Source organism: Streptomyces sp. NRRL S-31 (genome assembly GCF_000718775.1).
Lineage (GTDB): Bacteria > Actinomycetota > Actinomycetes > Streptomycetales > Streptomycetaceae > Streptomyces.
Genome location: NZ_JOCB01000012.1, coordinates 1 through 103,554, shown reverse-complemented (window position 1 = coordinate 103,554; position 103,554 = coordinate 1). Strand labels below are relative to the sequence as shown.

At 72.2% G+C, this 103,554-nt stretch carries 92 protein-coding genes, 1 tRNA gene, 1 pseudogene and 1 riboswitch; of the genes and pseudogenes, 14 read left to right on the top strand and 80 right to left on the bottom strand.

The window, feature by feature from the left end:
- Nucleotides 1-120: 120 nt before the first annotated feature.
- The 4 genes from IF37_RS43425 to IF37_RS0107505 all read right to left on the bottom strand — a co-directional run bounded on the left by IF37_RS43425 (nt 121) and on the right by IF37_RS0107505 (nt 4,594).
- Nucleotides 121-261 (bottom strand): SCO1431 family membrane protein, encoded by a 141-nt coding sequence (locus tag IF37_RS43425; protein ID WP_106981728.1) that lies wholly within the window; start codon nt 259-261, stop codon nt 121-123.
- A gap of 114 nt (nt 262-375) precedes the next feature.
- The gene (locus tag IF37_RS0107515) at nt 376-1,746 is read right to left on the bottom strand and encodes a peptidase C39 family protein (RefSeq protein ID WP_030738120.1); all 1,371 of its coding nucleotides are present in this window, start codon (nt 1,744-1,746) and stop codon (nt 376-378) included.
- 274 nt (nt 1,747-2,020) lie between these two features.
- Nucleotides 2,021-3,547 (bottom strand): amino acid permease, encoded by a 1,527-nt coding sequence (locus IF37_RS0107510; protein ID WP_253915675.1) that lies wholly within the window; start codon nt 3,545-3,547, stop codon nt 2,021-2,023.
- A 90-nt stretch (nt 3,548-3,637) separates the two neighbouring features.
- Entirely contained in the window at nt 3,638-4,594 is a 957-nt protein-coding gene (locus tag IF37_RS0107505) for a hypothetical protein (protein ID WP_030738114.1), read from the bottom strand.
- A gap of 308 nt (nt 4,595-4,902) precedes the next feature.
- On the opposite strand from IF37_RS0107505, the gene IF37_RS39115 reads away from it, so the two are divergent.
- Together IF37_RS39115 and IF37_RS0107495 are read left to right on the top strand one after the other, a co-directional pair.
- Nucleotides 4,903-5,523, top strand: coding sequence for a uridine kinase (locus IF37_RS39115; protein ID WP_030738111.1), 621 nt, complete (start codon nt 4,903-4,905; stop codon nt 5,521-5,523).
- A 431-nt stretch (nt 5,524-5,954) separates the two neighbouring features.
- Nucleotides 5,955-7,826 carry an AAA family ATPase gene (locus tag IF37_RS0107495; protein ID WP_030738109.1) on the top strand — a complete coding sequence of 624 codons (1,872 nt, stop codon included), beginning with the start codon at nt 5,955-5,957 and terminating at the stop codon, nt 7,824-7,826.
- Between the two features lie 60 nt (nt 7,827-7,886).
- Here the strand turns inward: IF37_RS0107495 and IF37_RS0107490 are convergent, their stop codons facing one another.
- The 10 genes from IF37_RS0107490 to IF37_RS0107445 form a co-directional block, all read right to left on the bottom strand.
- On the bottom strand, nt 7,887-8,957 hold the full coding sequence (locus tag IF37_RS0107490; RefSeq protein WP_030738107.1) for a hemolysin family protein: 1,071 nt from the start codon (nt 8,955-8,957) through the stop codon (nt 7,887-7,889).
- On the bottom strand, nt 8,954-10,288 hold the full coding sequence (locus tag IF37_RS0107485; RefSeq protein ID WP_030738105.1) for a hemolysin family protein: 1,335 nt from the start codon (nt 10,286-10,288) through the stop codon (nt 8,954-8,956). The genes IF37_RS0107490 and IF37_RS0107485 overlap by 4 nt, the downstream gene beginning before the upstream one ends.
- Nucleotides 10,289-10,452: 164 nt before the next feature.
- Nucleotides 10,453-10,914: a PH domain-containing protein gene (locus tag IF37_RS0107480; RefSeq protein ID WP_030738103.1), complete on the bottom strand. Its 462-nt coding sequence runs from the start codon at nt 10,912-10,914 to the stop codon at nt 10,453-10,455.
- 16 nt (nt 10,915-10,930) lie between these two features.
- Nucleotides 10,931-11,779, bottom strand: a complete 849-nt coding sequence (gene hisG, locus IF37_RS0107475; protein WP_030738101.1) for an ATP phosphoribosyltransferase — start codon at nt 11,777-11,779, stop codon at nt 10,931-10,933.
- A 50-nt stretch (nt 11,780-11,829) separates the two neighbouring features.
- Nucleotides 11,830-12,102, bottom strand: a complete 273-nt coding sequence (locus IF37_RS0107470) for a phosphoribosyl-ATP diphosphatase (RefSeq protein ID WP_019983911.1) — start codon at nt 12,100-12,102, stop codon at nt 11,830-11,832.
- A 34-nt stretch (nt 12,103-12,136) separates the two neighbouring features.
- Nucleotides 12,137-12,622, bottom strand: coding sequence for a 6,7-dimethyl-8-ribityllumazine synthase (ribH, locus tag IF37_RS0107465; RefSeq protein WP_030738095.1), 486 nt, complete (start codon nt 12,620-12,622; stop codon nt 12,137-12,139).
- A gap of 24 nt (nt 12,623-12,646) precedes the next feature.
- Nucleotides 12,647-13,954 carry a bifunctional 3,4-dihydroxy-2-butanone-4-phosphate synthase/GTP cyclohydrolase II gene (locus IF37_RS0107460; RefSeq protein WP_030738093.1) on the bottom strand — a complete coding sequence of 436 codons (1,308 nt, stop codon included), beginning with the start codon at nt 13,952-13,954 and terminating at the stop codon, nt 12,647-12,649.
- On the bottom strand, nt 13,951-14,592 hold the full coding sequence (locus tag IF37_RS0107455; protein ID WP_030738090.1) for a nicotinamide mononucleotide transporter family protein: 642 nt from the start codon (nt 14,590-14,592) through the stop codon (nt 13,951-13,953). Before IF37_RS0107455 ends, IF37_RS0107460 begins: the two co-directional genes overlap by 4 nt.
- On the bottom strand, nt 14,589-15,194 hold the full coding sequence (locus IF37_RS0107450) for a riboflavin synthase (RefSeq protein WP_030738088.1): 606 nt from the start codon (nt 15,192-15,194) through the stop codon (nt 14,589-14,591). Before IF37_RS0107450 ends, IF37_RS0107455 begins: the two co-directional genes overlap by 4 nt.
- Before the next feature lie 163 nt (nt 15,195-15,357).
- A riboswitch (FMN riboswitch) is annotated at nt 15,358-15,488 on the bottom strand.
- 369 nt (nt 15,489-15,857) lie between these two features.
- Nucleotides 15,858-17,051, bottom strand: coding sequence for an ROK family transcriptional regulator (locus IF37_RS0107445; RefSeq protein WP_030738086.1), 1,194 nt, complete (start codon nt 17,049-17,051; stop codon nt 15,858-15,860).
- A 150-nt stretch (nt 17,052-17,201) separates the two neighbouring features.
- Between IF37_RS0107445 and IF37_RS0107440 the strand changes: the two genes are divergently transcribed.
- Nucleotides 17,202-18,416, top strand: coding sequence for an MFS transporter (locus tag IF37_RS0107440; RefSeq protein ID WP_030738084.1), 1,215 nt, complete (start codon nt 17,202-17,204; stop codon nt 18,414-18,416).
- On the opposite strand, the gene IF37_RS0107435 is transcribed toward IF37_RS0107440, so the two are convergent.
- Nucleotides 18,376-18,834 carry a thioesterase family protein gene (locus IF37_RS0107435; protein ID WP_030738083.1) on the bottom strand — a complete coding sequence of 153 codons (459 nt, stop codon included), beginning with the start codon at nt 18,832-18,834 and terminating at the stop codon, nt 18,376-18,378. The two genes, IF37_RS0107440 and IF37_RS0107435, sit on opposite strands and share 41 nt — an antisense overlap.
- A gap of 130 nt (nt 18,835-18,964) precedes the next feature.
- Nucleotides 18,965-20,221: an alginate lyase family protein gene (locus tag IF37_RS0107430; RefSeq protein ID WP_030738081.1), complete on the bottom strand. Its 1,257-nt coding sequence runs from the start codon at nt 20,219-20,221 to the stop codon at nt 18,965-18,967.
- Between the two features lie 133 nt (nt 20,222-20,354).
- On the opposite strand from IF37_RS0107430, the gene IF37_RS0107425 reads away from it, so the two are divergent.
- Entirely contained in the window at nt 20,355-21,758 is a 1,404-nt protein-coding gene (locus tag IF37_RS0107425; RefSeq protein ID WP_030738079.1) for a uracil-xanthine permease family protein, read from the top strand.
- Between the two features lie 77 nt (nt 21,759-21,835).
- Nucleotides 21,836-22,522 (top strand): DUF5995 family protein, encoded by a 687-nt coding sequence (locus IF37_RS0107420; protein WP_030738077.1) that lies wholly within the window; start codon nt 21,836-21,838, stop codon nt 22,520-22,522.
- Between the two features lie 73 nt (nt 22,523-22,595).
- On the opposite strand, the gene IF37_RS0107415 is transcribed toward IF37_RS0107420, so the two are convergent.
- The 11 genes from IF37_RS0107415 to fmt form a co-directional block, all read right to left on the bottom strand.
- A complete protein-coding gene (locus IF37_RS0107415; RefSeq protein WP_030738075.1) occupies nt 22,596-24,308 on the bottom strand; it encodes an NAD(P)/FAD-dependent oxidoreductase in 1,713 nt (570 codons plus the stop codon).
- A 65-nt stretch (nt 24,309-24,373) separates the two neighbouring features.
- On the bottom strand, nt 24,374-25,162 hold the full coding sequence (locus IF37_RS0107410) for a carbon-nitrogen hydrolase family protein (RefSeq protein WP_030738073.1): 789 nt from the start codon (nt 25,160-25,162) through the stop codon (nt 24,374-24,376).
- A 501-nt stretch (nt 25,163-25,663) separates the two neighbouring features.
- Nucleotides 25,664-26,116, bottom strand: a complete 453-nt coding sequence (locus tag IF37_RS0107405) for an Lrp/AsnC family transcriptional regulator (RefSeq protein ID WP_030620185.1) — start codon at nt 26,114-26,116, stop codon at nt 25,664-25,666.
- Nucleotides 26,117-26,143: 27 nt separating this feature from the next.
- Nucleotides 26,144-27,631, bottom strand: a complete 1,488-nt coding sequence (locus IF37_RS0107400; RefSeq protein WP_030738069.1) for an amino acid permease — start codon at nt 27,629-27,631, stop codon at nt 26,144-26,146.
- 349 nt (nt 27,632-27,980) lie between these two features.
- Nucleotides 27,981-29,423: a GuaB1 family IMP dehydrogenase-related protein gene (locus IF37_RS0107395; protein WP_030738066.1), complete on the bottom strand. Its 1,443-nt coding sequence runs from the start codon at nt 29,421-29,423 to the stop codon at nt 27,981-27,983.
- 101 nt (nt 29,424-29,524) lie between these two features.
- Entirely contained in the window at nt 29,525-29,884 is a 360-nt protein-coding gene (locus IF37_RS0107390) for a barstar family protein (RefSeq protein ID WP_030738064.1), read from the bottom strand.
- A complete protein-coding gene (locus IF37_RS0107385) occupies nt 29,881-30,240 on the bottom strand; it encodes a ribonuclease domain-containing protein (protein WP_253915674.1) in 360 nt (119 codons plus the stop codon). The genes IF37_RS0107390 and IF37_RS0107385 overlap by 4 nt, the downstream gene beginning before the upstream one ends.
- Nucleotides 30,241-30,365: 125 nt before the next feature.
- A complete protein-coding gene (locus IF37_RS0107380) occupies nt 30,366-31,409 on the bottom strand; it encodes a sugar-binding transcriptional regulator (protein WP_030738059.1) in 1,044 nt (347 codons plus the stop codon).
- A 90-nt stretch (nt 31,410-31,499) separates the two neighbouring features.
- On the bottom strand, nt 31,500-32,186 hold the full coding sequence (rpe, locus tag IF37_RS0107375) for a ribulose-phosphate 3-epimerase (RefSeq protein WP_030738054.1): 687 nt from the start codon (nt 32,184-32,186) through the stop codon (nt 31,500-31,502).
- 125 nt (nt 32,187-32,311) lie between these two features.
- Nucleotides 32,312-33,730, bottom strand: coding sequence for an RsmB/NOP family class I SAM-dependent RNA methyltransferase (locus IF37_RS0107370; protein ID WP_030738051.1), 1,419 nt, complete (start codon nt 33,728-33,730; stop codon nt 32,312-32,314).
- A gap of 81 nt (nt 33,731-33,811) precedes the next feature.
- Nucleotides 33,812-34,744, bottom strand: coding sequence for a methionyl-tRNA formyltransferase (fmt, locus tag IF37_RS0107365; protein WP_030738048.1), 933 nt, complete (start codon nt 34,742-34,744; stop codon nt 33,812-33,814).
- 215 nt (nt 34,745-34,959) lie between these two features.
- Here fmt and IF37_RS0107360 point away from each other — a divergent pair, with 215 nt between their 5' ends.
- Nucleotides 34,960-35,502 carry a hypothetical protein gene (locus IF37_RS0107360; protein ID WP_030738046.1) on the top strand — a complete coding sequence of 181 codons (543 nt, stop codon included), beginning with the start codon at nt 34,960-34,962 and terminating at the stop codon, nt 35,500-35,502.
- Nucleotides 35,503-35,705: 203 nt separating this feature from the next.
- On the opposite strand, the gene IF37_RS0107355 is transcribed toward IF37_RS0107360, so the two are convergent.
- The 14 genes from IF37_RS0107355 to pyrR all read right to left on the bottom strand — a co-directional run bounded on the left by IF37_RS0107355 (nt 35,706) and on the right by pyrR (nt 52,412).
- The gene (locus IF37_RS0107355; protein WP_030738043.1) at nt 35,706-37,865 is read right to left on the bottom strand and encodes a primosomal protein N'; all 2,160 of its coding nucleotides are present in this window, start codon (nt 37,863-37,865) and stop codon (nt 35,706-35,708) included.
- Between the two features lie 175 nt (nt 37,866-38,040).
- Entirely contained in the window at nt 38,041-39,249 is a 1,209-nt protein-coding gene (gene metK / locus IF37_RS0107350) for a methionine adenosyltransferase (protein ID WP_030738040.1), read from the bottom strand.
- Nucleotides 39,250-39,487: 238 nt separating this feature from the next.
- Nucleotides 39,488-40,690, bottom strand: a complete 1,203-nt coding sequence (gene coaBC, locus IF37_RS0107345; RefSeq protein ID WP_030738037.1) for a bifunctional phosphopantothenoylcysteine decarboxylase/phosphopantothenate--cysteine ligase CoaBC — start codon at nt 40,688-40,690, stop codon at nt 39,488-39,490.
- Nucleotides 40,691-40,835: 145 nt separating this feature from the next.
- Nucleotides 40,836-41,108 carry a DNA-directed RNA polymerase subunit omega gene (gene rpoZ / locus IF37_RS0107340; RefSeq protein WP_005319902.1) on the bottom strand — a complete coding sequence of 91 codons (273 nt, stop codon included), beginning with the start codon at nt 41,106-41,108 and terminating at the stop codon, nt 40,836-40,838.
- 53 nt (nt 41,109-41,161) lie between these two features.
- Entirely contained in the window at nt 41,162-41,755 is a 594-nt protein-coding gene (gene gmk, locus IF37_RS0107335; protein ID WP_052845022.1) for a guanylate kinase, read from the bottom strand.
- A 61-nt stretch (nt 41,756-41,816) separates the two neighbouring features.
- Entirely contained in the window at nt 41,817-42,140 is a 324-nt protein-coding gene (locus tag IF37_RS0107330; RefSeq protein WP_003977346.1) for an integration host factor, read from the bottom strand.
- A gap of 300 nt (nt 42,141-42,440) precedes the next feature.
- A complete protein-coding gene (gene pyrF, locus IF37_RS0107325) occupies nt 42,441-43,286 on the bottom strand; it encodes an orotidine-5'-phosphate decarboxylase (RefSeq protein ID WP_030738029.1) in 846 nt (281 codons plus the stop codon).
- Nucleotides 43,283-44,389 (bottom strand): quinone-dependent dihydroorotate dehydrogenase, encoded by a 1,107-nt coding sequence (locus tag IF37_RS0107320; protein WP_030738026.1) that lies wholly within the window; start codon nt 44,387-44,389, stop codon nt 43,283-43,285. Before IF37_RS0107320 ends, pyrF begins: the two co-directional genes overlap by 4 nt.
- Before the next feature lie 70 nt (nt 44,390-44,459).
- Nucleotides 44,460-47,768 carry a carbamoyl-phosphate synthase large subunit gene (gene carB / locus IF37_RS0107315; protein ID WP_030738023.1) on the bottom strand — a complete coding sequence of 1,103 codons (3,309 nt, stop codon included), beginning with the start codon at nt 47,766-47,768 and terminating at the stop codon, nt 44,460-44,462.
- Nucleotides 47,761-48,918: a glutamine-hydrolyzing carbamoyl-phosphate synthase small subunit gene (gene carA, locus IF37_RS0107310; protein WP_030738022.1), complete on the bottom strand. Its 1,158-nt coding sequence runs from the start codon at nt 48,916-48,918 to the stop codon at nt 47,761-47,763. The genes carB and carA overlap by 8 nt, the downstream gene beginning before the upstream one ends.
- Complete coding sequence (locus IF37_RS0107305) at nt 48,915-49,475, bottom strand: hypothetical protein (RefSeq protein WP_030738019.1); 561 nt, start codon at nt 49,473-49,475, stop codon at nt 48,915-48,917. Before IF37_RS0107305 ends, carA begins: the two co-directional genes overlap by 4 nt.
- Nucleotides 49,472-50,758 (bottom strand): dihydroorotase, encoded by a 1,287-nt coding sequence (locus IF37_RS0107300; RefSeq protein WP_030738017.1) that lies wholly within the window; start codon nt 50,756-50,758, stop codon nt 49,472-49,474. The genes IF37_RS0107305 and IF37_RS0107300 overlap by 4 nt, the downstream gene beginning before the upstream one ends.
- 4 nt (nt 50,759-50,762) lie before the next feature.
- Nucleotides 50,763-51,743 (bottom strand): aspartate carbamoyltransferase catalytic subunit, encoded by a 981-nt coding sequence (locus tag IF37_RS0107295; protein ID WP_030738014.1) that lies wholly within the window; start codon nt 51,741-51,743, stop codon nt 50,763-50,765.
- Between the two features lie 90 nt (nt 51,744-51,833).
- Entirely contained in the window at nt 51,834-52,412 is a 579-nt protein-coding gene (gene pyrR, locus IF37_RS0107290) for a bifunctional pyr operon transcriptional regulator/uracil phosphoribosyltransferase PyrR (RefSeq protein ID WP_030738012.1), read from the bottom strand.
- 252 nt (nt 52,413-52,664) lie between these two features.
- Between pyrR and bldD the strand changes: the two genes are divergently transcribed.
- Nucleotides 52,665-53,168, top strand: a complete 504-nt coding sequence (bldD, locus tag IF37_RS0107285) for a transcriptional regulator BldD (protein ID WP_014671524.1) — start codon at nt 52,665-52,667, stop codon at nt 53,166-53,168.
- Nucleotides 53,169-53,400: 232 nt separating this feature from the next.
- Here bldD and nusB read toward each other — a convergent pair whose 3' ends face one another.
- The 13 genes from nusB to IF37_RS0107220 all read right to left on the bottom strand — a co-directional run bounded on the left by nusB (nt 53,401) and on the right by IF37_RS0107220 (nt 66,292).
- Complete coding sequence (gene nusB / locus IF37_RS0107280; protein WP_030738009.1) at nt 53,401-53,829, bottom strand: transcription antitermination factor NusB; 429 nt, start codon at nt 53,827-53,829, stop codon at nt 53,401-53,403.
- 2 nt (nt 53,830-53,831) lie between these two features.
- Nucleotides 53,832-54,398, bottom strand: a complete 567-nt coding sequence (gene efp / locus IF37_RS0107275) for an elongation factor P (RefSeq protein ID WP_030048852.1) — start codon at nt 54,396-54,398, stop codon at nt 53,832-53,834.
- 44 nt (nt 54,399-54,442) lie between these two features.
- Nucleotides 54,443-55,549, bottom strand: coding sequence for an aminopeptidase P family protein (locus IF37_RS0107270; protein WP_030738005.1), 1,107 nt, complete (start codon nt 55,547-55,549; stop codon nt 54,443-54,445).
- 106 nt (nt 55,550-55,655) lie between these two features.
- Nucleotides 55,656-56,588, bottom strand: coding sequence for a Pro-rich N-terminal domain-containing protein (locus IF37_RS0107265; RefSeq protein WP_030738002.1), 933 nt, complete (start codon nt 56,586-56,588; stop codon nt 55,656-55,658).
- Between the two features lie 166 nt (nt 56,589-56,754).
- Entirely contained in the window at nt 56,755-57,846 is a 1,092-nt protein-coding gene (gene aroB / locus IF37_RS0107260; RefSeq protein WP_030737999.1) for a 3-dehydroquinate synthase, read from the bottom strand.
- Nucleotides 57,843-58,361, bottom strand: coding sequence for a shikimate kinase (locus tag IF37_RS0107255; protein WP_030737996.1), 519 nt, complete (start codon nt 58,359-58,361; stop codon nt 57,843-57,845). The genes aroB and IF37_RS0107255 overlap by 4 nt, the downstream gene beginning before the upstream one ends.
- On the bottom strand, nt 58,358-59,542 hold the full coding sequence (gene aroC / locus IF37_RS0107250; protein ID WP_030737993.1) for a chorismate synthase: 1,185 nt from the start codon (nt 59,540-59,542) through the stop codon (nt 58,358-58,360). The genes IF37_RS0107255 and aroC overlap by 4 nt, the downstream gene beginning before the upstream one ends.
- Nucleotides 59,543-59,706: 164 nt before the next feature.
- Nucleotides 59,707-60,546, bottom strand: coding sequence for a shikimate dehydrogenase (locus tag IF37_RS0107245; protein ID WP_030737991.1), 840 nt, complete (start codon nt 60,544-60,546; stop codon nt 59,707-59,709).
- On the bottom strand, nt 60,527-62,179 hold the full coding sequence (gene mltG / locus IF37_RS0107240; RefSeq protein WP_079165600.1) for an endolytic transglycosylase MltG: 1,653 nt from the start codon (nt 62,177-62,179) through the stop codon (nt 60,527-60,529). Before mltG ends, IF37_RS0107245 begins: the two co-directional genes overlap by 20 nt.
- Nucleotides 62,180-62,301: 122 nt before the next feature.
- Complete coding sequence (gene ruvX, locus IF37_RS0107235; protein WP_030737986.1) at nt 62,302-62,766, bottom strand: Holliday junction resolvase RuvX; 465 nt, start codon at nt 62,764-62,766, stop codon at nt 62,302-62,304.
- Between the two features lie 40 nt (nt 62,767-62,806).
- Nucleotides 62,807-65,479 (bottom strand): alanine--tRNA ligase, encoded by a 2,673-nt coding sequence (gene alaS / locus IF37_RS0107230; RefSeq protein WP_030737983.1) that lies wholly within the window; start codon nt 65,477-65,479, stop codon nt 62,807-62,809.
- Nucleotides 65,479-65,847, bottom strand: coding sequence for a hypothetical protein (locus tag IF37_RS0107225; RefSeq protein ID WP_030737981.1), 369 nt, complete (start codon nt 65,845-65,847; stop codon nt 65,479-65,481). The genes alaS and IF37_RS0107225 overlap by 1 nt, the downstream gene beginning before the upstream one ends.
- Before the next feature lie 16 nt (nt 65,848-65,863).
- Nucleotides 65,864-66,292 carry a DUF948 domain-containing protein gene (locus IF37_RS0107220; RefSeq protein WP_030737978.1) on the bottom strand — a complete coding sequence of 143 codons (429 nt, stop codon included), beginning with the start codon at nt 66,290-66,292 and terminating at the stop codon, nt 65,864-65,866.
- Between the two features lie 162 nt (nt 66,293-66,454).
- On the opposite strand from IF37_RS0107220, the gene IF37_RS0107215 reads away from it, so the two are divergent.
- Entirely contained in the window at nt 66,455-68,626 is a 2,172-nt protein-coding gene (locus IF37_RS0107215) for an AAA family ATPase (protein WP_030737975.1), read from the top strand.
- A 20-nt stretch (nt 68,627-68,646) separates the two neighbouring features.
- On the opposite strand, the gene rpsD is transcribed toward IF37_RS0107215, so the two are convergent.
- From rpsD to IF37_RS0107190, 5 genes are all read right to left on the bottom strand, one after another.
- The gene (gene rpsD / locus IF37_RS0107210) at nt 68,647-69,261 is read right to left on the bottom strand and encodes a 30S ribosomal protein S4 (protein WP_030737972.1); all 615 of its coding nucleotides are present in this window, start codon (nt 69,259-69,261) and stop codon (nt 68,647-68,649) included.
- A 305-nt stretch (nt 69,262-69,566) separates the two neighbouring features.
- Nucleotides 69,567-70,922 (bottom strand): replication-associated recombination protein A, encoded by a 1,356-nt coding sequence (locus tag IF37_RS0107205; RefSeq protein WP_030737969.1) that lies wholly within the window; start codon nt 70,920-70,922, stop codon nt 69,567-69,569.
- Nucleotides 70,923-70,965: 43 nt separating this feature from the next.
- Complete coding sequence (locus tag IF37_RS0107200; RefSeq protein WP_030737966.1) at nt 70,966-71,622, bottom strand: vitamin K epoxide reductase family protein; 657 nt, start codon at nt 71,620-71,622, stop codon at nt 70,966-70,968.
- Nucleotides 71,623-71,977: 355 nt separating this feature from the next.
- The gene (hisS, locus tag IF37_RS0107195; RefSeq protein ID WP_030737963.1) at nt 71,978-73,240 is read right to left on the bottom strand and encodes a histidine--tRNA ligase; all 1,263 of its coding nucleotides are present in this window, start codon (nt 73,238-73,240) and stop codon (nt 71,978-71,980) included.
- A gap of 13 nt (nt 73,241-73,253) precedes the next feature.
- The gene (locus IF37_RS0107190; protein WP_030737960.1) at nt 73,254-73,961 is read right to left on the bottom strand and encodes an MBL fold metallo-hydrolase; all 708 of its coding nucleotides are present in this window, start codon (nt 73,959-73,961) and stop codon (nt 73,254-73,256) included.
- Between the two features lie 167 nt (nt 73,962-74,128).
- Between IF37_RS0107190 and IF37_RS0107185 the strand changes: the two genes are divergently transcribed.
- Nucleotides 74,129-74,959, top strand: coding sequence for a peptidylprolyl isomerase (locus IF37_RS0107185; RefSeq protein WP_030737957.1), 831 nt, complete (start codon nt 74,129-74,131; stop codon nt 74,957-74,959).
- Between the two features lie 202 nt (nt 74,960-75,161).
- Nucleotides 75,162-76,391, top strand: a complete 1,230-nt coding sequence (locus IF37_RS0107180; RefSeq protein WP_030737955.1) for a DUF349 domain-containing protein — start codon at nt 75,162-75,164, stop codon at nt 76,389-76,391.
- A 68-nt stretch (nt 76,392-76,459) separates the two neighbouring features.
- Here IF37_RS0107180 and IF37_RS0107175 read toward each other — a convergent pair whose 3' ends face one another.
- The 15 genes and pseudogenes from IF37_RS0107175 to pgsA all read right to left on the bottom strand — a co-directional run bounded on the left by IF37_RS0107175 (nt 76,460) and on the right by pgsA (nt 91,977).
- Nucleotides 76,460-78,997: a bifunctional (p)ppGpp synthetase/guanosine-3',5'-bis(diphosphate) 3'-pyrophosphohydrolase gene (locus tag IF37_RS0107175; protein WP_030737952.1), complete on the bottom strand. Its 2,538-nt coding sequence runs from the start codon at nt 78,995-78,997 to the stop codon at nt 76,460-76,462.
- Between the two features lie 220 nt (nt 78,998-79,217).
- Nucleotides 79,218-79,757 carry an adenine phosphoribosyltransferase gene (locus tag IF37_RS0107170; protein WP_030737950.1) on the bottom strand — a complete coding sequence of 180 codons (540 nt, stop codon included), beginning with the start codon at nt 79,755-79,757 and terminating at the stop codon, nt 79,218-79,220.
- Nucleotides 79,754-80,863, bottom strand: coding sequence for a protein translocase subunit SecF (gene secF / locus IF37_RS0107165; RefSeq protein WP_030737947.1), 1,110 nt, complete (start codon nt 80,861-80,863; stop codon nt 79,754-79,756). Before secF ends, IF37_RS0107170 begins: the two co-directional genes overlap by 4 nt.
- A 3-nt stretch (nt 80,864-80,866) precedes the next feature.
- Nucleotides 80,867-82,657 (bottom strand): protein translocase subunit SecD, encoded by a 1,791-nt coding sequence (gene secD / locus IF37_RS0107160; protein WP_173456742.1) that lies wholly within the window; start codon nt 82,655-82,657, stop codon nt 80,867-80,869.
- Between the two features lie 142 nt (nt 82,658-82,799).
- Nucleotides 82,800-83,321, bottom strand: coding sequence for a preprotein translocase subunit YajC (gene yajC / locus IF37_RS0107155; RefSeq protein ID WP_030737941.1), 522 nt, complete (start codon nt 83,319-83,321; stop codon nt 82,800-82,802).
- 176 nt (nt 83,322-83,497) lie between these two features.
- On the bottom strand, nt 83,498-84,568 hold the full coding sequence (ruvB, locus tag IF37_RS0107150) for a Holliday junction branch migration DNA helicase RuvB (RefSeq protein WP_030737939.1): 1,071 nt from the start codon (nt 84,566-84,568) through the stop codon (nt 83,498-83,500).
- 38 nt (nt 84,569-84,606) lie between these two features.
- Nucleotides 84,607-85,212, bottom strand: a complete 606-nt coding sequence (ruvA, locus tag IF37_RS0107145) for a Holliday junction branch migration protein RuvA (protein WP_030737936.1) — start codon at nt 85,210-85,212, stop codon at nt 84,607-84,609.
- On the bottom strand, nt 85,209-85,748 hold the full coding sequence (gene ruvC, locus IF37_RS0107140) for a crossover junction endodeoxyribonuclease RuvC (protein WP_030737932.1): 540 nt from the start codon (nt 85,746-85,748) through the stop codon (nt 85,209-85,211). The genes ruvA and ruvC overlap by 4 nt, the downstream gene beginning before the upstream one ends.
- A 109-nt stretch (nt 85,749-85,857) precedes the next feature.
- Nucleotides 85,858-86,610, bottom strand: a complete 753-nt coding sequence (locus tag IF37_RS0107135; protein ID WP_030737929.1) for a YebC/PmpR family DNA-binding transcriptional regulator — start codon at nt 86,608-86,610, stop codon at nt 85,858-85,860.
- 48 nt (nt 86,611-86,658) lie between these two features.
- Nucleotides 86,659-87,264, bottom strand: a complete 606-nt coding sequence (gene pdxT, locus IF37_RS0107130) for a pyridoxal 5'-phosphate synthase glutaminase subunit PdxT (RefSeq protein WP_030737926.1) — start codon at nt 87,262-87,264, stop codon at nt 86,659-86,661.
- 21 nt (nt 87,265-87,285) lie between these two features.
- Nucleotides 87,286-88,191, bottom strand: coding sequence for a pyridoxal 5'-phosphate synthase lyase subunit PdxS (pdxS, locus tag IF37_RS0107125; RefSeq protein WP_030737923.1), 906 nt, complete (start codon nt 88,189-88,191; stop codon nt 87,286-87,288).
- Between the two features lie 114 nt (nt 88,192-88,305).
- Nucleotides 88,306-88,848, bottom strand: coding sequence for a membrane protein (locus IF37_RS0107120; RefSeq protein ID WP_030737920.1), 543 nt, complete (start codon nt 88,846-88,848; stop codon nt 88,306-88,308).
- A gap of 343 nt (nt 88,849-89,191) precedes the next feature.
- A complete protein-coding gene (locus tag IF37_RS0107115) occupies nt 89,192-90,355 on the bottom strand; it encodes a glycosyltransferase family 4 protein (RefSeq protein WP_030737917.1) in 1,164 nt (387 codons plus the stop codon).
- Entirely contained in the window at nt 90,352-91,260 is a 909-nt protein-coding gene (locus IF37_RS0107110) for a phosphatidylinositol mannoside acyltransferase (RefSeq protein ID WP_030737914.1), read from the bottom strand. The genes IF37_RS0107115 and IF37_RS0107110 overlap by 4 nt, the downstream gene beginning before the upstream one ends.
- Nucleotides 91,257-91,977 (bottom strand): annotated as a pseudogene (gene pgsA, locus IF37_RS0107105) (phosphatidylinositol phosphate synthase). The gene IF37_RS0107110 and the pseudogene pgsA overlap by 4 nt, the downstream one beginning before the upstream one ends.
- Nucleotides 91,978-92,228: 251 nt before the next feature.
- Between pgsA and IF37_RS0107100 the strand changes: the two are divergent.
- Together IF37_RS0107100 and IF37_RS0107095 are read left to right on the top strand one after the other, a co-directional pair.
- A complete protein-coding gene (locus IF37_RS0107100; RefSeq protein WP_030737909.1) occupies nt 92,229-94,430 on the top strand; it encodes an elongation factor G-like protein EF-G2 in 2,202 nt (733 codons plus the stop codon).
- 210 nt (nt 94,431-94,640) lie between these two features.
- Entirely contained in the window at nt 94,641-96,287 is a 1,647-nt protein-coding gene (locus IF37_RS0107095; protein WP_030737905.1) for a hypothetical protein, read from the top strand.
- Nucleotides 96,288-96,334: 47 nt separating this feature from the next.
- Here IF37_RS0107095 and IF37_RS0107090 read toward each other — a convergent pair whose 3' ends face one another.
- Nucleotides 96,335-96,892: an HIT domain-containing protein gene (locus tag IF37_RS0107090; protein ID WP_063886368.1), complete on the bottom strand. Its 558-nt coding sequence runs from the start codon at nt 96,890-96,892 to the stop codon at nt 96,335-96,337.
- A gap of 67 nt (nt 96,893-96,959) precedes the next feature.
- Between IF37_RS0107090 and IF37_RS0107085 the strand changes: the two genes are divergently transcribed.
- Nucleotides 96,960-97,619, top strand: a complete 660-nt coding sequence (locus IF37_RS0107085) for a potassium channel family protein (RefSeq protein ID WP_030737899.1) — start codon at nt 96,960-96,962, stop codon at nt 97,617-97,619.
- A gap of 34 nt (nt 97,620-97,653) precedes the next feature.
- Here IF37_RS0107085 and thrS read toward each other — a convergent pair whose 3' ends face one another.
- From thrS to IF37_RS0107070, 3 genes are all read right to left on the bottom strand, one after another.
- Nucleotides 97,654-99,630, bottom strand: a complete 1,977-nt coding sequence (thrS, locus tag IF37_RS0107080) for a threonine--tRNA ligase (protein WP_030737895.1) — start codon at nt 99,628-99,630, stop codon at nt 97,654-97,656.
- Nucleotides 99,631-99,723: 93 nt separating this feature from the next.
- The gene (locus tag IF37_RS0107075) at nt 99,724-100,974 is read right to left on the bottom strand and encodes a hypothetical protein (protein WP_030737892.1); all 1,251 of its coding nucleotides are present in this window, start codon (nt 100,972-100,974) and stop codon (nt 99,724-99,726) included.
- The gene (locus IF37_RS0107070; protein ID WP_030737889.1) at nt 100,971-101,537 is read right to left on the bottom strand and encodes a DUF4365 domain-containing protein; all 567 of its coding nucleotides are present in this window, start codon (nt 101,535-101,537) and stop codon (nt 100,971-100,973) included. Before IF37_RS0107070 ends, IF37_RS0107075 begins: the two co-directional genes overlap by 4 nt.
- Nucleotides 101,538-101,705: 168 nt before the next feature.
- On the opposite strand from IF37_RS0107070, the gene IF37_RS0107065 reads away from it, so the two are divergent.
- Nucleotides 101,706-102,431: a 3'-5' exonuclease gene (locus IF37_RS0107065; protein WP_030737886.1), complete on the top strand. Its 726-nt coding sequence runs from the start codon at nt 101,706-101,708 to the stop codon at nt 102,429-102,431.
- Nucleotides 102,432-102,480: 49 nt separating this feature from the next.
- Here IF37_RS0107065 and IF37_RS0107060 read toward each other — a convergent pair.
- Together IF37_RS0107060 and IF37_RS0107055 are read right to left on the bottom strand one after the other, a co-directional pair.
- A tRNA-Val gene (locus tag IF37_RS0107060) sits at nt 102,481-102,552 on the bottom strand.
- Nucleotides 102,553-102,607: 55 nt separating this feature from the next.
- Nucleotides 102,608-103,054 (bottom strand): SRPBCC family protein, encoded by a 447-nt coding sequence (locus tag IF37_RS0107055; RefSeq protein WP_030737883.1) that lies wholly within the window; start codon nt 103,052-103,054, stop codon nt 102,608-102,610.
- Between the last annotated feature and the right edge of the window lie 500 nt (nt 103,055-103,554).

The window sequence follows — 103,554 nt, the reverse complement described above, 5'->3', positions numbered from 1 at the left end:
GGGCCGGGTGGGCGGGGCCCGGCTCCTCGACGGCGCGCGGGGCCCCGCCGAGCGTCCACGGCGGGGCGTCCGCGCCATGCCGGAACACGCCGCACTCCGAGGGGCCGCCGCGGGAGCGGCTCAGAGCAGGCCGAGCCGGGTGACGAGCATCGCGACGACCGCGACGAGTATCCAGCCCATGACGTGCTCGACGATCTTCGGGCCGTCTTCCTGGGGACCACCGGTGCGGACGCGGGTGGCGGTGGCGGTGTGTGCGGTCATGGGGTCACTCGCAGGGGTCGGACGTACACGGTCGAATCCCCCCATCCATCCGTCCACCTTGCCACCCGCGACGGCGTTCGGGGCGGAGAGCTTGGTCACACGCCCCGGAGCGGGTCAGCACACGCCCACCGCGGCGAGCGCCGCCCGCTGGCGCGGGGCCGGGTGGGCCGGGAAGTAGAGGTAGCAGACCCCGCCGGTGCCCGAGGCCACCTTGCCCGAGGCGTTGTACCGCTTGGTCCTCAGCCAGATGTTCTCGAACTGCCGGCGCGCATAGACCCGTCGTACCGCCTCGTCGCCCGGCGAGGCCGGGTCGTTGGCGATCACGTCGCCGGCCGCCGTGAACCCGATCACCGTCATCAGGTGCCCGGACGTGCCGTACCCGGCGCCGGTCAGCTCCTCCTTCAGGAACGACTGGGACGTTATGGCCGGGATGCCGGCGGCGACCAGCGTCTCCAGGTCGGTGAGGGAGGCGAGCCGGGTGACCACGCCCTGGAGGCCGTCGAAGGTGGCCGCGTAGGCGGCGTTGAAGGGCCAGTTGCCGCAGCCCTGGTACTGGTGGTCGTAGGTGAACCGGGCCGCGTGGTCGACCTGCGGGTCGGCGTAGGCCGGGTCGACCCAGGACAGTTGCCCGGGGGTGAGCCGGCCGCCCCAGTACTCCACGACCATCTGCGAGGAGGTCGGGCTGCACCAGGCCTCGCCGCCGTTGTCGTACTCCGGGTACTGGCCCTTGTGGATCTCCTGCGAGTAGCGCGGTACGGCGAGTTCCCGGGCGAGGCCAGGGGCGGAGGCCGGGACGGTGAAGCGGTCCGGGACGTCGGAGCCCATGGCGCCCAGCCGCCAGACGGTCGGCGTGCGGTCTGTGCCGGGCCGGCGGTGGAGGGTGAGGCGCAGCCGGTACGACGCCAGGCGCAGCCCGGTGCCGGCGTCGTCGATGGCGAAGGTGTCGGTCCAGACGGTGCTCCTGCCGTCGGTCTGGCCGTCCACCGAGGTCCGCTTGATGTCCTGGTCGCCGGCCGCCCAGCGGCCCATCACGTACCAGGGCGTGTCGGTGCCGTCGGAGTACGTGCCGCCCAGTTCGACCTGGATCCAGGTGCCGTCCGGGGTGTGCGCGTTCCAGGAGGCGACGACCTCGGTCGCGGGCACGGTGAGGCGGTGCTCCGGGGAGGTCCAGGTGGCGTACTCCCAGGTGGCGGTGGTGCCGGTGTGCGGGTCGGTGTAGTCGGTACGGCCGGCCGGGGCGCCGATCACCACACCGGGACGGCGGCCGGGGACGGCCCGGGTGCCCTGGGCCGTCCCGGAGCGCCAGCCTCGGTACGTGGTCCAGGCGTGGTAATCGACCGGGCGGTCCTGGGCCCGGCCGGGGTCCTCGGTGTCGGCGGCGGGACGGGGGGCGGCGGCCGCGGCGGGTGCCGTGGCACCGGTCACCGCCGTGGCGACGGCCACCGCCAGGACGGTTCTGCGGGACGGCTGCTGGGCTCTGCTCATGGGCGCGACGACCCCCAGGGTGTCCGAGTCGGGCTGGTCCGGTGCGCCAACTATGGAGCAGGCCGGATGTGGCTGCCAGCACTTCGGCGCATGCCGCGACACGAATATTGGTCTGCGCCACTGGAAGGGCGGAACGGGGGGCACAGCCCGCTCCGGCACGCCTGGGGGCGCGGCGGGACGGTGCCCCGGCAGGCGCCGCGCCCGGAAGGTGCGCGGGGAAGCGTCTGTCCGGCTCCCCCGCGCGCCTCGCCCGGACGTCTCCTGTGACTCCTCGTCAGACCAGGTCCATCGCGGCGACCTCGTCGGGGCGGCCGTAGCTGACCGGGCCCTGGAAGCGGCGGCGGGCGGTGGCGAACCACCACACCGTGGCCACCAGCAGGACGACGGCGAGCGCGATCGGCGCGTAGTTGAAGGAGTCGACGTCGATCGGCGAAGCCTGCGGCAGCATGAACAGGACGCTGCTGAGCAGGATCCAGATGACCGCGAGCCAGCCGACCGGGCGCCCCCAGCGGCCCAGGTGCCAGGGCCCGGGCTGGAACGCGTCACCGAGCCGCAGCCGCAGGAAGATCGGCACCGCGTAGGCGAGGAAGAGTCCGACCACGTTGACGCTGACGATCGCGGTGAACGCCGTGTGCGACCACCAGCCCGGAACCACCAGCGCCAGCGAGCAGGCGACCGCGAACCAGACCGCCTTCACCGGCGTCCGGGTGCGCGACGAGACCGAGTGCCACCAGCGGGAGCCGGGCATGGCGCCGTCCCGGGAGAAGGCGAAGATCTGCCGGGTGTTGCTGGTGAGGTTGGCGAGACCGCAGAAGAGCATCGCGCCGATCACGATGAGGAGCATCACCTTGGCGGTGCGCACGCCGAGGCCGTCGATGAGGATCTGCACGGGCGGTGCGGCCGCGCCGGCCACCTTCGCGTAGTCGCCGATGCTGTAGACCAGTGCCAGCATCAGGATCAGACCCGCGATCGCCGAACAGCCGATGGCGCGGGTGATGCCCTTCGGGGCGCTGACCGTCGCGCCGACGGTCTCCTCCGACATGTGGAAGCTGCCGTCGAACCCGGTGAACGTCCAGCTGGTGACGAGCAGTCCGAGCATGCCGCCGTAAAGGCCGTTGGTGAAACCGGTGTTGTTCGCGAAATGTGTGACGAAGGAAGCCGGCTGATGCTGGTCGGGCATCACGACGAGCGCTCCCACGATCACCACGAGACCGATGAGCAGCCACCACACGGAAATACGGTTCAGTACGGCGACGAGCTGGACGGTGTAGGTGTTGGCGAATCCTTGGAGGACGATGATCAGCGCCGTGATCAGCACCGTCTGGTGCGCGGTGGGCTGGTAGGAAGGCCACTGAAGCTGCACGAACACCTGGATGAAGGTGGCGGCGGCGTATCCGGTGGCGGCGGTGCCGCCGATCTGGCCCACGAAGTTCAGCCAGCCCGTGAACCACGACCAGGCACCCTTGTGCCGCTTGGCGAGTTTGCCCGCGGAGAAGTACAGCGCGCCGCTCGTGGGATAGGCGGACGCCACCTCGCCCATGGCCGCGCCGATGAGCAGCACCATCACCGAGACGCCGATCCAGCCGAACACGAGGATGCGCGGGCCGCCCGCGTTCATACCGAACCCGAAGGACGAGAAGATACCCGAGAGAATATTGATGATGGTAAAAGAGATCGCGAAATTGTCGAACGCCTTGAAACGCCGGGTGAGTTTACGCGGATAACCCATCGCGTGCAGCGTGGCGTCGTCGTCGAGCACGACGGTGTCCGCGGCCCGGGGGCGCACCCGGGAAGTCGACATCCGTTCCGACACGGATCGGCCTTTCTCTCGATGGGACGGGGGACGAGCAGGGGGACGGGGGACCAGCGCCGGGCCAGGGAGCTGGCGGGGTCAGCCCGGCCCCGGCACGGGCAGGCCGCAGGCACGGCGGGCCCGGGAGAGTTGCTCGGCGGGGTCGCCGAAGGCACTCCAGGGCATGCGCGAGGCGTAGGGACCCATCGCCGTGAACACCGCCCGGGCCTCGAACGCGCACTGGGCCATCACCAGCGCGTGCGCGAGGTAGGCCAGGTCGAGCACCGGCGTGAAGCGGTAACCGGTCGCCACCGGCAGCCAGTTCTGGTAGATCGCCAGCGCGGTGGAGCGCCACTGGGGCTGCTCCCAGACCCGGTCGGCGAGCAGCTGGGTGGGGTTGTAGCTCTCCACGAGGGCCACCAGGGGCAGCAGCCGCAGGGCGGAGTCGGCGGGCGCCCGCTGGCTGAGGAAGGCGGCCACGTCCCAGGCCGCGGTGACGGAGCCGCCGTGGCGCGTGAAGAAGCAGGACAGGAAGCGGTGGTGGGCCTCGCGGTGCCAGGGGTCCAGGGACAGGATGTGGGCGAACAGCCGCCAGGGGCCGGGCGGTGCGGTGAGCAGGCCCTTCGGGGCGGGGTCGCGCAGCCGGTGCAGCCGGGCCATGGCGAGCCGGGCGACCCAGGGGGTGGGGTCGGCGGGGGCCGCCGAGGCGGCCCGGTCGCAGGCGGTCAGCGCTATCCGCTCCAGCGCCCCGGCGCGGTCGTCGCGCGCGTCGGCGGCCCGCAGGGCGCGCTGCACCGCGACCCGCGCCCACATCAGCGCGGCCTCGGGCGTCGGCTCCTCGTCGAGCCAGCGTTCCACCAGGTCGGTGCCGGCCGCCTCGGAGGCGAGCACCAGCGAGCGGTGGGCGCGCAGGGGGAAGTCGGCGCGGGTCTCGGCGAGGGCCTCGTGCGCGTACCGATAACGCCCGGCGCGCACGTCGACGCATACGCTCGCCAGGACCCGGTCGTCGGCCGCCGGATGCCATACGTAGTGCCCCTCGAATAACTCCGCGACCATGTCTCCTGCCAGTCCCCCCGCCGGTTCCCGTGCGGCGCATCACGTTGCGCAGGAGGCACCTTACTCAGCGTGGGGCACACCCGGAACGCCGAATTCGACATATCGGTCAGGGGATTCGGACTGTTCACCCGGGAACTCCGGCCGGCCGCCGGCCGATGATTCGCAAGGAGACGTTCCCGGTCCGACCACTCCGGCGGACTTCCGCCGGACGCCCGCCGGGCCCGCCACTAGACTGTTTCGCGGAAAACCTCCCCCACCGCCCCCCACTCCCCCTCGCCTCACGCGGCCCTCACACCCCGGGAATCACCATTCACGACCTCGCCGCCCGGCTGCGCGGACTCCCCCCGTCCCTGGGGCCGGTCCGGCTGATCGGGGTGGACGGGCACGCCGGATCCGGGAAGTCCACCTTCGCCGGGCGGCTGGCGCGGGCGCTGGGCGGGGCCCCGGTGGTCCACCTCGACGACATCGCCAGCCATGAGCACCTCTTCGGCTGGACCGACCGGCTCCTGGCCCAGGTGGTCCAGCCTCTGGCGCGCGGCGAGAGCGGGTACGTCACGCCGTACGACTGGCGGGCCCGCGCCTTCGGCGCCCCGCGCCCGCTGCCGGCGGCGCCGGTGGTGCTGATCGAGGGTGTCGGTGCCGGGCGCCGGGCGCTGCGGCCCCATCTGGCCGGACTGTTGTGGATGGAGCTGCCGCACGAGGAGTCCTGGGCCCGCGGCCGGCTGCGGGACGGGGCGGGGCAGCGGGAGTTCTGGGACGGCTGGGTCGCGGCGGAGCGCGCGCACTTCGCCGCCGACCCCTCGCGCCCCCATGCCGATCTTCTGGTGTTCCAGCGGGCGGAGGGGTACGAGGTACTGCCGGGACCGGGCGCGGCCCCTGGAACCGGGCAGATCGTGACACTGGGTGACGGGCCGTCCCGGCTGTGGTGAAGTCATGAAGGGCCGTGCGGAACGAGCCCTTCGGCCGCCCCGACCGTGCTTGACCGGGGGGCCGTACAGGACTTACGTTCTCAATGTGCGGCTTTGGGAGCCGCCCACCGACACGAAGCCCCCGGTTGTTCCCCCGTGACCGGGGGCTTCGTTCTGCCTCCGGGAGGTGCCTCCCGGGCGCTCCGCGCACCGGTCCTCTCACGCTCGGTCACCGAATGCAGTGCGCCCCGTCTGCTCCCACCTCGTCGAACGCCCCGTGCCGCGCCCTTCGGCACGCGTGGGTGCCGCGGGTACGATGCCCTCGGTGCGACCTTCGAGCGGCTGCCTCGCGCACCGGCAACTCCGGTCCGCTGCACAGCGGTTCGATCGCGGCGGCCGCCGGGCGACTGCCCGGTGGCAAACCACGGGGGCACGGTCTGTGGGGGGACGTGATGGACTTCGGCACGCAGGGCCCCGAGGCCCCGGCCGACCTCGCCTGGCTGCGGGGGGTGGACGCCTACACGATGGGCGCCTACCCGCAGGCGGAGGAGGAGTTCCGCACCGCGGTGCGGATGGACCCGGGCATGGCGGACGCCTGGCTCGGGCTGCACGCGCTCCGGGTCGACACGACCACCGCGCTGCTGCGGATGTTCCGCCACCACGACCGCTTCGGCGAACAGCGCACCCGGCACCGCCGCGCCCTCAACTCCTGGTACTGGCTGGGCTGGTGGGTGCAGCCGGTGCTGGAGGGCCCGCGTGATCTGTTGCTGGCGCACGCCTCCCACTGGCTGGACGGCCGGCACGTGCCCGAGCTGGACCGCGCCCTGGCCGGGCTGCCCCCGGTCGACGCCGACGCGCAGGTCCGCTTCCTGCACGCCTGCCGCGCCTATCTGGTGAAGGACTGGGAGCAACTGGTCCGGCACACCGAACCGCTGCTGGACGATCCCATGCTCGGCATCGAGGCCGGTCTGTTCGGCGGTATGGCCCGGGTCCGGCTGGAGATGTACGGCCAGGCCGAGCCCCTGCTGTCGGCGGCGCTGATGCGCTGCCGCAGCGAGCAGCCGCAGCGCAAGGAGCTGCGGTACTGGCTGGCCCGGGCACACGAGGGCACGGGGCGGTCGGCCGCCGCGCTCCCCCTCTACCGGGCGGTGCACCGGGTCGACCCGGCCTTCATGGACACCGCGGCCCGGCTCGCCGCGATCGCCGAGGGCGACGGGTACGACGACGCGGCCGACCTCGCCGCCATCACCCTGACCGGCGCGGGGATGGACGCGGTGGACGGACCGGACGGATTCGATCCGCTGTTCGGCACCGAGGGGCGCGATCTGCGGCTGCCCGAACCCGACCTGCCGGCCGGGCCGCCGCCGTCGGCGGCCGATCCCTCGGTACGGGCCAGGGCGGGGATGTCCGGGGCGTCCGCCGCGCCGGTCCCGGCCGGCCCGACCGACCCCGCGTTACTGGAGGAGGCGCTCGCCGAGCTGGAGCGCATGGTCGGGCTCGAACCGGTGAAGCGCCAGGTGAAGGCGTTGTCCGCACAGCTGAACATGGCGCGGCTGCGGGCCGGGCAGGGGCTGCCGGTGCAGCCGCCCAAGCGGCACTTCGTCTTCTCCGGTCCGTCCGGCACGGGCAAGACCACGGTCGCGCGCATCCTGGGCCGGGTGTTCTACGCCCTCGGTCTGCTCGGCGGCGACCACCTGGTGGAGGCCCAGCGCGCCGACCTGGTCGGCGAGTACCTCGGGCAGACGGCGGTGAAGGCCAACGAGCTGATCGACTCCGCCATCGGCGGGGTGCTGTTCGTGGACGAGGCGTACTCGCTGTCCAACTCCGGGTACGGCAAGGGGGACGCGTACGGCGACGAGGCGCTCCAGGTGCTGCTGAAGCGGGCCGAGGACAACCGCGACCACCTGGTGGTGATCCTGGCCGGCTATCCCGAGGGCATGGACCGCCTGCTCGCCGCCAACCCCGGCCTGTCGTCCCGCTTCACCACCCGCGTGGACTTCCCCTCCTACCGGCCGCCGGAACTCACCGAGATCGGCAAGGTGCTCGCGGCGGAGAACGGGGACCTGTGGGACGACGAGGCGCTGGAGGAGCTGCGCTCGATCGCCGGGCACGTGGTCGACCAGGGGTGGATCGACGAGCTGGGGAACGGACGGTTCCTGCGGACGCTGTACGAGAAGAGCTGCGCGTACCGGGACCTGCGGCTGTCGACGTACGCCGGTGCGCTGTCCCGGCCGGATCTGGCGACCCTGCGGCTGCCCGACCTGATGCAGGCGTACGGCGAGGTGCTGTCGGGGCGGGGGCCGCAGGACCCCTCGTCCTACTGAGCACCGGCGCCGGGGCCGGGCGGGTGGCCCGCCCCGCCCCGGCGGCACGACCGCCCGCGGCTACGCCATGGCCTCCTCGGGCTCCCCGCTCACCCTCGGTTCCGGCATGTCCCGGTGGGCCGGGTCCCGGACCTCTCCCACCAGTGTCTCCAGCACGTCCTCCAGGGCGACCAGGCCGAGCACCCTGCCGGTGGCGTCGGCCACCTGGGCCAGGTGCGTGGCCGCCCGGCGCATCACCGTGAGGGCGTCGTCGAGCGGCAGCTCGGAGCGGAGCGTGGCCATGGGCCGCCACACCTGCTGCGGGACGGCCCGGTCGGAGTCCTCCAGGTCGAGGACGTCCTTCACGTGCACGTACCCCATGAAGGGCCCCTTCTCGGTCGCCGCGACCGGGAAGCGGGAGTAGCCCGTGCGGGCCGTCAGCTCCACGATCTCGCCCGGCGTGACCGACGGGTCCACCGTGACCAGGGACTCCCGGCGCAGCAGTACGTCCGTCACCGGGCGGGAGCCCAGTTCCAGGGCGTCCTCCAGCCGCTCCTGCTCCTCGGGGGCGAGGAGGCCCGCCTGGCCGGAGTCCTCCAGCAGGCGGTTGAGCTGCTCGGTGGTGACGACCGCCTCCACCTCGTCCTTCGGCTCGACCCGGAACAACCGCAGGATGCCCTGGGCGCAGGCGCCGAGGGCCACGGTGATCGGCTTGCACAGGCGGGCGAAGTACACCAGGCCGGGGCCGAGCCGGAGCGCCGCCTTCTCCGGCGCCGCCATGGCGAGGTTCTTCGGCACCATCTCACCGATGACCAGGTGGAAGAAGACCACCGCGGCCAGGGCGAGGACATAGCCGAGCGGGTGGACCAGGCCGTGCGGGAGGTGGATCCACTCGAACAGCGGCTCCAGCAGACGCGCCACCGTCGGCTCGGCCACCGCGCCGAGCGTCAGGGAGCAGACGGTGACGCCGAACTGGGCGGCGGCCATCATCTGCGGCAGGCGTTCGAGGCCGTACAGCACCTGGCGGGCCCGGGCCGTGCCGAGTGGTTCGATCTGACTGCGGCGGACGGAGACGAAGGCGAACTCGGCGGCGACGAAGAAACCGTTGACGAGCACCAGCAGCGCGGCGAAGAGCAGTTGCAGGACGCTCACCGGGCGGCCTCCGTCACGTTCGCCACCGGGGCCGTCCTGACCAGGCGGACCCGTTCGGCGCGGTAGTGGCCGACCTGGCGGACCGAGAGCCGCCAGCCGGGCAGCTCGGCCCGGTCACCCGGGGCCGGGATGCGGCCGAGCAGATCGGCGACCAGGCCGGCGACGGTCTCGTACGGCCCCTCGGGCACGTCAAGGCCTATGCGCCGGAGGACGTCGACGCGGCAGCTGCCGTCGGCGTCCCAGGCGGGTCTGCCGTCCTCGGGCGGGGCGGGGGCCAGCTCGGGCGTGTCCTTGGCGTCGTGCTCGTCGCGGACCTCGCCGACCAGTTCCTCGACGATGTCCTCCAGGGTGACCACGCCGGCCGTGCCGCCGTACTCGTCCACGACGACCGCGATGGGCTGCTCGCTGCGCAACCGGGCCAGCAGGGGCTGCACGGGCAGGCTCTCGGGGACCAGCAGCGCCTTGCGGGCGATGCGGCCCACCGGGGTGCGCAGCCGGTCGTGGACCGGGACGGCCAGCGCGTCCTTGAGGTGGGCCATGCCGACGATCTCGTCGATCTTCTCCCGGTAGACCGGGAAACGGGACAGGCCGGTGGCCCGGGTGAGGTTGACGACGTCCTCGGCGGTGGCCGAGTTCTGCAACGCGCTCACCTTCACCCGCGGGGTCATGACGTGCTGCGCGGTCAGCTCGCCCAGGGACAGGGTGCGGACGAACAGGTCGGCCGTGTCCTGCTCCAGGGCTCCGGCCTGCGCCGAGTGCCGGGCCAGCGAGACCAGCTCGCCGGGGGTGCGGGCGGAGGCCAGCTCGTCGGCGGGTTCCACGCCGAGGGCGCGGACCAGCCGGTTGGCGACCGTGTTGAGGGCGGAGATGACCGGGTGGAACAGGAGGGCGAAGCGGTGCTGGGGGCCGGCGACGAAGCGCGCGACCTGCAACGGCCGGGACACCGCCCAGTTCTTGGGCACGAGTTCGCCGACCACCATCTGGATGGCGGAGGCCAGCAGCATGCCGACGACCACGGCGATGCCGGACGCGGCGCCGTCGGGGACGCCGAGCGCGGCGAACGGCCCGCGCAGCAGCTCGGCCAGGGCCGGTTCGGCGAGCATGCCGACGACCAGGGAGGTGATGGTGATGCCGAGCTGGGTGCCGGAGAGCTGGAAGGACAGTTCCTTCAGCGACTCCACGACCGTACGGGCGCGTGCGTCACCGTCGGCGGCGGCCTTCTCGGCGTCCGGGCGCTCGACCGTCACGAGGCCGAACTCGGCCGCGACGAAGAAGCCGTTGGCGAGGATGAGCAAGAGGGCCGCTGCGAGCAGCAGCAGGGGGGTGGTCACGCGGCCACCGCCTTCCCGCTATGTCGGGCAGGGGTGGCGCGGGTACTACAGGACGATCCGTCCATCGCTGGAGGGAGTCACTCCTCGGGTAGCAGGAACCCCTGTGCGCCGGGCGGCACGCAGGGGCGGAGGCGCAGCGAATCGGCCTCCGCCCACCAGATTAATCAAGATCTGGGCTGGTGCGGCAGGGCGGAGGGGTCCGAGTGGGCCTCGGCGAGCGCCCGGAGGGTGTGGGCGTCGGCGATCGCGCGCTGTTTGGCGATGCCCGGCTGGATGCCGAGCGCGGGCAGACTGGTGCCGTCGCTGAGGTCGAGGAACACCCAGGGATCGCCCGGCCGCAGGTTCACCCGGAGGATCTCCGCCCAGGCCAGGTGCCGTCGGCCGGCGATGTTGACGACGGTGACGCCGGACGCGTCGGCGATCACCTTCACCCGGGCCAGCCGGGCGAGCACCCAGAAGCTGAGCGCCCCGGTGAGGATGAAGCTGAGCCGTGAGCCGGGGCCCACGTTCTCCAGCAGCAGCGCGACCGCTGTTATCACCACGAAGATCACGACACCGGCGGTGAGCAGGATCGCCCGGGTGTGGCCGGGACGGAAGGTGACGGGCAGGGTGGGCAGCTCGGACATCGGTCGGCGTGTCCCTCTACAGGCGGCAGGCGTGGATGGCCGTGGTCAGGATGGCGCGGGCGCCGATGGCGTACAGGTCGTCCATGATCCGCTGCGCCTCCTTGGCGGGGACCATGGCACGGACGGCGACCCAGCCCTCGTTGTGCAGCGGGGAGACGGTCGGGGACTCCAGGCCGGGGGTGAGCGCGACGGCCTTCTCCAGCTGCTCGACCCGGCAGTCGTAGTCCATCATCACGTACGTCCGGGCGACCAGGACGCCCTGGAGGCGGCGCAGGAACTGCTGGACCTTGGGCTCCTCGGCGTCGGCGCCGGTGCGGCGGACGACGATCGCCTCGGACTTCATGATCGGCTCGCCGAAGACCTCCAGGCCCGCGTTGCGCAGGCTGGTGCCGGTCTCCACGACGTCGGCGATGACCTCGGCGACGCCCAGCTCGATGGCGGTCTCGACGGCGCCGTCCAGGTGGACGACGGAGGCGTCGACGCCGCTGTCCGCGAGGTGCTTCTGGACGATGCCCTCGTAGGAGGTGGCGACCGTCCTGCCCTTGAGGTCCTCGATGCCGTTCGCGGTGCCGGGCTTGGCGGCGAAGCGGAAGGTGGACCGGGCGAAGCCGAGCGGCAGGATCTCCTCGGCGTCGGCGCCGGAGTCGATCAGCAGGTCGCGGCCGGTGATCCCGATGTCGAGGCGGCCGGAGGAGACGTAGATCGCGATGTCGCGGGGGCGGAGGTAGAAGAACTCGACCTCGTTCTCCGGGTCGACGATACGCAGCTCTTTGGACTCACGGCGCTGCTGGTAGCCGGCCTCATGCAGCATCTCCGCCGCAGGGCCGGACAGTGAACCCTTGTTGGGGACGGCGATGCGCAGCATGAGGTCGGCTTCCTTTGCTCGTTCTCTACGGGGTGGGTGCGGGGTACGGCTTACAGGTGGGCGTAGACGTCGTCCAGGGAGATCCCGCGGGCGACCATCATCACCTGGACGTGGTACAGCAGCTGCGAGATCTCCTCGGCTGCCGCTTCCTTGCCCTCGTACTCGGCGGCCATCCAGACCTCGGCGGCCTCCTCGACGACCTTCTTGCCGATGGCATGGACGCCCTTGCCCACCAGTTCCGCGGTACGGGAGGTGGCGGGATCGCCTTGGGCGGCCTTGTGCTGGAGCTCGGTGAAGAGCTCCTCGAACGTCTTCTTGGACATGGTGCTGCCCACCCTACGCGGTCCGGTCCGCTCCTCAGTGCCAGGGTTCGGATACCGAGCGGAGCGTGGCCGCCGTCGCCACCGCCGCGGTCACCGCCTCGTGCCCCTTGTCCTCGGTGGAGCCCTCGATGCCCGCCCGGTCCAGGGCCTGCTCCTCGGTGTCGCAGGTGAGCACGCCGAAGCCGACGGGGACGCCGGTGTCGACGGAGACCTGGGTGAGGCCCTGGGTGACGCCCTGGCACACGTAGTCGAAGTGGGGGGTGCCGCCGCGGATGACGACGCCGAGGGCGACCACCGCGTCGTAGCCCCGGCCCGCGAGCGCCTTGGCGGCGACCGGCAGCTCGAAGCTGCCGGGGACCCGGATCAGGGTCGGCTCGTCGATGCCCAGGTCGTGCAGGGCGCGCAGGGCGCCGTTCACCAGGCCGTCCATCACCTTGTCGTGCCACTGCGCCGCGACGACGCCGACCCGGAGGTCGCTCACGTTGCGTACGGACAGTTCCGGTGCACCCTTGCCGCTCACGTCTCTCCTCAGTGCTCTCTTGTCTCAGCTGTTGCCGCAGGCGGCCACGGACCCGGCCGCGGCCCCGGCGGGTGTGTCGAGCCAGGGCAGATCGTGCCCCATCCGGTCCCGCTTGGTGCGCAGGTAGCGGAGGTTGTGCTCGCCGGCCTGGACGGGCATCGGCTCGCGGCCGGTGACCTTCAGACCGTGGCGCAGCAGCGCGTCGGTCTTGTCGGGGTTGTTGGTCATCAGCCGGACGCCGCGCACGCCGAGGTCGGCGAGGATCCGCGCGCCGGCGGCGTAGTCGCGGGCGTCGGCCGGCAGGCCGAGTTCCAGGTTGGCGTCGAGGGTGTCGTGCCCCTGCTCCTGGAGCTCGTAGGCGCGCAGCTTGGACAGCAGGCCGATGCCGCGTCCCTCGTGTCCGCGCAGGTAGACGACGACTCCGCGGCCCTCCTGGTGGATGCGGCCCAGCGCGGTGTCCAGCTGCGGGCCGCAGTCGCAGCGCAGGGAGCCGAAGACGTCGCCGGTGAGGCATTCGGAGTGGACGCGGACCAGCACGTCCTCGCCGTCGCCGATCTCGCCGTGGACGAGGGCGACGTGCTCGACGCCGTCGACGGCGGACCGGTAGCCGTACGCCCGGAAGGTGCCGTGCCTGGTGGGCAGCCGGGTCTCGGCCTCGCGGCGGACGGTGGGCTCGCTGCCGCGGCGGTAGGCGATCAGGTCCGCGATGGAGATGATCGTCAGGCCGTGCTTGCGGGCGAACGGGATCAGCTCGGGCAGCCGGAGCATCCGGCCGTCCTCGCCGGCGATCTCCACGATGGCGCCGGCCGGGCGCAGGCCCGCGAGCCGGGCGAGGTCGACGGCGGCCTCGGTGTGGCCGTCGCGGACCAGCACGCCGCCGGGCCGGGCGCGCAGCGGGAAGACATGGCCGGGCCGGACCAGGTCGGCGGGGTCCGCGGTGCCGCTCGCCAGCAGCCGGAGGGTGGTCGCCCGGTCGGCGGCCGAGATGCCCGTGCCCACGCCGTGGGCGGCCGAGGCGTCCACGGAGACGGTGAACGCGGTCTTCATGGACTCGGTGTTGTCCTGGACCATCTGCGGCAGCCCGAGCCGGTCCAGTTCCTCGCCCTCCATGGGGGCGCAGATCAGACCGCGGCACTCGCTCATCATGAAGGCGACGATCTCGGGGGTCACCTTCTCGGCGGCGACGACGAGGTCGCCCTCGTTCTCCCGGTCCTCGTCGTCGACGACGACGATCGGCCGGCCGGCGGCGATGTCGGCGATGGCCTGCTCGACCGGGTCGAGTCCCGGGTTCTCGAAGTCCCCGGTGTGGTGGAGGACGGTTGCCGAGGTCATGCCGGCGCTCCTTCCAGTGCGGGCCGCGGGCCCTTGCGGGAGCGCAGCCACCAGTCGCGCATGCCCCACAGGACGAGTGCGCCGTAGATGACGTAGACGAAGCCGGAGAAGGCGTAGCCGTTGGCGAAGTTGAGGGGTACGCCGACGAGGTCGACGAGCAGCCAGGCGAACCAGAACTCGACCATGCTCTTGGCCTGTGCGTACATCGCGACGACGGTGCCGACGAAGATGTAGGCGTCGGGCCAGGGGTCCCAGGACAGGCTCGGGTAGGCCTGGAAGAGCAGGGCGACCGCGACCGTGCCGGCCGCGGCGGCGCCGGCCATGGCCGCGCGCTCGCGCCAGGTGGCGAACCGGGGGGTGACCCGGCCGTCGCCGGAGCGGCCCCTGGTGCGCTGCCACTGCCACCAGCCGTAGAGGGCGACGGCCATGACCACGGCCTGCTTGCCGGCGCTGCCGGTCAGGTGGCCGTAGAAGGCGACGAAGAGGACGAGACCGGACAGGAACTGCACGGGCCAGGTCCACAGGGAGCGGCGCCAGCCGAGGGCGAGGGTGATGAGGCCCAGGATGTTGCCGATCATGTCCGACCAGATGATGTGCTGGTCGAAGAGGGTGAACGCCTCGGAGTTCAGCCAGTTCACCGCCCGGCCTCCTGTCCGGCCGCGAGCAGCCGCTCCACGTACTTGGCGATGACGTCCACTTCGAGGTTGACCGGGTCGCCGGGCTGCTTCACGCCGAGCGTGGTGAGGGCGAGGGTGGTCGGGATGAGGCTGACGGTGAAGTGGTCCGGGCCCGCGTCCACGACGGTGAGGCTGATGCCGTCGACCGTGATGGAGCCCTTCTCCACGACGTAGCGGGAGAGGCCCGCGGGGAGGGAGACCTTCACGATCTCCCAGTTCTCGGAGGGCGTGCGCTCCAGGATCTCGCCGGTGCCGTCCACGTGCCCCTGCACGATGTGCCCGCCGAGGCGGGCGCCGACGGCGGTGGGGCGCTCCAGGTTGACGCGGGAGCCCACGGTGAGCGCGCCCAGGCTGGAACGGTTGAGGGTCTCGGCCATGACGTCGGCGGTGAACTCGTCGCCCTCGTGCTCGACGACGGTCAGGCAGACCCCGTTCACGGCGATGGAGTCGCCGTGCCGGGCCCCCTCGGTCACGACGGGGCCGCGGAGCCGGAAACGCGAGGCGTCGTCGAGGTTCTCGACGGCGGTGACCTCACCCAGCTCTTCGACGATTCCGGTGAACACTTCCCGGGTCCTCCTGCCTCTTCGGGCACGGACTCCGGGGCCTGTCGATGACGACAGAATCTACGGATGAGCACACACCGGGAGCGTCGCCGGAAAAGGACTCGCCTACAGACGGACGAGCCCGGATACGGCGGCGCGCACACGGGAAACGCGTGCCCGCCCGCCGCGCACTGCCTCCCATCCGGACTTTAACCGTCGGTCCAGGAATTTCACCTGGTCAACCGGCCGCTGGAAGCGACCGGGTCGCGGACTGTAACCGCCGGTTCGGACTTTCACCGACCCCGGAGTGCGCTGCTTCTGGTACAGGGCCAGTGTGCCATGCCCGGCACTCGTCCATACGGGTGAGCGGTGTGGGTTCGCTCACACTGCGTACCGTCGGCTTCGCGCCATGCGGTCACCGCGGCCGACCGGCCGGTACGGAGGGGCACCGGGCTTGGTCCGTACCCATTGACCTCACTGGTCTAGTCCTTTTAGGGTGCGGACGGGCTCGGCGGCGGTGACGACGGCCCTTGCCCGCCGCCGGGCCGCCAGAGCTCTGGCAGGGCCAGGGCGCCCGGACGCCTCACGCCGGCACCGCGCGCCCGCCCGGCCCCGTCGAGGCCCGGACACGGCCGGCGCGGATCGGAGTCGTCAGCGGACACGGCCGGAGCGGGGCCCGGGTCGTCAGCGCTCCGGCGGGGCGAACAGTTCGTCCTGGGCGCGGTCGCGGGCGGTGAGCAGCGCTCCGCGGAGTACGGCGGTGCCGCCGAGGCCGCTCGGCCGCACCTCGGTGGCCAGCGGGGACATCCGGCTCAGCCGATCCCGCACCAGCCCGGCGAGCACCGCGCCCCCGGCCCGGCCCACCTCGCCGCCGAGCACCACGCATCCGGGGTCCAGGACGGCCACCACCGAGGCGGCGCCGACGGCGATCCGGTCGGCCAGCGCGCACAGGAAACGGCCGGCCGCCGCGTCCCCGGACGTTCGCGCCACCGCGTCGCGCACCGCCTCCGCCGCGCCCGGCCCGTCCGGCGCGCCCGGTACCGGCAGTCCGCACTCCGCCGCCAGACGGACGACCGCCGCCGCCCCGACGAGGGAGTGGAAGCCTCCGTCGCAGTCGGTCGCCGCGGGCAGCGCGCCCGTTCCGGGGACCGGCAGGAAGCCGATCTCCCCGGTGCCGCCGGAGGCACCGCGGCGCAGGGCGCCGTCCAGCACGACCGCGGCGCCGACGCCGTGCCCCAGCCAGAGCAGCACGAAGGTGTCCCGGTCCCGGGCGGCGCCCTCGCGCTGTTCGGCCAGGGCGGCCAGGTTGGTCTCGTTCTCCACGGTGACCCGGGCGCCGGGCAGCCGGTCCTGGAGGGTGGTGACCAGGATGCGGTGCCAGGCGGGCAGTCCGGCGGAGTCCCGGAGGTCACCGGTGGCCGGGTCGATGAGGCCCGGGGCGCCGATCCCGACGGTGTGCAGCCGGTCGGCGCCGGCCTCCTTCGCGGCGCTCTCCACCGCGGCCACCGCCTGCTCGACGGCGGACCCGGTCCCGGTGTCGCCGCCGATCGGCACGGACGCCTCGGCGAGCACCCGCCCGAGCAGGTCGGAGACCAGCACGAAGACGCCCTCGGTGCGGACGTCGAGCGCGGCGAGGTGGGCGCGGTCGGCGACGATGCCGTAGAGCCGGGCGTTGGGACCCCGGCGCTGTTCGCCGGACTCGCCGACCACCGTGATCAGCCCGGAGGCCGTGAGCCGCTCGACCAGATCGGCGACCGACGGCCGGGACAGTCCGGTCAGCTGCTTCAACTGCCCGGCCGTCAGGGGGCCTTCCTGCTGCAACAGCCGCAGGGCCAGCCGGTCGTTGATGGCCCGGGCGGTGCTCGGAGATGCGGGCATGACGGGAATCCTCCCAGATCGGCGGGGACCGGCCGAGTGCGTGGTGCGCGTGAGCGGCTGCCAAGCGGCTATCTATCAGGCAGGGTTCCTGATAGTTTACGCGGCGTTGCGGGCGGGCCGGACCGGGCGCTCCCGGGGAGGGACCAGGAGATGAGTGACGTGAACCTCGCGCGTGCCGGTGTCGTGCGCGCCCGGTATGCCGTGGCGGCCGTGTTCGCCGTGCACGGCGCGGTGACCGGATCGTTCGCGACACGCGTGCCGTGGGTCCAGGAGCACACCTCGCTGGGCGCCGGGCAGCTGGGGTTCGCGCTGGCCTTCACGGCGCTCGGCGCCTCGTGCGCGATGCCGCTGGCGGGCCGGATCAGCCACCGCTTCGGCAGCCGCGACGCCCTGCGCGGGCTGCTGGCGCTGTGGACGCTGTCCCTGGTGCTGCCGTCGGTCGCGCCGAACCTGGTGACCCTGTGCCTGGCGATGTTCGTCTACGGCGCGTCCGCCGGCATGGCCGATGTCGCGATGAACGCGCTCGGCGTGGAGATCGAGCGGCTGCTCGGCAAGTCGATCATGTCGGGGCTGCACGGCATGTGGAGCGCGGGCGCGCTGATCGGCTCGGCGGCCGGCACCCTCGCCGCGCACCTCGGCGCGGACGCGCGCCTGCACTTCGCGCTCGCCGCGGCCGTCCTCACCGTGCTCGGTTTCCTGGCCTGCGCCTGGGTGCTGGACCTCAAGCCCGCCGAGGACGAGGAGCCGCCCCCGCGGTTCGCGCTGCCGCCGCGCTCCGCGCTGCTGATCGGCGCGGTCGGCTTCTGCGCGGTGTTCGCCGAGGGCGCGAGCCTGGACTGGTCGGCGGTGTTCCTGCGGGACCGGCTGGACACCTCGGCCGGGCTGGCGGCCGCCTCCACGACCGGATTCATGCTGACCATGGCGGTGGCCCGGATCGTCGGGGACGCGGCGGTGAACCGCTTCGGCGCGGTGCGCGCCGTGCGGGCCGGCGGTGTGCTGGCGGTACTGGGCGGACTGCTGATCGTGTCCGCCGGGCACCCGGCGGTGGCGATGGCCGGGTTCGCGTTGATGGGGCTCGGCATCGCGGTGGTCGTACCGCTCTGCTTCGCGGCGGCCGGGCACGCCGGCCCCAACCCCAGCCAGGCCATCGCGGGCGTCGCGACCATCACCTACACCTCGGGGCTGATCGCGCCGAGCCTGATCGGCGGGGTGGCCCAGGCGACCAGCCTGATGGTGTCCTTCTGCGTGGTGACGGCGCTGGCTGGCGGGCTGGTGCTGTGCGCGGGCGTGCTGCGCGCCGCCGAGCGCGGGGGCCGCGCGGAGGTCAGTCCGCGGGACGCAGCAGTGCCCGGCCCGCGCTCCTGAAGGTCTCGCTCCAGGGCGCCGGGCGCATGGTCGCCGGGTCCAGCCGGACCAGCACCCGGGTGCCCCGGGCGTAGGTCTCGGTCCCGTCGGCCGAGCAGAACCGGAAGCCGTACGTCAGCCCGGTGGTGCCGAGCCGTTCCAGCCAGAGGTGGACGGCGTAGGCGCCGGGGCGGGTGACGGGTGCCTCGTAGCCGATGCGCAGTTCGCGGACCGCGTTGCAGGCGTCACCGGCCGCCGCCCAGTCGCCGTCGAAGCGGACGCCGTGCTCGTTCCACAGTTCGGTCCAGGCGCGCTCGACCATCAGCGGATAGCGGGCGTTGTGCAGCAGCCCGAGCGCGTCGAGGTCGTCGAAGTGGACGGTGACGGGTATCAGCCGGCCGTGCGGAACGGCGGGGGCGGTCGGGGCTTCGGCGGTCACGGGAGGGACTCCTGAGCGTCGCTGGCGGGGTGGCGGCACCCCCGTACAGCACCATACTAAGCGACCGCTCAGCACCCCGGCCGGGAAGCCCCCCAGGTCAGCGGCCGGGAAGCCCCGGGGCCGGCGGAGGTCAGCCCGTGATCGAGTCCAGTTGTTCCGCGGCGGGCCGCAGCGCCCAGAGGTCTCCCCCGGGCGGCGCCTGGAGCCGCGGCACGGCCGCCTTCGCCGCCGCGTCACCGGCGTCGGCCGCCGCGTGCACGACGTCCGTCGCCGCGTACCGGTGGAACTCCGGCTCCGGGTGCGGCCAGGCGGCGGCCCCGGTCGCGGCCGGCAGCAGATAGCCGACCGCCCTGGACAGGCTCTGCCCGTCCGGCCCCCGGTACGCCCAGAGGTCCACGCCCACGTGCCGGCCGATGGCCGCGAGCCGGACGTGGGCGACCAGGTCGAACGTCGAGTAGTGCCAGCTGCGGGTGCGGGCCAGTTCCTGGGGCTGGCCGCCGTCGGCCGCGATCTGCCGGGCGATCCGCCCGTCGCCCGCGGCGAGCACGGTCCGCCGGGCCAGGGCGGTGTCGCCGGTGGCGTAGGCGAGGGCGGCCAGTTGCAGGTCGAAGAAGGTGCCGTGGTTGTTGGCGGCGGCGCCCTCCTGCCTGCCGAAGTCGCTGTTCTCCAGCCAGTCGAGGAACTTCTCGTTCCACTCGCCCATCGCGGTGCGGTCCGCGTCCGTCCAGCCGGGGGCGCCGGTGGCGAGGATCGCCTGCGCGTCCAGCACGCTGGTGTACGACTGCGAGAAGTCGATGATCCCGATGGCCCGGCCGTCGTGGGCGCACGGGATGGACTGGGCGTGCTCCAGGTCGGGGTTCATGCGCGTGGCCGGGTCCAGGAACCAGGTGCGCAGGATGCGCCCGGCCCGCTCGGCGTAGTCGCGCCTGCCCGTGTAGTACCAGGCCAGCGAGAGGTCGTAGGCCGAGTCGAAGACCTTCTCCGCCTCCTGGCGGTCGGTGCCGCTGTCCACCTCCGGATTGCGCTGCCCGTCACGCTGGACGTAGGGGCAGCCCCAGGGGTTGTCGGGGGTGGGGGCGGTCGTCGGCCACCAGTAGGGGGCCTGGCTGAGGTACTCGTGCACGTCGCCGCCGGGGGCGGGCCGCGGCTTGTCGACGACCGTCCAGGGGCCCTGGCCCAGCCAGGCGTCCGCGCGGGCGGTCAGCCCGGCGACCGCCCGCCGCAGCTCCGGGTCGCGGGCCGCGCGGGCCCGGGTCTGCTGGAGGCGGGCGCCGTCGAGGACGGCGGTGCGCGGGGGCCGGGGCGCGGCGTGCGCGGACGGGACGAGCGCGGCCCCGAACGTCAGCACCGCGGCCAGCAGTACGGCCGCGCGCGGTCTTCCCCTCATCGGGCACTCCGATCTGCCGAGGTCGGATATGTGAACGTAGTTCATGAGTGGGACCGTGTGAGCGTAAAGCCGCTCGTTACCCCTGACAATGGTCCGGACCGTCTTCACGCACTTGAGAAAGCGAAACCCCACCATGGACCTCGGCGTGCGCTGGAAGCTGCACGGTGACGGGCGCACGCCCGCCCCCGGAGCGGTGGTACGCCCCGACGAACGGCTCTCCTGGCCCCGTACCGTGGGCCTGGGGGCCCAGCACGTGGTGGCGATGTTCGGAGCATCCTTCGTCGCCCCGGTATTGATGGGCCTGGACCCCAACCTCGCGATCATGATGTCCGGTGTCGCCACCGCGATCTTCCTGCTCGCCACCCGCGGCCGGGTACCGAGCTACCTCGGCTGCTCCCTGTCGTTCGTCGGCGTGGCCGCCGTCATCCGCGCCCAGGGCGGTACGAGCGCGACGGTGACCGGCGCGGTCCTCGTCGTCGGCGCCGTGCTGTTCCTGGTCGGCCTCGCGGTCCAGCGCTTCGGCGCGCGGATCATCCACGCCGCCATGCCGCCGATCGTCACGGGCGCGGTCGTCATGCTGATCGGCTTCAACCTGGCCCCCGTGACCGCGTCCACCTACTGGCCGCAGGACCAGTGGACCGCCCTGCTGGTGATGCTCTTCACCGGTCTGGCGGTCGTCTGTCTGCGCGGATTCTGGTCGCGCATCGCGATCTTCCTCGGCCTGGTCTTCGGGTACGGCATCTCCTGGGCGTTCGACCGGGTCTTCGGCAAGATCCACTCGATGAGCCCGAGCGGCAAGGTCACCGATCACTGGCGGCTGGACCTCTCCGGCGTCTCCAAGGCCGACTGGATCGGCCTGCCGCACTTCCACGGGCCCTCGTTCCAGTGGTCCGCGGTCCTGGTCGCGCTGCCGGTGGTCATCGCGCTGGTCGCGGAGAACGCGGGCCATGTCAAGGCGGTCGGCGAGATGACCGGCGACCCGCTGGACGACAAGCTCGGCACGGCGATCTCCGCGGACGGTGTCGCCTCCGTGCTGTCGACGGCCGTGGGCGGTCCGCCGAACACCACGTACTCGGAGAACATCGGTGTGATGGCCGCGACCCGCGTCTACTCCACCGCCGCCTACTGGGCCGCCGCCGGCTTCGCGCTGCTCTTCGGCGTCTGCCCGAAGTTCGGCGCGATCGTGGCCGCGATCCCGGGCGGGGTCCTCGGCGGCATCACCGTCATCCTGTACGGCATGATCGGCCTGCTCGGTGCCCAGATCTGGCTCAACGCCAAGGTGGACCTGCGCAACCCGCTGAACCTGGTGCCGGCCGCCGCGGGCATCATCATCGGCGTCGGCAACGTCAGCATGAAGTTCACCGACAACTTCTCGCTCAGCGGCATCGCCCTCGGCACCCTGGTCGTCATCACCGGCTACCACGCGCTGCGCGCCTTCGCCCCGGCCCATCTGAAGGGGCAGGAGCCGCTGCTGGACGAGGGCACCTCCTCCTACGACGCGGAGGCGGACGCCCGGGCGCCGCACCCCGAGCCGTAGCCCGGCGTTCCCCCGTTCCGGCGAAGCACCGGGCCGGTCGGCACGCCGGCCGGCCCCGGGCTGGGACGCTTCCCCCCATGGCGCAGACCGCTCACCCCACCACCCCCGTCGACGCCGTCGTGGCACGGATGCGCGCGCTCGACGCGGCCCTGCCCGCACGGGACGGCGTCGCCGTGTTCAACCGGGTCTACCTCGCCGTCACCGAGGAGGTCGGCCGGCGGCTGGCCGTCGGGGAGTTCCCGGACCCGCGTGCGGCGAGCACGCTGGACGTGCGGTTCGCCGAGCGGTACCTGGCGGCGGTCGACGCGGTCGCCGCGGACCGCCGCCCGCCCGCCTGCTGGCGGCCCCTGTTCCAGCTCCGCCGCCATCCCGGGGTACGGCCCCTCCAGTTCGCGCTGGCCGGCATCAACGCGCACATCGGGCACGACCTGGCGCTGGCCGTGGTCGACACCTGCCGGGCCCTCGACTGCGAACCGGCCGATCTGGAGGACGAGTTCGACCGGGTCGGCGAACTCCTCGTGGCGCTGGAGGAGCGCATCCGCGAGGACCTGATGCCGGGCCCGGATCTGCTCCAGATCGCCGACCCGCTCACCCACCTGCTGGGCTCGTGGAGCCTGGAGCGGGCCCGCGACGCGACCTGGGCGGCGGCCCGGGCGCTGTGGGCGCTGCGGCAGTGCTCCGGGGTCGTCGAGGAGTTCACCGAACGGCTGGACGCGGCGGTGGGTTTCGCGGGCCGGATGCTGCTGACCCCGCTCGCCGGCTGACGCGGGCGGCCGAACGGCGCGGGACGGCCGGAGTCCCGGACCGGCCGGCCGCGCCCCGCCCCCCCTTGCGGGGTCAGTCCTCGGGAAGCTCCACCGGTGCGATCTCGTCGTAGACGTCACCCGGGCCGGGGTTCGCCGCGTCGGTCTCGCCGCCGAAGTGGCGCATGACGCCCCAGACCGCGTTCAACGCGGTCTGGACCGCGCCCTCGGCCCAGCCGGCCGTCCAGGAGATGTCGTCGCCGGCGAGGAAGATGCCCCGCTTGTCCTCGGGCAGCCGGTCCTGCATGAAGTGCGTGAACAGGCGCCGCTGGTAGCGGTAGTGGCCCGGCAGGTTGGCCTTGAACGCGCCCATGAAGTAGGGCTCGTTCTCCCAGGAGACCGTCACCGGGTTGCCGATGATGTGCTTCCTGATGTCGACGTTCGGGTAGATCTCGCCGAGCGACTTCAGCATGACCTCCATCCGCTCGTTCGCGGACAGCGGCAGCCACTTCAGGCTGTCGTCGGCCCAGGTGTAGGACAGGCAGATCACGGCGGGCTTGTCCGGACCGTCGTCCAGCAGGTACGTGCCGCGGGTCATGCGGTCGGTGAGCGTCATCGACATGACGTCCCGGCCGGTCGGGTTCCCCTGGTCGTCGACGGCCTTGTCCAGCCAGAACGGCCGGTCCACCGGGACGAAGAGCTTCGAGGACTCCATGTAGTGGGTGCGCTCGATCGCGGTCCAGTGGTCGATCGGGAAGAGCGAGTCGTCGCAGGCGATCTTGGACAGCAGCATCCAGGACTGGGCGGTGAAGATCGCCGCCTGGTAGGTGCGGATGTCGCCGTTCGCGTCCGTCACGGTGATCCGGTTGCCCGCGGTGCGATGCAGCCGGGTCACGGCCGGCCTGGGCTCGCCGTCCACGTGCAGCGACTTCAGCGAGGTGCCGTAGGGCCAGTGGACGATCTTCTCCGGCTCCCGCTCCCACAGGCGCAGCGGCAGCTGCTGGGAGCCGCCGACGATGCCGCGGTGGTGGTCGTCGGCCTCGGTGTAGACGACGCGCAGGATCTCCAGGATCGAGTTCGGGAAGTCGGTGTCCCAGCCGCCGGTGCCGAAGCCGACCTGGCCGAAGATCTCGCGGTGCCGGAAGGACTTGAACGCCTCGGAGTCGCAGAGGAAGCCGTAGAAGGTCTGGTTGTCGAGCTTCTCGACCAGCTTCGACCAGATCTCGCGGATGCGCGGGACGTCCCGCTCGCGCATCGCCCGGTTCATGTCGGAGAAGTCGGCGCCCTCCTCCAGGCACCGGTTCCAGGCGTCGGCGACGTCCCGGTACACCTGGGGCAGGTCGTCGATGTTCTCGGCGTAGTGCGACTCGCCCTTGAGGTCCACCACGGTCGAGGGGGTGGCCTCGGCCAGCGGGTTCGGGAACGACCGCGTCTCGAGGCCCACCATGTCGATGTAGTGCTGGAGGGCGGTGGAGGACGGCGGGAAGCGCATCGCGCCCATCTCGGCGGTCAGCGACTCGGCACAGCCCTCGAAGCCGACCGTGCGGAGCCGGCCGCCGATCTGGTCGGCCTCGTAGACGACGGGCTTGAGGCCCATCTTCATCAGCTCATAGGCGGCCACGATGCCGGACAGACCGCCGCCGATGATCGCGACCTCGGTGCCGTGCTCGGTCGCCGGGACCTGGCCGAGGCCCGCCGGGTGGGCGAGGAAGTCGTCGTAGGCGTAGGGGAAGTCCGGGCCGAACATGGTGATCGGCGGCTGCTGCTCGTCGGTGTGCTCGACGGCGTTGGGCACCGTGGACGTCATGGGGTACGGACTCCTTGCACGTGCGGGAAGAGGGGGAGGCTGGTGCGGCCGCTCGGTGGCGGGACTCAGACGAGGGACCCGTACAGACCGGGGCGGCGGTCCTTCAGGTACGGGTTGTCCTCCCGGGAGGCGGCCAGGAAGGCGGGGTCGGCGTCGGCGACCACCAGTTGCTCGGCGCGGCCGGCCCGGGTGCGGGCGACACCGTCGGGACCGGCGAGCACGGAGAGCCCGACGAACTCGAACTCCCCCTCCTGGCCGACCCGGTTGACGTACGCGACGTACATCTGGTTCTCGAAGGCGCGCACCGGGATCATCGACTCGGCGACGAACTGGAAGGGGTGCATCTGCGCGGTCGGCACGACGAGGAGGTCGGTGCCGGCCAGCGCGTGGGCGCGTACGTTCTCCGGGAACTCGACGTCGTAGCAGATCAGCAGGCCCACGGTCAGACCGTTCAGCTCGGCCTGGACGACCTGCTGTCCGCCCGGGGTGAAGTGGTCGCGCTCGAAGCAGCCGAAGAGGTGGGTCTTGCGGTAGTTCGCGAGCCGGGTGCCGTCGGCGGAGATCAGCTGGGCGGAGTTGTGGACGCGTTCGCCGTCGCGCTCCGGGTAGCCGTAGGCGACGGCCAGTCCGTGCCGGGTGGCGATCTCGGCGACCGCGTCGGCGGCGTCGCCGTCGGCGGGCTCGGCCAGGCGGGCGATGTCGTCGCCGATCGCGTACCCGGTGAGGAACATCTCCGGCGCGGCCAGCAGCCCCGCGCCCTGGGCGGCGGCCCGGCCCGCCGCCTCGTCGAGGACCTTGAGGTTCTCGGCGATCGAACCGGGGTGGCCGGAGCTCTGGAGCAGGGCGCTGCGCATGCTGATTCCTCACCGGAACGGGGGGTTTGGGGGGCCAGGAAGAAGGTACGGTCGGCGCGCGCGGCCGGACAAGCAGGAGCCGTTGCGCGCCGGTGCGCGGTTCGTTGCGTGGACCGGGGGGCGGGCGGCGATTCGTTGCGCGTCCGGCCCGCCTGCCGTGCCGGACGCGGTGCTCGCCGGTCGGAACGTCTGGCGGGACGCCTGGGGGGATGACTGAGGGGATGCCTGAGGGGATGCCTGGCGGTACGGGGCGCGGCCGGGCAGGGTCGGGCCCGGGGAGGTGACGGGGAAGCCACGAGAGAAGTCACGCGGGAGGGAGACGGGCGCGAAGGACGGCGGAACAGCGGCCGGGGCGTGCCGACCGGTGCCCCGGGCAGGGCGTTCACGGCCGGTCGCGCGAGGAGCCGCGCGAGGAGCCGCGACGCACCCGCGGCAGGTGCGGGACAGCGCGGTCGCGGCCGGTGCGGGGCGGCGCGCCCCGGGCCGCGAGCCTCCCCTCCCCTACCCCGGCGCCCCGGAGGAGAAGCGGCGGAGCAGGGGGGAGAGCACCAGGACCGACTTGGTCCGCTCCACGAACGGCTCTCCGGCGATCCGCTCCAGGACCCGTTCGAAGTGGCGCATGTCGGAGGCGAAGACCTGCGCGATGGCATCCGCGTCGCCGGTGACGGTGGACGCGGCCACGACCTCCTGGTACCGCTCCAGGCCCCGCTGGATCGTCTCCGGGGACGTGTTGCTCCGGCAGTAGATCTCGATGTACCCCTCGGTCTCCCAGCCGAGCGCCGCCGGGTCCACCCGGACGGTGAATCCGGTGATGGCCCCGGTGGCCCGCAGCCGGTCCACGCGCCGCTTCACCGCGGGCGCGGACAGACCGATCAGCTGCCCGATGTCCGCGTAGGAGCGGCGGGCGTCCTCGGCGAGGGCGTGCACGATGCGTTCGTCGAGATCGTTCAGCACAGGGGGTGGTTCACTTCTTCGGTCCGGTCACTTCTCTGCCGCCGCCGCGAGGTCGTCACCGGTCGCGAGGCGGGAACGGCGATAGCCGTACAGGAAGTAGAACACGAGACCCGCGGCCATCCAGCATCCGAAGACCACCCAGGTCACGGTGTCGAGACTGAACATGTTGTACGCGCAGAACAGGAAGCCCAGCACCGGCAGGACGGGCCCGAACGGCACCCGGAACGTGCGGTCCATGTCCGGCCGCCGGTACCGCAGCACGATGACCGCGACGTTGACCAGCGCGAAGGCGAACAGTGTGCCGATGCTGGTGGCGTCGACGAGCTTGCCCAGCGGGATCAGGGCGGCGAGCACCCCGCAGAACAGGGAGACGATCACCGTGTTGAGGCGGGGGGCGCCGGTCTTCGCGTGCACCTTGCCGAGCGCCCGGGGCACCAGGCCGTCGCGGGACATCGCGAAGAGGATGCGGGTCTGGCCGTAGAGCACGGTGAGCACCACGCTGGCGATGGAGATGACCGCGCCCAGGGCGAGCATGGTGCCCCAGAAGGTCTGGCCGGTGACATCGTTCATGATCGCGGCGAGGGCGGCCTCCGAGCCGTCGAACTTCTTCCAGTTCCAGGCGCCGACGGCGACACCCGCGACGAGCACGTACAGCACCGTCACGATGATCAGCGACAGCATGATCGCCCGCGGCAGGTCCCGCTTCGGGTCCTTCGCCTCCTCACCGGCCGTGGAGGCGGCGTCGAAGCCGATGTAGGAGAAGAACAGCGTGGCACCGGCGGCGCTGACCCCGGTCATGCCGAGCGGCATGAAGTCGCGGTAGTTGCCGGACTTGAAGCCCATGAAGCCGACCGCGCAGAACAGCACCAGCGCGGCGATCTTCACACAGACCATGACCGTGTTGGCGCGGGCGGACTCCCGTGCGCCGCCGAGCAGGAACACCATCGCCAGCAGGACGACGATCAGGGCGGGCAGGTTGATGATGCCGCCCTCGCCCGGCGCCGAGGACAGCGCGGCGGGGATGGTGACGCCGATGGTGCCGTCGAGCAACTCGTTCAGGTACTCGCCCCAGCCGACGGCGACGGCGGCCACCGACACGCCGTACTCCAGGACCAGACACCAGCCGCAGACCCAGGCGACCAGCTCGCCCAGGGTTGCGTACGCATACGAGTAGGACGAGCCGGCGACCGGGATGCTGCCCGCCAGTTCGGCGTAGGACAGCGCCGAGAACAGCGCCGTGAGACCGGCGATCACGAAGGCCAGGGTGACCGCGGGACCGGCCTTGGGGACGGCGTCGCCGAGGACGACGAAGATGCCGGTGCCGAGGGTGGCACCAATGCTGATCATGGTCAGCTGCCAGAGTCCGAGGGACCGCCGCAGCTGCCCTCCCTCACCCTGGCCGCCCTCCGCGACCAGGCGTTCCACGGGCTTACGACGCATCAGGCGCGTGGCGACGCCCAGGGACGCGGGGGCGGCCGGTATCTCGTTGTGCGGGGGTGCGCCGTGGTCGAGCACGTGCTGGCTCCTTCTCGCTGCCGGTCGGTTGCGGGGCGGGCCGGCATGGCGCCGGCCCTCGCGAACGGGGACCGGTGGGCCTGCGAAGGCAGGGACCCACCGAGCGGAGTCCCCGCCACGCCACGTACTAGCGCAGCACCCTATGAGGCCGGGCTTCACGAGCGTAATGCAGCAACCTTGCGCATGCCCGCACGATCATTGCGTTCATGGGGCCGGGGTGACACATCGTTGCGCGCGGGGTGTCGACCGTTGCGCGGTGCCCGGACGCCGACGGCCCCCGCCGTTCCGGGCGAGGGAACGACGGGGGCCGTGGGAAGGGCGCGGGAGGCCGGCTCCCGCTGGTGGGAGGTCAGCTCCAGCTGGCGTGCAGCGGCTTGCCCTCGGCGTAGCCGGCGGCGCTCTGGATGCCGACGATCGCCTTCTCGGCGAACTCCTCCAGGGAGGCGGCACCGGCGTAGGTGCAGGAGGAGCGGACGCCCGCGATGATCGAGTCGATCAGGTCCTCCACGCCCGGACGGGCCGGGTCCAGGAACATCCGGGAGGTGGAGATGCCCTCCTCGAACAGCGCCTTGCGGGCGCGGTCGTACGCCGACTCCTCCGAGGTGCGGTTGCGGACCGCCCGCGCGGACGCCATGCCGAAGGACTCCTTGTACGCCCGCCCCTTGGCGTCGTGCTGGAGGTCGCCCGGCGACTCGTAGGTGCCCGCGAACCAGGAGCCGACCATCACGTTGGACGCGCCGGCCGCGAGGGCCATGGCCACGTCGCGCGGGTGGCGGACACCGCCGTCGGCCCACACGTGCTTGCCGTACTTCTTCGCCTCGGCGGCGCACTCCAGGACGGCGGAGAACTGCGGCCGGCCGACGCCGGTCATCATCCGGGTGGTGCACATGGCACCCGGTCCCACGCCGACCTTGATGATGTCGGCGCCCGCCTCGACGAGGTCCTTCACACCCTCGGCGGAGACGATGTTGCCGGCCACGATCGGCACCTGCGGGTCGAGCGCCCGCACCACCCGGACCGCGCTGATCATCGACTCCTGGTGGCCGTGCGCGGTGTCGATGACGATGGTGTCGACGCCCGCGTCGAGCAGCTGCTTGGCCTTGCCCGCCACATCGCCGTTGATGCCGACGGCGGCGGCGATCCGCAGCCTGCCGGCCGCGTCCACGGCGGGGGTGTACAGCGTGGCGCGCAGGGCGCCCTTGCGGGTCAGGATGCCGGCGAGCCTGCCGTCCTCGTCCACGGCCGGGGCGTAGCGGCGGTTGTGCTGGTCGAGGGTGTTGAAGGCCTCGCGCGGGTCTATGCCGGCGTCCAGCAGCAGCAGGTCCTTGGACATGACCACTTCGAGCTGGGTGAAGCGGTCGACGCCGGACAGGTCGGCGTCGGTGACGACGCCGACGGGCCGCTGGTTCTCGTCCACGACGACACCGGCGTTGTGCGCCCGCTTGGGCAGCAGCGCGAGGGCGTCGGCGACGGTCTGGTGCGGCGCCAGCACGATAGGGGTGTCCAGCACCAGGTGACGGCTCTTCACCCAGGAGATCACGTCGGTGACGACGTCGATCGGGATGTCCTGCGGGATGACCACGAGGCCGCCGCGGCGGGCCACCGTCTCGGCCATGCGGCGGCCGGCGATGGCGGTCATGTTCGCGACGACGAGGGGGATGGTGGTGCCCGTCCCGTCCGGTACGGAGAGGTCCACGCCCTGACGCGAGCCCACCGCGGAGCGGCTCGGCACCATGAACACGTCGTCGTACGTCAGGTCGTACGCGGGCTGGATGTCATTGAGAAAACGCACGTGCTGCACATCCCAGTCGATCAGAGGTGACCCCCCGACGGGTGCGCCAGGGGGAAAGAGCACGTACTTCATTGTCCCATGACGGGCCTGTTGTCCTCGCCTCACAGAACATCCAGGCCGGCGGGGGTCGCTTGGGAGGATCCTCCAAGGGCGAGGGAGACGGTGAGCGCCGGCGTGACGCCCATGGCGTGCTCGAACACCTCCCGGGCGGTCTCCCACTCCTCCGGCCGCGTCCGCGCGTACGCCTGCCAGTCCCGTACGACGAGCAGCAGCCCCCGGTCCGCGGCCTGCCCGGGCCAGACGGAGGGGTCGGACAGGGAGTCGGCCAGCGCGTCCCAGTTGCGGCCGAACCAGCCGGGCAGCGCCAGGGCCCGGGCGGCGCGGTCCATCAGACCGGCCTTGTCGGTGACGCCGTCGAGGTCGAGCGCGACCACGAAGCGGCCGGCCAGGTTGTCGCTCATCTCAGTACCGCCCGGAACGACTCGTAGTGATCATCGGTGTAGTAGGTCTCCCCGCCCTCGCCGGTGACGACGCGCCGGGCCCCGCGGTCGCGCGAGCCGGGCGTCGGCACCGTGTACTCGTGGTAGTAGCCGCGCCGCTCCCGGGGCAGGCGCCGTTCGAAGTTGCCGAACACGATGCCGTCCCTGGTGTACGGGAACGGGCCGCCCCGGTCGATGAGGGCGAGGGTCTCGCGGGCCTCGGCCGGGAGCCGGGACGCCGGGACCGTGGCCATGCCCCGGGCCCAGGCCGGGGTGGACGTGGCCGCGCGGGGAGCGGTCCCGGTGTCCGCCGGGGACGCGCAGCCCGCCAGCAGCACGGAGAGGCAGACCAGCAGCCCCGCGAGCAGCCGGGGGACGGACCGGACGAGCGGGACCCGGGACCTGAGGGGCGCACGGCTGCCACGGCCCTCCCGTCACGACGGCACCGCGACCCGCGACCCGGTCAGATGCCGTCCGGGTCCGCGCGGCTCAGCGCCGGCTTCGGCGTCGGGCCCGCCGTCAGCAGGTAGTCGGCGGCCGAGGTGTCGGTCACCAGGCTGGTGACCAGCCCGGAGCGGAGCACCGCGTCGATCGCGGCGGCCTTGCGCTGCCCGCCCGCGATCGCCACGACCTCCGGGATACGGCGCAGCTGGTCGGCCTTGACCGTGATGCACCGCTCCCCCAGGTCCCGCCCGATCCGGCGCCCGTCGGCGTCGAAGAGGTGGGCCGACATCTCCGCCGCGACACCGAGCGAGGCGTAGTGCGCGCGCTCGCTGTCGCTGAGCATGTCGTGCACGGTCGAGATGCCCGGCTCCCAGGAGCCGATGGAGACACAGGCGACCGTGACCTTGTCGAAGTACTCGAAGGCCCGGGCGATCCCGGTCTGGCTGCGCAGCGCCACCGCGGTGGCCGCGTCCGGCAGCAGCATCGGCGCGTAGATGGGGTGGGCGTCGCCGCCCGACACCTGGGCGGCCCGGCGGACGGCCTCCACCGAACCGCGCTCGGCGGTCCCGGCGTCGTAGACACCCGTCAGCTGCACCACCGTGCACGGCGGCAGCCGGTCGAGCGCCGCCGCCATGTGGATGGTGGACCGGCCCCAGGCCAGCCCGAGCACGTCGCCCTCGTTGACCAGCTCGCCGAGCAGGTCCGCGGCGACTTCGCCGAGGTTCTCGGGGTCGGGGGTCTCCTCGGCCTCGGCCGGGGACTCGACCACGACGGCGTGCCGCAGGCCGTAGCGGGCGCGGAGCGCGTCGGAGCGCTCGGCGTCCAGCTCGGCCGGGACGCGGATCTCGATGCGTACGAGATCCCGTTCGAGGGCCGTCTCCAGGACCCGGGCCACCTTGAAGCGGCTGACGCCGAACTCCTCCGCGATCTGGATCTTGGACTTGCCCTCGAGGTAGAAGCGGCGGGCCATGGCCGCCGCCTGCACCAGCTCAGCGGGTCCCATCCGCATGGCTGACCGGCCCGCCGACATACCCGACACGGCGATCTCCTCACTGCTGTTCACACTCTGGATTCGCCGTTCATCCTTGCAGATCCGGCGCGGCTGATCCGCCCTGATGGGCGCCGTTCTCTTAACCGTTCACTTGGCCTTGGCTCAGTGGTCGCATGCCCAGGACGCCTTGGCGGTGACCGCCTCCGCCTGCCCGCGCAGCGCGCGCACGGCCTCCGCGGGGTCCTTCGCACCATAGACCGCCGAGCCCGCGACGAACACGTCCGCTCCGGCGTCCGCGCACTGCTCGATCGTCGAGGCCGAGACACCGCCGTCGACCTGGAGCCACAGCTCCAGACCGTGCTTCTTGATCAGCTCACGGGTGCGGCGGATCTTCGGCAGCATGATGTCGAGGAACGCCTGGCCGCCGAAACCCGGCTCGACCGTCATGATCAGCAGCATGTCGAGTTCCGGCAGCAGGTCCTCGTACGGCTCGATCGGCGTCGCGGGCTTCAGCGCCATCGAGGCGCGGGCACCCTTCGCGCGGATCTCCCGGGCGAGCCGCACCGGGGCGGCGGCGGCCTCCACGTGGAAGGTGACCGACGAGGCGCCCGCCTCGACGTACCCGGGCGCCCACCGGTCGGGGTCCTCGATCATCAGATGGCAGTCCAGGGGGGTGTCCGTCGCACGGGCCAGGGACTCCACGACCGGCACACCGAGGGTGAGGTTCGGGACGAAGTGGTTGTCCATGACGTCGACGTGGAGCCAGTCGGCGCCTTGGACCGCCTTGGCCTCCTCCGCCAGGCGGGCGAAGTCGGCGGACAGGATGCTGGGGTTGATCTGAACGGCCATGACCCAAGCCTGCCATGCCGCCGCGCCGGGCTGTAGCGCCGGTCCACGGGTTGTGCGCCGGCCGCCGGCCCGGCGGGGCCGGCCGGGCCGCTCCCGGCACCCCCGGGCGGGCGTCCCCGGCTCTGTTACGCGGTTCTCCGGATCAGCGCCAGGTACATCGCGTCCGTGCCGTGGATGTGCGGCCACAGCTGGATGTCGGGGCCCTCGCCCAGGTCCGGTACGCCGGGGAGCAGAGGGCGGGCGTCGATCAGCTCGGCGTCCGGGTGCTGCTTGAGCACGTCGGCGACGACGGCGCGGGTCTCCGCCAGGTGCGGGGAACAGGTGGCGTAGCCGACGACCCCGCCGACGCGCACCGAGTCCAGGGCGGTGCGCAGCAGGGAGCGCTGGAGCGGGGCGAAGTTGTCCAGGTCCTCGGGGCGGCGCCGCCAGCGGGCCTCGGGGCGGCGGCGCAGGGCGCCGAGACCGGTGCAGGGGACGTCCATCAGCACCCGGTCGAAGGAGCCGGGGCGCCACGGCGGCCGGGTGCCGTCGGCGGCGATGACCTGGTACGGCCCCGGGTTGCCGTGCAGCGCCTTCTCGACCAGGCCGGCCCGGTGCGGCTGCTTCTCGGAGGCGAGCAGCACGGCGCCGCGCTCGGCGGCGAGGGCGCCGAGCAGCGCGGCCTTGCCACCGGGTCCGGCGCACCCGTCGAGCCACTTCCCGTCGGGCCCGTCCAGCGGGGCGTTCGCCAGCGCGAGGGCGACCAGCTGGCTGCCCTCGTCCTGCACCCCGGCCCGCCCCTCGCGCACGGCCTCGACCGCGCCCGGCTCACCGCCCTCCGCGAGCCGTACGGCATACGGCGACCAGCGGCCGGGCACGGCGGCGTCCTCGCGCAGCAGTTCCTCGGCGGTGGCCCGGCCGGGCCGGGCGACGAGCGTCACCTCGGGCCGCTCGTTGTCCGCCGCCAGCAGCTCCTCGATGCCGGCCCGGCCGCCGCCGAGGGAGTCCCAGAGCGCGGAGACCACCCAGCGCGGGTGCGAGTGCACGACGGCGAGATGGTCCTCGGGGTCCTCGTCGTACGGCGGCGCGACCTTCTCGATCCATTCCTGGAGGTCGTCCCGCGCGACCTTGCGGAGCACGGCGTTGACGAACTTTGCCCGCCCGTCGCCGAGCACCACCCGCGCCAGCTCGACCGAGGCCGAGACGGCGGCGTGGGTCGGGATGCGGGTGCCGAGCAACTGATGGACGCCCAGGCTCAGCACGTCCAGCACCGGCGGGTCGACCTCGCGCAGCGGCCGGTCGACACAGGCGGCGATGACGGCGTCGTAGGTGCCCTGCCGGCGCAGGGTGCCGTACACCAGCTCGGTGGCGAGCGCGGCGTCCCGGGTGTCGAAGTCGCCGTTCTCGCGGGCCTTCCGCAGCAGCGGGGGCAGCACGAGGTTGGCGTACGCGTCCCGCTCGTCCACCGCGCGCAGCGCTTCGAAGGCCAGGATGCGGACGGGGTCCCGCTGGGGACGGCGGTAGGGCTTGGCGGGCCGGCGCGGCGGCCGGGACTGCTCGCTCACGAAAAAGGTGCTCCGGGTGTGAAGAAGGGCGATGCGCCTCCAGCCTACGTCGGCGCGTCCCGGTCCCGGCCGTCCGGGTCGTCAGCCGCCCAGCGTCTCGGTCTCCGCGATGCGCACCCCGCGGGCCCAGTCGGCCGCGCGCATCGGCTTCTTGCCCTGGGCCTGTACCCAGAGCAGCTCGACGGCGTGCGAACCGGTGCCCACGTGCACGCTGTTCTTGCCCACCGCGAGCCGGCCGGGCGCGAGGTCCGTGCGCTCGGGCACCGGCGCGACCTGGACGAGCTTGAGGCGCTCGCCGCGGAAGACGGTCCACGCGCCGGGCGCCGGGGTGCAGCCGCGCACCACCCGGTCGACGCGCAGCGCGGGCGCCGCCCAGTCCACCCGGGCGTCCTCGACGGTGATCTTCGGCGCGAGGGTGATGCCCTCGGCGGGCTGCGGTACGGCCTCCAGCGTGCCGTCCTCGATGCCGTCCATGGTCGCGGCGAGCAGCCCGGCGCCCGCGTAGGCGAGCCGGGTGAGCAGGTCACCGCTGGTGTCGGTGGGGCGGACCCGCTCGGTCACGGTGCCGTAGACGGGCCCGGAGTCGAGCCCTTCCTCGATGAGGAAGGTGGACGCCCCGGTGATCTCGTCGCCCGCCATGACGGCGTGCTGCACGGGCGCGGCGCCGCGCCAGGCGGGCAGCAGCGAGAAGTGCAGGTTGACCCAGCCGCGGGCCGGGACGTCCAGGGCGACCCTGGGCAGCAGGGCGCCGTAGGCGACGACCGGGCAGCAGTCCGGGGCGATCTCCCGCAGCCGCTCGAGGAACTCCGGGTCCCGCGGCTTGACCGGCTTCAGCACTTCGATGCCGGCCTCCTCCGCCCGCTCGGCCACGGGCGACGCGACCAGCCTGCGCCCGCGCCCGGCCGGCGCGTCGGGCCGCGTGACGACGGCGGCCACTTCGTGCCGCCCGGAGGCGATCAGGGCGTCCAGAGCGGGAACGGCGACCTCGGGGGTACCGGCGAAGACGAGCTTCATGGGCGGGAACGGGCCTCTCGGGCGGGGGTCGGGCGGGCAGCGCACCAGTCTATGACCATGGACGGCGCGTGGGTGGGCGACCGGCGTACGCACATGCCCGTACGCCCCCACCGCGTGACCAGCGGAGCGCAAGCGCGTTGGTCAAGAGAGAGTTGACCACACCGGGCCGCTTGCGCGGCCCGATTCCTTTCAACGCCGGTTCGAGAGGCTTGTTCATGGCCGACCACGCAACCCACGACGCCCAGGCCCGGGCCAGCCTGCACTTGCTGGTGCGGGACATCGAGCGGGTCCGCCGGCAGGTGGACGCGCTGCGTACGCTCACCGCCCAGCTGGGCAACGTCTACCGCCCGCGCCGCTCCGGCCCGTCCACGGGCTTCGTCGTCTACGGGCGTGCCCCCGCCCCGACGGTGCGCCTCGCCCAGGAACTCCGGGACAGTGTGGAGACCCTGGTCACGGCCGCCGTGGACTTCGACCGCTCGCTCGGCTTCTCGTGGGACGCGGTGGGCTCGGCGCTCGGGGTCACCAAGCAGGCGGTGCACCGCCGGTACGGCGCCCGCCGCGCCGCGGCCCAGACGGTGACCGAGGCCGAGCGGGCGCCGGAGCCATCCGGCACCCGTACGCTCAACGTGACCGCGGGGCTGCCCCCGGTGCCGACGGTTCCGGCGGCCCGCTCCATGCCCACCCAGCCGACCGCGGGCAGCCCGGCCCTGCGCGACGACCCCCGCCCGACGGCCTTCCCCAGCCCGCGCAACGGCTGACACCGCTTCCGCCCCGCCCTCCCGCTGCCACCGGGAGGGCAGCCGTGTGCCGGGCACATGTCCCGCCCGGGACGCACCACCGCCGAACCCCCGGGCCCGGGCCGGGACCCCGGCGCACTCACCCGGGACAGAGCCGCCCACACCGGGGCCTCACACCTCGGTGGCGTACAGCCGTCGGCGGGTGTGCCGCCGGACACCGTGGTTCAGCCGATGTCCGGTGGGTCGATCCGGACCCGGACCTGGTCCTCGCCGCCCCGGGCCATGCGCGCGGCCTGCGCGGTCTTCAGGGCCGTGGCCAGCGCGGCGCCACTGCCCGGTGGTACGCGGACGAGCGCCCGCTCCCAGTGCTCGCCGGGCGGCGGCGCGCCGGGCCGGCGCGGGCGGCCGGGCGGCGGGGGCGGCAGCGGCACCGGGCCCAGCACCTCGGCGTCCGGCGGCAGTCCGGCGGCCGTCAGGAACTCGGCGACGGCCGCCGGCGGACCGGACACGGCCGCCATCCGGGACACCGGCGGGAAACCCAGCTCGGCACGCTCGCCCAGTTCCCGCACGGCGTGTCCGACCGGGTCCCAGCGCACCAGCGCCTGTACCGGCCGCAGGGTGGGCTCGGCCACCACCACCACGGTGCCGCCCTCGCCCTGGGGCCGCACCAGCGCGCCGGCCGCGATCCACCGGCGCAGCGCGTCCTCGCCGGCCCGCAGGTCGGGGCGGCCCAGCATGGCCCAGCCGTCCAGCAGCAGCGCCGCCGCGTAGCCGCCCTCGGCCACCGGTTCGGCGCCCGGTGTGCTGACGACCAGCGCCGGCGCGTCCGGGACGGTGTCCAGCACGTGCTCGCGCCCCGAGGTGCGCACCGGCACGGCGGGGAAGGCACGCCCCAGTTCCTCGGCGGTGCGGCGGGCGCCCACGACCTGGGCACGGAGCCGGAAGCCGCCGCACTCCGGGCAGTGCCAGGCGCTCTCCTCGCGCCCGCACCAGCCGCAGCGCAGGACGCCCCCGTCCTGCCCCTCCAGCGGCCCGGAGCAGTGCCGGCAGCGCGCGGGCGCCCGGCACTGGGCACAGGCCATCCGGGGCGCGTAGCCGCGCCGGGGAACCTGCACCAGCACCGGCCCGTGCCGCAGCCCCTCGCGGGCCGCCTGCCAGGCGAGGGTGGGCAGCCGGGCGGCGCGGGCGGCCTCGTCGCGCGCGAGGTCGGCGTCCCCGACCGTGCGGACCAGGGGGGCGGCTCGGCGCACCTGCTCGCGCCCGGCGACCAGCGGCCGGGCCCAGCCGCTCTCGACGAGCTGGGCGGCCTCGACGGTGCAGCTCCAGCCGCCCAGCAGGAAGGCGCAACCGTCCAGCGCGGCCCGCAGCAGGAGCACGTCGCGGGCGTGCGGCTGCGGGGCGTGCGGCTCGCTGTGGCTGTCGTCCCCGTCGTCCCAGATGGCGACGAGCCCCAGGTCCCGCACGGGGGCGAACATCGCGGCGCGGGTTCCGACGACGGCGCGCACGGAGCCGCGCCGCACCGCCAGCCACTGCGCGTACCGCTTCTCGGGGCCGGCGTCGGCGGTGAGCAGCGCGTGCCGTCCCGGGCCGAGCAGCGCGGTCAGCGCCGCGTCGACGCGCGCGGCGGCCCGTCCGTCGGGTACGACGACCAGGGCGCCGCGCCCGGAGGCGAGGGTGGCGGCGACGGCCCGGGCCAGTTCCTCGCTCCACTGCGGGCCGGGCAGCGCGTTCCACACGGCCCGGGGCGCCCCGTCGGAGGCCAGCGCGTCCAGGAAGGCGCCCCCGTGCTCGTACCGCGCCCAGGAGCCGGTGTCGGGGGCCGGCGGCGGAGGCAGCGGCGCCGGGGACGACCGCTGCTCGGCGCGGGCGTTGCGGGGCGGCACGGCCAGCTGGAGCACGTCGGCGAGGCTGCCCGCGTACCGGTCGGCGACGGCCCGCGCGAGAGCGAGCAGTTCCTCGCCCAGCACCCGCTCCGGCGACACGACCTGCGCGAGCGCGGCCAGCGGTCCGGAGTAGTCGGAGTCGGCCCGCCGTTCGACGAGGAAGCCGTCGATGAGCCCGCCGCCCTCCCGGCGCCCCTCGCGCACCCGGTGCCGGCCGGCCCCGAACCGCACCCGCACCCGCACGCCGGGCTGCGCCTGGGCGTCCAGCTCCTCGGGCACCGCGTAGTCGAAGTACCGGTCGAGGTGCAGCACACCCTTGTCGACCAGCACGCGCGCGACGGGCAGCTCCTTGGCTAGGGCGGCCCCCCGCCAGGTCCGTGGCTTGGCCCGCGGCACCTTCGCCTGCCGCACGCTCTCCCGGATGAGCGCGAGCTGCTCCGGCGGCGCCCCCTCGGCCCCGCCGTCCGCTGTCTCCCGGGACACCCCGTTCTCGCTGCTCACGCTTGCATTCTTACCAAACGCCACCGACAACGCCCGGCCGCCCGGGCACCGCCCGGGGCCCCGGGACGGCGGCGGCACGGCCCCCTCCACGGCGCGTACCGGGACGTGCCCGCCGGAACACGCCGAGGCCCGGCCCCCGCGCGGGGAGCCGGGCCTCGGCGAACGGGTTCCGGGACTACAGGCCCGCGGCGACGCGCAGGGCGTCCACGCGGTCCGTGCGCTCCCAGGTGAAGTCGGGCAGCTCACGGCCGAAGTGGCCGTACGCGGCGGTCTGGGAGTAGATCGGGCGGAGCAGGTCGAGGTCGCGGATGATCGCGGCCGGGCGGAGGTCGAAGACCTCGTCGATCGCCTTCTCGATCTTCTCCGGCTCGACCTTGTGGGTGCCGAAGGTCTCCACGAAGAGACCGACCGGCTCGGCCTTGCCGATCGCGTAGGCGACCTGGACCTCGCAGCGCGCGGCCAGGCCCGCCGCCACGACGTTCTTCGCCACCCAGCGCATCGCGTACGCCGCCGAGCGGTCCACCTTGGACGGGTCCTTGCCCGAGAAGGCGCCGCCGCCGTGCCGTGCCATGCCGCCGTAGGTGTCGATGATGATCTTGCGGCCGGTCAGGCCGGCGTCGCCCATCGGGCCGCCGATCTCGAACCGCCCGGTCGGGTTGACCAGCAGGCGGTAGCCCTCGGTCTCCAGCTTGATGCCCTCTTCCAGCAGGGCCTTCAGCTCCGGCTCCACGACGAACTCGCGGATGTCGGGGGCGAGCAGCGACTCCAGGTCGATGTCGGAGGCGTGCTGGGAGGAGACGACCACCGTGTCCAGGCGGATCGCCTTGTCGCCGTCGTACTCGATGGTGACCTGCGTCTTGCCGTCCGGGCGCAGGTAGGGGATGGTGCCGTTCTTGCGGACCTCGGAGAGGCGCTTGGACAGGCGGTGCGCCAGGAAGATCGGCAGCGGCATCAGGGTGGGCGTCTCGTCGGACGCGTAGCCGAACATCAGGCCCTGGTCGCCCGCGCCCTGCTTGTCGAGTTCGTCGTCGTCGCCCTCGACCCGGTTCTCGTACGCCGTGTCGACGCCCTGCGCGATGTCCGGGGACTGCGCGCCGATGGACACCGACACACCGCAGGAGGCGCCGTCGAAGCCCTTCTTGGAGGAGTCGTAGCCGATCTCCAGGATCTTGCCCCGGACGAGGGTCGCGATGTCCGCGTAGGCCTTCGTGGTCACCTCGCCGGCCACGTGCACCAGGCCGGTGGTGATGAGCGTCTCCACGGCGACCCGGGAGGTCGGGTCCTCGCGCAGGAGCGCGTCGAGAATGGTGTCGCTGATCTGGTCAGCGATCTTGTCGGGGTGACCTTCGGTCACGGACTCCGAGGTGAACAGGCGACGGGACACAACGCTCCCTGTGGTTGCAGCGGCTGCTGGCTAGATCATTTGCAGTCGACGCTGGGCTGCGCCTGGCGTCGACCGTGAACAGTTTATCGGTCGCACTCGGGCTACGGGCCACTGTCTCGCCTCTCGGAAGCGCTGTGACCTGCGGCACGGGCATTCTGCCCAATGCCGAGCGGCGTTGGCCAGAGTCGCCACGCGCCATTCGAGCGTGGCGTGATCCCGCCTCTAGTCCGCGCGGCGGTCAGCCCAGCCGCCGGACGACCAGGTCCCAGACGATGTCGGCGAGGGCCTCCTTGGGGCCGTGCGGCACCGGGGTCTCGCTGCCGTCGGCGCCCAGCACCACGGCTTCGTTCTCCTCGGAGCCGAAGGTCTTGCGTTCCCCCACCTCGTTGACCACCAGCAGGTCGCAGCCCTTGCGGGCGAGCTTGGTGCGGCCGTTGGCGAGGACGTCGTCGGTCTCGGCGGCGAATCCGACGATCACCTGTCCGGGGCGCGCCCGGTCGGCGGAGACCTCCGCGAGGATGTCCGGATTGCGCACCAGGACGATCGGCTCGGGGTCCTGCCCGTCCTTCTTCTTGATCTTCCCGGTGGCGTAGGCGGCCGGGCGGAAGTCGGCGACGGCGGCGGCCATGACGACGGCGTCGGCGTCGGCCGCGGCCTTCAGGACGGCCTCGCGCAGCTGGACGGCGGTGCCGACCCGGACGACGTCCACACCCGCCGGATCGGGCAGGCCGGTGTTGGCGGAGACCAGCGTGACCCGGGCGCCGCGGGCCGCGGCGGTGCGGGCGAGGGCGTAGCCCTGCTTGCCGGAGGAGCGGTTGCCGAGGAAGCGGACCGGGTCGAGGGGCTCGCGGGTGCCGCCGGCGGAGACCACGACGTGCCGGCCTTCGAGGTCGGGCGCGGTGGTGCCGCGGGCCAGCACGCGGCGGCAGACCTCGAAGATCTCCGCCGGGTCGGGCAGCCGTCCCTTGCCGGTGTCGACGCCGGTGAGGCGGCCGACGGCGGGCTCGATGACGACCGCGCCGCGACGGCGCAGCGTGGCCACGTTCTCCTGGGTCGCCGGGTGCTCCCACATCTCGGTGTGCATCGCCGGGGCGAAGACCACCGGGCAGCGGGCGGTGAGGAGGGTGTTGGTCAGCAGGTCGTCGGCGAGGCCGTGGGCGGCCTTGGCGAGCATGTCGGCGGTGGCCGGGGCCACCACGACCAGATCGGCGTGCTGGCCGATGCGGACGTGCGGCACCTCGTGCACGTCGTTCCAGACCTCGGTGGCGACCGGGTTGCCGGACAGCGCCGACCAGGTGGCGGCGCCGACGAAGTGCAGCGCGGAGGCGGTGGGCACCACGCGGACGTCGTGACCCGACTCCGTGAACCTCCTCAGCAGCTCACACGCCTTGTAGGCGGCGATGCCACCGCTGACCCCCAGCACGACCCTCGGCTTGTCCACCGTGTCTCCCCGGACTCGACAACATCGACTCCACACCGTCGCCCCTCGACGGACGCCGACGCGAAACGTACGCCTCCATGACACACCACAGGCCCGGCAGCGTGACTGCCGGGCCTGTGGATAAGTCAACCGCGATCTGAAGGTACTACTGCGCCGGGCCTTCGATGGCCTCGGAGGTCAGCAGACCGGCGTTGATCTCGCGCAGGGCGATCGAGAGCGGCTTCTCGTGCACGTGGGTGTCGACGAGCGGACCGACGTACTCCAGGAGACCCTCACCGAGCTGCGAGTAGTACGCGTTGATCTGGCGGGCACGCTTGGCCGCGTAGATCACGAGGCTGTACTTCGAGTCGGTCGCCTCGAGGAGCTCGTCGATCGGCGGGTTGATGATGCCCTCGGGCGCGGTGATGGAAGAGGACACGCTCTACCTTCCGATGGATGGGAAAGAATCAGACATCGTGATCACAGTCACGATCACACGACGTCCATCAAGGCTAGCAGCTCGCGCGCCACGTCCTCGACGGAGGTGTTGACCAGGGTCGTGTCGAACTCCGGCTCGGCCGCCAGCTCGGTCCGGGCCGCCTCCAGGCGGCGCTCGATGACCTCGGGCGACTCGGTCCCCCGGCCGGTGAGCCTGCGCACCAGCTCCTCCCAGGAGGGCGGGGCCAGGAACACCAGCTGGGCCTCGGACATCGAGCCGCGGACCTGCCGGGCGCCCTGGAGGTCGATCTCCAGCAGGACGGGCTCGCCGTTCTCCAGCCGCTCCAGCACGGCCGCGCGGGGCGTGCCGTAACGGTTGCCGGCGAACTCGGCCCACTCCAGCAGCTCGCCGTTGGCGATCAGCTTGTCCATCTCGTCGTCGGTGACGAAGAAGTAGTGGACTCCGTGCTGCTCGCCGGGGCGCGGCTTGCGGGTGGTCGCCGACACCGAGAGCCAGACGTCGGGGTGTTCCTTGCGCATATGGGCGACGACCGTGCTCTTGCCGACCCCCGAGGGGCCGGAGAGCACGGTCAGCCGCGGACGTGCGTCCGGGGGCTCGGGGGTCGTCCCCCGGAGTGTTACTGCCATGCGGCGATTATTCCAGCAATCCCGGCGTGCCCGGGACTCCCGGCCCCGCCGGGGAACGGGCTCAGGAGCCGGTGCTGCCGAACTCACGCTCCAGGGAGGCGATCTGGTTGGAACCGAGGCCGCGCACGCGACGGCTCTCGGAGATGCCCAGACGCTCCATGATCTGCTTGGCGCGGACCTTGCCCACGCCCGGCAGCGACTCAAGGAGGGCGGAGACCTTCATCTTGCCGATGACGTCGTTCTCCTGGCCCTGCTTGATGACCTCGTGCAGGGAGGCGCCGGAGTGCTTGAGTCGATTCTTGACCTCGGCCCGCTCCCGGCGAGCCGCGGCGGCCTTTTCGAGCGCGGCTGCGCGCTGTTCAGGGGTAAGGGGCGGAAGAGCCACGCCTACGTCACCTCGGATGTCGAACTGTCGGATACGGACCGGTGAGGAACCTAGTCGCCCCACACCAGGGGAGCCACGAGCAACACGCTGCCCGCTCTCCCCCCACTGCCTGGAGGGCGAGGAAGGTGCCCCCACTGCTCGGAGACTAGCGGGCAAGTCCGCCAGAGTCAGCGAGAACAGCGGAAAAGTCCTGGTCAGCCTCCGTCAGGACGGACATTGCAGACATACTGCCCTCGTTTTGCGGATGTATTCACACTCAGGCCGGCCGACGGGTGCCCGGCCGGGCACCCGCCACGGGTCTCATGCCCCGGTGACGGCCGCCCGGATCTCCGTCGCGAACCGCTCGGCCGCGTCCCGCAGCGCGCCGGCGTCGGGACCGTGACGCAGAACACCCCGGCTGACGTTCGGGACGACGTTGCGGACGGCCGCGCCGAATACCCCGGGGAGGTCGGCCGGGGTCGCGCCCTGGGCCCCGATGCCGGGCGCGAGGAGCGGGCCGCCCATGTCCAGGTCGTACGACGACAGGTCGCCGAGCGTCGCGCCGACGACCGCGCCGAAGGAGCCCAGCGGCTCCTCCCCCGCGTTCTCGGCCGCCAGGTGGGCCAGCATGGTCGCCCCGACGGTCAGGCCGTCGGCGCGGACGGCGTGCTGCACCTCGTGGCCCTCCGGGTTCGAGGTCAGCGCCAGCACGAACAGGCCGGCGCCGCTCTCCCGGGCCAGCGCGACGGCCGGGCTGAGCGAGCCGTAGCCGAGGTACGGCGAGACGGTCAGCGCGTCGGAGAACAGCGGGGCGTCCGGGCGCAGGAACGCCTCGGCGTAGGCGGTCATGGTCGAGCCGATGTCGCCGCGCTTGGCGTCCATCACGACCAGGGCGCCGGCCGCGCGCGCCTCCTGGACCGACTTCTCCAGCACGGCGAGGCCGCGCGAGCCGAACCGTTCGAAGAAGGCGCTCTGCGGCTTCAGCACGGCCACCCGGTCCGCCATCGCCTCGACCACCGTGCGGCTGAACCGCTCCAGTCCGGCCACGTCGTCGTCCAGCCCCCACTCGGCGAGCAGGGAGGCGTGCGGGTCGATGCCGACGCAGAGCGGTCCGCGCTCGGCCATGGCGCGGCGCAGCCGGGCGCCGAAGGGCTCCTGCGGGCTCATGCGGGCTTCCTCACGTCGGCGCCGACCGCGTCGGCGAGGGTGGCGTACGGGCTGGTGCGCAGCCGGGCGGCGAGGCCCTTGTGGAGGGAGCGGCACCAGAAGGGGCCTTGGTAGATGAAGGCGCTGTACCCCTGGACCAGCGTGGCACCGGCCAGGATGCGCTGCCAGGCGTCCTCGGCGGTCTCGACGCCGCCGACGCCCACCAGGGTGATCCGGTCGCCCACGCGCGCGTACAGGCGGCGCAGGACCTCCAGGGAGCGGGCCTTGAGCGGTGCCCCGGACAGCCCGCCGGTCTCCCGCACCAGGGCAGGATCCGACCGCAGGCCGAGCTCCTCCCGGGCGATGGTGGTGTTGGTGGCGATGATGCCGTCCAGGCCCAGCTCCACGGCGAGGTCGGCGACGGCGTCCACGTCCTCGTCGGCGAGGTCGGGGGCGATCTTCACCAGCAGCGGGACGCGCCGGTTGGCCACCGTGCGGTCGGCGGCCTCGCGCACGGCGGTGAGCAGCGGGCGCAGCGCCTCAGTGGCCTGGAGGTCGCGCAGGCCGGGGGTGTTCGGCGAGGAGACGTTGACGACCAGGTAGTCGGCGTACGGCGCGAGCCGCTCCGCGGACTTCACGTAGTCGGCGACGGCCTCCGCCTCCGGGACGGCCTTGGTCTTGCCGATGTTGACGCCGACGACGGTGCGGAAGACCGGCTGACGGGTGGCGAGGCGGGCCGCCACGGCGAGCGAGCCGTCGTTGTTGAAGCCCATGCGGTTGATCAGCGCCCGGTCCGCGACGAGCCGGAACAGCCGCTTGCGGGGGTTGCCGGGCTGGGCCTCCCCGGTGACCGTGCCGACCTCCACGTGGTCGAAGCCCAGCATCGACATCCCGTCGATGGCGACGGCGTTCTTGTCGAAGCCGGCGGCGAGCCCGAACGGGCCGTGCATCCGCAGCCCGAACGCCTCGGTGCGCAGTTCCTTGTAGCGGGGGGCGAGCGCGGCGGCGGCGAAGGTGCGCAGGCCGGGGACGCGGACGGCGCGGCGGATCCAGCGGAAGGCGAGGTGGTGGGCCTGCTCCGGGTCCATCCGCTGGAAGATCAGACGGAAGAAAAGGGCGTACATGTCTCTCTGTCCTCGGGAAGCCTCATGAAGAGGGGGACACCGTTTCCGGTGTCCCCCTCGGGGCCGGCCGTCAGTCGCGGGCCGCGGTCAGGTGCTGCGCGTGTTCCTGGAGCGAACGGACGCCCACGTCTCCGTGGTGGAGGGCGTCGATGCCCTGGACGGCCGCCGCGAGCGCCTGGACGGTCGTCAGGCAGGGCACGGAGCGGGCCACCGCGGCCGTGCGGATGTCGTAGCCGTCGAGCCGGCCGCCGGTGCCGTACGGCGTGTTGACGATGAGGTCGACCTCGCCGTCGTGGATGAGCTGGACGATGGTCCGCTCGCCGTTCGGGCCGGTGCCCTCGGACTGCTTGCGCACGACCGTGGCGTTGATGCCGTTGCGCTTGAGGACCTCGGCGGTGCCGGAGGTGGCCATCAGCTCGAAGCCGTGGGCGACCAGCTCGCGGGCCGGGAAGATCATCGAGCGCTTGTCGCGGTTGGCGACGGAGATGAACGCGCGGCCCTTGGTGGGCAGCGGGCCGTAGGCGCCCGCCTGCGACTTGGCGTACGCCGTGCCGAAGACGGAGTCGATGCCCATGACCTCGCCCGTGGAGCGCATCTCCGGGCCGAGGACGGTGTCCACGCCGCGGCCCTGGATGTCGCGGAAGCGCGACCACGGCAGGACGGCCTCCTTGACGGAGATGGGCGCGTCCAGCGGCAGCTCGCCGCCGTCGCCCGTCCTCGGCAGCAGGCCCTCGGCGCGCAGCTCGGCGATGGTCGCGCCCAGCGAGATCCGGGCGGCGGCCTTGGCGAGCGGCACCGCGGTCGCCTTCGAGGTGAAGGGGACCGTGCGGGAGGCGCGCGGGTTGGCCTCCAGGACGTAGAGGATGTCGCCGGCCATCGCGAACTGGATGTTGATCAGGCCGCGCACGCCGACGCCCTTGGCGATGGCCTCGGTGGAGGCGCGCAGGCGCTTGATGTCGAAGCCGCCGAGGGTGATCGGGGGCAGGGCGCACGCCGAGTCGCCGGAGTGGATGCCGGCCTCCTCGATGTGCTCCATCACACCGCCGAGGTACAGCTCCTCGCCGTCGTAGAGCGCGTCGACGTCGATCTCGATGGCGTCGTCCAGGAAGCGGTCGACGAGGACCGGCCGGGACGGGCTGATCTCGGTCGACTCGGCGATGTAGGCGGCGAGGCGGGTCTCGTCGTAGACGATCTCCATGCCGCGCCCGCCGAGCACGTACGACGGCCGGACCAGGACCGGGTAGCCGATCTCGTCGGCGATGGCCTTGGCCTCCGCGAAGGTGGTGGCCGTGCCGTGCTTCGGGGCGGGCAGGCCGGCCTCCGCGAGGACGCGGCCGAAGGCGCCGCGGTCCTCGGCGGCGTGGATGGCCTCCGGGGAGGTGCCGACGACCGGCACGCCGTTGTCCTTCAGGGCCTGCGCGAGGCCGAGCGGGGTCTGGCCGCCGAGCTGGACGATCACGCCCGCGACCGGGCCGGCCTGCTGCTCCGCGTGGACGATCTCCAGCACGTCCTCGAGCGTCAGCGGCTCGAAGTACAGGCGGTCGGAGGTGTCGTAGTCCGTGGAGACGGTCTCCGGGTTGCAGTTGACCATCACGGTCTCGTACCCGGCGTCGGCCAGCGCGAAGGAGGCGTGGACGCAGGAGTAGTCGAACTCGATGCCCTGGCCGATGCGGTTGGGGCCGGAGCCGAGGATGATCACCGCGGGCTTCTCGCGCCGCGCGACCTCGGTCTCCTCGTCGTAGGCGGAGTAGAAGTACGGCGTCTTCGCGGCGAACTCGGCGGCGCAGGTGTCGACCGTCTTGTAGACCGGGCGGATGCCGAGGGCGTGCCGGACCTCGCGGACGACGTCCTCGCGCAGGCCGCGGATCTCGCCGATCTGCTGGTCGGAGAAGCCGTGCCGCTTGGCCTCGGCGATCAGGTCGGCGGTCAGCTCGTCCGCCGCCGCCAGCTCGTCCGCGATCTCCTTGATCAGGAAGAGCTGGTCCACGAACCACGGGTCGATCTTCGTGTACGCGAAGACCTCCTCGGGCGTGGCACCCGCGCGGATGGCCTGCATGACGGTGTTGATCCGGCCGTCGGTGGGGCGTACGGCCTCGCGCAGCAGGGTCTCCTTGTCGCCGGCCTCGCCGACGAAGGTGAACTGGCTGCCCTTCTTCTCCAGCGAGCGCAGCGCCTTCTGGAACGCCTCGGGGAAGTTGCGGCCGATGGCCATGGCCTCGCCGACCGACTTCATGGTGGTGGTCAGCGTGGAATCGGCCTGCGGGAACTTCTCGAACGCGAACCGCGGGGCCTTGACGACCACGTAGTCGAGCGTGGGCTCGAAGGAGGCCGGGGTCTCCCGCGTGATGTCGTTCGGGATCTCGTCCAGGGTGTAGCCGACGGCCAGCTTGGCGGCGATCTTGGCGATCGGGAAGCCGGTCGCCTTGGAGGCGAGCGCCGAGGAGCGCGACACGCGCGGGTTCATCTCGATGACGATGACGCGGCCGTCCTCGGGGTTCACCGCGAACTGGATGTTGCAGCCGCCGGTGTCGACGCCGACCTCGCGGATGACGGCGATGCCGACGTCGCGCAGGATCTGGTACTCGCGGTCGGTCAGCGTCATCGCGGGCGCGACGGTGATCGAGTCACCGGTGTGCACGCCCATCGGGTCGAAGTTCTCGATGGAGCAGACGACCACGACGTTGTCGTGCTTGTCGCGCATCAGCTCCAGCTCGTACTCCTTCCAGCCGAGGATGGACTCCTCCAGGAGCACCTCGGTGGTCGGGGAGAGCGTGAGGCCCTGGCCGGCGATGCGGCGCAGCTCCTCCTCGTCGTGCGCGAAGCCGGAGCCGGCGCCGCCCATGGTGAAGGAGGGGCGGACGACGACCGGGTAGCCGCCGAGGGTCTCCACGCCCGCGAGGACGTCGTCCATGGAGTGGCAGATGACCGAGCGGGCGGACTCGCCGTGCCCGATCTTGCGGCGGACCTCCTCCACGACGTCCTTGAACAGGTCGCGGTCCTCGCCCTTGTGGATCGCCTCGGGCTTGGCGCCGATCAGCTCGACGCCGTACTTCTCCAGGACGCCGTTCTCGTGCAGCGAGATGGCGGTGTTGAGGGCCGTCTGGCCGCCCAGGGTGGGCAGCAGGGTGTCCGGGCGCTCCTTGGCGATGATCTTCTCGACGAACTCGGGGGTGATCGGCTCGACGTAGGTGGCGTCGGCGATCTCCGGGTCGGTCATGATCGTCGCCGGGTTGGAGTTGACGAGGATGACGCGCAGGCCCTCGGCCTTGAGCACGCGGCACGCCTGGGTGCCGGAGTAGTCGAACTCGGCGGCCTGGCCGATGACGATCGGGCCGGAGCCGATGACCAGGACGGACTGGATATCGGTGCGCTTAGGCACGCTGGCCCTCCATCAGGGAAACGAAGCGGTCGAACAGGTAGGCGGCGTCGTGCGGGCCGGCCGCCGCTTCGGGGTGGTACTGGACGGAGAAGGCGGGCTGGTCGAGCAGCTGGAGCCCCTCCACGACGTCGTCGTTCAGGCAGACGTGCGAGACCTCGGCGCGGCCGAACCTCGTCTCGCTGACCTTGTCGAGCGGCGCGTCCACGGCGAAGCCGTGGTTGTGCGCGGTGACCTCGACCTTGCCGGTCGTACGGTCCTGGACCGGCTGGTTGATGCCGCGGTGGCCGTACTTCAGCTTGTAGGTGCCGAAGCCGAGGGCGCGGCCGAGGATCTGGTTGCCGAAGCAGATGCCGAACAGCGGCGTCTTCCGCTCCAGGACGGCGGACATCAGCGCCACCGGACCGTCGGCGGTCGCCGGGTCACCGGGGCCGTTGGAGAAGAACACGCCGTCCGGGTCGACGGCGTAGACGTCGTCCGCCGTGGCGGTGGCGGGCAGGACGTGCACCTCGATGCCGCGCTCGGCCATCCGGTGCGGGGTCATGCCCTTGATGCCGAGGTCGATGGCGGCGACGGTGAACCGCTTCTCGCCGACCGCCGGGACGACGTACGCCTCCTTGGTCGCGACCTCCTCGTACAGGCTCGCGCCCTTCATGTGCGGCTGGGCCTGCACCCGCTCCAGCAGCTCCGCGTCCGGGGCGATCGCCTCGCCGGAGAAGACGCCGGCCCGCATGGAGCCGCGCTCGCGCAGGTGGCGGGTGAGGGCGCGGGTGTCGATGCCGGAGATGCCGACGACGCCCTGCCGCTCCAGCTCGTCGTCCAGGGAGCGCTTGGCGCGCCAGTTGGACGGCACGCGCGCGGGGTCGCGCACGACGTAGCCGGAGACCCAGATGCGGCCCGACTCGTCGTCCTCGTCGTTCCAGCCGGTGTTGCCGATCTGGGGGGCGGTCGCGACGACGATCTGCCGGTCGTACGACGGGTCGGTGAGGGTCTCCTGGTAGCCGGTCATGCCGGTGGAGAACACGGCCTCGCCGAAGGTCTCCCCCACGGCCCCGTAGGCGCGGCCGCGGAAGATGCGGCCGTCCTCCAGGACGAGTACGGCGGGAAGCACCGTCTTCCTCTGCGAGGAGCTTCCCCTGGTGGAGGTCGTCATCGTGCGCCTTCCGTGTCGTTGGTCATCTGGTTCAGGGTGTCGACCCACTCGGCGTGCTCGGCCGCGTGGTCGGAGCGGAAACCGGAGTCGATCAGCTTGTCGCCGTGCGCCCAGGTCACCACTAGCAGTCCGCCCTCGGTGAGGACCTTGCCGGCGATGCCCTTGTCGAGCCGGGCGCCGCGCAGGGCGGCCGCGGGGACGAAGAAGTCGCTCGCTCCGGGGCGCTTCACCGCCAGCCCCGCGTCGGTCAGGGTGAGCTCGGCCCGGCTGCGGGTGCCCAGGCCGTGGGCGACGATGCGGTCCAGCCACTGCCCGGCGGTGGTGGAGCCGTGGTAGCGGCCGCTCATGCCAAGTCTCACCGGGCCGGTCGCGTCCGGCGCGGTGGGCAGGGCCGGGATGTCGCTCTGGAGGGTGCCGCGCCACTTCCAGCCCTCGCGCATCAGCCAGTAGACGAGCGCGATGAAGAGGGCCAGTCCGACGAGCCAGCCGACGCGGGCCCCCCAGTCGGTGACCTCGGCCGACTTCTCGGCCTCGGCCAGCAGGATTACAGGTGTCACGTGAGCTTCCCGTCGACGAGCGTGGCCTTGCCCCGCAGCCACGTGTGCGTCACACGGCCCGGCAGCTCACGTCCCGCGTACGGGGTGTTGCGGCTGCGCGAGGCGAAGCCCGCGGGGTCCACCGGGCCACGGTATGCCGTGTCGACCAGGGTGAGGTTGGCGGGCTCACCAGCCGAGACGGGACGGCCGTGGCCGGTGGCCTGTCCGATCAGCGCGGGCTTGACGGACATCCGGTCGGCGACGCCGGCCCAGTCCAGCAGGCCCGTGTCGACCATGGTCTCCTGCACCACCGACAGCGCGGTCTCCAGGCCGACCATGCCCATGGCGGCGGCGGCCCACTCGCAGTCCTTGTCCTCGTGCGGGTGCGGGGCGTGGTCGGTGGCGACGATGTCGATCGTGCCGTCGGCGAGCGCCTCGCGCAGGGCCAGCACGTCGCGCTCGGTGCGCAGCGGCGGGTTGACCTTGTAGACGGGGTTGTAGGTGCGCACCAGTTCGTCGGTGAGGAGCAGGTGGTGCGGGGTGACCTCGGCGGTGACCCGGATGCCGCGGGACTTGGCCCAGCGGACGATCTCCACCGAGCCGGCGGTCGACAGGTGGCAGATGTGCACGCGGGAGCCGACGTGCTCGGCGAGCAGCACGTCCCGCGCGATGACCGACTCCTCGGCGACGGCCGGCCAGCCGCCCAGGCCCAGCTCGGCGGAGACGACGCCCTCGTTCATCTGGGCGCCCTCGGTGAGCCGGGGCTCCTGCGCGTGCTGGGCGACGACACCGCCGAACGCCTTCACGTACTCCAGCGCGCGGCGCATGATCACCGCGTCGTCCACGCACTTGCCGTCGTCGGAGAAGACGGTGACGCCGGCGGCGGACTCGTGCATCGCGCCCAGCTCGGCGAGCTTCCTGCCCTCCAGGCCGACGGTGACGGCGCCGATCGGCTGCACGTCGCAGTAGCCGTGCTCCCGGCCGAGCCGGTAGACCTGCTCGACCACGCCGGCGGTGTCGGCGACCGGGAAGGTGTTGGCCATCGCGAAGACGGCCGTATAACCGCCGCTCGCCGCCGCGCGGGTGCCGGTGAGGACTGTCTCGGAGTCCTCGCGGCCCGGCTCGCGCAGGTGGGTGTGGAGGTCGACCAGGCCCGGGAGCAGCACCTTGCCGTCGGCCTCGACCACCTCGGCGCCCTCGGCGGACAGCCCGGTGCCGACCGCCTCGACGACCTCGCCGTCGATCAGCACGTCCTGCGGCGCTCCGCCGAGCACCTTCGCACCGCGGATCAGGATCTTGCTCATGGTCTTACTTCTCCTCGGTGGTGCGGGCGTGGGTGACGGCGGGTTCGTTGCCGCCGAGCAGCAGGTAGAGCACGGCCATCCGGATGGAGACGCCGTTGGCGACCTGCTCGACGGCGGTGCAGCGCTCGGAGTCGGCGACCTCGGCGGTGATCTCCATGCCGCGCACCATCGGACCGGGGTGCATCACGATGGCGTGCTCGGGCAGCTTGGCCATGCGGTCGCCGTCGAGGCCGTAGCGCCGCGAGTACTCGCGCTCGGTCGGGAAGAAGGCGGCGTTCATGCGCTCGCGCTGGACGCGGAGCATCATCACGGCGTCGCACTTGGGCAGCGTGCTGTCGAGGTCGTAGGAGACCTCGCAGGGCCAGGACTCGACGCCGACCGGCACCAGGGTGGGCGGGGCGACCAGGGTGACCTCGGCGCCGAGCGTGTGCAGCAGGTCGACGTTGGAGCGGGCGACCCGGCTGTGCAGGACGTCGCCGACGATGGTGATCCGCCGGCCGGACAGGTCCTGGCCGAGCCCTGTGTCCCGGCCGGTCAGCCGGCGGCGCATGGTGAAGGCGTCCAGCAGCGCCTGGGTGGGGTGCTGGTGGGTGCCGTCGCCGGCGTTGATGACGGCGGCGTCGATCCAGCCGGAGTTCGCGAGCCGGTAGGGGGCTCCGGAGGCGCCGTGCCGGATCACCACGGCGTCGACGCCCATGGCCTCCAGGGTCTGGGCGGTGTCCTTCAGGGACTCGCCCTTGGACACCGACGACCCCTTGGCGGAGAAGTTGATGACGTCCGCGGACAGCCGCTTCTCGGCGGCCTCGAAGGAGATCCGCGTGCGCGTGGAGTCCTCGAAGAAGAGATTGACGATCGTCCGGCCGCGCAGGGTCGGCAGCTTCTTGATCGGCCGGTCGGCGACCCGGGCCATCTCCTCGGCGGTGTCGAGGATCAGGACGGCGTCGTCGCGGGTGAGGTCGGCGGCCGAGATGAGATGACGCTGCATCTGTCAGGCTCCGTAAGGCAGTTCAAACGGGAGAATTGGGGCGAAGCGGGGCGCGTGTGGGCATGCCGGGGCCGCCCTGCGCCTGATTCGCTACTGGCCGGTCTTCACACCGAGCAGCACGGTGTCGCGACCGTCCTCCTCGGCGAGCTGGACCTTGACCGTCTCCCGCAACGACGTGGGGAGGTTCTTGCCGACGTAGTCGGCTCGGATGGGCAGTTCGCGGTGGCCGCGGTCGACCAGGACCGCCAGCTGCACCGCGCGCGGGCGCCCGATGTCGTTCAGGGCGTCCAGGGCGGCCCGGATGGTACGGCCGGAGAAGAGCACGTCGTCGACGAGGACGACCAGCTTGCCGTCGATGCCGTCACCGGGGATCTCGGTGCGGGCCAGCGCACGCGGCGGGTGCATGCGGAGGTCGTCGCGGTACATGGTGATGTCGAGCGAGCCGACCGGGATCGTGCGGTCGGTGATCTGCGCCAGCTTCACGGCGAGCCGCCGGGCGAGGAAGACGCCCCGGGTCGGGATGCCGAGGAGCACCACGTCGTCGGCGCCCTTGGCGCGCTCGACCACCTCGTGGGCGATGCGGGTCAGTACCCGCGCGATGTCGGGGCCCTCGAGGACGGGCCGCGCATCGGACGCTTGCGGATGTGCAGGCGTGGTGTGCTTGTCCATAAGAAACGGACCTCCTTCTCCGCCTCACGGGACGGACCTTAAAGGACGTCGGAATTGCGCCATCCACCGTAGCAGGTCGACGAGGGGCTCTCTGTCACCCCCATGGCCTAATGGACGGTCACTACCACGGAAGCATCGGTGTGGACCATTCGGCTTGACGCATGAGAGTCACGCTGCGTAACCTCACAGTGAGTTACCAGCCGCGCGGCGGGAAATCAGCCGGCCGCGTCGACACAGTGTCCGGGGAGCCATATGTCCAGCGAATACGCCAAACAGCTCGGGGCCAAGCTCCGGGCCATCCGCACCCAGCAGGGCCTTTCCCTCCACGGTGTCGAGGAGAAGTCCCAGGGGCGCTGGAAGGCCGTGGTGGTCGGTTCGTACGAGCGCGGCGACCGTGCCGTGACCGTGCAGCGCCTGGCCGAGCTGGCCGATTTCTATGGCGTTCCGGTGCAGGAGCTCCTGCCGGGCACCACGCCGGGCGGCGCCGCCGAGCCGCCGCCGAAGCTGGTCCTGGACCTGGAGCGGCTGGCCACGGTGCCGGCCGAGAAGGCGGGCCCCCTCCAGCGCTACGCGGCGACGATCCAGTCCCAGCGCGGTGACTACAACGGCAAGGTGCTCTCGATCCGCCAGGACGACCTGCGCACACTCGCCGTCATCTACGACCAGTCGCCGTCGGTCCTGACCGAGCAGCTGATCAGCTGGGGCGTGCTGGACGCGGACGCGCGCCGCGCGGTCGCCACGCACGAAGAGGCGTAACCCTCTCCCCGGATTCAGCAGAAACGTGCCGCCGGGGTGGCCGGAACTTCACGGTTCCGGCCACCCCGGCGGTTTCGTATGACGGCTTCGCGCCGCTTCCCGGCATCCGGGGGCGCGAACGCCGAAGGGGCGCGGGGAACCACGCGGCCGGCACGGACAACCCTCGCCCGCCCTGCCGCCGCAGTCCCACGGCGCCCCTCTGTCTCCGGCGGCTGACCCCGCCCTCCGGCGGTTAGCCTCGCCGCAGCGTCGGCTTCAGCTCCTTGAGCCGGCCCAGCAGGCCGTTGACGAAGGAGGGAGACTCGTCGGTCGAGAACTCCTTCGCCAGCTGCACCATCTCGTCCAGGACGACGGCGTCCGGGGTCTCGTCGACCCAGATCAGCTCGTACGCGCCCAGCCGCAGGATGTTGCGGTCGACGACCGGCATGCGGTCGAGGGTCCACCCCACGGCGTACTGGGCGATCAGCTCGTCGATGCGCCGCGCGTGCTCCGCGTAGCCCTCGACCAGCTGCATCGTGTACTCACTGACCGGCGGCTGCCGGGTGTCGGACCGGGACAGCCGGATCCAGTCCGCGAGGACCGTCAGGACGTCGGCGCCGCGCTGGTCGCCCTCGAAGAGGATCTGGAAGGCGCGCTTGCGGGCCGTGTTGCGGGCGGCCACGGTTAGCTGTTCACCCGGCCGAGGTAGTCGCTGGTACGGGTGTCGACCTTGATCTTCTCACCGGTGGTGATGAAGAGCGGGACCTGGATCTGGTGGCCGGTCTCCAGGGTGGCGGGCTTGGTGCCACCGGTGGAGCGGTCGCCCTGGACGCCCGGCTCGGTCTCCTGGATGACCAGCTCGACGGCGGCCGGCAGCTCGACGAAGAGCACCTCGCCCTCGTGCTGGGCCACGGTCGCCGTGAAGCCCTCGATGAGGAAGTTGGCGGCGTCGCCGACGGCCTTGCGGTCGACCATGAGCTGGTCGTAGGTCTCCATGTCCATGAAGACGAAGTAGTCGCCGTCCATGTACGAGAACTGCATGTCGCGCTTGTCGACAGTGGCCGTCTCGACCTTGACGCCGGCGTTGAAGGTCTTGTCGACGACCTTGCCGGAGAGCACGTTCTTGAGCTTGGTGCGCACGAAGGCCGGGCCCTTGCCGGGCTTGACGTGCTGGAACTCGACGACGGACCAGAGCTGGCCGCCTTCGAGCTTGAGCACCATGCCGTTCTTGAGGTCGTTCGTGGAAGCCACGGTTGCGGAATCTCCTGGACTGACGTACGACCCCGGGTCACGCGCTACAGCGCGAGCAGCTCCTTGGTCGTGATGGTGAGTAGCTCGGGTCCGCCGTCCGCCTCGGGGCGTACGACGAGCGTGTCATCGATCCGGACACCGCCCCGTCCCGGGAGGTGGACCCCCGGTTCGACGGTGACCGGCACGCAAGCGTCCAGTTTACCCATGGCTGCGGGCGCCAACTGCGGGTCCTCGTCGATTTCGAGTCCGACACCGTGTCCGGTCAGCGGTGGCAGGGCTTCCGCATAGCCCGCCGAGTCCAGTACCTGCCGTGCCGCGCGGTCCACGTCGCGGTAGGCGGCGCCGGGCGCGAGGAACTCCCGGCCGGCCCGCTGGGCGGCGAAGACCAGCTCGTACAGGTCGATCTGCCAGTCGGCGGGCGAGGTGCCGATGACGAAGGTGCGGCCGATCTCGCAGCGGTAGCCGCGGTAGGTGGCGCCGAGGCAGACGGAGAGGAAGTCCCCCTCCTCCACGCGCCGGTCGGTGGGGCGGTGGCCGCGCAGACCGGCGTGCGGTCCGGTGGCGACCGAGGTGGGGAAGGCCGGGCCGTCGGCACCGTGGTCCACCAGGCGCCGCTCCAGCTCCAGCGCGAGGTGCCGTTCGGTGCGGCCGACCAGGATGGACTCCAGCAGCTCGCCGAGCGCCTGGTCGGCGATCTCCGCGCCGATGCGCAGGCAGGAGATCTCCTCCTCGTCCTTGACCACCCTCAGCTGCTCGACGGCTCCGCCGAGGTCGGCGAGGCGGAGCCGCGGGGCGACGGCGGCGAGGGCTCTGTGCCGGGCCACGGTGAGGTGGTGTTCCTCGACCGCCAGCGAGTCGGCCTCCTGGGCCACGGCGAGGCCGGCCGCGGCGACGGCGGTGTCACCGCCGTTCACCGGGAGGATGTGCAGGCGCACACTCTCGTCCGGCCTGCCTTCGCAGGGGCGGTCGTCCGGCGGGCCGGCGCACACCAGGATGTCCTCCCCCCTGCCGAGCAGCAGGACGGAGCCCTGCGGGGACGCGGCGGCGAGGTAGCGGACGTTGGCCGGGCGGGTGACGAGCGCTGCCGCGGTGCCGGCCGCGTTGATGTGGTCCCTCAGCCGGGATCGGCGGTTCGCGTACACCTCTGACATGAGATGAGCGTAGGAGTTCTGGGCGATTTGTGCCGATCGGGGAGGGCCGAGTGGGGTTTCCGGGCGGGGTGCGGCGTCGGGCGCGGCCCCGGACCGGCTTCCCCGCTCACCAGTTCGGGGGGCTCGCCATGGCCCTGGCCAGGACCTCGTCCAGGACCCTCGCCGTGCCGGGGACGTCCAGCTGGGAGTTGTCGATGATCGGCAGGCCCGAGCCGTACCAGCCGGCCATGCGGCCGTGGATGCGGGCCACCTCCTCGTCGGTGAGGCGGCGGTTGCCGGTGCGTTCGGCGTTGCGCTCCAGGACGACGTCCAGGCCGGGGAGCAGGACCACCGGCAGCAGGCCGGGGCCCACATGGCGCTTCCAGCCGCCGAGGCCGACGACCGGGCGGTCCGGGAAGACGGCGTCGTCCAGGATGCAGGAGATGCCGTTGGCCAGGAAGTTCCGTGCGGCGAACCCGCAGGTGCGGCGGGCCAGCCGGTACTGGGCCTCGGAGTGGTCGTTCCAGCCGGACTGGGGGTCGGCGAAGCCGGAGCGGACCCATTCGCGGACGTCGTCCAGGCTGATGTGGGCCGTGGGGACCCGGCGGCGGTCGGCCCAGTACTTGGCGACGCTGGTCTTGCCCGCGCCGGCCGGGCCGATGAGGAGGACGGCGAGGGGGGTGGCCGCCGGGTCCGCGACCGTGACCGCGGCGGGCGGTGCCGCGGGTGCGCCGACCGGAGCGCCGGGTGGCAGCGGCACGTGCCCGGTGGTATCGGCGGCCGCCGGGCCGGGACGGTGCTGCGGCTGCGGCACCGGACCGGACGGAACCGGGGACTGCTGCGGGTGCGGGACCGGACCGGACGGGGCCGGGGGCTGCTGCGGGGCCGGCGGCACGGGGCCCGCCGAGGCCGGGAAGCCCGGTGGCGGCGGAACGGGGGCGGGTCCCTGGGAGGCCGCCGGGTGCGGGCCCGGCTGGTGTGCGGCCGTCGCCCAGCCGGCATGCGGTCCCTGCCCCGGCTGGTGGGGCGGCGGCAGCGGAGACCCCACTGCGTGCTGCATCCGTTGCCACTCCGTCTCGTACAGGCACTCTGCTGTAGGCGGCGGGGGCACGCCCTCGCCGCCTACCGAACGGTACCGTCCCCGGCCGTCGTTCGGTGAAACGGCCGGGGGCGGGCCCAAGTGCCCGGCCGGGGCCGGGAACCGGGCGGACGGAGCGGCCGGGGTCCTACTGTCCGACCTCGCCGTACGCGGCGAGCAGCACCGCCGGGTCCGGGCCCTCCAGGACGGTCGGCCTCGCCAGGCCGTCCAGGACGATGAAGCGCAGCAGGTCGCCGCGGGACTTCTTGTCGACCTTCATCGTCTCCAGCAGCTTGGGCCACTGGTCGTAGCGGTAGTGCAGCGGCAGGCCGACGGACTCCAGGATGCTGCGGTGCCGGTCGGCGGTCGCGTCGTCCAGCCGGCCCGCCAGCCGGCCCAGCTCGGCGGCGAAGTGCATGCCGACCGAGACCGCGGCGCCGTGCCGCCACTTGTAGCGCTCGTTCTTCTCGATGGCGTGGCCGAGCGTGTGGCCGTAGTTGAGGATCTCGCGCAGCCCGGACTCCTTCAGGTCCGAGGAGACGACCTCGGCCTTGACCCGGATCGACCGCTCGATCAGCTCGGCCGTGTGCGGGCCCTCGGGGGTGCGGGCGGCCTCGGGGCCGGCCTCGATCAGGTCCAGGATCACCGGGTCCGCGATGAACCCGGCCTTGATGACCTCGGCGAGCCCGGAGACGTAGTCGTGGACCGGCAGCGAGTCCAGCGCGGCCAGGTCGCACAGGACGCCGGCCGGCGGGTGGAAGGCCCCGACCAGGTTCTTGCCCTCCGCGGTGTTGATGCCGGTCTTGCCGCCGACCGCCGCGTCCACCATGGCCAGCACGGTGGTGGGGATCGCGATCCAGCGCACCCCGCGCAGCCAGCTCGCGGCGACGAACCCGGCCAGGTCCGTGGTCGAGCCGCCGCCGACACCGACGATGACGTCGGTGCGGGTGAAGCCGCTCTGGCCCAGCGCCTTCCAGCAGTAGGCGGCGACCTCGGCGGTCTTGGCCTCCTCCGCGTTCGGCACCTGGATCGCGACGGCCTCGTACCCCTGCTCGGCCAGATCGGCGCGCAGCGCCTCACCGGTCTCGGCGAGCGCCTCCGGGTGGATCACCGCGACCCGCTTGACCCGCTCCCCGATCAGCCCGGGCAGCTCGCCGAGCAGTTGCCGGCCCACCAGCACCTCGTACGCATCCGTGCCCGCCGTGCCGCCGACCTGGATGCGGGTGACTGCCTCGCTCATCTCTGCTTCAACTCCAGTGCGTCCAGCACGCCTCGGGTGACCTCGTCCGGAGTCCGTCCGTCCGTCGCGACGACGGCGGTGGCGACCTCCTCGTACAGGTGCCGACGGGCCTCCATCAGCTCCCGCCACTGCTTGCGCGGGTTGACCGCGAGCAGCGGGCGGGCGACGTTGAGGCCGGTGCGCTTGACGGCCTCGTCGACCTCCATGGAGAGGTAGACCACCCGCTGTCCGGCGAGCAGCGCCCGGGTGTCGGGGTCCATGACCGCTCCGCCGCCCAGCGCGACGACCCCGTCGTGCCCGGTGAGCGCGGCGCGGACGGCCGCCTTCTCCCGGGCGCGGAAGGCGGGTTCGCCCTCGTCCACGAAGATCTCGGCGATGGTGCGGCCCTCGGCGGCGACGATGTCCTCGTCGGTGTCGCGGTAGCCCACGCCGAGGTGCTCGGCGAGCAGCCGTCCGACGGTGGACTTGCCGACGCCCATCGGGCCGACCAGGACGACCGCGGGCACGGCGCTCACCTGATGGCCAGGTTGTCGAGGTACGACCGCACGTTGCGCCGGGTCTCGGTCACCGAGTCGCCGCCGAACTTCTCCGCGACCGCGTCCGCGAGGACGAGCGCCACCATGGCCTCGGCGACGATGCCGGCGGCCGGCACGGCGGAGACGTCGGAGCGCTGGTGGTGGGCCTGGGCGGCCTCGCCCGTGGCCACGTCCACGGTCTTCAGGGCCCGCGGCACGGTCGCGATCGGCTTCATCGCCGCCCGTACCCGCAGCAGCTCACCGGTGGTCAGACCGCCCTCTGTGCCGCCGGAGCGGCCGGAGACCCGGCGGATGCCCTCCGGTGTGCCGACGATCTCGTCGTGCGCCTGGGAACCGGGGACCCGGGCCAGCTCGAAGCCGTCGCCGACCTCGACGCCCTTGATCGCCTGGATGCCCATCAGGGCACCGGCCAGCCGCGCGTCCAGCCTGCGGTCCCAGTGCACGTGCGAACCCAGACCGACGGGGACGCCGTAGGCGAGGACCTCCACCACACCGCCGAGCGTGTCGCCGTCCTTGTGCGCCTGGTCGACCTCCGCGACCATCGCCTCGGACGCCTCCGCGTCCAGGCAGCGCAGCGGGTCCGCGTCCAGCCTCTCGACATCGGCCGGGGTCGGGTACACCCCGCGCGGGGCCTTCACGGAGCACAGCTCCACCACATGCGAGACGATCTCGACACCGGTCGTCTCCCGCAGGTACGACCGGGCCACCGCGCCCAGCGCCACCCGCGCCGCGGTCTCCCGCGCCGAGGCCCGCTCCAGGATCGGCCGCGCCTCGTCGAACCCGTACTTCTGCATGCCCGCCAGGTCGGCGTGGCCCGGGCGCGGCCGGGTCAGCGGCGCGTTGCGCGCCAGCCCCGCCAGCACCTCCGCGTCCACCGGGTCGGCCGCCATCACCTGCTCCCACTTCGGCCACTCGGTGTTGCCCACCATGACCGCCACCGGGGAGCCCAGGGTCAGCCCGTGCCGGACACCGCCGAGGAAGGTCACCTCGTCCCGCTCGAACTTCATCCGCGCACCACGGCCGTAGCCGAGCCGCCGCCGCGCCAGGTGGTCCGCGACCATCTCCGTGGTGACCGGCACGCCGGCGGGAAGACCCTCCAGCGTCGCGACAAGTGCGGGACCGTGGGACTCCCCCGCGGTCAGCCAACGCAGCCTGCTCAACGATGCTCCTCAGTGCTCGCGCCCGGTACTGCCCTGCGTACGCGCGTCCTCGCGCGCGGCGACGGCGTCACCGGGTGCGCGACCCCGGTTACGCCACCTCCGATCCTCCCACGTCCGGCGGGGAGGTCAGGCCGCCGGTCCAGCAAGCGGACGGCCGCGGGGCGTCAGCGGGCCGCGAGCGCCTTCTCCCCGGCGTGGCGCATGGCGTCCACCGGCCCGGGGACCCGCCCGGTCATCTGCTCGAACTGGAGCACGGCCTGGTGCACCAGCAGGTCGAGACCGCTGACCACGGCACCGCCGAACATGGACCAGCGGGCCGCCAGCTCGGTGGGCCACGGGTCGTAGAGCACGTCGAACAGGGTGGCGGGGCGTTCGGGTACGGCGGTGGCGAGGGCGTCGGTCGTCCCGGCGGGCGTGGTGGCGATCACCAGCGGGGCGTGCAGCGCCCGGGCGGCGTCGCCCCAGTCCGCCGTACGCACCTCCACGCCGAGCCGTTCGCCCCACTGCCGCATCTCGGCGGCGCGGGCCTCGCTGCGGACGTAGGCGACGACCTCCCCGGTGCAGATCCGGGCCAGCGCGGCGAGCGCGGAGGAGGCGGTGGCGCCGGCGCCCAGGACGGCGGCGGAGTCGACCTGTTCGATGCCGTGTTCGCGCAGGGCGGCCACCATGCCCGGGATGTCGGTGTTGTCGCCCCGACGGCGTCCGTCCTCGGTGAAGACCAGGGTGTTGACCGCGTCGACCGAGGCGGCGGTGTCGCTGACCTCGTCCACCAGCGGGATCACCGCCCGCTTCAGCGGCATGGTCAGCGACAGACCCGCCCACTGGGGCCCGAGCCCGTCGAGGAAGCCGGGCAGGGCGGCCTCGTCGACGTCGAAGCTGTCGTACGACCAGCCGGTGAGCCCGGCCGCCTCGTACGCGGCCCGGTGCAGCACCGGGGAGAGGGAGTGGGCGATCGGCGAACCGAGCACCGCGGCCCGGCGGGCATCAGTTGCCCGAGGTGGCATTGAACTTGTCCTTGAGCTCTTGGAATTCCGCGTACGTCTTGGCGAACTCGGTGTTGCTCGTGCCGTCGGTCGCCACGAAGTAGATCCAGCCGTCGTGCGTCGGGTTCAGCGTGGCCTTGAGCGCGTCCTCGCCGGGGTTGCCGATCGGGCCGGGCGGAAGGCCCTTGTGGGTGTAGGTGTTGTACGGGCTCGGGTTGCTGTTGATCTCTCTCTCGGAGATGTGGATGTTGCTCTTGCCCAGGAGGTAGTTGTACGTCGAGTCGAACTGGAGCAGCCGGTTGGTCTCGGTGTTGGTCGGCTTGAGGCGGTTGTAGACCACCTCCGCCATCTTGCGGAAGTCCTCGTGCGTCTTGCCCTCGGCCTGGACCAGGCTCGCGACCGTGACCAGCTCGAAGGCGTTGTCCAGGCCGAGCGCCCTGGCCTTGTCGTCCAGACCGTAGGCCGCGTACTTCTGCTTGGCCTGGGTGACCATCTGCTTCAGGATGGCGTCCGGCTTCATGCCCTTGGCGGCCGGGTAGTTGCCCGGGAAGAGGAAGCCCTCCAGCGGGTCCATGATGTCGCTGTCGTTCTGCGCCCAGGCCGGCAGGCCCAGGCTCTTGTACTGCTTCTGCGCGACCTTCCTGGTGGTGCCGGAAGACAGTTCCAGCTTCTTGTCGATGGCCGCGTAGACGCCCGAGTTGCGTTCGCCCGGGGTCACCACCACGTTGTTCTGGCTGCGCGGGTCCATCATCAGCTTGATGGCGCTGGCCGCGGACATCTCCTTCTTCAGGAGGTACGCGCCGGCCTGGAGGCCGTCGCCGCCCGGCGTCGTGGTCTGCGCGTGGACGAACGCCTCGGCGCTCTTGACGACCCCGGCCTCCTTCAGGCGGCGGCCGATCTCCCAGCCGCCCGCGCCCTTCGGGATCTCGACGGTCACCGTCTGGCCGGTGCCGTCGCCCGCGAAGTCCGGAGCCGTGCCGAAACGATTTTGGTAGAACTGGTAGCCGAAGTACCCGACGCCGGCGAGGCCGCCGCCGAACACCAGGACGACCACCATGCAGGCGCAGCCGGTGCGCCGCTTCCTGCTCTTGACGGGCTTCTTGCCGCGCCGCTCGCGCCGGCCGCGGAGCTCGTGCTCCTCGTCGTCCGCGTCGCCACCCCCTGCGAGGAAGGCGTGGTCCTCCTCGGCGGGCGCGGTCTCCGGCTCCGGCTCCGGGGCGGGCTCGGGGCGCCTGCGGCCGGGCGGCTCCGGCGGCGGGTAGGCGTCCTCGGTGCCGTAGAGGTCGGGCTGCTCCCCGCCGTAGGCGACGGCCTGCTGGCCGTACGGGTCGCCGGGGTCGGCGGCGTAGGGCACATGGCCGTGGGTGCCGGTGGTGTCCCAGCCGCCCTGGTGGAACTGCTGCTGGGCGTGGCCGGCGAACTGCGGGTCGTACTGCGGCTGGCCGGAACCGTCCGGGTGCTGCTGCCCGTCGTACCCGCCCTGCGGCCGGCCGAATTCGTCGTACTGCGGCGTCTGCGGGTACTGCTGCGACTGGCCGCCGTAGGGGGACGGCATGCCTTCCTGGGCCTGCTGCCCTCCCCATCCGCCGTCCCCGTACAACGGGTCCTCCGGATGCCACGGTTCGGAGCCTGGGCCCCGGCCATACTCAGTCATCGATCCCCTAGAGCCGCGAGGGTGACGGTCACGCGGCCGGTGGGCCCGCTTCCGCTCCGCCTCTTGCTGTGCCCCGGCTGTTCGAACACCGGCGCATCGCGCGGAACGTTACCGTATCGCGATCAGATGACCACTTCGACGCCCTCACCGGGTGGTTTGCCTGACACCCGTTCGGATTCCAGGGCCTGCTGGAGGATGATCACGGCCGCCGCCTGGTCGATGACCGAGCGGCCCTTCTTCGACCGCACGCCGGAGGCGCGCAGCCCCTGACTGGCCGTCACGGTCGTCATCCGCTCGTCCACCAGGCGCACCGGCACCGGCCCGATGCCCCGGGCGAGTTCCTGGGCGAACGCGCGGACCTTGACCGCGGCCGGGCCCTCGCCCCCCCTGAGGGAGCGAGGGAGGCCGACGACGACCTCGATCGGTTCGTACTCCTCCACCAGTTGACGCAACCGGCGGTGGGCGGCGGGGACGTCCCGCCCGGGGACCGTCTCCACCGGGGTGGCGAGGATCCCGTCGGGGTCGCACGAGGCGACCCCGATCCGGGCGTCCCCGACGTCGATCGCGAGCCGACGTCCTCTGCGCATGTCCGACCGTTTCCTTAGCTGACTTACCGGGCCCGTACCGTCACTTGGCGGTCTCGGTGACGAGCCGCTCGACGGCGTCGACGGCCTCGCCGACGGCGGCCGGGTTCTGGCCGCCGCCCTGGGCGACGTCCGGCTTGCCGCCACCGCCGCCGCCGAGGGTCTTGGCGGCGGTGCGCACCAGGTCACCGGCCTTCAGGCCGCGCTCACGGGCCGCCTCGTTGGTGGCGATCACGGTGAGCGGCTTGCCGTTGTTGACCGTGAACAGGGCGACCACGGCGGCCCGGCCGCCCTGGATGCGGCCACGCACGTCGAGAACCAGCTTGCGCAGGTCGTCCGGGGTGGTGCCGTCCGGGACCTGGCCGGTGACCACGGCGACGCCGCGGACGTCCTTGGCGGACTCGGCGAGCCCGGCGGCGGCCTGGAGCACCTTCTCGGCGCGGAACTTCTCGATCTCCTTCTCGGCGTCCTTCAGCTTGCCGAGCATGGCGGCGACCTTCTCCGGCAGCTCCTCCGAGCGGCCCTTGAGCAGCTCGGTCAGCTGGTTGACGACCGTGTGCTCGCGGGCGAGGAAGTTGTAGGCGTCCACACCGACCAGGGCCTCGATACGACGGACGCCCGAGCCGATGGAGGACTCGCCGAGCAGCTTCACCAGACCCAGCTGGGCGGTGTTGTGCACGTGCGTGCCGCCGCACAGCTCCTTGGAGAAGTCGCCGATCGTCACGACGCGCACCCGCTCGCCGTACTTCTCGCCGAACTCGGCGATGGCGCCCTGCTTCCTGGCCTCGTCGATGCCCATGACATCGGCGCGCACGTCGAGGTCGCGGGCGAGCACCTCGTTGATCTTCTGCTCGACATCGGTCATCACTGCCGTCGGGACGGCGGACGGGGAACCGAAGTCGAAGCGGAAGCGGCCGGGCTGGTTCTCGGAACCGGCCTGGGCGGCCGTCGGGCCGAGGGCGTCCCGCAGGGCCTGGTGGGTGAGGTGGGTGGCCGAGTGGGCGCGGGCGATGGCGTGCCGGCGGCGGGTGTCGATGGCGGCGTGCGCCTTGGCGCCGACGGTCACCTCGCCGACCTGGACGACGCCCTTGTGGACGTAGACACCCGGGACCGGCTTCTGGCAGTCGCGGACCTCGATGACGGCACCGGAGTCGATCCTGATCCGGCCGGTGTCGCCGATCTGGCCGCCGCCCTCGGCGTAGAAGGGGGTGCGGTCCAGGACGACCTCGACCTCGTCGCCCTCGGTGGCGGCGGGCGACGACACACCGTTGACGAGGATGCCGACGACCGTGGACTCGCCCTCGGTGTCGGTGTAGCCGATGAAGTCGGTGGCACCGGCGCTGTCCGCGATCTCGCGGTAGGCGCCCAGGTCGGCATGGCCGGTCTTCTTGGCCTGGGCGTCCGCCTTGGCGCGCTCCCGCTGCTCCTTCATCAGGCGCCGGAAGCCGTCCTCGTCCACGGACAGGCCCTGCTCGGAGGCCATCTCCAGGGTGAGGTCGATCGGGAAGCCCCAGGTGTCGTGGAGCAGGAACGCCTTTTCGCCGGAGAGGACCGTGCCGCCGGACTGCTTGGTCTCGGTGACGGCGGTGTCGAGGATGTTGGTGCCGGCCTTCAGCGTCTTCAGGAAGGCGTTCTCCTCGGCGACGGCGACCTTCTCGATGCGCTCGCGGTCGGTCAGCAGCTCGGGGTACTGCTGTCCCATCATGCGGATCACGGTGTCGATCAGGTCGTTGACGACCGGGCCGGTGGCGCCGAGCAGGCGCATGTTGCGGATGGCGCGGCGCATGATGCGGCGCAGCACGTAACCGCGGCCCTCGTTGCCCGGGGTGACGCCGTCGCCGATGAGCATGGTGGCGGTGCGCATGTGGTCGGTGACCACGCGCAGGGCCACGTCCGAGGTGTGGGAGTCGCCGTAGCGGACGCCGGTCAGCCGGGTGGCCTTCTCGATGACGGCCATCGAGGTGTCGATCTCGTACATGTTCTGCACGCCCTGGAGGATCATGGCGAGCCGCTCCAGGCCGAGGCCCGTGTCGATGTTCTTGCTCGGCAGGTCCCCGAGGATCTCGAAGTTGTCCTTGCCGATGCCCTCGCCACGCTCGTACTGCATGAAGACGAGGTTCCAGATCTCCACGTACCGCTCGTCGTTGACGGCGGGGCCGCCCTCGACGCCGAACTCGGGGCCGCGGTCGTAGTTGATCTCGGAGCAGGGGCCGCACGGGCCGGGCACGCCCATGGACCAGAAGTTGTCCTTCATGCCCAGGCGCTGGATGCGCTCCTTGGGCACGCCGACGACCTCGTGCCAGATCTGCTCGGCCTCGTCGTCGTCCTGGTAGACGGTGATCCACAGGCGCTCGGGGTCGAGGCCGTAACCGCCCTTGTCCTGGGCGCTGGTGAGCAGCTCCCAGGCGAGCTTGATGGCGCCTTCCTTGAAGTAGTCGCCGAAGGAGAAGTTGCCGCACATCTGGAAGAACGTGCCGTGCCGCGTGGTCTTGCCGACCTCTTCGATGTCGGGCGTGCGCACGCACTTCTGCACGCTGGTGGCGCGCGGGAACGGCGGCTTGACCTCACCCAGGAAGTAGGGCTTGAAGGGCACCATGCCGGCGGGGACGAGGAGCAGAGTCGGGTCGTCCGCGATGAGCGACGCCGAAGGGACGACGGTGTGCCCGCGCTCCTCGAAGAAGCTCAGCCAGCGGCGGCGAATCTCGGCCGACTCCATCAGTGGTCCTCATTCCGGTTGTACGAGTGCATCGGGGATTCGATGTACTTCGGTGTGCTGTACTTCGGTGTGCTGCGGTCGTCGTTGCCCTCGAGGGCGGCGTACCGCTTCGGGACGGGGAGTTCGGGGTCCTCGTGGATACCGAGGGCCTCCTCCAGTTCGGCCTCCCGCTGGGCCATGTTGTCGCGGACGTCGAGCGCGAAGCCGACCGCGCGGTCCTTCAGCCGCTGACCGGTCTGAAGGGCCTTGTTCGCCGCGGTGGCGGCCAGGCTCTCCGGCGTCAGCTGCCTGATCTTGCGGTTGACCTTGGTGGTGGCCCACACACCGGCGGCGACACCGGTGGTGAACCAGAACGTACGGCGGAACATCGCTCGGTCTCAGTCCTTACTTCCGCTTGCGTCGTGCGGCGGGGACCGTCCGGCCCACGATCACGGTACGCCGGGGCGCCTTCCCGGGCACGTCCTCCCCCTTGCGTCCGCCGAGCGCCCGGCGGACGCCGTAGCCGAAGGCCGCGACCTTGACCAGCGGGCCGCCGAAGGTGGAGGCGACGGTGTTCGACAACGCGGAGGCGTTCGAGGTGACCTCCTGGACGTCGGTGGCGATCGCGTCGACGCGGTCGATCTGGGTCTGTGCCGAGCGGACCGCCTGGGAGGCGTCGGCCAGCAACGGGACGGCCTGGTCGGTCACGTCCGCGACGAGCTTGGTGGTCGCCTTGAGCGTCTGGGCCAGCCTCGCCAGCGCGACCGCGAGGAAGGAGACCAGGATCGCCCAGAAGACGGCCACCAGGATTCCGGCCACCTCTCCACCGGACACTGTGCGCACCCGCTCCCTGAAACGTGTCTGAGCATCGGAAAAGTCGTGCCCCGAGCCTATCGCGCCGGAGCGGAGGGTCCGTACCCGATTACCCGGCGGCGCGAGCGGAGTCGCCGGAAGCGATTGTACGGAGTGAACACGGTTCAGTACCCTCCGTGTCCCATGCGAGGTCCTCACAGTCCCGGCCCCTGGACGGACGGCGGTCCGCCCCTCGAACTCACCCGCTTCGTCGGGCGCTCGGCCGAGCTGGCCGAGCTGACGGCGGCACTCGGCCGGGCCCGGCTGGTGACCGTGACCGGGGTGGGCGGGGTCGGCAAGTCACGGCTTGCCGCCCGGGTGGCGGCAGACCGGACGTCGAACGCCCCGGCGGACGGTGCGGGCTGGGCGCTGGTGGAGCTGGCCGCGGTGCGCGACCCGCGGTTCGTGGAGTACGCCGTGGTGGAGGCGCTGGGGCTCACCGACCACACCACCCGGCCGCCGCGGGAGACGCTGCTGGAGCACCTGGCCGGCCGCCGGGCCCTGCTGGTGCTGGACGGGTTCGAGCACCTGGTGGCGGCCTGTGCCGAACTGGTGGCGGAGCTGCTGCGGAAGCTGCCGGAGCTGCGCGTGCTGGCCACCGGCCGGCGGCCGCTGGGCCTCGCGGGCGAGCGGCTGTTCGCGCTGGCGCCGCTCGGCGACGACGAGGCGGTGGACCTGCTCGTGGACCGGGCCCGGGCGCAGGGAGCGCCGGTGGACGACGACGCCGGGGTGCGGGAGCTGTGCCGGCGGCTGGAGGGGCTGCCGCTGGCGCTGGAGCTGGCGGCCGGGCGGCTGCGGGCCCTGTCCCCGGCGCAGTTGCTGGAGCGCCTCGACGACCGGTTCCGGCTGCTGGCCGGCGGCGGCCGGGACGCCCCGCCCCGGCACCGGACGCTGCGCACGGCGATCGGCTGGAGCCACGAGCTGTGCACGCCGGCCGAACGGCTGCTGTGGGCGCGGCTTTCGGTGTTCGCCCGGACCTTCGACCTGGACGCGGCCGAGTACGTGTGCAGCGGGGACGGGCTGCCCGCCGAGGACGTCCTGGACGTGCTGTCGGAGCTGCTCGCCCAGTCGGTCGTCTCCCGCGAGGAGACGCCGTCGGGTCCCCGCTACCGGATGCTGGACACCGTCCGCGCCTACGGCGCCGGCTGGCTGGAGGCGACCGGGGACGCGGACCGGCTGCGCAGACGGCACCGGGACTGGTACCTGGGCCTGGCGGCCTGGTGCGAGCTGGAGTGGTTCTCGCCGCGGCAGCGGGAGGTGGCCGCGCGCGTGGACGCCGAGCTGCCGAATCTGCGGACCGCGCTGGAGTTCTCCCTGACCGAGCCGGACGAGGCGCACCTCGGCCAGCACCTGGCGGGCACGCTGTGGTTCTGCTGGGTGGGCTGCGGCCGGCTCTCGGAGGGGCGGCGCTGGCTGGAGCGCAGTGTGGCGCTGGAGTCGGAGTACGAGCGGTCCCGGCTGAAGGCGCTGTGGGTCCTCGGCCACGTGGCGATCCTCCAAGGCGACACGGTGCCGGCGCTGCGGGCGCTGCGGACGTGCCGGGAGCGGGCGGAGCGGTCGGCCGACCCGGCGGCGGTGGCCTACGCCGAGCACCGCACCGGCTGCCTCGCCCTGGTCACGGACGACATGGTCCGGGCGGAGGCGCTGCTGCGGTCGGCCCTGGCGCGCTACCAGGAGATCGGCGAGCTCAACAGCAACGTCCTGATGGGCCGGGTGGAGCTGGCGATGGCCCGGGCGTTCCAGGGAGACCTGCCGGAGGCGGTGCGGCTGTGCCGGGAGGTGCGCCGGATGTGCGAGGACCACGGGGAACGGTGGGCGCGCTCGTACGCGCTGTACGTACTGGCGTACGCGGCCTGGCTGGACGGGGACACGGCGGGGGCGCGGGAGCTGCTGGCGGACTGCCTGGCCGACGCGCACGCCTTCCGTGACCTGCTGGGCTCGGTGCTGGCCATCGAGCTGCTGGCGCTGGTGACGGTGGCCCAGGGCGATCCGGCGGAGGCGGCGGTGCTCCAGGGCGCCGCGGGACGGCTGTGGTCCTCGGTCGGGCTGCCGCTGTTCGGTTCGGCGTACTACAACGCCCCGCACGAGAGGTGCGAGGCCGCGGCCCGCCGCGCGCTCGGTGCCGCCCGGTACGCGGAGTGCGTGCGGGAGGGTGCGGGGCTGGACCGGGAGGCCGCGGTGGCCCGGGCGCTGGGCGACGGCATACGGCCGCTGCCCGCGCTGCCGGCGCCGCGGGGGCCGGTCGCGCGCACCTGCCCCGGACAGCGCGAACCCGCCGCCTCACCCACCCGGAAGGGCGGGGAGACGGCGGGCTGAGGTGCTGCGCCGGGCTGGGATCAGCGGGCGTAGTACTCGACGACGAGCTGCTCGTCGCAGATCACCGGGATCTCCTTGCGGTTCGGCTCGCGGTCCAGGCGGAACGCCAGGGCCTTGAGGTTCACCTGGAGGTAGCGCGGGGTCTCGCCGTCGGGGGCGAAGCCACCCTCACGGGCGATCTGGAAGAGCGTCTTGTCCTTGGAGCGGTCGCGGACCTGCACGACGTCGTCCGGGCGGACGCGGAAGGACGGCTTGTCGACCTTCTGGCCGTTGACCGCGATGTGGCCGTGGACGACCATCTGGCGGGCCTGGTAGATCGTGCGGGCGATGCCCGAGCGCAGGACCAGCGCGTCGAGGCGGCGCTCCAGCTCCACGATCAGGGCCTCACCGGTCTTGCCCTGGACCTTGGAGGCACGCTCGTAGGCGCGGACGAGCTGGCGCTCGGAGATGTCGTACTGAGCGCGCAGGCGCTGCTTCTCCAGCAGACGGACCTTGTAGTCCGAGTTCTGCTTGCGGCCACGGCCGTGCTCACCCGGCGGGTAGGGGCGGGCCTCGAAGTACTTGACGGCCTTCGGCGTCAGCGCGATGCCGAGGGCACGCGACTTCTTGACCTTGGGGCGGGACTGGTTCGCCACTGTCTCTGTCTCATTTCGTAGTGTTCGGCTCGTCAGGGTTTAGGGAGGTCGCATCCGCAGCCGGGAAAACCCGTCGGGTCCGCGAGGGACCTGCCGGGCAGCCGCTTCCCTGGTCTGGGCACATACGTGCAGCACGCGAGTGGCCCACCGACCGTCCCGGCGATGCGGGTGGTGGTGGGCTGCCCGCGACACCGTTCGACGGTGCGCGACGCTCCTGGATCCGGTCCGCTCGGGACCGGGTCTCCGGCCGGTTGTCCCGCTCTGACAGCACGGGACTCGGCGCTTCGGAAGAGTTTACAGGGTGCTCAGGACCGCTTGCGACCGAGGTGCGCGCGGGTCCACTCCACCGCGTCCGCGTACCTGGCCTCGGCTCCGTGCCGGCTCGGCGTGTAGTACACGCGGTCCTTGAGGGCGTCCGGGGCGTACTGCTGCTGGGCGATGCCCTCCGGCAGGTCGTGCGGGTAGACGTACCCCTGGGCGTGACCGAGCTTGGCGGCGCCCTGGTAGTGCCCGTCACGCAGGTGCGGCGGCACCGGGCCGGCCAGGCCCGCCCGGACGTCCGCCAGGGCGGCGCCGATCGCGGTGGTCGCCGCGTTCGACTTGGGGGCGAGGGCCAGGGCGATGGTGGCGTGGCTGAGGGTGAGGGCGGCCTCCGGGAAGCCGATCATGGCGACGGCCTGGGCTGCGGCCACGGCGATGGGCAGCGCGTTCGGGTCGGCCAGGCCGATGTCCTCGCTGGCGGAGATCATCAGGCGGCGGGCGATGAACCGGGGGTCCTCGCCGGCCTCGATCATGCGGGCCAGGTAGTGCAGGGCCGCGTCGACGTCGGAGCCGCGGATGGACTTGATCAGGGCGCTGGCGACGTCGTAGTGCTGGTCGCCGTCGCGGTCGTACTTCACCGCGGCCCGGTCGACGGTCTGCTCCAGCGTCCGCAGGGTGATCTCGCTCTCGCCCTGGTCCAGGGCGGCTCCGGCGGCGGCCTCCAGGGCGGTCAGGGCGCGGCGGGCGTCGCCGCCGGCGATCCGCAGCAGGTGCTCCTCGGTCTCCTCGGGGAGCGTGACGGCGCCCTTCAGGCCGCGTTCGTCGGCGAGCGCGCGCCCGAGCAGGCCGCGGACGTCGTCGTCGGTGAGCGGTTCGAGGGTGAGCAGCAGGGAGCGGGAGAGCAGCGGGGAGATCACCGAGAAGTACGGGTTCTCCGTGGTGGCCGCGATCAGGGTGACCCAGCGGTTCTCCACGGCTGGCAGTAGGGAGTCCTGCTGGGCCTTGCTGAAGCGGTGGATCTCGTCCAGGAAGAGGACGGTCTCCTTGCCGAAGCCGCCGGTGGCGCGGCGGGCGCCGTCGATGACCGCGCGGACCTCCTTGACGCCCGCGGTGATCGCGGACAGTTCCACGAACCGCTTGTCGGTCGCCTTGGACACGACGTACGCCAGGGTGGTCTTGCCGGTGCCGGGCGGGCCCCAGAGGATCACCGAGGACGGTCCGGCGGGGCCGCCGGAGCCCTCGCCGACCAGGCGGCGCAGGGGCGAGCCGGGCTTCAGCAGGTGCTGCTGCCCCACGACCTCCTCCAGCGTGCGCGGGCGCATGCGCACGGCCAGGGGGCTGGCCGCCGGGTCCTTCTCCTGGCGTTCTTCGGCTGCGGCGGTGAAGAGGTCGGGTTCCACTCTGAAACCCTAGAACACCGCACCGACAATCCCGTCCGGGCGGTCAGCTGGTCCAGAACTCCCACCAGCGGGTCAGCACCAGCATGCCGATGATGCCGATGTGCACGACCGGCAGCACCCAGGTGAACTCGCCGAAGAAGGACTTCAGCGGGCGCGGGGCCGGCAGGAAGCCGTTGCGGACGTTGAACGAGGTGACGTACCAGAACATGGTGATCGTGGCGACCCAGGCCAGCGAGCACCACAGGCACAGGGCGTTGATCCGGTACAGCGACTGGAACTGGAGCCAAGTGCAGAAGCCCACGCCGAACAGCGTGCCGAAGTTGAACGTCAGCCAGTACCAGCGCGGGAACCGGGCGCGGGCCAGCAGGCTCATGCCGACGCAGATGACGATGCCGTAGGCGACCAGGCCGAGCATCGGGTTCGGGAAGCCGAAGGCGGCGGCCTGCTTGCTCTCCATGACGCTGCCGCAGGAGACCACCGGGTTGAGGCTGCACCCGGGGGTGAAGGTCTTGCCCGCGACCTTGGCCTCGAGGATCTTGAACTTGTCGATCGTGATGACCCACGCGGCCAGCAGTCCGGCCGCACCGGTGATCACCAGCAGGATGGCCAAGGCACGGCTGCCGCCGACCCCGCGCGGGGCGTCGGCGGCGCGCTCCGGACCGGTCCCCGCGGAGACGTCGTTCACTGTCGTCTTGCTCATCACGCCGATTCCGTCACTTGAGAGCTGAACCATCTTCGGGCACCGGTCATTGTGCCGCACCCGGCCCGGTCCGCACCGTTCGCTGCGCATAAGGAGGCACGCACCGCGGGACGGACCGTTCGGTTCCGGCCGGTGCCAGGAGGCCGGGGCGCGGCCGGGGGGCCGGTTCCCCAGGTGGAGCCGGTGCCGGGCACGCGCGTGTGGCGATCCTGTGCGGGAGGCGTCCGGCAGGGCGAACCGGCGTCCACGGGGTTGACGGGGGTGGTGACGCGAGGTGACGGGGGACGGTGACGGCGCCCGAGGACGGGCGGGCGGGGCGGAGCCGGACGTGCGCCCGCGCTCCGCCCCGTACGCCTCAGCCCAGCCGGGACTCCAGCTCGGCCACGATCTCGTTGACGCCGATCGCCGTCTGCTCACCGGACTCCATGTCCTTGAGCTGGACGACGCCCTCGGCGAGGTCGCGCTCGCCGGCGACGATCGCGTAGCGGGCGCCCGAGCGGTTGGCGTTCTTCATCGCGCCCTTCAGGCCCTTGCCGCCGTACGCGAAGTCCGCCGCGATGCCGACCTTGCGCAACTCGGTGACCTTGGCGAACAGCAGCCGCCGGGCCTCCTCGCCGAGCGGCACCGCGTACACGCTGGTGGCCGACGGGATGTCCAGCTCGACGCCCTCGGCCTCCAGCGCGAGGACCGTGCGGTCGACGCCCAGGGCCCAGCCGACGGAGGGCAGCGCGGGGCCGCCGATCATCTCGGACAGGCCGTCGTAGCGGCCGCCGCCGCCCACCGCGGACTGCGAACCGAGGCCGTCGTGCACGAACTCGAAGGTGGTGCGGGTGTAGTAGTCCAGGCCACGGACCAGCTTCGGGTCGTCCTCGAAGGAGACGCCCGCCGCCGTGATCAGCTCGCGGACCTCCTCGTGGTACGCCTTGCAGGCGTCGCACAGGTAGTCCCGGAGCAGCGGTACGCCGGTGAGCTGCTTCTGCACCGACTCCCGCTTGTCGTCGAGGACGCGCAGCGGGTTGATCTCGGCCCGGCGCAGCGTGTCCTCGTCCAGGTCCAGTCCGCGCAGGAAGTCCTGGAGCGCGGCCCGGTACACCGGGCGGCACTCCTTGTCGCCCAGGCTGTTCAGCAGGATGCGGAAGTTCCGCAGCCCCAGCGAGCGGTACGCCTGGTCGGCCAGGATGATCAGCTCGGCGTCGAGCGCGGGGTCCTCGGTGCCGATGGCCTCGGCGCCGACCTGGGAGAAGTGCCGGTAGCGGCCCTTCTGCGGGCGCTCGTAGCGGTACTGCGAACCGGAGTACCAGACCTTGACCGGGAGGTTGCCGGCCTTGTCCAGGTTGGCCTCCAGCACCGCCCGCAGCACGGGGGCGGTGGTCTCCGGGCGCAGGGCGAGCCGGTCGCCGCCCTTCGTCTCGAAGACGTACATCTCCTTGGTCACGATGTCGGTGGACTCGCCCACCCCGCGCGCGAACAGTTCGACGTTCTCGAAGCCGGGCGTCTCGATGTAGCCGTAACCGGAGCCGCGCAGCGGGGCGGCGATCGCCTCGCGCACCGCGAGGTACTTGGCCGAGTCCGGCGGGATCAGGTCGTAGGTGCCCTTGGGGGCCTTGAAGGTGCTCACGGGAGTTCTCTCGTCACATTCCTCGTCGGGGAGCCTCGGCGGCTCCCTGGCCGGCGGCCACCTGCCGCAGATAGGGATTGGTGGCGCGCTCCTGGCCGATGGTCGTCTGGGGGCCGTGGCCGGACAGCACCACGGTGGAGTCGTCGAGCGGCAGGCACACCCGGGCCAGCGACCGCAGCATGTCCTCCATGGATCCGCCCGGCAGGTCGGTGCGTCCGATGGAGCCGGCGAACAGCAGGTCCCCGGAGAAGAACACCGACGGCACGTCGGCGGTCTCGGGCATCCGGAAGCTCACCGACCCCTTGGTATGGCCCGGCGCGTGCGCGACGGAGAACTCCATTCCGGCCAGTTCCAGAGCGGCGCCGTCGGCCAGCTCCCTGACGTCGTCCGGCTCCCCCACGGTCAGCTCGCCCATCAGCGGCATGCCGATGGACCGGCCGAGCGCCTTCTCCGGGTCGCTCATCATGTACCGGTCCTCGGGGTGGATCCACGCCGGTACGTCGTGCGCTCCGCAGACGGGGACGACCGAGGCCACGTGGTCGATGTGGCCGTGGGTGAGAACGACGGCGACGGGCTTGAGCCGATGCTTCTTCAGTGCTTCCTCGACGCCTCGGGCGGCCTGGTGGCCGGGGTCGATGATCACGCACTCCTCACCGGCGGCGGGGGCGACGAGATAACAGTTCGTCCCCCAGGCCCCGGCGGGGAACCCGGCAATGAGCACGATCGTCCTTCGTTGTGTCGACTACTGGCGGCTTCCGCCGCCCTCAGAGCCTACCGGCGCTGCCGTTTCCTCAGCGAACCCATATACGGTACGGGGCTACACGCAGGGTCGGCTCACGAGGACGCACGCGTACCGCCGACACACGACAGGCATGAGGAGAGAACCCGGTGGTCAGCCAGGAGCAGCGGCGGCGTCAGCTCGCCCGGGAGAAGTTCTTGCGGCAGCAGCAGCGGCGCACCGAGGCACGGCGGAAAACCCGCCTGCGCAACTCCGTGATCGCGTCGGTGCTCGGCGTGGTCGTGATCGGCAGTGTCGCCCTGTACACGACCGGGGTGCTGAAGGGCGACGACGACAAGAAGCAGAACGCGAGCGCCCAGGTCACCCCGAGCGCCGGCGGGGCGCCGACGAGCAAGGCTCCGGACCCGTGCCGGAAGCCGGCGGCCGGCTCGGTGAAGAAGCTGAGCTGGAAGAAGGAGCCGGCGATGACGATCGACACGTCGGCGCGGTACTCGCTGAAGCTCGCGACGACCTGCGGTGACATCGGCGTCGCACTGAAGACGTCGGCGGCGCCGCACACGGTCAACTCGTTCGACTTCCTCGCCCGCGAGGGCTACTTCGACCACACCAAGTGCCACCGGCTGACCACCCAGGGCATCTACGTCCTCCAGTGCGGCGACCCGCAGGGCACCGGCATGGGCGGTCCGGGCTACACGCTCCCGGACGAGAACCTCAAGGACAAGAGCCTGAAGGACAACACGTACCCGGCGGGCACGGTGGCGATGGCCAACACCGGGCAGAAGCACACCGGCGGCAGCCAGTTCTTCCTGGTCTACAAGGACAGCCAGCTGCCGCCGAGCTACACGCCGTTCGGCACCATCGACGCGGCGGGCATGAAGGTGCTGGACAAGATCGCCGCGGCCGGCGAGAACACGGGCGGCGGTGACGGCGCGCCGAACGCGACGGTCGTGATCGACAAGGCCACGGTCACCAAGTCCTGACCGCTGCCCGGCCCCGGGTCCCGACCCCGCGCCCGGCCCCGGCCGGTGCGCGGACCTGAGGCTCCGCACGGACGGTGGCGGAATTCGGTCGTGCTGGATGCGGACAGGCCACCCGCTGGTCGCCTATGTTGGCCGTGACGAAACTGTGGACGATGTCCGGGGGCGCTGAGGCCCCCCGCAGGCATCATGTGGAGGAGGCGCTGTGAGCAGCGACCCGTGGGGCCGCGTCGACGAGACGGGGACCGTGTACGTGCGGACGGCCGAGGGCGAGCAGGTCGTCGGTTCCTGGCAGGCGGGCTCTCCGGAGGAGGCGCTCGCCTACTTCGAGCGCAAGTACGAGGGCCTGGTTGTCGAGATCGGCCTCCTCGAGAAGCGGGTGCGGACCACCGACCTGTCGGCGAAGGACGCGCAGGTCGCCATCGGTCACCTGCGCGAACAGGTGGACGCGCATCACGCGGTCGGTGACCTTCAGGCGCTGCGGGAACGGCTGGACAAGCTCGTCGCGACCGTCGAGGCACGCCGCGAGGAGCGCAAGGCGCAGCGGGCCAAGCAGTCCGACGAGGCCCGCAAGGCCAAGGAGGACCTGGTCACCGAGGCCGAGCAGCTGGCGCAGTCCGACCAGTGGCGGGCCGCCGGTGAGCGGCTGCGGGCGCTGGTGGACACCTGGAAGGGGCTGCCGCGGCTGGACCGCAAGTCCGACGACGAGCTGTGGCACCGCTTCTCGCACGCGCGGTCGGCGTTCTCCAAGCGGCGCAAGGCACACTTCGCACAGCTGGACGCGCAGCGCGAGGACGCCCGCCGGATCAAGGAGCGGCTGGTCGCCGAGGCCGAGGCGCTGTCGGGTTCGACGGACTGGGGGCCGACGGCCGCCCGGTACCGCGATCTGATGGCGGAGTGGAAGGCCGCGGGCCGCGCCCAGCGCGAGCACGAGGACGACCTGTGGAACCGCTTCCGCGGCGCCCAGGACGTGTTCTTCGCGGCGCGCAGCTCGGTGTTCGCCGAGCGGGACGCCGAGCAGTCGGAGAACCTGAAGCTGAAGGAGGAGCTGGCCGAAGAGGCCGAGAAGCTCCTGCCGGTCACCGATCTGAAGGCCGCGCGGGCCGCCTTCCGCTCGATCAACGAGCGCTGGGAGGCCATCGGTCACGTCCCGCGGGACGCCCGGCCGAAGGTGGAGGGCCGGATGCACGCCGTGGAGCGGGCGTTCCAGGAGGCCGAGGAGGCCGAGTGGCGCCGGACGAACCCGGAGGCACGCGCGCGTGCCGAGGGTCTGACCGGTCAGCTCCAGGCCGCCGTGGACAAGCTGAGGGCGCAGATCGAGCAGGCGCGCGCCCAGGGCAACAACGCCAGGGCCGACAAGCTGGAGAAGGAGCTGGAGGGCCGCCAGGCGCTGCTGGACCAGGCTCTGAAGGGTCTGCACGAGTTCGGCGGCTGACAAGTTCGTCCCGCACGGCCGAGGGCCCCGTACGCGCGTACGGGGCCCTCGGCCGTGTCCGGCGGCCGTCAGGACCTGCTGCGGCCCGAGGTCACGCGGTAGACGTCGTAGACGCCCTCCACGCCCCGGACGGCCTTCAGGACGTGGCCGAGGTGCTTGGGGTCGCCCATCTCGAAGGTGAACCGGGAGGTGGCCACCCGGTCCCGGGACGTCTGGACGGCCGCGGAGAGGATGTTGACGTGCTGGTCGGACAGGACCCGGGTGACGTCCGACAGCAGGCGGGAGCGGTCCAGCGCCTCGACCTGGATGGCGACCAGGAAGACCGAGGACTGGGTGGGCGCCCACTCGACGTCGAGCATGCGCTCCGGCTCGCGGGACAGCGAGTCGACGTTGACGCAGTCGTTGCGGTGCACCGATACGCCGCTGCCTCGCGTGACGAAGCCGATGACCGGGTCGCCGGGCACGGGGGTGCAGCAGCGGGCCAGCTTGACCCACACGTCGTCGACGCCCTTCACGACCACGCCCGGGTCCGCGCTGGAGCGCCGCTTGCGGCCACGGGTACGGGACGGCGGGACGGCCTCGTCGATCTCCTCGGTGGCGGCCTCCTCGCCGCCGAGGGCCTGGACGAGCTTCTGCACGATGTTCTGCGCGGAGAGGTGGCCCTCGCCGATCGCCGCGTACAGCGCGGAGATGTCCGAGTAGCGCATCTCGTGGGCGAGCGTGACGAGCGAGTCGCCGGTGAGGATGCGCTGGATCGGCAGGTTCTGCTTGCGCATGGCCCGCACGATGGCGTCCTTGCCCTGCTCGATCGCCTCGTCGCGGCGCTCCTTGGAGAACCAGCCGCGGATCTTGTTGCGCGCCCGCGGCGACTTGACGAAGCCGAGCCAGTCCCGGGACGGGCCGGCGCCGGCCGCCTTGGAGGTGAAGACCTCCACCAGGTCGCCGTTGTCCAGGGTGGACTCGAGCGGGACCAGGCGGCCGTTGACCCGCGCTCCTATGGTGCGGTGGCCGACCTCGGTGTGGACGGCGTAGGCGAAGTCCACCGGGGTGGCACCGGCCGGCAGCGCGATGACGTCGCCCTTGGGGGTGAAGACGAAGACCTCGTTGCGGGACAGGTCGAAGCGCAGGGACTCCAGGAACTCGCTGGGGTCCTCGGTCTCCTTCTGCCAGTCCAGCAGCTGCCGCAGCCACGCCATGTCGTTGATGGCGTCCTTGTCCTTGCCGGACGCCTTCGGCACGTCCGTGCGGACCTTGGAGGCGCCGGCGACGGCCTCCTGCTTGTACTTCCAGTGCGCGGCGATGCCGTACTCGGCGCGGCGGTGCATGTCGAACGTGCGGATCTGGAGTTCGACGGGCTTGCCGTTGGGGCCGATGACCGTCGTGTGCAGCGACTGGTACATGTTGAACTTGGGCATCGCGATGTAGTCCTTGAACCGGCCGGGCACCGGGTTCCATCGCGCGTGCACCGTGCCGAGGGCGGCGTAGCAGTCGCGGACCGTGTCGACGAGGACGCGGATGCCCACCAGGTCGTAGATCTCGGCGAAGTCGCGGCCCCGCACGATCATCTTCTGGTAGACGCTGTAGTAGTGCTTCGGGCGGCCGGTGACGGTGGCCTTGATGCGCGCGGCCCGCAGGTCGGACTGGACCTCGTCGGTCACTATGGCCAGGTACTCGTCACGCTTCGGCGCCCGCTCGGCCACCAGCCGTACGATCTCGTCGTACATCTTGGGGTAGAGGATCGCGAAGGCGAGGTCCTCCAGTTCCCACTTGATGGTGTTCATGCCGAGGCGGTGGGCGAGCGGAGCGTAGATCTCCAGCGTCTCGCGCGCCTTCTTCTCCTGCTTCTCGCGCTTGAGGTAGCGCATGGTGCGCATGTTGTGCAGCCGGTCGGCGAGCTTGATGACCAGGACCCGCGGGTCCTTCGCCATGGCCACGACCATCTTGCGCACGGTCTCGGCCTGCGCGGCCTCGCCGAACTTGACCTTGTCCAGCTTGGTCACGCCGTCGACGAGCAGGGCGACGACGTCGCCGAAGTCGCGGCGCAGGTCCTCCAGGCCGTACTCGGTGTCCTCGACGGTGTCGTGCAGCAGCCCCGCCATCAGGGTCGCCGGGTCCATGCCCAGCTCGGCCAGGATGGTGGTGACGGCGAGCGGGTGCGTGATGTACGGGTCGCCGCTCTTGCGCTTCTGGCCGCGGTGCCAGCGCTCGGCGACCTGGTAGGCGCGCTCGATCTGGCGGAGCGTGGAGTTCTCGATCTTGGGGTCGTTGCTGCGGACTATGCGCAGCAGTGGCTCCAGGACCGGGTTGTAGGGGTTGGCGCGCTGGACGCCGAGGCGGGCGAGGCGGGCCCGGACCCGGTTGGAGGAGCCGGTGCGGGCGGGCTGCGCCGGCTGGCGCACCACGGGGGGCTGCGCCGGGCGCTCGGCCGGGGGCTGCTTGGGACGCGCGGACTCGGCGCTCTTCTCCACGGGCGCGGAGTGGGCGTGCTCGACCGTCCCGCGGGTGTCGTTCTTCACGTGGGACGACGTACTCGGCGCGGGCTTCGCCGCGGCGGCCGAGGCGGACTCGGGCTTGGCGGCGGTCAGTGGCTGGGCCTCGTCTGGCAAGAGGACTCCTCGTGCGCGATCCGGGTCCCCCGGTCAGGCTCCGGAGACCCCATGGTAGCGATCCTGCGCCCGGTCAACGCTTCCAGGCGGCTGTGCGGACCGACTACCCGGTAAACACGGGGGGCTCCCCCGGGATTCCGGAGAATGACTCCCGGGTGTTCCAAAGGAACGGCCGCCCCGGCGGTCGGTGCCGTGGGCGGCCGTTCTCCTGCGGTCGTGCTCAGACCTGGAGCAGCGCCTCCAGCGGAGCGCCGTCCAGGGCGGGCTCCAGCCGGGCACGGCCGCCCAGGAAGCCCAGTTCCATCAGGACGGCCAGCCCCGAGACCTCGGCGCCGGCGCGCTGGATCAGGTGGATCGCGGCCTCGGCCGTACCTCCCGTGGCCAGTACGTCGTCCACGATCAGGACGCGGTCGCCGGACGTCAGGTCCTCGGCGTGGACCTCGATCTCCGCCGAGCCGTACTCCAGGTCGTAGGCCTGGCGCAGGGTGGCTCCGGGCAGCTTGCCCGCCTTGCGGACCGGGATGAAGCCCAGGCCCGCGCGGACGGCGACCGGGGCGCCGAGGATGAAGCCGCGGGCCTCCAGACCGACGACCTTGGTCGCGCCGGTGTTGGCGGCGATCTCGGCCAGGACGTCGGTGAGCGCGGTGAAGGCGGCCGGGTCGGCCAGGAGCGGGGTGATGTCCTTGAACATCACGCCCGGCTCCGGGTAGTCGGCCACGTCACGGATGCGGCTGAGCAGCAGCTCCTGGATGTCGGTCATCGGCGCTTCCCCGAGGTCCGGCCGCGGCCCCGGCCGCGGGACGCGGGCTGATGGCGCGGGCCCACCACGGCGGGGGCGCCGTCGTCGTCGGCTTCGTCACCGCCGTAGCGGGCCTCGGCGACGTCGTCGTCCGCGCCGGCCTGGGCGCGCTTGGCCAGGACCCGCTTGGTGAGGGCCCGCATCGCCGGCTCGCGCTCCTTGAGGTCGGCGACGAGCGGCGTGGCGATGAAGATCGACGAGTAGGCACCGGCGGCGAGGCCCACGAACAGCGACAGCGAGATGTCGTTGAGCGTGCCAGCGCCGAGGAAGCCGCCGCCGATGAAGAGCAGACCGGCGACCGGCAGCAGGGCGACGACCGTGGTGTTGATGGAGCGGACCAGGGTGCCGTTGATCGACCGGTTGGCGATCTCGCTGTAGGTGAACCGGGTCTGCTTGGTGATGTCCTTCGTCTGCTCCTTGAGGCTGTCGAAGACGACGACCGTGTCGTAGAGCGAGTAACCGAGGATGGTCAGCAGACCGATGACCGTGCCGGGCGTGACCTCGAAGCCGACCAGGGCGTAGATACCGGTCGTGATGGTGATGTCGTGGATCAGCGCGACCAGCGCCGCGATGGCCATCCGCCACTCGAAGGCGATCGCCAGGTAGATCACCACGAGGACCATGAAGATCGCCAGGCCCTCCCAGGCCTTGTTGGCGATCTGCTCGCCCCAGCTCGGGCCGACCAGGTCGGCGGCGAGCTTCTCGGGGTCGAGGTTCAGGTCCTTGGCCAGCTCCTGCTTGATCTTGTCGGACTGGCCGGTGTCGATGCCGGCGATCTGGATGCGCAGGCTGCCGTTGCCGAGCTTCTGCACGACCGCCTGGTGGCCGGAGGCCGTGTTGGCGTACTCCTCCGCCTGGGCCACCGACGTGCTCATCTTCGTGGGCGTCGTGAAGACCGCGCCGCCCTGGAACTCGATGCCCATGTTCAGGCCGCGCACCGCCAGGCCGACGATGGCCGTGATGGTGATCAGGATCGAGACGCCGTACCAGATCCTGCGCTTGCCGACGAAGTCGTAGGAGATCTCGCCGCGGTGCAGTCGAGCGCCGAGGTTGCCGAGTTTCGACATCGCTCACGCCTCCTTCGGGTCGACGGGGCCGGCGGCGGGACCGGCGGGACGGCGGGTGCGGCGCAGCGGCGGCTTGGCACCGAGGCCCTTCGGGTCGAGTCCGGACCACTTGTGGCCGTCGGCGAAGAACCTGCGGCGGGCCAGCAGCGTCATCAGCGGCTTGGTGAAGAAGAAGACGACGACCACGTCGAGCACGGTGGTGAGACCCAGCGTGAACGCGAAGCCCTGCACCTTGCCGACGGTGACGATGAACAGCACCGCGGCGGCGAGGAAGGACACGAAGTCGGAGACCAGGATGGTGCGCCGGGCCCGCGGCCAGGCCCGCTCGACGGCGGGGCGCAGCGTGCGGCCCTCGCGGATCTCGTCCCGGATGCGTTCGAAGTACACGATGAACGAGTCGGCGGTGATACCGATGGCGACGATGGCACCGCAGACGGCCGGCAGGTTCAGCGCGAAGCCGATGGCCGGGCCGAGCAGCGCCATGATCACGTAGGTGAGGATCGCCGAGACGATCAGGGAGGCCATGGCCACGACCGACAGGCCGCGGTAGTAGACCACCAGGTAGATCACGACCAGCGCCAGACCGATCGCGCCGGCGAGCAGACCGGCGTGCAGCTGCTCGCCGCCGAGCGCGGCGGTGACGGTGGTGACGGACTGCTCCTGGAAGGACAGCGGCAGGGCGCCGTAAGACAGCATGTTGGCGAGGCTCTGCGCCTCCTCCTGCTTGAAGCTGCCGGAGATCTCCGCCTGGCCGCCGGTGATCGACTGCTGCACGAACGGGCTGGAGACGACCTCGCCGTCGAGGACGATGCCGAACTCGTTCTGCGGCTGGGTCTTCTGGGCCAGCTCACCGGTGATGTCGGCGAACTTGCTCGCCCCGCTCTTGGTGAAGGTCATCTGGACCTGCCAGCCGGAGGCGCCCTGGGTGTCGAAGACCGCCTGGGCCTTCTTCACCTCGGTGCCGTCCACGGCGGCCGGGCCGAGCAGGTACTTGTACCAGGCGCCGTCGATCTCGCCGCAGGCCACGGTCGACTGGCCGGGCTTGACGTTCTTGCCCGCCTTGGCGCGGTCGGTGGCCTTGGAGCAGTCCAGGGCCGCGTACTCGGCCTGGAGCCTGGGGTCGGGGGTGGCGCCGCCGCCGGACGGTGCCGATGCCGATGCCGACGGCGTGGCGCTGCCGGAGGCGGAACCGCTCGGCGAGGGGGTGGAGCCGGCCTTCGTCAGCGCGCCGGTGACGGCCCGGCCCTGGGAGGTCGCCGTGGCCGTGGGGGACGAGGAGCCGGACGAGGACGCCGTCTCCTTCGCGGAGGCGCTCGACGACGGGCTCGCGCCCGGCTTCGGCGAGGAGCTGCCGGAGGACGCGCCCGGGGAGGGGCTCTGCGCGGCGGGGCCGCTGGGCTCGCTGGCCAGGACCGGCCGGAAGTACAGCTTGGCGGTGGTGCCGACCTGCTCCTGGGCCTCCTTGGAGTTGGTGCCCTTGGGGATGTTGACGATGATGTTGTCTTTCCCCTGGGTCTGCACCTCCGCCTCGGAGACGCCCAGGCCGTTGACACGGCGGTTCATGATGTCGACCGCGGTGTCCATGTTGGCCTTGTTGATCGCGGACCCCTGGTCGGCCTTCGCCTTGAGCGTGATGCTCGTACCACCGGCGAGGTCGATGCCGAGACGCGGAGTCTTGTGACCGGAGGCGAACATGCCTCCGGTCAGCGCCACGATGGCGATCAGGATGAGGGCCAGCGAGCGCCCTGGCTTGCTCTGGGCGCTCGCGCTTCGGCCCCTCTTAGGTGCTGCCACCTTCTCGTACTCCCTCTCGGGCCGCCCCGCGCCCGGTCGGCGCGGTCGGCCATGACATGGTGTCGGGTTCCCGTGCGGGAAACAGACGCGCCCGGAACACGCGGGGCGCCATCATGCCGCCGTCGCGCCTCCCGGGGCGTGACTACTTCGCGTCGGAGTCGCCGTCGGTCTTCTTCGACTCGTCCTCCGCCTTGGCCTCGGCGGCGGCCTTGTCCTCGGCGGCCTGGACGGCGTCCGCGCCGCGCTCGGCGGCGTCCTTCTTACCGAGGTCGATCTTGTCGTCGGAGGCGGCGGCAGCGGCGGGTCCGTCGGTCTCGTCGGTCTCGGTGAGGGAGGAGGCGTCGTCCGGGACGAGGCCGGCGTCGGACTTCAGGTCGTGCTCGATGCCGTGGACGATGCGGTTGTACTCGTCGTCGGTGAGGACGGCGCCGATGGAGTTCTTGGCAAAGAGGAGGTCGACGCCCGGCCCGGCGTCGAGGAGGACCGTGTCCTCGTTGACCTCCTTGACCGTCGCGTACATACCCCCGATCGTGCGGACACCGGAACCGGGCTGCATCTCGTTCCGCATCTGGGCGGCCTGCTGCTGCTTCTTCTTGGCCGAACGCGTCATCAGGAACATGGCCGCGATGAGCACGATGAACGGGAGAAGGGTATAGGCATTCACGGGACGGAATTTCCTTCGCGCGACCGCGCGGGTGAGCGGCCTGTTGATGGGGGTGTGGTCGGCGCCGCCCGCAAGGGCGGCATCGGCGGAGTCTAAGCGAGTCCGCTCGCATGGAACAACGCTCAGCATGGCACCTGGGTTCCTGCCGGGCCATCGTCCTCGCCGCCCGGCGGGCATCACGCCCCGAACAGGTCCGGTTGTCCGTTTCCCGTCGCCGCCGGACGCGGCGGGGTCAGGCCGAGGTGCGCCCATGCGGCGGGCGTGGCGACCCGGCCGCGCGGGGTGCGGGCGAGCAGTCCCTCCCGGACCAGGAACGGTTCGGCGACCTCCTCCACGGTCTCCCGCTCCTCCCCCACCGCGACGGCGAGGGTGGACAGGCCGACCGGGCCGCCGCCGAACAGCTTCAGCAGCGCCTCCAGGACGGCCCGGTCCAGCCGGTCGAGGCCGCGCGGGTCGACCTCGTAGACGGCGAGGGCGGCGGCGGCGATCTCGCGGGTGACCACTCCGTCGGCCCTGACCTGCGCGTAGTCACGGACGCGGCGCAGCAGGCGGTTGGCGATGCGGGGCGTGCCCCGGGAGCGGCCGGCGATCTCGGCGGCGCCGTCCGGCTCGATGCCGACGTCCAGCAGGTTCGCCGAGCGGTGCACGACGCGCTCCAGCTCGTGCGGTTCGTAGAACTCCATGTGCGCGGTGAAGCCGAAGCGGTCGCGCAGCGGCGGCGGCAGCAGGCCCGCGCGCGTGGTGGCGCCGACCAGCGTGAACGGCGGCAGCTCCAGCGGGATCGCGGTGGCGCCGGGACCCTTGCCGACGATGACGTCGACGCGGAAGTCCTCCATCGCCATGTACAGCATCTCCTCGGCGGGCCGGGACATGCGGTGGATCTCGTCGAGGAACAGCACCTCGCCCTCCTGGAGGGAGGAGAGGATCGCGGCGAGGTCGCCGGCGTGCTGGATGGCGGGGCCTGAGGTGATGCGGATGGGGGCGCCCATCTCGGCCGCGATGATCATCGACAGGGTGGTCTTGCCGAGGCCGGGGGCTCCGGAGAGCAGCACGTGGTCGGCGGTGGCGCCTCGCGCGCGTGCGGCGCGCAGGACCAGGTCGAGCTGTTCGCGGACCTTCTGCTGGCCGATGAACTCGCCGAGGTCCTTCGGGCGCAGGGCGGCCTCGACGGCCTGGTCCTCCCGGTCGGCGGCGGAGTCCACCAGCCGCTCGGGGGCCGGGCTGTCGGTCGAGTCGTCCCAGTTCATGTGTCTGCCTTACGACGGTACGGATCAGCGGGCTCGGGTCAGCGGGCTCGGTTCAGCGTCTGGAGGGCGGCCTTCAGCAGCTGGCCCACCTGCGGGGTGCCGCCGGCGGCCTCGGCCCGGGGCGCGACGGCGGTCACGGCCTCGTCGGCCTCGCGGGTGGCGTAGCCGAGGCCGATCAGGGCCGCGTGCAGCTGGTCGCGCCAGCCCTGGCTGACCGGCGCGCCGACGGCCGGGGCGCCGACGGGTTCGCCGAGCCGGTCCTTCAGTTCCAGGAGCAGCTTCTGGGCGCCTTTCTTGCCGATGCCGGGGACGGCGGTGAGGGCCTTCTCGTCGCCGGTGGCGACCGCGCGGCGCAGCGCGTCCGGGGCGTGCACGGCCAGCATGGCCTGGGCGAGGCGCGGGCCGACGCCGCTCGCGGTCTGGAGCAGCTCGAAGACCTGGCGCTCGTCGTCGTCGGCGAAGCCGTACAGGGTGAGGGAGTCCTCCCGGACGACGAGGGAGGTGTGCAGCTTGGCGGGCTGGCCGGTGCGCAGCGTCGACAGGGTGTTCGGCGTGCACTGGACGGCCATGCCGACGCCCCCGACCTCGACGACCGCGGTGTCGGGGGCGAGTGCGGCGACCGTGCCGCTGACGAAGGCGATCATGCCGTACGGCCTTTCGTTGCGTGGACTGCGTGCCGGGCGAGGGCCTGCTGGAGCCGGTTCTGGGCGGGGGCCCGCCAGATGTGGCAGATGGCGAGCGCGAGGGCGTCGGCGGCGTCGGCCGGCTTGGGTGGTGCGGCGAGCCGCAGCAGACGGGTGACCATCGCGCCCACCTGCGCCTTGTCCGCGCGTCCGCTGCCGGTGACGGCGGCCTTGACCTCGCTGGGGGTGTGCAGGGCGACGGGGATGCCGCGCCGGGCGGCGCACAGCATGGCGACGGCGCTGGCCTGGGCGGTGCCCATGACCGTGCGCACGTTGTGCTGGCTGAAGACGCGCTCGACGGCGACGAACTCGGGCCGGTGCTCGTCCAGCCACTGCTCGATGCCCTGTTCGACGGCGAGGAGACGGTGGCTGAGCTCCGCGTCGGCGGGGGTGCGGACGACCCCGACGCCGACCATGGTGAGCGGGCGGCCCGCGACCCCTTCCACGACCCCGACGCCGCACCGGGTCAGCCCGGGGTCCACCCCCAGTACGCGCACGCGCGCCCCCTCCGTTCGACAGCCTGTTCGTGCAGGCTATCGGGTGCCACTGACAGAGCGACGGGCCGACGGGCGTGTCTCCCGTCGGCCCGTTGGGCGAGCCGTCGCGTTACGCGTCGACCTTCTCCATGATCTCGTCGCTGACGTCGAAGTTGGCGAAGACGTTCTGCACGTCGTCGCTGTCCTCCAGCGCGTCGATGAGCTTGAAGATCTTCTTGGCGCCCTCCTCGTCCAGCTCGACCTGCATGGTCGGGACGAAGTTGGCCTCGGCGGAGTCGTAGTCGATGCCGGCCTCCTGGAGGGCGGTGCGGACCGCGACCAGGTCGGTGGCCTCGCTGACGACCTCGAAGGACTCACCGAGGTCGTTGACCTCCTCGGCACCGGCGTCCAGGACGGCGCCGAGGACGTCGTCCTCGGTCAGCTCGCCCTTGGGGACGATGATGACGCCCTTGCGGTTGAACAGGTACGACACCGAGCCGGGGTCGGCCATCGAGCCGCCGTTGCGGGTCATGGCGACGCGGACCTCGGAGGCGGCGCGGTTGCGGTTGTCGGTGAGGCACTCGATGAGCACCGCGACGCCGTTGGGGCCGTAGCCCTCGTACATGATCGTCTCGTAGTCGGCGCCGCCGGCCTCGAGACCACCGCCGCGCTGGATCGCGGAGTCGATGTTCTTGTTCGGGACCGACTGCTTCTTGGCCTTCTGGACGGCGTCGTAGAGCGTCGGGTTGCCTTCGACGTCGACGCCGCCCATCCGCGCCGCGACCTCGATGTTCTTGATCAGCTTCGCGAAGAGCTTGCCGCGCTTGGCGTCGATGACGGCCTTCTTGTGCTTCGTCGTGGCCCATTTAGAGTGGCCGGACATCTGCCTGTCTCCTTCGCGTAACCCATCTCTGTACGAACGGCAGAGATCCTACAAGGACTCTCGTGTCCGGTTGGCGCGCACCATGTCGACGAACAGGGAGTGCACGCGGTGGTCGCCGGTCAGCTCCGGGTGGAACGACGTGGCCAGCGCGTTGCCCTGGCGCACCGCCACGACGTGGCCGTCGTGCTCGGCGAGCACCTCGGTCGCGGCGCCGACGGACTCCACCCAGGGAGCGCGGATGAAGACGCCCTCCACAGGATCGCCCGGGACGCCCCGCACGTCGACCGCGGCCTCGAACGACTCGTTCTGCCGGCCGAAGGCGTTGCGGCGCACGATCATGTCGATGCCGCCGATGGTCTCCTGACCCGAGCGGGGGTCGAGGATCTTGTCGGCGAGCAGGATCATGCCGGCGCAGGTGCCGTAGACCGGCATACCGGCCCGCACGCGCGCGCGCAGGGGCTCCATCACGCCGAAGAGGACGGCCAGCTTGGAGATGGTGGTGGACTCGCCGCCGGGCAGGACGAGGCCGTCGACCTCGGCGAGTTCCTCGGGGCGCCGCACCTGCCTGGCCACGGCGTCGGCCGCGGCCAGGGCGATGAGGTGCTCCCGTACGTCGCCCTGGAGGGCCAGGACGCCTATGACAGGAGTGTTCATGGGGTGTCGTACCTGGGGGGGTTACCAGCCGCGGTTCGCGTAGCGCTCGGACTCGGGGAGGACGTCGCAGTTGATGCCGACCATGGCCTCGCCGAGGTTCCGGGACGCGTCCGCGATGATCTTCGGGTCGTCGTAGAAGGTGGTGGCCTTCACGATGGCGGCTGCGCGCTTGGCGGGGTCGCCGGACTTGAAGATGCCGGAGCCGACGAAGACGCCCTCGGCGCCGAGCTGACGCATCAGGGCGGCGTCGGCCGGGGTGGCCACGCCACCGGCGGAGAACAGCACCACCGGGAGCTTGCCCAGCTCGGCGACCTCCTTGACCAGCTCGTACGGGGCGCGCAGCTCCTTGGCGGCGGCGTACAGCTCGTGGTTGTCCAGACCGCGCAGGCGGGCGATGTCGCCCTTGATCTGGCGCAGGTGACGGACGGCCTCCACGACGTTGCCGGTGCCGGCCTCGCCCTTGGAGCGGATCATCGCGGCGCCCTCGGCGATACGGCGCAGGGCCTCGCCCAGGTTGGTCGCGCCGCACACGAACGGGGTGGTGAAGCCCCACTTGTCGGAGTGGTTGACCTCGTCGGCCGGGGTGAGCACCTCGGACTCGTCGATGAAGTCGACGCCGAGGGACTGGAGCACCTGGGCCTCGACGAAGTGGCCGATGCGGGACTTGGCCATGACCGGGATCGAGACGGCGTCGATGATGCCCTCGATCATGTCCGGGTCGGACATGCGGGCCACTCCGCCGTCCTTGCGGATGTCGGCCGGAACCCGCTCCAGGGCCATGACGGCGACGGCGCCCGCGTCCTCGGCGATCTTCGCCTGCTCCGGCGTGACGACGTCCATGATCACGCCGTTCTTGAGCTGCTCGGCCATACCGCGCTTCACGCGGTCGGTGCCGGTCTCGGGAGCCTGGTTCTCGGTGGTGGACACGGGTGACCTCACTGACGGTAAAGAGGGCTTCTGCACCGATGAGGAAACGCGAGCGGACCAGGCCACAGCAAGGGCCAATGGCGAGCCGGTGGCTCGTTTTGGTTCATCCGGCGTTCAGGAGACCCGCTCCACCAGGGCCGCGGGCGGCTCGTCGTCCATCTCTACGGCGAGCGGGAACGGGGCGTGACCGGCCAGCCGGAACCAGCGGACCTTGCGGTGCTCACGGAGCCTGCGGGCGGCGCCCACGGCGTCGTTGTGGAAACGGCGGGCCATCGGCACCCGGCGGACGGCCTCGGCCAGTTCCCGGGCCGCCTCCTCGCCGCCCGGGGCCTCGCGCACCGCCTCCACCTGCGCCGCTTCCTCGAAGACCGCCCGCAGCGCCTGGCTCAGCTCGCTCTCGGCGACCTCCCGCTGCTCCTCCTCGGCCTGCCGGGCCGCGTGCGCGGCCTCGTACAGCACGATCGAGGCGGCCGGGTCCAGCACGCCCGAGGTCGCCAGTTCCTGCGCCACCGAGGCCCGCCGCAGCAACTGGGCGTCGAGCGCGGCCCGGGCGGCGTCCATCCGCACGTGCAGCCGGTCCAGCCGCCCGGCCGTCCAGCTGAGGTACACGCCGACGGCGAGGAGCGCGACGAGGATCCAGATGAGGGTAGCGATCACGGCCGAAGGCTACCGGCCCCCACCGACCGGCCCTCACGGCACTCGGCACGGGCCGGGCGCGGGGCACCGGGGGCGTGGCCGAGTCGCCCCGGCCGGAAGTCCGCGCACCGGCCGGCACAGCGCCCGGGCGCCCACGCGGCACGGCGACGACCGGAAGAACGGACGGGGCGCGGGCGGAGGCGCGGACAGGTGGACGGACGGGAGACCGGAGACCTGCGGCGTCCCGAGGCGGACGGGAGCCCGGTACTCACGGTGGCCGGTGCCCGCGAGCCCGACGACGAAGGGACCCCGCACCGCGCCGGCCCGCCTCCCGGCGCCCGTCAGACGCCGGGAGGCGGGCCGGTCAGTCGCGGGCCAGGCCGAGGCGGGCCCGCAGGCCGGTCGTTCGCTCGTCCGCGGCGACCGCCGCCGCGCCGGCCGTGACCGTCTCGTAGACGGACAGGATGTCCGCACCCACCGTCGACCAGTCGAAGCGCCGTACGTGGGCGCTGCCGCGCTCGCGCAGTTCCGTCCGGCGCGCAGGGTCCTCCAGCAGCCGTACGGCCGCCTCGGCCAGCGCGTCGGCGTCCTCGTTGGCGAAGACCTCCCCGGCCTCGCCCTGGTCGAGGACCTGCACGAACGCGTCCAGGTCGGAGGCGAGCACGGGCGCGCCCGCCGACATCGCCTCGACCAGGATGATGCCGAAGCTCTCCCCGCCGGTGTTGGGCGCCACGTACAGGTCGACGCTGCGCAGGAAGCGCGCCTTGTCGGTGTCGCTGATCATGCCGAGGAACTCCACGCGCGCGCGCAGCTCCACGGGCAGGCCCTCGACGGCCGCCTCCTCGTCGCCGCGGCCGGCCACCAGCAGCCGGGTCCCCGGCCGGGCCGCCAGGATCCTCGGCAGGGCCTTCATCAGCACCGGCAGGCCCTTGCGGGGCTCGTCGATCCGGCCGATGAAGCCGATGGTTTCGCCCTGCCACTCCGGCCTGGGCTCGGCCTCGGCGAAGAAGTCCACGTCGACGCCGTTGGGGATGACCACCGCGTCCCCGCCCAGGTGCTCGACCAGCGTGCGGCGGGCGTACTCGCTGACCGCGATCCGCGCGCTGATCTTCTCCAGGGCGGCCTGGAGGATCGAGTAGGCGGCGATCATCGCGCGCGAGCGCGGGTTGGAGGTGTGGAAGGTGGCGACGATCGGGCCCTGCGCCGCCCAGCAGGTCAGCAGGCCCAGCGACGGCGAGGTCGGCTCGTGGATGTGCACCACGTCGAAGGCGCCGTCGTGCAGCCAGCGCCGCACCCTCGCGGCCGACAGGAACCCGAAGTTCAGCCGGGCCACCGAGCCGTTGTAGGGCACCGGGACCGCGCGGCCGGCCGAGACGACGTACGGGGGCAGCGGGGTGTCGTCGTCGGCGGGGGCGAGGACGGAGACGTCGTGGCCGAGACGGATGAAGTACTCGGCGAGGTCACGGATGTGGAACTGGACGCCACCGGGCACGTCCCAGGAGTACGGGCAGACGATCCCGATTCTCACGCGGGTCCCTTCGCGGGGTCGAGGTCGGCGAGCCACAGGCGCTGGAGCATGTGCCAGTCCTCGGGGTGGTCGGCGATCCCGGTGGCGAAGGCGTCGGCCAGGGCCTGCGTCATGACGGACGTCTTCTCCGTCCGGGTGCCCGACTCGGGTACCTCGACCGGGGGATGGACCCGGCCCTGCATGACGGGTGAGTCGTCGTACCAGAGGGTGACGGGCAGCAGCAGCGCGCCCGTCTGCTGGGCGAGCAGGGCCGGACCGGCGGGCATCCGGGCCGGCTCGCCGAAGAAGTCGACCTCCACGCCGGAGGCGGACAGGTCGCGGTCGGCGACCAGACAGACCAGGCCGCCGTCGCGCAGCCGCCGGGCCAGGGTGCCGAAGGCCGAGCCGCCGCTGTGCGGCAGCACCTCCATGCCCAGGCCCTCGCGGTAGGCGACGAACCGGTCGTAGAGCGTCTCCGGCTTCAGGCGCTCGGCGACCGTCGTGAACGGCGTCCGCAGCTCGGTGGTGACCCAGGCGCCGGCCAGGTCCCAGTTGGCCAGGTGCGGCAGGGCGAGGATCACACCCCGGCCGGAGGCCAGCCCGTCGGTCAGATGGTGCACGTCCTTCGGGTCGAAGCCCGTCCGCACCCGCTCGGCGCTCCAGGCCGGCAGCCGGAAGGACTCCATCCAGTAGCGCAGGTACGAGCGCATCCCCGCGCGGGACAGCTCCGCGAGCCGCTCCGGGCCGGCGCCGGGCACCACGCGCGCGTAGTTGGCCTCCAGCCGTCGGACGCCCTTGCCGCGCCGCTTCCAGGCGATGTCGGCGATGGTCTGCCCGAGGCGGACCGCCGCGGGCTCCGGGAGCTTCTTGACGGTGCTCCAGCCGAGGCCGTACAGCCCGTCGGTGAGCCGGTCGGCGGCGCTCACTGCGGGGCCCCGCTGGGGCTCGCCCCGGCCGCCGCCTCGGCCTGAGCCGACTCGCGGCGGACGGTGACGACCCGCTGGACGAGCGTGACGAGGCTGCCCGCGGCGACGATCCACAGCGCGATCGGCAGCAGCCACTGGATGCCCGGCACACCGAACTTGTGCAGGCCCGCGAAACCGGCCGCGACCAGCGAGATCACCAGCCGCTCGGCGCGCTCGACGAGCCCGTTGACGGCGACGGGGAGCCCGATCGACTCGCCGCGCGCCTTGGTGTACGACACCACCTGGCCGCTGGCCAGGCAGAAGATGGACACCGCGCACAGCACATTGTCGTCGCCGAGGCCCGCGTACCAGAGCGCGAAACCGCCGAAGATCGCGCCGTCGGCGACCCGGTCCAGGGTGGAGTCCAGGAAGGCGCCCCAGCGGCTGGAGCGGCCCAGCTGGCGGGCCATGTTGCCGTCGACCAGGTCGGAGAAGACGAACAGGGTGATCACCACCGTGCCCCAGAAGAACTCGCCCCTGGGGTAGAAGACCAGCGCCCCCGCCACCACACCGGCCGTGCCGATGAGCGTGACCGTGTCGGGGCTCACGCCCCGGCGGATGAGAAACGCGGCGAACGGGGTGAGGACACGCGTGAAAAATGCACGCGCGTACTTGTTCAGCATGGCCTTCCCGACGGTCGGTGACGCCGCGGCCCCTGCTGGCCGCCGGCTGGCCCATCGTAGCCACGCGCGCGCGTGGGCGGCGGGCGGGCACCCGCCACCGCGCCGCGAACCGGTGCGCACCGCCGTCCACGAGGCACGCGTGACGCCGGCGGTGTCCCGCGCGCACGGCCGGTAGTCCTTCGTATGGACGCGACGTGACGTGAGTGGAAAGCTCGAATAACCGCGGGCGTCGCCACAGCCGCCGCAACACGCGGTTTCGCGTGGTCCGCGCCCACAGTGACCTCACCGTGCACGGGAGGCAGGATCATGGGCGACAAGGCACAGTCACACCACCCCGGGGCCGCCGGCAGGGCTCTGGCGGCCGACCGACCCACCTCCGTACGGAACGTGGTGCTGGTCGGCCCCTCGGGCTCGGGGAAGACGACCCTGGTGGAGGCCCTCGCGCTGACCGCCGGGGCGGTGAACCGGGCGGGCCGCGTGGAGGACGGCGGCACGGTCTCCGACTACGACGACATCGAGCACCGGCAGCAGCGCTCGGTCCAGCTCTCCCTGGTGCCGGTCGCCTGGGACGGCATCAAGGTCAACATCCTGGACACCCCCGGGTACGCCGACTTCGTCGGGGAGCTGCGGGCCGGTCTGCGCGCCGCGGACGCGGCCCTCTTCGTCGTCTCGGCCTCCGACGGGGTCGACGGCTCGACCCGGATGGTGTGGGAGGAGTGCGCGGCCGTCGGCATGCCCCGCGCGATCGTGATCACCCACCTGGAGGCGGCGCGCGCCGACTTCGAGGAGATGACCCGGAACTGCGCGGAGGTCTTCGGCGGCGACGACCCCGACGCCGTGCTCCCCCTGTACCTGCCGCTGCGCGGACCGGAGGGCCCCGACGGGCACGCGCCCGTGACCGGGCTGGTCGGTCTGCTGACGCGGAAGCTGTTCGACTACTCGACCGGGGAACGCAAGGAGTCCGAGCCGGGCGAGGACCAGTTGCCGGACCTGGAGGAGGCCCGCAACCGGCTGATCGAGGGGATCATCGCGGAGAGCGAGGACGAGACCCTCATGGACCGGTACCTGGGCGGTGAACAGGTCGACGTCAAGACCCTCGTCGAGGATCTGGAGCGGGCCGTGGCGCGGGGTTCGTTCTTCCCCGTGCTGGCCGCCGCCCCCGCCGCCGAGGGCGCCCGGCAGGGCCTCGGCACGGTGGAGCTGCTGGAGCTGATCACCGGTGGTTTCCCGACGCCCTTCGAGCACCCGCTGCCCGGGGTGACCACGGTCGGCGGAGAGCGGCGCGAGCTGAAGCCGTGCGACACGGCCGGCCCGCTGGTCGCCGAGGTCGTGAAGACCTCCTCCGACCCCTACGTGGGCCGGATCTCCCTGGTCCGCGTCTTCTCCGGCACGCTGCGGCCGGACCAGGCCGTGCACGTCTCCGGGCGCGGCCTCGCCGACCGCGGGCACGAGGACCACGACGTCGACGAGAAGGTCGGCGCCCTGTCCATGGCCTTCGGCAAACAGCAGCGCCCGGTGACCCACGCCGTCGCCGGCGACCTGGTGTGCGTGTCCAAGCTGGGCCGCGCCGAGACCGGCGACACCCTGTCCGGCAAGGACGACCCGCTGCTGGTGGAGCCCTGGCAGATGCCCGACCCGCTGCTGCCGCTCGCCATCCAGGCGCACAGCAAGGCCGACGAGGACAAGCTGTCCCAGGGGCTGTCCCGGCTGGTCGCCGAGGATCCGACGATGCGCCTGGAGCAGAACCAGGACACCCACCAGGTGGTCCTGTGGTGCCTGGGCGAGGCGCACGCCGACGTCGCCCTGGAACGGCTGCGCAGCCGGTACGGCGTCCAGGTCGACGTCGTACCGCACCGGGTCTCCCTGCGCGAGACGTTCGCGCACAAGGCCGCCGGGCGCGGCCGGCACGTCAAGCAGTCCGGCGGCCACGGCCAGTACGCCATCTGCGAGATCGAGGTGGAGCCGCTTCCGAACGGCTCGGGCGTCGAGTTCGTGGACAAGGTGGTCGGCGGCGCGGTGCCCCGCCAGTTCATCCCGTCCGTCGAGAAGGGCGTACGGGCCCAGGCCGCCCGGGGGGTCGCCGCCGGCTATCCCCTGGTGGACGTGCGGATCACGCTGCTGGACGGCAAGGCGCACTCGGTGGACTCCTCCGACGCCGCCTTCCAGACGGCGGGCGCGCTGGCCCTGCGCGAGGCGGCGGCGGATACGAGGATCCATCTGCTGGAGCCGGTCGCCGAGGTGACCGTGCTGGTCGGCGACGACTACGTGGGCGCCGTGATGAGCGACCTCTCGAGCCGTCGGGGCCGGCTGCTCGGCACCGAACAGGTGGGCTCCGGGCGGACGTTGATCCGTGCCGAGGTGCCCGAGTTCGAGATCGGCCGGTACGCCGTCGACCTGCGCTCGCTCTCGCACGGCACGGCCCGGTTCGACCGCGCGTACGCCCGGCACGAGCCGATGCCCCCGCAGATCGCCGAACGCATCCGCGAACAGGCCGGGGACGAGGGGTAGTACGGGAGCGCGAACCGGCGCGCGGGCGGGCGGCTTCGGCCGTCCGCCCGCGGACTGTCGGTGCCTGCCGATACGCTGATCACCTGATCGCGTGGTGCCGCAACCGTCCGGCAGTGGGCCGGTGTCGGCATGACGTTGGGTCCAACAGGTGTGCGGAGCAAGGAAGTCGGGAAGGCCGCAGGAACGGCACCGGCGGCGATAGGGGCGGGAATGTCGTTTGGCACGGAGTGGGACGGGCCCCAGGTGCCCGTCTCGGGCGACGAGGGGCAGGCGGCGACCGCCGCGCTGGCCTCCGCGGCGTACCGGGACAGCCCGATCGAGGAGATCAAGAAGGCCGACAACGAGTGGCACCAGTCGACCGTGAAGGCCGGGCGGCTGAAGCTGTTCCGGCCCAACCTCGGCGAGGCGTTCTCCCGGGCCCTGGTGGACCGGATGCTGGCCCCCGGCCGCAAGCCGCTCATCCAGTCCTTCGGCGCCGAACCGCAGTTCGTGGTGGAACACGCCCTGGCCGCCAACAACATCCGCCGGGAGCGCGACAACCGCCTGACCACCATCACGGTCGTCTGCGGTCTGCTCTTCCTGCCGGGCATGCTCGGCTGGCTGCTCGTCTTCCAGCTGCGCACCTTCGTCGCCAAGCGCGACGACAAGCGGGCCGGGACGCTGGCCACCGCGCTGCTCCTGGGCGTCGGCCTGCTCGCCGCGCTGTTCCTGATCAAGATGCCGTTCTCCGGCTTCTGGGCGTGGTACGCCCGCGCGTCCGTCGTCGTCCCCGTGCTCGGCTGGTTCTGGGCCAAACGGATCTGCGAGCGCACCGCCCAGGACCTGCGGGCCCGCTGGGACGGCCTGCTCTCCGGCAGCAACGTCGGCGCCAAGATCCCGGAGGCCGTGCCGCGCGGTCCCGGCCACACCGCCGCCGAGGACCTGCGCCAGTCACTGGCCCGGCTCAGCGCCGAGCAGCAGTCCAACTCCGTCTTCTACGCCGGCCCCAAGGGCATACTCGGCATGGGCACCCGCTGGGGTGCCTGGCAGCTCGCCGAGGAGCTGAAGCCCGCCGACCCGGGCCGGGAGATCCACCCGTTCCGCAGCTGGGACGTGGTGCGCGCGATCCACGACCAGCTCACCCTGCTGGAGCGCGGCCCGCTGAACACGGGCGGCTTCCCCAAGCCGTCGATACGGCACTGGATCGTCACGCCGATCGGCGAGAAGGCCGGGGCGGTGTCCCGGCCCGAGGGCACCGATGTCGAGGCGTTCCAGATCAAGCCGCACGCCATACAGGAGATCTGCAACAAGCAGCAGTTCGGCAGCGGCGACCGGCACTACCTGGGCGTGCAGTGGACGCTCTGGGACGGGCAGCTGGTGCTCACCATGCTGATCACCGTCACCGTGCTGCACGAGACGCTGCGCATCGAGGTCACCGGGCACGCGCTGGGGCCGGTGAACCCGCTCTTCCACAGCAAGCCGGAGGCGCCGAGCAAGCAGGTCACCAAGTCGTTGAAGCCGTGGGAGACCCGCACGGTCAAGCTGCCGCTGGTCCCCACCGACGAGGTGGTGCGCCTCGCCGTACGGGCCCCGCTGATCTGGTACCCGCCGCTGCTGAACTGGCTGGGCGGCTCCCTCGGCCTGCCCGAGCCGTTCGGACTCCGGCACGCCTGGGCCGACCAGCCGTGGCGCCACCGCTTCATGGCGGACGACGCGCTGCGCGCGGCCACGCCGGTGCTGCGGGTGGTGCACTCGGCCGCGATCAAGGTGCTGGCGGAGAACGGCGTGGACACCGAGAAGTTCGGCGCCCGCTCGGCGTTCCTCAGCGGCAACGTCCAGGACCCGACGCCGAGGAAGGCGGACGTCTACGACGCGTGAGCGAACGCGTGGGACCGGGTGCCCTCGGCGGAGGGCACCCGTGAGGCTCAGGCCGGCCAGGCTTCGGCCAGCATCTTCCTGGTGTCGGCCAGCAGCTGCGGCAGCACCTTGGTGTGGCCCACGACCGGCATGAAGTTCGTGTCCCCGCCCCAGCGCGGGACGATGTGCTGGTGCAGGTGGGCGGCGATGCCGGCGCCCGCGACCGTGCCCTGGTTCATGCCGATGTTGAAACCGTGCGCGCCGGACGCGGTGCGCAGGGCCGTCATCGCCTGCTTGGTCAGCTCCGCCAGCTCGGCGGTCTCCTGCCCGGTCAGGTCGGTGTAGTCGGCCACGTGCCGGTACGGCACGGTCATCAGGTGGCCGCCGTTGTACGGGTAGAGGTTGAGGACGGCGTACACGTGCTCGCCGCGCCGAATGATCAGCCCGTCCTCGTCCGACTTGGCCGGGATCGAGCAGAAGGGGCAGCCGTCGTCGGCCCCCGGGCCGGTCGGCTTGTTCTCGCCCTGGATGTAGGCCATCCGGTGAGGTGTCCACAGACGCTGGAACGCGTCCTGGGTCCCCACTCCGATCTGCTGCTCCGGCTCACTCGTCATGCTAGGCAGCATATGGCGTCACCCCCGCCCGGCGTGTCGCCGGGGCGGCCTCGCCGCGTTCTCCCGCCAAGCTTGGCCGGTGGACGACGACAGCCGCACCCGACGCTGGGAGAGTTCCATGGACCTCCCGCTCGCCCTGGCCTCCCTGATCTACCTCGCCTCCTACGCGGTGCACGTCCTGGCGCCCGGTCTGCCCACGCCGGTGCACCTCGCGCTCCAGTCGGTCCAGGGCCTCACCTGGGCGCTGTTCGTACTCGACTACGCGGTGCGCTGGCGGCTCAGCGGCATGGGGCCGCGGTTCGTGCCGCGGCACTGGCTGGACACGGTGGTCGTCCTGCTGCCCCTGATGCGGCCGGTGCGCAGCGTGCGGACGCAGGAGCTGGTGGAGCGCCGGCACGGCCGCTCACGGCTGCCCCTGCACCTCCGCGTGATCGTGTACACCGGGCTCTCGACGCTGCTGCTGGGCTTCGCCGGCTCGCTCACGGTGTTCCAGCTGGAGCGGGACGCCCCGGACGCCACGATCCGGACCTTCGGCGACGCGGTGTGGTGGACCTGTTCGACCCTGTCGACCGTCGGCTACGGCGACGTGGTGCCGGTGACGCCCTGGGGCCGGACGGTCGCCGTGGGCCTGATGGCCTGTGGTATCGCGCTGCTCGGCACGGTGACGGGGGCGTTCTCGTCACTGATGCTGCACCGGTTCTCCCGGGAGGGGGACGAGCCAAGGCCCCCGGGACCGTGATCCCGGGGGCCTTGGCTCGGACGGCTGGGACGGCTCAGACCTGGGCCCGCTCCGCCACGACCTCCGCGATCTTCGCGAGGGCCTCGTCGAACGGGATGCCGTTCTCCTGGGAGCCGTCGCGGTAGCGGAAGGAGACCGAGTTGTTCGACATGTCCTCATCGCCGACGATGACCATGAACGGCACCTTCTGCTTCTGCGCGTTCCTGATCTTCTTCTGCATGCGGTCGGAGGAGGAGTCGACCTCGACGCGCAGGCCCTTCTTCCTGGCCGCGGCGGCGAACTTCTCCAGGTACTCCACGTGCGCGTCGCCGATCGGGATGCCGATCGCCTGGACGGGGGCCAGCCACGCCGGGAAGGCGCCCGCGTAGTGCTCCAGCAGGACGGCGAAGAACCGCTCGATGGAGCCGAACAGCGCGCGGTGGATCATGACCGGGCGCTGCTTGGAGCCGTCCGGGCCGGTGTACTCCAGGTTGAAGCGCTCGGGCAGGTTGAAGTCGAGCTGGATGGTCGACATCTGCCAGGTCCGCCCGATCGCGTCCTTGGCCTGGACGGAGATCTTCGGGCCGTAGAAGGCGGCGCCGCCCGGGTCGGGGACCAGGGGCAGACCCTGCTTCTCGGCGACCTGGCGCAGGGTCTCGGTCGCCTCCTCCCAGACCTCGTCGGAGCCGACGAACTTCTCCGGGTCCTTGGTGGACAGCTCCAGGTAGAAGTCGGTCAGGCCGTAGTCGCGCAGCAGGCCGAGGACGAAGGTGAGCGTCTTGTCCAGCTCCTCGGACATCTGCTCACGGGTGCAGTAGATGTGCGCGTCGTCCTGCGTGAAGCCGCGGGCACGGGTGAGGCCGTGCACGACGCCCGACTTCTCGTACCGGTACACGGTCCCGAACTCGAACAGGCGCAGCGGCAGTTCGCGGTAGGAACGGCCGCGCGCGTCGAAGATCAGGTTGTGCATCGGGCAGTTCATGGGCTTGAGGTAGTAGTCCACGCCCTCGTCGAGCTGCATGGGCGGGTACATGCCGTCGGCGTACCAGTCCAGGTGCCCGGACGTCTCGAAGAGCTTCCCCTTCGTCGCGTGCGGGGTGTAGACGAACTCGTAGCCCTCTTCCTCGTGGCGGCGGCGCGAGTAGTCCTCCATGACCCGGCGGACGATGCCGCCCTTGGGGTGGAAGACGGCGAGGCCGGAGCCGATCTGCTCGGGGATGGAGAAGAGGTCCAGCTCGCTGCCGAGCTTGCGGTGGTCGCGCTTCTCGGCCTCGGCGAGGAAGTCGAGGTACGCCTTCAGCTCGTCCTTGGACGGCCACGCGGTGCCGTAGATGCGCTGGAGCATCGGGTTCTTCTCGCTGCCGCGCCAGTAGGCGGCGGCGTTGCGCATCAGCTTGAACGCCGGGATGAGCCGGGTGGAGGGCAGGTGCGGACCGCGGCAGAGGTCCTTCCAGCACAGCTCGCCGGTCTTGGCGTCCAGGTTGTCGTAGATCGTCAGCTCGCCGGCGCCGACCTCGACGTCCGCGCCGTCGTCGTGCGAGGCCGAGCCCTTGAGGCCGATCAGCTCCAGCTTGTACGGCTCGTCGGCCAGCTCCTCGCGGGCGGCGTCGTCGGTGACGACACGGCGGGCGAACTTCTGCCCGCGCTTCTGGATCTCCTGCATCTTCTTCTCGATGGCCTTGAGATCCTCGGGCGTGAACGGCTTCTCGACGTCGAAGTCGTAGTAGAAGCCGTCCTTGACCGGCGGGCCGATGCCCAGCTTGGCCTCGGGGAAGAGCTCCTGCACGGCCTGCGCCATGACGTGCGCGGTGGAGTGGCGCAGGATGCCCAGGCCGTCCTCGGACGAGATCTCGACGCCCTCGACCTCGTCGCCGTCGGACAGTGCGTACGCGAGGTCCTTCAGCTCGCCGCCCACGCGCGCGGCGATGATCGAGCGCTCGCCCGCGAAGAGGTCGGCGGCCGTAGTGCCCGTCGTCACCACGCGTTCTTCCCGCTCGGAATCGCGTTGGATGATCACACGGACGTCTGACACCGGTCTCTCCTGACTGAAGGTGGGGTGCGGCGCCATACCAGGAGCGCGCGCACAGGCGATCGTACCGACCCGACGGCGCCGACCGCGAAACGGTTACCGACAGTCCCCGGTCCCGTACTCTCCCGGCTCGCCGTCGCCGCACGCCTCCCCCGCGTAGCCGAGGTCCTCCCGGAGGGCCTTCATCAGCCGGTCCCGTTCGGAGTCGTCCACTCGTACGGGGATGACCCCGCGGGCGCCGGTGAGCCTGCGGAAGCCTCCCCGGCGCTCCAGCCGGCCGTGCACGCGGACCGGGACGCCGGCGAGGTGGGCGTGCCCGGCGATGCGGTAGTCCTCCTCGCCGAGGGTGACGCGCAGGTGCGGGACCTCGGCGCCGGCCAGGACGCGCAGGCGTACGGTGCCCTCGCCGCCGGGCCCGGCGCGGTGCATGCGCACGACGGTGCCGGTGACGCGGACCGGTACGGAGGGTTCGTCGCGGAGGTAGCGGGCGGCGGCCTCGCGGAGCACGGGCAGGTCGCCGGGGGAGAACTCGACGGGTTCGGCCGAGGGGGCGCAGCCGTCGGGGACGGCGGCGCCGGGTGCCCAGGCGACGGCGACGCGGGCGCCCTCCGTGCCCCGCACGAGCGCGGTCAGCGCCTCGGTCAGCTCGCGGCTGACGCCGGCCTCGACGGCCGCGTCGAAGGCGTCCATGCCGCCGGCGGCCCGCTGGTAGTCGATCGCCTCGCGGGTCGCGTGCAGGGCCTGGTGGAGACGGACGGCGAGGGGGCGCGCGGCGGGCGCGGGCACGAAGGCGGTGAGGGTGCGGCCTCCGGCGGCGGGGCCGAGGAGGACGTCTTCAAGGAGGGCCGCGGCGGGGCGGCGGTGGCGGGCGCCGTGGTAGCCGGCCCGCGCGCGGGTCGCGAGGGCGGCGGCGAGCAGCATCCGCCGGGCGGCGCCGCGCAGGTGGTCGTCGGCGGTCCAGGGGGCGGCGCCGGCGGGTCCGTCCGGGGTGTCGCGCCACCAGCGGATCTCGTCGCTGGGCACGGCGAGGGAGATCAGCACCTCGCGGGCGGCGGGGGCGCCGCTGCGGCCGAGGGCGTCGAGGGCCTCGCCGAGCAGGTCGTCGCTGTCGGGGAAGGCGCGGCTCTCGGGGACGAGCAGGCTGGTCGCGCCGCCGCCCGGGCCGGGCGGGGTCCACCGGCCGTAGCGTCCGGCCGGTCCGCCGCGCCGCTGCCAGCCGTGCCGGCGCAGCAGGGCGCCGAACACGGCGGGGTCGACGTCGGCGGGCCGCGGCGGCCGGTGCCAGGCCGGGTCGCCGGGGTGCGGCCCAAGCCGCCGTACCGGCTCCTCGTGGGGACGATCCCTCATGGTCTGCCTCCCGTCCCGACCCGCGTCATGATCTCGCACAGGGCCCGGTCGTCGAAGATGCGTGAGGTCGGTATGCGCACGGTGGTCCGGTGCCGGCCGGTGACGGCCCGGCCGGCGAGGTTGACCCAGTAGCAGCAGTGCCTGAGGTCGAGCCGGTCGTGGCCGGCCCGCAGCCAGTCGTCCCGCGAGCGCGGCACCAGCATGACGACCAGGATCTTGTGCACCGAGACGGGGGTGCGGGCGAGCTTGCGCAGGTGGTCGTTGTCGAGGGTGAAGGAGAAGGAGCGCCCGGGCGGGTGGGGGGCGATCTGGTAGGTGGCCTTCAGCTGCACCTTGATGGTGACCTCGTCGTCGACGGTGTGGCCGGGCGCGCTGTGGCTGACGTGCCAGTCGATGCCGTTGTCCGGGAAGGGTTGGGACAGCGAGCAGCCGGCCGCGGCGGCGACCGCGTGCAGATAGCCGACCTGCAACGTCTCCATGCAGGCGGTGGTGGCGAGCGTGCCGCGAAGGGGGCCCGGGCGGTCGGGCGGCAGCCCGCTCCGCTCGGGCTGCGCCATGGCCATGACCAAGAGCCTTCCAAGCAATGGGTGTCTCCGCTGCGGGCCGCTGAACTGCAAAGACCCGTACTCCTGTTGTCTCCGCCCGGCGTACGGCGCAAACGGCCCGGGTATCACCAAACAGGCAGAAGACGGAACGTCATCTGCCGTGGCGGAGCGAGGAGTTGGGATGCGATGACGACCTGGTACGAAGGGCCGCTGGCCGCCTTCGACACGGAGACGACGGGCGTCGACGTCGAGACCGACCGGATCGTGTCGGCCGCCGTCGCAGTCCAGGACGCGCCGGGGACCCGGCCCCGGGTGTCGCGCTGGCTGGTGAACCCGGGCGTCCCGGTGCCGGAGGCGGCGACGGCGGTGCACGGGCTGACGGAGGAGCACCTCCAGCACAACGGGCGGTGGCCGGCCCCGGTGATGTACGAGATAGCGGAGCAGCTGGCGGAGCACGCGACGCTGGGCCGCCCGCTGGTGGTGATGAACGCGCCGTTCGATCTGACGCTGCTGGACCGGGAGTTGCGCCGGCACCGGGCGTCGCCGCTGGACCGCTGGTTCCCGTCGGCGCCGCTGCGGGTGCTGGACCCGCGGGTGCTGGACAAGCACCTGGACCGGTACCGCAAGGGCCGCCGCACGCTGACCGACCTGTGCGCGCACTACGGCGTCGCGCTGGACAGCGCGCATGACGCGGCGGCGGACGCGCTGGCCGCGCTGGAGGTCGTACGGGCGTTGGGCCGCCGTTTCGCGACCCGGCTGGAGCGCCTGTCCCCCGCCGAGTTGCACACGCTCCAGGTGGACTGGCACGCGGCGCAGGCACGCGGGCTCCAGGCGTGGTTCGCGCGCAGCGGCTCGGAGGAGACGGTCTGCACGGAGTGGCCGCTGCGGCCGGAGCTGCCGGCGGCGGCGTGAACGGGATGGCAAGAAGGCCGACCCGCTGCTGCGGACCGGCCTTTCCCGGTGGGCGATACTGGGTTCGAACCAGTGACCTCTTCGGTGTGAACGAAGCGCTCTCCCACTGAGCTAATCGCCCGGGAACGCACTGAACAATACAGGTCCGGGCGCCGTTCCTTCAAACCGCCGCCGGATCAGGGCGCTGCCAGCCGACGGCGCAGCCCGCGCCGCCCGGAGCGCATCATCAGCCGGTGGTTGGCCCGGAAGACCGGCCGCCCGGGGACGGCGAGCCGCCTGAGCAGGGGCTTGCGCACCTCGACCTCCTGGTCGTACCGGGCGAGGGCGCCGGTGCCGTCGGCGGTGACCGTCCAGCGGGCCCAGCCGTCGATGTCGCCGGACAGGACGGTCTCCAGAACGCGCGCGCCGGGGTCGCGGCGCGTTCCGCGCGCGGTGAAGGTCAGGGCGTAGGGCAGCAGGGAGCGGATGGTGAGGATGCCGGTGTCCTCGTCCAGCCGGGTCACCGAGCGCACCTGCGGCCACCAGCGGGGGTACTCCTCGGCCCGCTCCAGCACCGCGTACACGTCGGCCGGCGGCGCGGGCAGGGACCACAGACTGCGGAAGCGGTAGTGGTTCCAGTCCATGGGACGAGTGTGGCGCGGCCGGGCGCGGAGATCCGCACAGGGTGCCCACGCGCCGCGCGCCGGGTCACCCTCGCGGGGCGCGTGCCGCCACTCCGTCAGTTCTCCCTCGGTGCAGGCGAGTGCGCCGTCGGCGCGGAACACCTTCGCCGTTCCGCCGGGGTAATTCCGGCCCGTACCCGGCGTGGCCAGCGGTGCGTGGAATTCCTCGCTTGTCGTACTTCCGGAGGAAAGTGACGGCGTTTTGGAAAACCTCCGGCGCATTTCCGTCCGCGACCGGCATCCGGAACTCCTGCCGGAGCGACGGGTAAGCAGCGACGGGTAAGCACGGAAGTCCGCCGGAAGCGGCCGGCGGGCCGGACGAGGTGCCGGGTGGGCGGGGACCCCAGCCGGTCCAGGGCCCCGGGACCCGTGCGGCAGCAGCACCGGGGTCGCCACCGCCCTGCTCGGTGAGGGGGTGCGGCCAGGGAGGGGAGGGGCACGGCGGGCAGGCCGGGGGCGGA

What these genes read in the sequence shown, in the direction of transcription:
- carA (WP_030738022.1), bottom strand. Translation starts at nt 48,918, where the DNA reads ATGACGACCTCCACCAGGGGAAGCTCCTCGCAGAGGAAGACGGTGCTT.
- IF37_RS0107505 (WP_030738114.1), bottom strand. Translation starts at nt 4,594, where the DNA reads ATGGTCGCGGAGTTATTCGAGGGGCACTACGTATGGCATCCGGCGGCC.
- pdxT (WP_030737926.1), bottom strand. Translation starts at nt 87,264, where the DNA reads ATGAACACTCCTGTCATAGGCGTCCTGGCCCTCCAGGGCGACGTACGG.
- IF37_RS0107495 (WP_030738109.1), top strand. Translation starts at nt 5,955, where the DNA reads ATGGACTTCGGCACGCAGGGCCCCGAGGCCCCGGCCGACCTCGCCTGG.
- IF37_RS0107470 (WP_019983911.1), bottom strand. Translation starts at nt 12,102, where the DNA reads ATGTCCAAGAAGACGTTCGAGGAGCTCTTCACCGAGCTCCAGCACAAG.
- ruvB (WP_030737939.1), bottom strand. Translation starts at nt 84,568, where the DNA reads ATGAACTGGGACGACTCGACCGACAGCCCGGCCCCCGAGCGGCTGGTG.
- IF37_RS0107215 (WP_030737975.1), top strand. Translation starts at nt 66,455, where the DNA reads ATGCGAGGTCCTCACAGTCCCGGCCCCTGGACGGACGGCGGTCCGCCC.
- IF37_RS0107460 (WP_030738093.1), bottom strand. Translation starts at nt 13,954, where the DNA reads ATGACCTCGGCAACCGTCCTCCACCACACCGGGGACTTCGAGAACCCG.
- pyrR (WP_030738012.1), bottom strand. Translation starts at nt 52,412, where the DNA reads ATGGACAAGCACACCACGCCTGCACATCCGCAAGCGTCCGATGCGCGG.
- IF37_RS0107265 (WP_030738002.1), bottom strand. Translation starts at nt 56,588, where the DNA reads ATGCAGCACGCAGTGGGGTCTCCGCTGCCGCCGCCCCACCAGCCGGGG.
- gmk (WP_052845022.1), bottom strand. Translation starts at nt 41,755, where the DNA reads ATGGCAGTAACACTCCGGGGGACGACCCCCGAGCCCCCGGACGCACGT.
- ruvA (WP_030737936.1), bottom strand. Translation starts at nt 85,212, where the DNA reads ATGATCGCCTTCGTCAGCGGCACGGTCGCCGCACTCGCCCCCGACACC.
- fmt (WP_030738048.1), bottom strand. Translation starts at nt 34,744, where the DNA reads ATGAAGCTCGTCTTCGCCGGTACCCCCGAGGTCGCCGTTCCCGCTCTG.
- IF37_RS0107300 (WP_030738017.1), bottom strand. Translation starts at nt 50,758, where the DNA reads ATGAGCAAGATCCTGATCCGCGGTGCGAAGGTGCTCGGCGGAGCGCCG.
- IF37_RS0107320 (WP_030738026.1), bottom strand. Translation starts at nt 44,389, where the DNA reads ATGTACGCCCTTTTCTTCCGTCTGATCTTCCAGCGGATGGACCCGGAG.
- aroB (WP_030737999.1), bottom strand. Translation starts at nt 57,846, where the DNA reads ATGAGCGAGGCAGTCACCCGCATCCAGGTCGGCGGCACGGCGGGCACG.
- IF37_RS0107515 (WP_030738120.1), bottom strand. Translation starts at nt 1,746, where the DNA reads ATGAGCAGAGCCCAGCAGCCGTCCCGCAGAACCGTCCTGGCGGTGGCC.
- ruvX (WP_030737986.1), bottom strand. Translation starts at nt 62,766, where the DNA reads ATGCGCAGAGGACGTCGGCTCGCGATCGACGTCGGGGACGCCCGGATC.
- IF37_RS0107440 (WP_030738084.1), top strand. Translation starts at nt 17,202, where the DNA reads ATGAGTGACGTGAACCTCGCGCGTGCCGGTGTCGTGCGCGCCCGGTAT.
- IF37_RS0107480 (WP_030738103.1), bottom strand. Translation starts at nt 10,914, where the DNA reads ATGTCCGAGCTGCCCACCCTGCCCGTCACCTTCCGTCCCGGCCACACC.
- IF37_RS0107095 (WP_030737905.1), top strand. Translation starts at nt 94,641, where the DNA reads ATGTCGTTTGGCACGGAGTGGGACGGGCCCCAGGTGCCCGTCTCGGGC.
- IF37_RS0107225 (WP_030737981.1), bottom strand. Translation starts at nt 65,847, where the DNA reads ATGTTCCGCCGTACGTTCTGGTTCACCACCGGTGTCGCCGCCGGTGTG.
- bldD (WP_014671524.1), top strand. Translation starts at nt 52,665, where the DNA reads ATGTCCAGCGAATACGCCAAACAGCTCGGGGCCAAGCTCCGGGCCATC.
- hisG (WP_030738101.1), bottom strand. Translation starts at nt 11,779, where the DNA reads ATGCTGCGCATCGCCGTCCCCAACAAGGGTTCACTGTCCGGCCCTGCG.
- IF37_RS0107200 (WP_030737966.1), bottom strand. Translation starts at nt 71,622, where the DNA reads ATGAGCAAGACGACAGTGAACGACGTCTCCGCGGGGACCGGTCCGGAG.
- rpe (WP_030738054.1), bottom strand. Translation starts at nt 32,186, where the DNA reads ATGGCCGTTCAGATCAACCCCAGCATCCTGTCCGCCGACTTCGCCCGC.
- IF37_RS0107420 (WP_030738077.1), top strand. Translation starts at nt 21,836, where the DNA reads ATGGCGCAGACCGCTCACCCCACCACCCCCGTCGACGCCGTCGTGGCA.
- IF37_RS0107055 (WP_030737883.1), bottom strand. Translation starts at nt 103,054, where the DNA reads ATGGACTGGAACCACTACCGCTTCCGCAGTCTGTGGTCCCTGCCCGCG.
- IF37_RS0107390 (WP_030738064.1), bottom strand. Translation starts at nt 29,884, where the DNA reads ATGAGCGACAACCTGGCCGGCCGCTTCGTGGTCGCGCTCGACCTCGAC.
- IF37_RS0107410 (WP_030738073.1), bottom strand. Translation starts at nt 25,162, where the DNA reads ATGCGCAGCGCCCTGCTCCAGAGCTCCGGCCACCCCGGTTCGATCGCC.
- IF37_RS0107070 (WP_030737889.1), bottom strand. Translation starts at nt 101,537, where the DNA reads ATGGCCATGGCGCAGCCCGAGCGGAGCGGGCTGCCGCCCGACCGCCCG.
- IF37_RS0107100 (WP_030737909.1), top strand. Translation starts at nt 92,229, where the DNA reads ATGGGCGACAAGGCACAGTCACACCACCCCGGGGCCGCCGGCAGGGCT.
- IF37_RS43425 (WP_106981728.1), bottom strand. Translation starts at nt 261, where the DNA reads ATGACCGCACACACCGCCACCGCCACCCGCGTCCGCACCGGTGGTCCC.
- alaS (WP_030737983.1), bottom strand. Translation starts at nt 65,479, where the DNA reads ATGGAGTCGGCCGAGATTCGCCGCCGCTGGCTGAGCTTCTTCGAGGAG.
- IF37_RS0107445 (WP_030738086.1), bottom strand. Translation starts at nt 17,051, where the DNA reads ATGCCCGCATCTCCGAGCACCGCCCGGGCCATCAACGACCGGCTGGCC.
- IF37_RS0107360 (WP_030738046.1), top strand. Translation starts at nt 34,960, where the DNA reads ATGGCCGACCACGCAACCCACGACGCCCAGGCCCGGGCCAGCCTGCAC.
- IF37_RS0107415 (WP_030738075.1), bottom strand. Translation starts at nt 24,308, where the DNA reads ATGACGTCCACGGTGCCCAACGCCGTCGAGCACACCGACGAGCAGCAG.
- IF37_RS0107135 (WP_030737929.1), bottom strand. Translation starts at nt 86,610, where the DNA reads ATGTCCGGCCACTCTAAATGGGCCACGACGAAGCACAAGAAGGCCGTC.
- secF (WP_030737947.1), bottom strand. Translation starts at nt 80,863, where the DNA reads ATGTCGAAACTCGGCAACCTCGGCGCTCGACTGCACCGCGGCGAGATC.
- IF37_RS0107270 (WP_030738005.1), bottom strand. Translation starts at nt 55,549, where the DNA reads ATGTCAGAGGTGTACGCGAACCGCCGATCCCGGCTGAGGGACCACATC.
- IF37_RS0107295 (WP_030738014.1), bottom strand. Translation starts at nt 51,743, where the DNA reads ATGCAGCGTCATCTCATCTCGGCCGCCGACCTCACCCGCGACGACGCC.
- IF37_RS0107090 (WP_063886368.1), bottom strand. Translation starts at nt 96,892, where the DNA reads ATGCTGCCTAGCATGACGAGTGAGCCGGAGCAGCAGATCGGAGTGGGG.
- IF37_RS0107075 (WP_030737892.1), bottom strand. Translation starts at nt 100,974, where the DNA reads ATGAGGGATCGTCCCCACGAGGAGCCGGTACGGCGGCTTGGGCCGCAC.
- IF37_RS0107430 (WP_030738081.1), bottom strand. Translation starts at nt 20,221, where the DNA reads ATGAGGGGAAGACCGCGCGCGGCCGTACTGCTGGCCGCGGTGCTGACG.
- IF37_RS0107425 (WP_030738079.1), top strand. Translation starts at nt 20,355, where the DNA reads ATGGACCTCGGCGTGCGCTGGAAGCTGCACGGTGACGGGCGCACGCCC.
- IF37_RS0107065 (WP_030737886.1), top strand. Translation starts at nt 101,706, where the DNA reads ATGACGACCTGGTACGAAGGGCCGCTGGCCGCCTTCGACACGGAGACG.
- IF37_RS0107245 (WP_030737991.1), bottom strand. Translation starts at nt 60,546, where the DNA reads ATGCCACCTCGGGCAACTGATGCCCGCCGGGCCGCGGTGCTCGGTTCG.
- mltG (WP_079165600.1), bottom strand. Translation starts at nt 62,179, where the DNA reads ATGACTGAGTATGGCCGGGGCCCAGGCTCCGAACCGTGGCATCCGGAG.
- IF37_RS0107170 (WP_030737950.1), bottom strand. Translation starts at nt 79,757, where the DNA reads ATGACCGACATCCAGGAGCTGCTGCTCAGCCGCATCCGTGACGTGGCC.
- IF37_RS0107510 (WP_253915675.1), bottom strand. Translation starts at nt 3,547, where the DNA reads ATGTCGACTTCCCGGGTGCGCCCCCGGGCCGCGGACACCGTCGTGCTC.
- pyrF (WP_030738029.1), bottom strand. Translation starts at nt 43,286, where the DNA reads ATGAGCCCGCAGGAGCCCTTCGGCGCCCGGCTGCGCCGCGCCATGGCC.